The organism is Neobacillus drentensis, from assembly GCF_021560175.1.
GTDB classification, from domain to species: Bacteria; Bacillota; Bacilli; order Bacillales; family Cytobacillaceae; genus Neobacillus; species Neobacillus drentensis_A.
Genome location: NZ_CP091110.1, coordinates 3,088,813 through 3,204,155 on the forward strand (window position 1 = coordinate 3,088,813; position 115,343 = coordinate 3,204,155).

The 115,343-nt window shown below is 38.6% G+C and carries 112 protein-coding genes, 3 tRNA genes, 2 other RNA genes and 1 pseudogene (1 of these 118 running past the window's edge); 94 read left to right on the forward strand and 24 right to left on the reverse strand.

Going from position 1 to position 115,343, the window contains the following annotated elements; all coding sequences use genetic code 11:
• Together L1999_RS14350 and glgA are read left to right on the forward strand one after the other, a co-directional pair.
• Positions 1 to 28: the 3' end of a GlgC family sugar phosphate nucleotidyltransferase gene (locus L1999_RS14350; RefSeq protein ID WP_235744165.1), read on the forward strand. Its footprint begins 998 nt before the window's first position; 28 of the gene's 1,026 nt are visible here — the last part of the coding sequence; its start codon lies beyond the left edge, outside the window; its stop codon occupies positions 26 to 28.
• Positions 25 to 1,494 carry a glycogen synthase GlgA gene (gene glgA, locus L1999_RS14355; protein ID WP_235744166.1) on the forward strand — a complete coding sequence of 490 codons (1,470 nt, stop codon included), beginning with the start codon at positions 25 to 27 and terminating at the stop codon, positions 1,492 to 1,494. The genes L1999_RS14350 and glgA overlap by 4 nt, the downstream gene beginning before the upstream one ends.
• 233 nt (positions 1,495 to 1,727) lie before the next feature.
• Here the strand turns inward: glgA and L1999_RS14360 are convergent, their stop codons facing one another.
• Positions 1,728 to 2,828: a DUF4236 domain-containing protein gene (locus L1999_RS14360; protein WP_235744167.1), complete on the reverse strand. Its 1,101-nt coding sequence runs from the start codon at positions 2,826 to 2,828 to the stop codon at positions 1,728 to 1,730.
• A gap of 357 nt (positions 2,829 to 3,185) precedes the next feature.
• On the opposite strand from L1999_RS14360, the gene L1999_RS14365 reads away from it, so the two are divergent.
• The 5 genes from L1999_RS14365 (at position 3,186) to L1999_RS14385 (ending at position 10,861) form a co-directional block, all read left to right on the forward strand.
• On the forward strand, positions 3,186 to 4,979 hold the full coding sequence (locus L1999_RS14365; RefSeq protein ID WP_235744168.1) for a cache domain-containing sensor histidine kinase: 1,794 nt from the start codon (positions 3,186 to 3,188) through the stop codon (positions 4,977 to 4,979).
• 27 nt (positions 4,980 to 5,006) lie between these two features.
• Positions 5,007 to 6,191, forward strand: a complete 1,185-nt coding sequence (locus L1999_RS14370; RefSeq protein WP_235744169.1) for a response regulator transcription factor — start codon at positions 5,007 to 5,009, stop codon at positions 6,189 to 6,191.
• Between the two features lie 47 nt (positions 6,192 to 6,238).
• Positions 6,239 to 7,534: an ABC transporter substrate-binding protein gene (locus L1999_RS14375; protein ID WP_235744170.1), complete on the forward strand. Its 1,296-nt coding sequence runs from the start codon at positions 6,239 to 6,241 to the stop codon at positions 7,532 to 7,534.
• Between the two features lie 200 nt (positions 7,535 to 7,734).
• Positions 7,735 to 9,210 (forward strand): glycoside hydrolase family 68 protein, encoded by a 1,476-nt coding sequence (locus L1999_RS14380; RefSeq protein ID WP_235744171.1) that lies wholly within the window; start codon positions 7,735 to 7,737, stop codon positions 9,208 to 9,210.
• A 73-nt stretch (positions 9,211 to 9,283) separates the two neighbouring features.
• On the forward strand, positions 9,284 to 10,861 hold the full coding sequence (locus L1999_RS14385; protein WP_275677658.1) for a glycoside hydrolase family 32 protein: 1,578 nt from the start codon (positions 9,284 to 9,286) through the stop codon (positions 10,859 to 10,861).
• Positions 10,862 to 11,107: 246 nt separating this feature from the next.
• Here the strand turns inward: L1999_RS14385 and L1999_RS14390 are convergent, their stop codons facing one another.
• Positions 11,108 to 11,728, reverse strand: a complete 621-nt coding sequence (locus tag L1999_RS14390) for an NAD(P)-dependent oxidoreductase (RefSeq protein ID WP_235744172.1) — start codon at positions 11,726 to 11,728, stop codon at positions 11,108 to 11,110.
• 288 nt (positions 11,729 to 12,016) lie between these two features.
• On the opposite strand from L1999_RS14390, the gene L1999_RS14395 reads away from it, so the two are divergent.
• The 5 genes from L1999_RS14395 (at position 12,017) to L1999_RS14415 (ending at position 18,644) form a co-directional block, all read left to right on the forward strand.
• Positions 12,017 to 12,778 carry an SDR family oxidoreductase gene (locus L1999_RS14395; protein WP_235744173.1) on the forward strand — a complete coding sequence of 254 codons (762 nt, stop codon included), beginning with the start codon at positions 12,017 to 12,019 and terminating at the stop codon, positions 12,776 to 12,778.
• A gap of 25 nt (positions 12,779 to 12,803) precedes the next feature.
• A complete protein-coding gene (locus tag L1999_RS14400) occupies positions 12,804 to 14,750 on the forward strand; it encodes an alkyl/aryl-sulfatase (RefSeq protein ID WP_235744174.1) in 1,947 nt (648 codons plus the stop codon).
• Positions 14,751 to 14,841: 91 nt separating this feature from the next.
• Positions 14,842 to 16,326 carry a spore germination protein gene (locus tag L1999_RS14405; protein ID WP_235744175.1) on the forward strand — a complete coding sequence of 495 codons (1,485 nt, stop codon included), beginning with the start codon at positions 14,842 to 14,844 and terminating at the stop codon, positions 16,324 to 16,326.
• The gene (locus L1999_RS14410) at positions 16,316 to 17,524 is read left to right on the forward strand and encodes a Ger(x)C family spore germination protein (RefSeq protein ID WP_235744176.1); all 1,209 of its coding nucleotides are present in this window, start codon (positions 16,316 to 16,318) and stop codon (positions 17,522 to 17,524) included. Before L1999_RS14405 ends, L1999_RS14410 begins: the two co-directional genes overlap by 11 nt.
• A 34-nt stretch (positions 17,525 to 17,558) precedes the next feature.
• Positions 17,559 to 18,644, forward strand: coding sequence for a GerAB/ArcD/ProY family transporter (locus tag L1999_RS14415; RefSeq protein WP_235744177.1), 1,086 nt, complete (start codon positions 17,559 to 17,561; stop codon positions 18,642 to 18,644).
• Positions 18,645 to 18,991: 347 nt separating this feature from the next.
• On the opposite strand, the gene L1999_RS14420 is transcribed toward L1999_RS14415, so the two are convergent.
• Positions 18,992 to 20,128 (reverse strand): DUF2515 family protein, encoded by a 1,137-nt coding sequence (locus L1999_RS14420; protein WP_235744351.1) that lies wholly within the window; start codon positions 20,126 to 20,128, stop codon positions 18,992 to 18,994.
• 116 nt (positions 20,129 to 20,244) lie between these two features.
• On the opposite strand from L1999_RS14420, the gene shc reads away from it, so the two are divergent.
• The 4 genes from shc (at position 20,245) to L1999_RS14440 (ending at position 24,392) form a co-directional block, all read left to right on the forward strand.
• Positions 20,245 to 22,149 carry a squalene--hopene cyclase gene (gene shc / locus L1999_RS14425; protein ID WP_235744178.1) on the forward strand — a complete coding sequence of 635 codons (1,905 nt, stop codon included), beginning with the start codon at positions 20,245 to 20,247 and terminating at the stop codon, positions 22,147 to 22,149.
• A gap of 138 nt (positions 22,150 to 22,287) precedes the next feature.
• The gene (locus L1999_RS14430; RefSeq protein ID WP_235744179.1) at positions 22,288 to 22,833 is read left to right on the forward strand and encodes an HXXEE domain-containing protein; all 546 of its coding nucleotides are present in this window, start codon (positions 22,288 to 22,290) and stop codon (positions 22,831 to 22,833) included.
• A gap of 169 nt (positions 22,834 to 23,002) precedes the next feature.
• On the forward strand, positions 23,003 to 23,479 hold the full coding sequence (locus L1999_RS14435; protein ID WP_235744180.1) for a PAS domain-containing protein: 477 nt from the start codon (positions 23,003 to 23,005) through the stop codon (positions 23,477 to 23,479).
• A gap of 577 nt (positions 23,480 to 24,056) precedes the next feature.
• Positions 24,057 to 24,392 (forward strand): hypothetical protein, encoded by a 336-nt coding sequence (locus L1999_RS14440; protein WP_235744181.1) that lies wholly within the window; start codon positions 24,057 to 24,059, stop codon positions 24,390 to 24,392.
• 161 nt (positions 24,393 to 24,553) lie between these two features.
• Here the strand turns inward: L1999_RS14440 and L1999_RS14445 are convergent, their stop codons facing one another.
• The 3 genes and pseudogenes from L1999_RS14445 to L1999_RS14455 form a co-directional block, all read right to left on the reverse strand.
• The gene (locus L1999_RS14445) at positions 24,554 to 25,078 is read right to left on the reverse strand and encodes a M20/M25/M40 family metallo-hydrolase (RefSeq protein WP_345790901.1); all 525 of its coding nucleotides are present in this window, start codon (positions 25,076 to 25,078) and stop codon (positions 24,554 to 24,556) included.
• A 40-nt stretch (positions 25,079 to 25,118) separates the two neighbouring features.
• Complete coding sequence (locus L1999_RS14450) at positions 25,119 to 25,559, reverse strand: hypothetical protein (protein ID WP_345790898.1); 441 nt, start codon at positions 25,557 to 25,559, stop codon at positions 25,119 to 25,121.
• Between the two features lie 294 nt (positions 25,560 to 25,853).
• A pseudogene (locus L1999_RS14455) lies at positions 25,854 to 26,119 on the reverse strand (hypothetical protein).
• A gap of 220 nt (positions 26,120 to 26,339) precedes the next feature.
• Here L1999_RS14455 and L1999_RS29875 point away from each other — a divergent pair.
• From L1999_RS29875 to L1999_RS14465, 3 genes are all read left to right on the forward strand, one after another.
• Positions 26,340 to 26,423 (forward strand): putative holin-like toxin, encoded by an 84-nt coding sequence (locus L1999_RS29875; RefSeq protein WP_430540037.1) that lies wholly within the window; start codon positions 26,340 to 26,342, stop codon positions 26,421 to 26,423.
• A gap of 413 nt (positions 26,424 to 26,836) precedes the next feature.
• A complete protein-coding gene (locus L1999_RS14460) occupies positions 26,837 to 28,570 on the forward strand; it encodes an AAA family ATPase (protein ID WP_235744182.1) in 1,734 nt (577 codons plus the stop codon).
• 161 nt (positions 28,571 to 28,731) lie between these two features.
• Positions 28,732 to 29,655: a DNA/RNA non-specific endonuclease gene (locus L1999_RS14465; RefSeq protein ID WP_430540038.1), complete on the forward strand. Its 924-nt coding sequence runs from the start codon at positions 28,732 to 28,734 to the stop codon at positions 29,653 to 29,655.
• A 281-nt stretch (positions 29,656 to 29,936) separates the two neighbouring features.
• Here the strand turns inward: L1999_RS14465 and L1999_RS14470 are convergent, their stop codons facing one another.
• Entirely contained in the window at positions 29,937 to 30,395 is a 459-nt protein-coding gene (locus L1999_RS14470) for a 2-thiouracil desulfurase family protein (RefSeq protein ID WP_235744184.1), read from the reverse strand.
• Between the two features lie 395 nt (positions 30,396 to 30,790).
• Between L1999_RS14470 and L1999_RS14475 the strand changes: the two genes are divergently transcribed.
• From L1999_RS14475 to L1999_RS14485, 3 genes are all read left to right on the forward strand, one after another.
• Positions 30,791 to 31,420, forward strand: coding sequence for a MarC family protein (locus L1999_RS14475; protein WP_235744185.1), 630 nt, complete (start codon positions 30,791 to 30,793; stop codon positions 31,418 to 31,420).
• 370 nt (positions 31,421 to 31,790) lie between these two features.
• Positions 31,791 to 32,537, forward strand: a complete 747-nt coding sequence (locus L1999_RS14480; RefSeq protein ID WP_235744186.1) for an HAD family hydrolase — start codon at positions 31,791 to 31,793, stop codon at positions 32,535 to 32,537.
• A gap of 521 nt (positions 32,538 to 33,058) precedes the next feature.
• Entirely contained in the window at positions 33,059 to 33,445 is a 387-nt protein-coding gene (locus L1999_RS14485) for a GNAT family N-acetyltransferase (protein ID WP_430540039.1), read from the forward strand.
• A gap of 498 nt (positions 33,446 to 33,943) precedes the next feature.
• Here the strand turns inward: L1999_RS14485 and L1999_RS14490 are convergent, their stop codons facing one another.
• Positions 33,944 to 34,642 carry a VIT1/CCC1 transporter family protein gene (locus tag L1999_RS14490; RefSeq protein ID WP_235744188.1) on the reverse strand — a complete coding sequence of 233 codons (699 nt, stop codon included), beginning with the start codon at positions 34,640 to 34,642 and terminating at the stop codon, positions 33,944 to 33,946.
• An 818-nt stretch (positions 34,643 to 35,460) separates the two neighbouring features.
• Here L1999_RS14490 and L1999_RS14495 point away from each other — a divergent pair.
• Both L1999_RS14495 and L1999_RS14500 read left to right on the forward strand, forming a co-directional pair.
• Positions 35,461 to 36,066, forward strand: a complete 606-nt coding sequence (locus L1999_RS14495) for a DedA family protein (RefSeq protein WP_235744189.1) — start codon at positions 35,461 to 35,463, stop codon at positions 36,064 to 36,066.
• Between the two features lie 183 nt (positions 36,067 to 36,249).
• Positions 36,250 to 36,405 (forward strand): hypothetical protein, encoded by a 156-nt coding sequence (locus L1999_RS14500; protein ID WP_235744190.1) that lies wholly within the window; start codon positions 36,250 to 36,252, stop codon positions 36,403 to 36,405.
• Between the two features lie 48 nt (positions 36,406 to 36,453).
• On the opposite strand, the gene L1999_RS14505 is transcribed toward L1999_RS14500, so the two are convergent.
• Positions 36,454 to 37,110, reverse strand: coding sequence for a phosphatase PAP2 family protein (locus L1999_RS14505; protein ID WP_235744191.1), 657 nt, complete (start codon positions 37,108 to 37,110; stop codon positions 36,454 to 36,456).
• 514 nt (positions 37,111 to 37,624) lie between these two features.
• Here L1999_RS14505 and L1999_RS14510 point away from each other — a divergent pair.
• The 15 genes from L1999_RS14510 to L1999_RS14580 all read left to right on the forward strand — a co-directional run bounded on the left by L1999_RS14510 (position 37,625) and on the right by L1999_RS14580 (position 58,815).
• Entirely contained in the window at positions 37,625 to 38,857 is a 1,233-nt protein-coding gene (locus L1999_RS14510; RefSeq protein WP_235744192.1) for a COG4705 family protein, read from the forward strand.
• A 156-nt stretch (positions 38,858 to 39,013) separates the two neighbouring features.
• Complete coding sequence (locus L1999_RS14515) at positions 39,014 to 39,814, forward strand: COG4705 family protein (protein WP_235739205.1); 801 nt, start codon at positions 39,014 to 39,016, stop codon at positions 39,812 to 39,814.
• A gap of 499 nt (positions 39,815 to 40,313) precedes the next feature.
• Positions 40,314 to 43,595 carry an SH3 domain-containing protein gene (locus L1999_RS14520; protein ID WP_235739206.1) on the forward strand — a complete coding sequence of 1,094 codons (3,282 nt, stop codon included), beginning with the start codon at positions 40,314 to 40,316 and terminating at the stop codon, positions 43,593 to 43,595.
• A gap of 532 nt (positions 43,596 to 44,127) precedes the next feature.
• Positions 44,128 to 44,772: a PAQR family membrane homeostasis protein TrhA gene (trhA, locus tag L1999_RS14525; RefSeq protein ID WP_235739207.1), complete on the forward strand. Its 645-nt coding sequence runs from the start codon at positions 44,128 to 44,130 to the stop codon at positions 44,770 to 44,772.
• 500 nt (positions 44,773 to 45,272) lie between these two features.
• The gene (locus tag L1999_RS14530) at positions 45,273 to 45,704 is read left to right on the forward strand and encodes a hypothetical protein (protein ID WP_235739208.1); all 432 of its coding nucleotides are present in this window, start codon (positions 45,273 to 45,275) and stop codon (positions 45,702 to 45,704) included.
• Between the two features lie 75 nt (positions 45,705 to 45,779).
• Positions 45,780 to 46,742 (forward strand): coiled-coil domain-containing protein, encoded by a 963-nt coding sequence (locus L1999_RS14535; RefSeq protein WP_235739209.1) that lies wholly within the window; start codon positions 45,780 to 45,782, stop codon positions 46,740 to 46,742.
• A 233-nt stretch (positions 46,743 to 46,975) separates the two neighbouring features.
• Positions 46,976 to 47,878 (forward strand): RCC1 domain-containing protein, encoded by a 903-nt coding sequence (locus L1999_RS14540; protein WP_235739210.1) that lies wholly within the window; start codon positions 46,976 to 46,978, stop codon positions 47,876 to 47,878.
• A 559-nt stretch (positions 47,879 to 48,437) separates the two neighbouring features.
• Positions 48,438 to 49,673 carry an ABC transporter substrate-binding protein gene (locus L1999_RS14545; RefSeq protein WP_235739211.1) on the forward strand — a complete coding sequence of 412 codons (1,236 nt, stop codon included), beginning with the start codon at positions 48,438 to 48,440 and terminating at the stop codon, positions 49,671 to 49,673.
• Between the two features lie 88 nt (positions 49,674 to 49,761).
• Positions 49,762 to 50,685 (forward strand): carbohydrate ABC transporter permease, encoded by a 924-nt coding sequence (locus L1999_RS14550; protein ID WP_235739212.1) that lies wholly within the window; start codon positions 49,762 to 49,764, stop codon positions 50,683 to 50,685.
• A gap of 5 nt (positions 50,686 to 50,690) precedes the next feature.
• Positions 50,691 to 51,512, forward strand: a complete 822-nt coding sequence (locus L1999_RS14555) for a carbohydrate ABC transporter permease (RefSeq protein ID WP_235739213.1) — start codon at positions 50,691 to 50,693, stop codon at positions 51,510 to 51,512.
• A gap of 51 nt (positions 51,513 to 51,563) precedes the next feature.
• Positions 51,564 to 54,623, forward strand: coding sequence for a glycoside hydrolase family 2 TIM barrel-domain containing protein (locus L1999_RS14560; RefSeq protein ID WP_235739214.1), 3,060 nt, complete (start codon positions 51,564 to 51,566; stop codon positions 54,621 to 54,623).
• Positions 54,624 to 54,667: 44 nt separating this feature from the next.
• Complete coding sequence (locus L1999_RS14565) at positions 54,668 to 56,344, forward strand: amylo-alpha-1,6-glucosidase (protein ID WP_235739215.1); 1,677 nt, start codon at positions 54,668 to 54,670, stop codon at positions 56,342 to 56,344.
• Complete coding sequence (locus tag L1999_RS14570; protein WP_235739216.1) at positions 56,345 to 57,226, forward strand: DMT family transporter; 882 nt, start codon at positions 56,345 to 56,347, stop codon at positions 57,224 to 57,226.
• Positions 57,227 to 57,292: 66 nt separating this feature from the next.
• Positions 57,293 to 58,291, forward strand: coding sequence for a LacI family DNA-binding transcriptional regulator (locus L1999_RS14575; protein WP_235739217.1), 999 nt, complete (start codon positions 57,293 to 57,295; stop codon positions 58,289 to 58,291).
• Between the two features lie 200 nt (positions 58,292 to 58,491).
• Positions 58,492 to 58,815, forward strand: a complete 324-nt coding sequence (locus L1999_RS14580) for a thioredoxin family protein (protein WP_235739218.1) — start codon at positions 58,492 to 58,494, stop codon at positions 58,813 to 58,815.
• A 42-nt stretch (positions 58,816 to 58,857) separates the two neighbouring features.
• Here the strand turns inward: L1999_RS14580 and L1999_RS14585 are convergent, their stop codons facing one another.
• Positions 58,858 to 59,139 carry a hypothetical protein gene (locus L1999_RS14585; protein ID WP_235739219.1) on the reverse strand — a complete coding sequence of 94 codons (282 nt, stop codon included), beginning with the start codon at positions 59,137 to 59,139 and terminating at the stop codon, positions 58,858 to 58,860.
• A 379-nt stretch (positions 59,140 to 59,518) separates the two neighbouring features.
• On the opposite strand from L1999_RS14585, the gene L1999_RS14590 reads away from it, so the two are divergent.
• From L1999_RS14590 to L1999_RS14660, 15 genes are all read left to right on the forward strand, one after another.
• Positions 59,519 to 59,872 (forward strand): hydrolase, encoded by a 354-nt coding sequence (locus L1999_RS14590; protein WP_235739220.1) that lies wholly within the window; start codon positions 59,519 to 59,521, stop codon positions 59,870 to 59,872.
• Between the two features lie 180 nt (positions 59,873 to 60,052).
• A complete protein-coding gene (locus L1999_RS14595) occupies positions 60,053 to 60,748 on the forward strand; it encodes a hypothetical protein (protein ID WP_235739221.1) in 696 nt (231 codons plus the stop codon).
• A 152-nt stretch (positions 60,749 to 60,900) separates the two neighbouring features.
• Positions 60,901 to 61,146 (forward strand): heavy-metal-associated domain-containing protein, encoded by a 246-nt coding sequence (locus L1999_RS14600; protein WP_235739222.1) that lies wholly within the window; start codon positions 60,901 to 60,903, stop codon positions 61,144 to 61,146.
• 146 nt (positions 61,147 to 61,292) lie between these two features.
• A complete protein-coding gene (locus L1999_RS14605; RefSeq protein WP_235739223.1) occupies positions 61,293 to 61,997 on the forward strand; it encodes a Crp/Fnr family transcriptional regulator in 705 nt (234 codons plus the stop codon).
• 206 nt (positions 61,998 to 62,203) lie between these two features.
• Positions 62,204 to 62,659 carry a flavodoxin gene (locus L1999_RS14610; protein WP_235739224.1) on the forward strand — a complete coding sequence of 152 codons (456 nt, stop codon included), beginning with the start codon at positions 62,204 to 62,206 and terminating at the stop codon, positions 62,657 to 62,659.
• 203 nt (positions 62,660 to 62,862) lie between these two features.
• Positions 62,863 to 63,807, forward strand: coding sequence for an ABC transporter ATP-binding protein (locus L1999_RS14615; protein WP_235739225.1), 945 nt, complete (start codon positions 62,863 to 62,865; stop codon positions 63,805 to 63,807).
• Complete coding sequence (locus L1999_RS14620) at positions 63,804 to 64,748, forward strand: ABC transporter permease (RefSeq protein WP_235739226.1); 945 nt, start codon at positions 63,804 to 63,806, stop codon at positions 64,746 to 64,748. Before L1999_RS14615 ends, L1999_RS14620 begins: the two co-directional genes overlap by 4 nt.
• Before the next feature lie 168 nt (positions 64,749 to 64,916).
• On the forward strand, positions 64,917 to 65,291 hold the full coding sequence (locus L1999_RS14625) for a FixH family protein (protein WP_235739227.1): 375 nt from the start codon (positions 64,917 to 64,919) through the stop codon (positions 65,289 to 65,291).
• Between the two features lie 472 nt (positions 65,292 to 65,763).
• Positions 65,764 to 68,493 carry a response regulator gene (locus tag L1999_RS14630; protein WP_235739228.1) on the forward strand — a complete coding sequence of 910 codons (2,730 nt, stop codon included), beginning with the start codon at positions 65,764 to 65,766 and terminating at the stop codon, positions 68,491 to 68,493.
• Between the two features lie 12 nt (positions 68,494 to 68,505).
• Positions 68,506 to 69,351 carry a CheR family methyltransferase gene (locus L1999_RS14635; RefSeq protein ID WP_235739229.1) on the forward strand — a complete coding sequence of 282 codons (846 nt, stop codon included), beginning with the start codon at positions 68,506 to 68,508 and terminating at the stop codon, positions 69,349 to 69,351.
• Entirely contained in the window at positions 69,305 to 71,386 is a 2,082-nt protein-coding gene (locus L1999_RS14640) for a PAS domain S-box protein (RefSeq protein ID WP_235739230.1), read from the forward strand. Before L1999_RS14635 ends, L1999_RS14640 begins: the two co-directional genes overlap by 47 nt.
• The gene (locus L1999_RS14645) at positions 71,383 to 72,330 is read left to right on the forward strand and encodes a sugar ABC transporter substrate-binding protein (RefSeq protein WP_235739231.1); all 948 of its coding nucleotides are present in this window, start codon (positions 71,383 to 71,385) and stop codon (positions 72,328 to 72,330) included. Before L1999_RS14640 ends, L1999_RS14645 begins: the two co-directional genes overlap by 4 nt.
• Before the next feature lie 141 nt (positions 72,331 to 72,471).
• Positions 72,472 to 73,473, forward strand: a complete 1,002-nt coding sequence (locus L1999_RS14650) for a macro domain-containing protein (protein ID WP_235739232.1) — start codon at positions 72,472 to 72,474, stop codon at positions 73,471 to 73,473.
• Positions 73,474 to 73,551: 78 nt separating this feature from the next.
• Positions 73,552 to 74,205: a vWA domain-containing protein gene (locus L1999_RS14655; protein WP_235739233.1), complete on the forward strand. Its 654-nt coding sequence runs from the start codon at positions 73,552 to 73,554 to the stop codon at positions 74,203 to 74,205.
• 340 nt (positions 74,206 to 74,545) lie between these two features.
• Positions 74,546 to 75,757 (forward strand): ATP-binding protein, encoded by a 1,212-nt coding sequence (locus tag L1999_RS14660; protein WP_275677701.1) that lies wholly within the window; start codon positions 74,546 to 74,548, stop codon positions 75,755 to 75,757.
• A gap of 74 nt (positions 75,758 to 75,831) precedes the next feature.
• Here the strand turns inward: L1999_RS14660 and L1999_RS14665 are convergent, their stop codons facing one another.
• On the reverse strand, positions 75,832 to 76,224 hold the full coding sequence (locus L1999_RS14665) for an ABC transporter ATP-binding protein (RefSeq protein WP_235739235.1): 393 nt from the start codon (positions 76,222 to 76,224) through the stop codon (positions 75,832 to 75,834).
• A 226-nt stretch (positions 76,225 to 76,450) separates the two neighbouring features.
• Here L1999_RS14665 and L1999_RS14670 point away from each other — a divergent pair, with 226 nt between their 5' ends.
• Positions 76,451 to 78,358, forward strand: coding sequence for a 3'-5' exonuclease (locus tag L1999_RS14670; protein ID WP_235739236.1), 1,908 nt, complete (start codon positions 76,451 to 76,453; stop codon positions 78,356 to 78,358).
• Between the two features lie 117 nt (positions 78,359 to 78,475).
• Here the strand turns inward: L1999_RS14670 and L1999_RS14675 are convergent, their stop codons facing one another.
• On the reverse strand, positions 78,476 to 78,859 hold the full coding sequence (locus L1999_RS14675) for a DUF1398 family protein (protein ID WP_235739237.1): 384 nt from the start codon (positions 78,857 to 78,859) through the stop codon (positions 78,476 to 78,478).
• Between the two features lie 205 nt (positions 78,860 to 79,064).
• Here L1999_RS14675 and L1999_RS14680 point away from each other — a divergent pair, with 205 nt between their 5' ends.
• Both L1999_RS14680 and L1999_RS14685 read left to right on the forward strand, forming a co-directional pair.
• Positions 79,065 to 79,787 (forward strand): DUF2161 domain-containing phosphodiesterase, encoded by a 723-nt coding sequence (locus L1999_RS14680; RefSeq protein WP_235739238.1) that lies wholly within the window; start codon positions 79,065 to 79,067, stop codon positions 79,785 to 79,787.
• A 735-nt stretch (positions 79,788 to 80,522) separates the two neighbouring features.
• Positions 80,523 to 81,770: a Bcr/CflA family multidrug efflux MFS transporter gene (locus L1999_RS14685; protein WP_235739239.1), complete on the forward strand. Its 1,248-nt coding sequence runs from the start codon at positions 80,523 to 80,525 to the stop codon at positions 81,768 to 81,770.
• A 117-nt stretch (positions 81,771 to 81,887) separates the two neighbouring features.
• Here the strand turns inward: L1999_RS14685 and L1999_RS14690 are convergent, their stop codons facing one another.
• Both L1999_RS14690 and L1999_RS14695 read right to left on the reverse strand, forming a co-directional pair.
• On the reverse strand, positions 81,888 to 82,061 hold the full coding sequence (locus tag L1999_RS14690; protein WP_235739240.1) for a hypothetical protein: 174 nt from the start codon (positions 82,059 to 82,061) through the stop codon (positions 81,888 to 81,890).
• Positions 82,062 to 82,264: 203 nt separating this feature from the next.
• The gene (locus L1999_RS14695; RefSeq protein WP_235739241.1) at positions 82,265 to 83,734 is read right to left on the reverse strand and encodes a flavin monoamine oxidase family protein; all 1,470 of its coding nucleotides are present in this window, start codon (positions 83,732 to 83,734) and stop codon (positions 82,265 to 82,267) included.
• A 214-nt stretch (positions 83,735 to 83,948) separates the two neighbouring features.
• Here L1999_RS14695 and L1999_RS14700 point away from each other — a divergent pair, with 214 nt between their 5' ends.
• From L1999_RS14700 to L1999_RS14720, 5 genes are all read left to right on the forward strand, one after another.
• Positions 83,949 to 84,761: a hypothetical protein gene (locus L1999_RS14700; protein WP_235739242.1), complete on the forward strand. Its 813-nt coding sequence runs from the start codon at positions 83,949 to 83,951 to the stop codon at positions 84,759 to 84,761.
• 300 nt (positions 84,762 to 85,061) lie between these two features.
• Positions 85,062 to 85,442: a hypothetical protein gene (locus L1999_RS29880; RefSeq protein ID WP_430539963.1), complete on the forward strand. Its 381-nt coding sequence runs from the start codon at positions 85,062 to 85,064 to the stop codon at positions 85,440 to 85,442.
• Between the two features lie 198 nt (positions 85,443 to 85,640).
• Positions 85,641 to 85,844, forward strand: a complete 204-nt coding sequence (locus L1999_RS14710) for a DUF1657 domain-containing protein (protein WP_235739243.1) — start codon at positions 85,641 to 85,643, stop codon at positions 85,842 to 85,844.
• Positions 85,845 to 85,908: 64 nt separating this feature from the next.
• Positions 85,909 to 86,118 (forward strand): DUF1657 domain-containing protein, encoded by a 210-nt coding sequence (locus L1999_RS14715; protein WP_430539964.1) that lies wholly within the window; start codon positions 85,909 to 85,911, stop codon positions 86,116 to 86,118.
• A 16-nt stretch (positions 86,119 to 86,134) separates the two neighbouring features.
• Positions 86,135 to 86,995 (forward strand): DUF421 domain-containing protein, encoded by an 861-nt coding sequence (locus tag L1999_RS14720; protein WP_235739244.1) that lies wholly within the window; start codon positions 86,135 to 86,137, stop codon positions 86,993 to 86,995.
• 348 nt (positions 86,996 to 87,343) lie between these two features.
• On the opposite strand, the gene L1999_RS14725 is transcribed toward L1999_RS14720, so the two are convergent.
• Complete coding sequence (locus L1999_RS14725) at positions 87,344 to 87,526, reverse strand: hypothetical protein (RefSeq protein ID WP_098527274.1); 183 nt, start codon at positions 87,524 to 87,526, stop codon at positions 87,344 to 87,346.
• Between the two features lie 394 nt (positions 87,527 to 87,920).
• Between L1999_RS14725 and L1999_RS14730 the strand changes: the two genes are divergently transcribed.
• From L1999_RS14730 to L1999_RS14740, 3 genes are all read left to right on the forward strand, one after another.
• On the forward strand, positions 87,921 to 88,496 hold the full coding sequence (locus tag L1999_RS14730; protein ID WP_235739245.1) for a YitT family protein: 576 nt from the start codon (positions 87,921 to 87,923) through the stop codon (positions 88,494 to 88,496).
• Positions 88,497 to 88,802: 306 nt separating this feature from the next.
• The gene (locus L1999_RS14735) at positions 88,803 to 89,777 is read left to right on the forward strand and encodes a S8 family peptidase (protein ID WP_235739246.1); all 975 of its coding nucleotides are present in this window, start codon (positions 88,803 to 88,805) and stop codon (positions 89,775 to 89,777) included.
• Between the two features lie 89 nt (positions 89,778 to 89,866).
• The gene (locus L1999_RS14740; RefSeq protein ID WP_235739247.1) at positions 89,867 to 90,466 is read left to right on the forward strand and encodes a kinase; all 600 of its coding nucleotides are present in this window, start codon (positions 89,867 to 89,869) and stop codon (positions 90,464 to 90,466) included.
• A 156-nt stretch (positions 90,467 to 90,622) separates the two neighbouring features.
• Here the strand turns inward: L1999_RS14740 and L1999_RS14745 are convergent, their stop codons facing one another.
• Positions 90,623 to 90,886, reverse strand: coding sequence for a hypothetical protein (locus L1999_RS14745; protein ID WP_235739248.1), 264 nt, complete (start codon positions 90,884 to 90,886; stop codon positions 90,623 to 90,625).
• A 169-nt stretch (positions 90,887 to 91,055) separates the two neighbouring features.
• Between L1999_RS14745 and fdhF the strand changes: the two genes are divergently transcribed.
• From fdhF to L1999_RS14765, 4 genes are all read left to right on the forward strand, one after another.
• Positions 91,056 to 94,013 (forward strand): formate dehydrogenase subunit alpha, encoded by a 2,958-nt coding sequence (gene fdhF / locus L1999_RS14750; protein WP_235739249.1) that lies wholly within the window; start codon positions 91,056 to 91,058, stop codon positions 94,011 to 94,013.
• On the forward strand, positions 94,006 to 94,548 hold the full coding sequence (locus tag L1999_RS14755) for a helical membrane plugin domain-containing protein (RefSeq protein WP_235739250.1): 543 nt from the start codon (positions 94,006 to 94,008) through the stop codon (positions 94,546 to 94,548). The genes fdhF and L1999_RS14755 overlap by 8 nt, the downstream gene beginning before the upstream one ends.
• Before the next feature lie 65 nt (positions 94,549 to 94,613).
• A complete protein-coding gene (gene fdhD / locus L1999_RS14760) occupies positions 94,614 to 95,402 on the forward strand; it encodes a formate dehydrogenase accessory sulfurtransferase FdhD (protein ID WP_235739251.1) in 789 nt (262 codons plus the stop codon).
• A gap of 55 nt (positions 95,403 to 95,457) precedes the next feature.
• The gene (locus L1999_RS14765) at positions 95,458 to 95,595 is read left to right on the forward strand and encodes a hypothetical protein (protein WP_235739252.1); all 138 of its coding nucleotides are present in this window, start codon (positions 95,458 to 95,460) and stop codon (positions 95,593 to 95,595) included.
• A 54-nt stretch (positions 95,596 to 95,649) separates the two neighbouring features.
• Here L1999_RS14765 and L1999_RS14770 read toward each other — a convergent pair whose 3' ends face one another.
• Entirely contained in the window at positions 95,650 to 95,832 is a 183-nt protein-coding gene (locus L1999_RS14770; RefSeq protein WP_235739253.1) for a hypothetical protein, read from the reverse strand.
• A gap of 294 nt (positions 95,833 to 96,126) precedes the next feature.
• On the opposite strand from L1999_RS14770, the gene L1999_RS14775 reads away from it, so the two are divergent.
• Together L1999_RS14775 and L1999_RS14780 are read left to right on the forward strand one after the other, a co-directional pair.
• The gene (locus L1999_RS14775; RefSeq protein ID WP_235739254.1) at positions 96,127 to 97,191 is read left to right on the forward strand and encodes a M4 family metallopeptidase; all 1,065 of its coding nucleotides are present in this window, start codon (positions 96,127 to 96,129) and stop codon (positions 97,189 to 97,191) included.
• A 32-nt stretch (positions 97,192 to 97,223) separates the two neighbouring features.
• The gene (locus L1999_RS14780) at positions 97,224 to 97,541 is read left to right on the forward strand and encodes a protealysin inhibitor emfourin (protein ID WP_235739255.1); all 318 of its coding nucleotides are present in this window, start codon (positions 97,224 to 97,226) and stop codon (positions 97,539 to 97,541) included.
• Between the two features lie 232 nt (positions 97,542 to 97,773).
• On the opposite strand, the gene L1999_RS14785 is transcribed toward L1999_RS14780, so the two are convergent.
• Complete coding sequence (locus L1999_RS14785; protein WP_235739256.1) at positions 97,774 to 98,013, reverse strand: hypothetical protein; 240 nt, start codon at positions 98,011 to 98,013, stop codon at positions 97,774 to 97,776.
• Between the two features lie 243 nt (positions 98,014 to 98,256).
• Here L1999_RS14785 and L1999_RS14790 point away from each other — a divergent pair, with 243 nt between their 5' ends.
• Positions 98,257 to 99,279 carry a DUF3231 family protein gene (locus L1999_RS14790; protein ID WP_235739257.1) on the forward strand — a complete coding sequence of 341 codons (1,023 nt, stop codon included), beginning with the start codon at positions 98,257 to 98,259 and terminating at the stop codon, positions 99,277 to 99,279.
• Between the two features lie 133 nt (positions 99,280 to 99,412).
• Here L1999_RS14790 and L1999_RS14795 read toward each other — a convergent pair whose 3' ends face one another.
• The 3 genes from L1999_RS14795 to L1999_RS14805 all read right to left on the reverse strand — a co-directional run bounded on the left by L1999_RS14795 (position 99,413) and on the right by L1999_RS14805 (position 100,786).
• Entirely contained in the window at positions 99,413 to 99,622 is a 210-nt protein-coding gene (locus L1999_RS14795) for a hypothetical protein (protein WP_235739258.1), read from the reverse strand.
• A gap of 138 nt (positions 99,623 to 99,760) precedes the next feature.
• On the reverse strand, positions 99,761 to 99,946 hold the full coding sequence (locus tag L1999_RS14800; protein WP_235739259.1) for a hypothetical protein: 186 nt from the start codon (positions 99,944 to 99,946) through the stop codon (positions 99,761 to 99,763).
• 267 nt (positions 99,947 to 100,213) lie between these two features.
• Complete coding sequence (locus tag L1999_RS14805) at positions 100,214 to 100,786, reverse strand: 3D domain-containing protein (protein WP_235739260.1); 573 nt, start codon at positions 100,784 to 100,786, stop codon at positions 100,214 to 100,216.
• A 210-nt stretch (positions 100,787 to 100,996) separates the two neighbouring features.
• On the opposite strand from L1999_RS14805, the gene L1999_RS14810 reads away from it, so the two are divergent.
• From L1999_RS14810 to L1999_RS14820, 3 genes are read left to right on the forward strand one after another with little or no spacing between them, the layout of a single operon-like run.
• Entirely contained in the window at positions 100,997 to 101,443 is a 447-nt protein-coding gene (locus L1999_RS14810; protein WP_235739261.1) for a hypothetical protein, read from the forward strand.
• Position 101,444: 1 nt separating this feature from the next.
• Complete coding sequence (locus tag L1999_RS14815; protein ID WP_235739262.1) at positions 101,445 to 101,666, forward strand: helix-turn-helix transcriptional regulator; 222 nt, start codon at positions 101,445 to 101,447, stop codon at positions 101,664 to 101,666.
• A gap of 34 nt (positions 101,667 to 101,700) precedes the next feature.
• The gene (locus L1999_RS14820) at positions 101,701 to 102,408 is read left to right on the forward strand and encodes a DUF4386 domain-containing protein (RefSeq protein WP_235739263.1); all 708 of its coding nucleotides are present in this window, start codon (positions 101,701 to 101,703) and stop codon (positions 102,406 to 102,408) included.
• On the opposite strand, the gene L1999_RS14825 is transcribed toward L1999_RS14820, so the two are convergent.
• Together L1999_RS14825 and bacA are read right to left on the reverse strand one after the other, a co-directional pair.
• On the reverse strand, positions 102,405 to 102,887 hold the full coding sequence (locus tag L1999_RS14825; RefSeq protein ID WP_235739264.1) for a hypothetical protein: 483 nt from the start codon (positions 102,885 to 102,887) through the stop codon (positions 102,405 to 102,407). The two genes, L1999_RS14820 and L1999_RS14825, sit on opposite strands and share 4 nt — an antisense overlap.
• Before the next feature lie 168 nt (positions 102,888 to 103,055).
• Positions 103,056 to 103,853 carry an undecaprenyl-diphosphate phosphatase gene (gene bacA / locus L1999_RS14830; protein ID WP_235739265.1) on the reverse strand — a complete coding sequence of 266 codons (798 nt, stop codon included), beginning with the start codon at positions 103,851 to 103,853 and terminating at the stop codon, positions 103,056 to 103,058.
• 581 nt (positions 103,854 to 104,434) lie between these two features.
• Between bacA and L1999_RS14835 the strand changes: the two genes are divergently transcribed.
• The 11 genes from L1999_RS14835 to L1999_RS14885 all read left to right on the forward strand — a co-directional run bounded on the left by L1999_RS14835 (position 104,435) and on the right by L1999_RS14885 (position 109,795).
• A tRNA-Ser gene (locus L1999_RS14835) sits at positions 104,435 to 104,525 on the forward strand.
• A gap of 8 nt (positions 104,526 to 104,533) precedes the next feature.
• Positions 104,534 to 104,897, forward strand: a transfer-messenger RNA (tmRNA) gene (ssrA, locus tag L1999_RS14840).
• A 217-nt stretch (positions 104,898 to 105,114) separates the two neighbouring features.
• Positions 105,115 to 105,190 (forward strand) — tRNA-Thr (locus L1999_RS14845).
• Positions 105,191 to 105,224: 34 nt separating this feature from the next.
• Positions 105,225 to 105,296, forward strand: a tRNA-Asn gene (locus L1999_RS14850).
• Positions 105,296 to 105,380: signal recognition particle sRNA small type (gene ffs, locus L1999_RS14855), an RNA gene on the forward strand. Before L1999_RS14850 ends, ffs begins: the two co-directional genes overlap by 1 nt.
• 141 nt (positions 105,381 to 105,521) lie before the next feature.
• Positions 105,522 to 105,740 carry a hypothetical protein gene (locus L1999_RS14860; RefSeq protein ID WP_235739266.1) on the forward strand — a complete coding sequence of 73 codons (219 nt, stop codon included), beginning with the start codon at positions 105,522 to 105,524 and terminating at the stop codon, positions 105,738 to 105,740.
• Between the two features lie 38 nt (positions 105,741 to 105,778).
• On the forward strand, positions 105,779 to 106,108 hold the full coding sequence (locus L1999_RS14865) for a DUF1904 family protein (RefSeq protein WP_235739267.1): 330 nt from the start codon (positions 105,779 to 105,781) through the stop codon (positions 106,106 to 106,108).
• A 495-nt stretch (positions 106,109 to 106,603) separates the two neighbouring features.
• Positions 106,604 to 107,842 (forward strand): serine/threonine transporter SstT, encoded by a 1,239-nt coding sequence (gene sstT, locus L1999_RS14870; RefSeq protein WP_235739268.1) that lies wholly within the window; start codon positions 106,604 to 106,606, stop codon positions 107,840 to 107,842.
• Between the two features lie 182 nt (positions 107,843 to 108,024).
• On the forward strand, positions 108,025 to 108,402 hold the full coding sequence (locus L1999_RS14875; protein ID WP_235739269.1) for a hypothetical protein: 378 nt from the start codon (positions 108,025 to 108,027) through the stop codon (positions 108,400 to 108,402).
• Between the two features lie 46 nt (positions 108,403 to 108,448).
• Positions 108,449 to 108,769 carry an antibiotic biosynthesis monooxygenase family protein gene (locus L1999_RS14880; RefSeq protein ID WP_235739270.1) on the forward strand — a complete coding sequence of 107 codons (321 nt, stop codon included), beginning with the start codon at positions 108,449 to 108,451 and terminating at the stop codon, positions 108,767 to 108,769.
• Positions 108,770 to 108,964: 195 nt separating this feature from the next.
• Positions 108,965 to 109,795, forward strand: coding sequence for a DUF4405 domain-containing protein (locus tag L1999_RS14885; RefSeq protein ID WP_235739271.1), 831 nt, complete (start codon positions 108,965 to 108,967; stop codon positions 109,793 to 109,795).
• 149 nt (positions 109,796 to 109,944) lie between these two features.
• On the opposite strand, the gene L1999_RS14890 is transcribed toward L1999_RS14885, so the two are convergent.
• Positions 109,945 to 110,184 (reverse strand): HPr family phosphocarrier protein, encoded by a 240-nt coding sequence (locus L1999_RS14890; RefSeq protein WP_235739272.1) that lies wholly within the window; start codon positions 110,182 to 110,184, stop codon positions 109,945 to 109,947.
• Positions 110,185 to 110,528: 344 nt separating this feature from the next.
• Between L1999_RS14890 and L1999_RS14895 the strand changes: the two genes are divergently transcribed.
• The 8 genes from L1999_RS14895 to L1999_RS14930 all read left to right on the forward strand — a co-directional run bounded on the left by L1999_RS14895 (position 110,529) and on the right by L1999_RS14930 (position 115,181).
• The gene (locus L1999_RS14895) at positions 110,529 to 110,708 is read left to right on the forward strand and encodes a hypothetical protein (RefSeq protein WP_235739273.1); all 180 of its coding nucleotides are present in this window, start codon (positions 110,529 to 110,531) and stop codon (positions 110,706 to 110,708) included.
• 226 nt (positions 110,709 to 110,934) lie between these two features.
• On the forward strand, positions 110,935 to 111,213 hold the full coding sequence (locus tag L1999_RS14900; RefSeq protein ID WP_235739274.1) for an autorepressor SdpR family transcription factor: 279 nt from the start codon (positions 110,935 to 110,937) through the stop codon (positions 111,211 to 111,213).
• On the forward strand, positions 111,210 to 111,836 hold the full coding sequence (locus tag L1999_RS14905; RefSeq protein WP_235739275.1) for an SdpI family protein: 627 nt from the start codon (positions 111,210 to 111,212) through the stop codon (positions 111,834 to 111,836). Before L1999_RS14900 ends, L1999_RS14905 begins: the two co-directional genes overlap by 4 nt.
• A gap of 186 nt (positions 111,837 to 112,022) precedes the next feature.
• Complete coding sequence (locus tag L1999_RS14910) at positions 112,023 to 112,136, forward strand: YjcZ family sporulation protein (RefSeq protein WP_215042535.1); 114 nt, start codon at positions 112,023 to 112,025, stop codon at positions 112,134 to 112,136.
• Positions 112,137 to 112,168: 32 nt separating this feature from the next.
• A complete protein-coding gene (locus tag L1999_RS14915; protein WP_215042534.1) occupies positions 112,169 to 112,324 on the forward strand; it encodes a YjcZ family sporulation protein in 156 nt (51 codons plus the stop codon).
• Positions 112,325 to 112,473: 149 nt separating this feature from the next.
• The gene (locus L1999_RS14920; RefSeq protein WP_235739276.1) at positions 112,474 to 113,058 is read left to right on the forward strand and encodes a YflT domain-containing protein; all 585 of its coding nucleotides are present in this window, start codon (positions 112,474 to 112,476) and stop codon (positions 113,056 to 113,058) included.
• A gap of 189 nt (positions 113,059 to 113,247) precedes the next feature.
• Positions 113,248 to 114,417 carry a DUF4317 domain-containing protein gene (locus tag L1999_RS14925; protein ID WP_235739277.1) on the forward strand — a complete coding sequence of 390 codons (1,170 nt, stop codon included), beginning with the start codon at positions 113,248 to 113,250 and terminating at the stop codon, positions 114,415 to 114,417.
• Entirely contained in the window at positions 114,417 to 115,181 is a 765-nt protein-coding gene (locus L1999_RS14930; protein WP_235739278.1) for an SDR family oxidoreductase, read from the forward strand. Before L1999_RS14925 ends, L1999_RS14930 begins: the two co-directional genes overlap by 1 nt.
• Positions 115,182 to 115,343 lie beyond the last annotated feature (162 nt).

The window sequence follows — 115,343 nt, forward strand, 5'->3', positions numbered from 1 at the left end:
CGTGAAAAGGGGCGTTGCTCATTCATGAAGGTTCTATTTGCTGTATCAGAGTGTGTTCCGTTTGTGAAGACAGGTGGCCTGGCTGATATAGCGGGGGCACTTCCTAAAGCGTTAAAAGATCTTGGGACAGAAGTACGAGTTATTTTACCGAATTACTCCTTAATTCCTGAAAAGCTAAAAAAATCATTTCAATTTCAAAAAGAGATTCGTGTGCAGGTGGGCTGGCGGAATCAGCACTGCGGTATTTTTACACTAGAGCAAGACGGGATTACCTATTACTTTATTGATAACCAATATTATTTTTACCGAGATTCTCTATATGGTCATTACGATGACGGGGAGCGATTCGCTTTTTTCTGTAAGGCGGTTCTAGAGAGTATTCCTCATTTAGATTTTGTTCCTGATGTGATTCATTCCCATGACTGGCACACAGGGATGGTTAATTTTTTATTAGACGCACACTATCGTCTTAATCCGCTCTATTGGGATATGAAAACCGTATTTACCATTCACAATTTGCAGTTCCAGGGGATTTTCCCTTATTCGATTATGAGTGATCTGTTAGGATTAAGTCATCAATATTTTACCAACGAGCAGCTGGAGTTTCATGGGAATATCAACTTTATGAAAGGGGCCATTGTTGCCTCCGATATGGTGACGACCGTCAGTCCTACCTATAAAGATGAAATTCAATATCCCTATTATGGTGAAGGACTTGACGGCCTTTTGCGAAAGCACAGAAATAAGCTTGTCGGAATAGTCAATGGGATCGACGATACGGTTTACAATCCTAGGATAGACCGAGAAATTGCTGCTTCCTATGATATTGATTCATTAGAGGGGAAAGCAAAAAACAAGCAAGAGTTACAGCGCTATTTCGGATTACCAGAAAAATATAACACCCCCATTATTGCGATGGTCACACGCTTAACTAATCAAAAAGGGTTAGATTTAGTGCTCCATGTATTTCGGGAAATGATGAAGGAGGATCTTCAATTCATCGTCCTTGGTTCAGGTGAAACTCATTATGAACACTTTTTTAACCAAATGAAGCAAGAGTATCCCGATAAAGTAGGAGTATATGTCGGTTTTAATGAAGCGTTGGCGCATCAAATCTATGCAGGGGCTGATCTATTTTTAATGCCATCTCAATTTGAGCCATGTGGATTAGGGCAGTTGATTGCCTTACAGTATGGTACTATCCCCATTGTTAGAGAAACAGGAGGCTTGAACGATACGGTTCTACCCTATCATGAGTTTACAGGTGATGGAAACGGTTTTACTTTTAAAAATTTCAATGCTCATGACATGCTGCACACCGTTAGAAGGGCTATTTTATATTATCAGGAAAACAAAATTTGGAGTCGGTTAGTAAAAGATGCGATGAGTCAGGATTATAGTTGGCTGCAATCCGCGAAGAAATACAACGATATCTATAGGGAACTGCTGCTAAACTCGGAATATAGTAAGCTAGTAAAGAATGGATCTATCTAGCAATAAGTTAGTTACTCCCTTTTTTAAAAGCCATAAAAAACAAAAATAATCCACCCTTGATTTAACGGCTCGGGTGGATGATCACACTAAATTAGCCGATCCCCATAGTGGGAACCGTCTATTGCTCGACCAGACATGTTGTTGCATGACTGGTCTTTTTTAATTTCTTTTTATTTTAACTCTATAAAACATTCCCATATATGCAAGGGGAGATCAACGAAGTATAAGAAATATTAATCAATGGTTAATCGTTCGACTTCACTAAAACCCGCTGTCTTCTTAAAGTTCATCTGATGACTGAAATTTTGCATGGCGTCCGAACAATCAATATGATCAAAATTCAATTTGTTTAACGTCTTTTTTTCTATTTTTACAGAAAGGATTGTGATCTTCCTATGATAGCCGGTTGAGGTATCCATCATGGTCTCCGTTGCATGGATATAAGCAGTGTCCAATGGCAGCAGCGCAAACATATCCCGGGCAACCCTTAATACACAGCTGCAGACATAGTCCTGTTGGATATCAAAGTATTTGCCTTTAGGCATCTGTTTGGTGGATACTTTTCCGGTTTTTGTCAATGATAGCTGTTCTTTAGGTACAACTGTATCACTGTGAACATCAAATTCTATTTCTATCGTCTTTGAATCTTCAGCAAAGAACTCGAAGCCGCTTCCAAATTCAAGTATGTCATCTAATGGATTGAATTCTTGGATGACTTCAAAGTAGGTATCAATATCTCCTTCTATCACCTTAGTGGCTATTCGAACGTCCCTTTCCCAGGAGCGATATTCCATTTCATCTTTTTGTCTTGCTTCTATCACTTCATTATTAAGTTTTTCCAATTCCTTATCGGATTGTTTGAATAGTTTTGAGATCAGATTCGGTTTATAACTATGTACCTTATCTAATGCTGCCTGTTCATGGAAGCCTATCTGTCCTTGATTTTTATTATAGGGCGGGTTCGCGCTTCTGACCTTAATCCAATTAATCGGTTCATCTGCTTCTTTATGGATGGATTGAATTCTTTCTAATTTATTCTCGTAGAGATCAACCTCTAAGGCAGCTTGTTCCAACGCATTTAATCGATCCATTTCTTTCTGTCTTGCTTGTATTTCTCTTTGCCGATTATAAGCTGGAGTATTACGTTTTCTGCCGCCTGAAGTGGTATAGTAAATCCCCGTGTTAGGAATGCTTGCTGTAACCCGGCTGCCGGTTCTTGAATTGACACTATAGCGTAGACCTTTGACACCTGCACTCAAACCAACACTTTTCGAACCAACATTCAATCGAATCCCTGGGGCAATCTTGAAACTCTTTCTAAACCCAAATCCCATTACCTTCCCTCCTTTTTTACAAATTATAACAAAATAATCCTTCCTGAAGAAGGATAAAAAACTCTAGAAATAACTCCTGTGTTTCAAAAACTAATCTTATCTACCTATCTTTTGTAATAACCCTTTAACAACTAGTTCCTAAGTTTCATTTTACTTACTTCTAGCAGCGTTTACATTTCTCGCCGTAAACGTTATCATACCCCGTCCTAATAGGAATACAGGACATTCTCCGTCTTCTTTTTATCCAAGGGATCCCGTGTTGACGGCATTAGTAAATAGAATTAGATTTAATAAAAGAGTAATCGGTTTTTTCTACCATTCAATTAAAGAATTACATCAGCAAAAGGAGCATCACACATGAAAAGCATCCAGAGCCGCTTATTTCTAATGCTTCTTATTTTTATTATCCTACCATATTTTTTGATGGTTTTCTTTATTTATGGTTATACCAAGAAGTTGGTCGAACAGCACGAGCTGGAAGTCAGCCACAATCAAATGGAGAAAGCGTCAAATGAACTAGAGGAATACTTTGCTGATTTAGTCGACCTCCCCTATGTGATATACCGAAATCCAGACTTGTTCCGGATCTTTAAGGATGGATTTCAAGATTCTATCTATTTCAACCCTATAGCTGTGAAAAACAGCATCGAAACATTTTATCTCACGCGGAGCGATATCCGGCAGATTCGTTTTTATATTGATAAAAGCAAAGAATCATTTACTGTTTATAATGCCATGGTCAGTACCCGAAAATCTCAGCCGGAGCTAGTAAAGGAGGACTCGATTAAAAAGCTTAATAAGTCTCATTCAAAGTATTTGATCGAGCCTCCTCATCCGATTGAGAATTATAATGACGCGGCTATTGTTCCTCAATCCGATAACACAGAAGTTTTAACCATTCACCATAAAGTAGTGGACATTCTTTCGAACGAATTTCTGGGTGTGATTACCCTTGATACTGATTTAAATGCTTATGCCCGCCTATGTAACAGTCTTGTACAGAATGAGGAGGAATCTGTCTTACTTGTGGATTCTGAGAACCGAGTCATGTACGCAAGTGACCGAGATTTAATTGGAAAACCGGTTCCATCCCACTTGTTAAAGTCTCTTCATCAATCAAGCGTGAAAACGGGCAGAGAGATTATCCTGTCCAAAACATTGACAGGGCCTTTGCATCAATGGAAGTTAGTAAAGATCACACCCGAACAAGTCTTATTTCACGATGTCAGGCAGACCGCCTATACGAACATCCTTGTAGGGATAGGGGTAGGATTATTGGGCCTCATCATGATCGGAATTATTTCTTACATGATTACGAGACCCATTAAAATCCTCAGCAGAAAAGTGCAGAGCATTGAAGCCGGGGATATGGATGTTCCTTTTCATGACAATGGACAAGATGAAATTGGGCACTTGGAAAAACATATAAAGGAAATGATGAATCGGATCAATCTTCATATTGCCCGCGAGTACAAACTAGAAATTGAAAATAGAAACAATCAATTAAGGGCATTAAAGTCCCAGGTCAATCCACATTTCTTATTTAATGCTTTACAAACCATTGGTGCGGTTGCACTAAGAGCCCATTCTCCAAAGGTCTACGGATTGGTCACCTCCTTATCCAAAATGATGCGCTACTCAATACGGGCCAATCAATGGGTCTTAGTCCGTGAGGAAGTTGATTATATAAAAACCTACCTGTCTCTACAAGTTGAGCGTTTTGGGAACGAACTGGACTATACGATCCAACTAAATAAAACGATTCTTGAAAGAACGATTCCAAGTATGACACTTCAGCCGCTCGTGGAAAACTTCTTTAAACACTGTTATGAAGAAGGTTTCTACCATGCAAAATTGAGCATCTATGGAAAAATACAAGGAGAAATACTGTACCTTGTTGTAGAAAATAATGGATCCAGTATGACATCTGAAGAATTGCAAACCCTCCGAAAAAATATTTATACGAAACAGAATGAAGGATCGTTTTCTATGGAGCATATTGGTCTGAAAAATATTCATGATCGATTGGTCTTAAATTATGGGAAAAAGGCTGGTTTAGAAGTAGATACCAATCAAGGAAAAGGTTTTATCGTTCGATTAATGATTCCAGTAGAATCAAAGTTTACCAGTAATGAACTCGAAACATTGTAATCTCAAAGTTAGCTGTAAGGAGGAAGAATGAAGATGAAGGCCCTCATTGTAGATGATGAATATAACGTTCGTTATGTTATAAGCCAGTTTGGTCAGTGGGAGAAAAATGGTATCACAGACCTATTGGAAGCAAGAAACGGGGAAGAAGCAAAAAGAATCATACAGAAGGAAAAACCAGAGATTATTTTTACCGATGTAAAAATGCCTGGCATGACCGGGATCGAAATGATTGAGTGGCTCGACAGTATTTCTTATCCCGGTAAGGTCATTTTCATTACAGGCTATGACGATTATTCCTTTATGCGAAAAGCCATTAAGTACAACAGTTTCGATTATTTGTTAAAACCAATCGAGGCCGAACCCTTTAATCATACCCTGGCAGAAGCGGTAAAATCGTGGGAAAATGAAGAAGTAGACCGTCAATACAAAGAAACGGGTGTGTATGACGATATGAAAAGGCTCCGTATCAATCAAATCGTCACAGAGGCTTGCATTGGGGAGTTTTTTGACCCTGCCGAAATTGCTTACTCGCTGCCAACAGCTGACGAATATGACCTTACCCTCATTTCTTTTTACCAAATGCATCATTCCGCCCCATATATTCAACTGTTATCTGAAGAGTTGGCACATCAGGAATGGGGAAATGCTTTTGAACTTCAGAACGACCATAGTCTTTGTCTGGTCATTACCGTAAGAGGAGTCTGGTTATCTGTCGAAGAATGGATCAGCCAACAGTTTGATATTCCTGTCCGCCTTGTGAATGGTGCATCATTGAAGTCAATGGAGGGTCTTCCTATATCCTATCATGTTTTACAAAAAGAGTTAGAAGATCAAAATTTCAGAGCGATTCACCGTTTGAACGATTTAGATCATGCCTGCCGCATGCGGAACATTGTTCAGTATGTAGATACGTATTACATGGAAGAGCTAACGTTGGAAAAACTCTCTAACCGTTTTTTCTTAAGCCGTGAACATATTTCTAGAAAATTTAAACAAGAAACGGGCATGACCTTGTCCAAATACATGATGAAACTAAGAATTGAACAGGCGAAATCTAGGTTAAGAGAATCCGATGAAAGTATCCTTTCTATTTCTCTCATGCTCGGTTACCAAGATGAGAAATACTTCTCAAAGCTATTCAAAAAAGTCATTGGATTAACCCCTTTTGAATACCGAAACCAACTAAATAAGCAACTAACGGGAAGCTTCTGAAACAAAGCTACATCTTCTGAGTTACAATACATAAGCGGGGGGTAGGAATGAAAAGGACTTTACGATTACAGCTGTTTTTTATCGTCATCTTGAGTATGTCTCTTTCAGCCTGTGGATCTACCAGTAGGAAAGAAACGCTGCCAGAAGAAGCAGAAACCTCAAAGCAAAAGATTACGTTGGATATTCGGAACCCAAAAGTGGAAATTTCGAAGCAGTTTGAACGAATGGCAAGCGTTTATGAAAAGGAAAATCCAAATGTAAGCATCAAGATTCACACAGTAGGCGGAGCCGCAGATGACTTAAGCGATTTGAAGGCACAGTTTTCTGCCGGCAGTGGTCCCGATATTTTCACCAATACCGGATACGAAAATGCCCTTCTGTGGAAGAACTATTTGGAGGATCTCTCCGATCAGCCGTGGATTAAAAATGCCTATCCAAAGGCGCTGTCGCCAATGAAATTCGATCAAAAAATTTACGGAATGCCGCTAAACCTGGAGGGTTATGGTTTCATTTATAATAAGAATTTATTTAAAAAGGCAGGGATTGAATCCGTTCCTAGGACGTTGACTCAATTAACAGCCGCAGCCAAACAATTGCAAAAAGCAGGCATAACGCCTTTTGCAAACGGTTATTACGAGGAGTGGATACTTGGTGTTCATTTGTTGAATATTGCCTTTGCCCAGCAGGAAGAACCAGCCATGTTTATAAAAGCCCTTAATAACGGAACAGAAAAGATAACGAACAATCAACGATTTAAAGATACCATCCATCTGCTGGATGTCACCTTAAGATATGGGAATGCCAATCCGCTCTCAACGGATTACAATATGGAAGTCAATTTATTTGCGACAGGAAAAGCAGCCATGATTCAACAAGGCAACTGGGTGCAGCCCATGCTTGACCAGATCTCGCCAACTATGAATATCGGATTTCTGCCCCTGGCCATTAATGATGAAAGAAAAAATGACGCCTTAGTCGTCAGTGTACCGAACTATTGGGTAGTAAACAAACAAACCACACCAGTGAAGAAGAAAGAAGCCAAGAAATTCTTAAACTGGATGGTTTCCTCCGAGCAAGGAAAAAGGTTTATGACCAATGAGTTTAAATTTATTCCAGCGTTTAAAAACATAAAAGTGGAACATTTAGGACCGCTGGCTCAGGATACCATCGCTTACTACCAAGCAGGGAAAATACTAGATTCCAATTGGCCGGACTTCCCGGTTGGTGTAAGAGAAGAGTTTGGACTGGCCATGCAGCTGTACGTAGGAAAACAACTTACCCGTGACCAATTACTAGAAGAATTCCAGAAATCCTGGGATAAAGCCAAGTCCACTTTGAAATAAACTTTTTCTGCCTCCGTTTGGGGGCTTTTTTTGTTTTATTTAGTACACTTGCAAGAGGTTCCATCCCAATATCAATTTAAGACGAAATTCTAATCAATCCCTGCCATCCCCAATCAATTCGTCCTCCTCTATACTAGTCATTAATAAGAAACAATTACTAGCTTTCTTATCACATTCATACATACTCAAGGAGGAAGAAAATGAATTTCAAAAGTTTGACTAAAAAAGCAGCTGTATTAACATTCAGTACCGCTATATTAGTAGGAGCGGGCGGACCGAAAATCTTTGCACAGCAAACGACCAGTGGGGATTACAAACAAGACTATGGTTTTTCCCATATCACACGCGCTGACATGCTAAAGATTCCAGGACAGCAAAACAGTGATCAATTTAAAGCGCCTCAATTTGATGCTTCCAAAATTAAAAACCTTTCTACAGCAAAGGGCTATGATCAGTTTGGTCATTTAATCGATTTAGATGTATGGGATAGCTGGCCGCTTCAAAATGCGGATGGAACAGCGGCGAATTATCATGGCTATCACATCGTTTTTGCTTTAGCAGGAGACCCTAAAAGAGGATGGGACACGTTTATTTACATGTTCTATCAAAAAATAGGCGATACATCTGTTGATAGCTGGAAAAATGCCGGAAGAGTATTTAAGGATAGTGATAAATTCGCTTCTAATGATCCAATTCTTAAAAACCAAGCAGAAGAGTGGTCAGGTTCTGCAACTTTAACCTCAGATGGAAAAGTCCGCTTATTTTATACGGATCGGGATAGCTGGGCACCTGAATCGGGGCATTACGGTAAACAAACCTTAACAACCGCTCAAGTTAATGTATCTCAACCAGATGCTGCTACACTGAAAGTGGATGGTGTAGAAGATTTCAAATCGATCTTTGATGGAGACGGCAAAAAATATCAAACGGCTCTGCAAGGTTTTGAAGCATCTGATCCTAATACGAATACGTGGGATAATCATACCTTAAGAGATCCTCACTATGTTGAAGACAATGGTCATAAGTACCTTGTTTTTGAAGCTAATACTGGGACAGAGGATGGTTACCAAGGAGAGGAATCTCTATCCAATAAATCTTACTATGGCGGAAGCAATGTCTTCTTCCAAGCTGAAAAAGCTAAATTGGTACAAGGTTCTAAGAAAAGTAGTGCGGAGTTAGCGAACGGTGCCCTTGGTATCATTGAATTAAATAATGATTATACTCTGAAAAAAGTCATGAATCCGTTGATTGCTTCTAACACCGTGACAGATGAAATTGAACGTGCCAATATTTTTAAAATGAACAATAAATGGTATTTATTCACAGATTCGCGAGGATCCAAAATGACCATTGATGGAATAGGCGGGAATGATGTATACATGTTAGGATATGTAGCCGATTCCATCAATGGTCCATATAAACCGTTAAACGGAAGCGGACTTGTATTGCGAATGGGACTTGATCCTAAGGATCTAACATGGACTTACTCTCACTTTGCTGTACCGCAAAAGGAAGGTAATAATGTAGTAATAACAAGCTATATGACAAATAGAGGTTTTTATACAGACCATCATTCTACGTTTGCGCCAAGCTTTTTGCTTAACATTAAAGGTTCTAAAACATCTGTTGTACCAAACAGCATCCTTGAGCAAGGACAATTAACCATTAACGAATAAACTAACTAATAAAAAAGAAAATGTCACTGTATCAGCAGGCATTTTCTTTTTTTCTATTATGTGGTGATGATCAATGAACAAAATAAAGGCAGCTTTATTAATTTATAGTTTAATCCTAGCTATTTTTACTGGACTACTTATTTCTCAAAACAACAAGGCAAGAAAGATAAATCAAGAAAATTCCACTAGTAAACCATACAGTTTACCAACACCTGCCAAAGGAAATGAATACCGGCCTGAATACCACTTTTCTGTTCCTGACAAATGGAAAAATGATCCGCAGAGGCCGATCTTTTTTGGGGGGGAGTATCATTACTATTACCTTTACAACAAAGACTATCCTGTTGGAAATGGGACGGAATGGCGGCAAGCAACGTCTAAAGATTTATTGCACTGGACGGACAAAGGGATTGCCATCCCTAAATATAAAAACAAAAATGGAGACCCGTGGTCAGGGTCTGCTGTTGTCGATTGGGAAAATACAGCGGGATTTGGTCGCGGCGCGATTGTTGCGATTGTCACACAGCCTTCTGCCAATGGCGGAAAGCAGGAACAATTTCTCTGGTACAGCAGAAATAACGGAAAAACGTTTACCTCTTATAGCGATATCCCGATTATGCCCAATCCGGGTACAAAGGATTTTAGAGATCCGAAAATTAGCTGGGACAGCAGCCATCAAAAATGGATCATGGTCCTAGCAGAAGGAGGAAAAATAGGGTTTTATGAGTCAGACAACTTAAAAAACTGGCATTATCTCAGCAGTTTCTTTACGGAAAAGATCGGAACCCTGGAATGCCCGGATTTTTACTTGATGCGGGCAAATGACGGAACATTAAAATGGGTGCTTGGCGTTAGCGCAAACGGAAAAGAAATTGGCAAGCCAAATACCTATGCCTATTGGACGGGAAGTTTTAACGGATTGGAATTTTCTCCTGATCAATTTGAACCCAAATGGTTAGATTTCGGTTTTGACTGGTACGGAGGGGTCACATTTGAAGATGGAAAAGAGAGCGCCCCATTTAAAAGGCGCTATGCACTCGCTTGGATGAATAAATGGGATTACGCCAACAACACCCCGACAATGAAAGAAGGTTTCAACGGGATGGATTCGATTGTTCGAGAAATCGAACTAAACTCTACGGGCAGCAACGAATACGCTTTAACCTCCAAGCCAATAGAAGCGATCAATGATTTAGTAAATGCAAAAGAGTATATAAAGCAAATGAAAGTAAACGGCTCAAAAACGATCAACCTTACAGGTGATGTCTATCAACTTGAAACAGATATTTCGTGGTCAAATCTAAAAAATGTAGGGATCAGGCTGAGAGAATCAGCCGACAAAAGCAGGCACGTGGACGTAGGTATTTTTGTAGAGCAATACTATTCTTATGTCAATCGAGCGGATACAGGTCACCCTGATAAAAGTCATCAGTATTTGGAAAGCCAGGCTCCATTTGACGTTAGTAAAAAGAACGTTCATTTAAAGATTCTTGTGGATCGATCAAGTGTTGAAGTTTTTGTGGATGATGGAGAGGTCGTTCATTCCAATTTAATCTTCCCAAAACCGACGGACCAGGGCATCACTCTCTTCTCAGAGGGAGGGACAGCGGTATTTAAAGATTTGATGATTAAACATTTGAAGGAATCCTAGCAAAAATAGATTTGCAAATGGTTTACGGTGTCAAGAATTTACGTATCAAGAATGTAATCGAAAGTAAAGAACTGGCCCTAAAAAGGGATCATTATCCCTGATTAGAGCCAGTTCTTTTTATGCTGTAAATTTACATTTCGGAATAAAGCTAATTCATCCAGCTTTAATTGAACAGAATAATTTTTCTTAGGCCTTTTTGGGGGACGATACAGAACCGTCCTCATGGTTCCTTCTGTAAGAATATTTTTAATAGGAGATCCCTACACGTGATTTTATATACTCGCTTGCTATTATCTGTTTAAATGTAAATTCAGCTGTATCCGGTACGGATATTTTAGCTCCATCCTCCGGCAAAAAATTTCGCTCTATTCGATAGTTGCCGATCCTTTCTCCATCCGGCAAATACGTAGGACAGACAATCGTCCATTCGAGGGTTGATTGTTTGAGTATATCGTATACTTTATGATGTTCTTTCGCAGCACGGGTTGACCTCTGCCTTGATTCACCTGATTGATAACGCAGAGAGTTTGGCATTGTTCTACTTTGAAGAATACCCGCCGTTCCGATCGTTATGATTCGTTTTATTCGTTCGTTTTCCATTGCTTCGATTATAAGTGGCATACTATCTGATAGAGTGGTTGTGCCATCCGTATTTAGTGCACTAATCACAGCTTCAATCCCACTCATGGCACGTATGATATGATCTTTATTTAAAACATTCCCTTGCATAATGGTTAAATTTTTATGAGTTATTTGGACCTTCTCTGGAGTACGAACTAATACCGTAACATGATGCCTGTCATGAAGGGCATAAGTCACGAGATGTCTTCCAACTCGTCCCGTTGCACCTAAAATTAAAATATTCATATGAATTGGCTCCTTTTGTAATGATTGTATTTTACTATAAAAATAACCTTATTGTCTTAATCAACGAATGGGGAAGTTAGCGGGAGAAAGAAAACCTTTTCCTTTCTAGTTTTAAATAGATTGAAATTAGTATATAAAAGATGAAGAGTAATAGACTTTCTATAACGGGGGCGATTGTTCAATACGTGCAGTCGCTTTCCTTGTTCCGCTAGGTGGTTTCGTTGAATAATTACCCCAGCCTCAGAATAATAAAATAGAAGGAAATCAATAAAACGGGAGTGTTGTATCTTGAAAGTACTGGTCACTGGTTCGTCAGGACAACTAGGTTCCACTTTGCTTAAGCAGCTAAACGGTTCTGATTATCAAGTTAAACTAACTTCTAGAAGAAAACCCGAAGGAATCGAACATTTGGAGTGGGTTTATAGCGATTTATCAACTGGAGAAGGCATAGAAGAAGCAATTAAAGATATAGATGTTATCATTCACGCCGCAACTAGTCCAATTAAAAATTCAAAGATCGTCGAGGTTTCAGGTTTTAAGGAGTTTATAGGGAAGTTGCATCACATAAAACATTTTCTTTACCCGTCCATTGTTGGGATCGATGAAATACCATTTAACTATTATCAACAAAAATATAAAGCAGAAAATTTGTTGAAAAATAGTTCCATTCCTCACACCATCGTCCGTGCCACCCAATTCCACCATTTTGTAGAAAAGATTTTTATATCGAAACCTCTATTTAAAAGATATATTGTCCCAGGAAACATTCCCTTTCAAAGTGTGGATGTTAGTGAATTTGCCAATCATCTAATTGGATTAGTGGAAAAAGATCCACAAGGAAGAGCGGAAGATTTTGCTGGTCCAGATATTATGACTTTAAGAGAAATGGCTGAACTGAAAATCAATATAAATCATGAACCAAATAAAGTTTTAAACATTTCTTTACCAGGAAAACTGTACAAATCTTTCTCTGACGGGAAAAATACTAATCCTATCCGAAAAATGGGGAAGATTACATTCGAGGAATATCTACTTAATAAGAGGGTTTAAAGATATTTTAAGGGGAGGTGTAGGAATGGCCTTATCTGAAAATGACAATAAGCTAGATGATACCAGAAAGCCAGCAACATCTAAGACTAGTTGGGTTAATAAGGTTTTTTATAGGGAAATTGATTGGGGAATTTTAAAAAGGGAACAAGCGTTAGTAAAGGAAAATCTCCTGGAAAATGTTCCTTTGCCAGTTATTCAAGGAAAACCTACTCATTCTCCTGTTTGGGATTTAAGTAAATATGCTTTTTTGTTAAATGAACAAACACCTGATACGGTTCATCCAAAGCTATGGGAACAAGCCAAATTAAACCTTCATACAGGATTATATAGAATCACAGACAATATTTATCAGATAAGAGGATTTGACATCGCCAATATTAGCTTTATCAAGGGGAGGACAGGGTGGATTGTCATTGATTGTTTAACTAGTAAGGAAACCGCACAAGCTGCCATCCAATTCATGCAGTCATATACAGGTGATTTTTCAATCAGTGCGATCATTATCACCCATTCACATGCAGATCATTACGGCGGCATTTCAGGTATATTAGAAAACGTTCACGAAGAATCCGTAAAGGTGTATGCTCCAGAGGGTTTAATGAGGGCCGTCATAGAAGAGAATATTACTGCAGGGGTCGCTATGAATAGACGTGGTATATTTATGTTCGGGCTGCACCTGCCAACTGATGCTAAAGGACAGATCGATGATGGTCTCGGTAAAACGATATCTACCGGAAATGTGACGTTGACTGGTACTATCGAAGAAATTTCTCCAGCTAGTCCATTACCCTATGAAGAAAAGATTATTGATGGAGTTCCTTTACAGTTTCAACTTACTCCAAATACAGAAGCTCCTGCAGAAATGAATATTTATATTCCAAGTGAAAAGTCCTTATGTATTGCAGAAAACGCCTCTGTAACGATGCATAATTTATATACATTAAGAGGTGCACAAGTTCGTGATCCTGTGGCCTGGGCATTCTATTTGCAGAAAGCCATTGATCTATTTGGGAATGAGCTAAGCAGTATATTTGGTGCACACAACTGGGCACGTTTTGGTCGTGCAACATGTATCCAATACTTAGAAAAACAAAGGGATGTCTATCAATATATCCACGATCAAACGTTGCGATTGATTAATCAGGGATTTACTTTGGAAGAGGTTGGGAAATTGGTGAAGCTGCCCAGGAGCCTAAGCGACGAATGGTATAACAGTTCATTTTACGGGACAGCCAATCACAATTCGAAGGCGGTCTATCAAAGATACATGGGTTGGTATAATGGAAATCCAATCGATTTGAATAAGCTCCTCCCAGAGGAATCTGCTCGAAAATACGTGGAATACATGGGGGGAGAGGAAGCGATTCTTGAAAAAGCAAAAAAGTCTTATCAGAATGGTGAATATCAATGGACAGCAGAAGTACTAAAACATGTGATTTATTCTAATCCAACCCATGAAGAAGCGAAGTTGTTATGTGCCGATGCACTAGAACAATTAGGGTATGTTGCAGAATCAGGGCCATGGAGAAATGAGTATTTGATGGGCGCACAAGAGCTGCGCTTTGGGAAAAGACTTATTCCGATATCGACAAGAACAAAAGAGGTTTTCGATGGTCTACCTCTCCCCAGTATTTTGAATCTATTAAGCATTCGGATTGATGGTCCGTTAGCAGGGGATTTGGATTACAAACTAAACTTTGTGATTCCTGACCGTAATGAAAGGGCGTCAACGGAAATAAAACGTGGAATTTTCAGATATTTGAAGGATGATCTCTTCACAGGTGCAGAGGTAACGGTCACAATGTGGAAAGAAACATTATACAATCTAGTCACAACTAATCATCTTACCAATCATTCCATTATTATCATCCAAGGAGATAAACAGATATGGCAGTCTTTCTTGGGAGTCATAGATAAAATAGACCCTAATTTTAATATTATGACGCCGAGGGATTCAAAGGCGGAAGTATAAAGTGCGCAGGTTCTCGATCATGAGTCCTGCATATTTTTTTTCTTCTAAGAAATACTAACCTATCAATACCAATTGAACCCAGGTGATGAAAATGACCGGTAAAAGTGACATTTCAAGTGTTCTAGGTAACAATATAAATGCTATAAAGAAGATCTTGGGGGAGAGTTCTGATTTACAAATAAGAAATATTACCTTGAAGGGTCAAGATAAGAAAGCAGCCATGTTGTTCATTGATGGGATTGTAGACTCGGATGGGATTCAGGAGTACATAATTGAACCGTTATTAACATATCAATTTCCCTTTTTCCAATCAGATGAAGAACTGCTTTCTTTTGTGGAAACAGCGGTTATTCAAGCAAAAAATGTTAAACGAGTAGAAAATATAAATCTTGGTTCAACTGAGTTACTTACAGGAAAAACGCTGCTCATATTAGAAGGATGCAGCACATTCCTTTCAACAGATACGACTAAATGGAACGGTCGCAGTATAGAAAGTCCTAAAGGACAACGTGTTGCAAAAGGTCCTGATCAAGGTTTCAATGAAAATAGGAGTACTAACATCTCACTTGTCCGAAAAATAATAAAAAATACGAATGTCAGAGTCACGACCAAACAATATGGAACCAAAACCCATACAGATATCTCTGTGATGTATTTGGAAAACGTGGTGGATCAACAAGTTCTTCAAACCATCTATGACCGCCTTGACAGCCTTCATTTGGACGCCGTGCTGGAAGCAAATTATATCGAGGCGGTACTTACGAAGGAGTCTATGTCTTTTTTTCCGCTCGTACTCAATACAGATCGGCCTGATGTAGTCGCTGCAGAAATACTGGAAGGCAAAATCGCCATCTTTATAGATGGTTCTCCATATGTACTGATTGCCCCTGCTGTGTTTATTCAATTTTTCCAAACACCAGAGGACTATTACTTTAGTAATACAGGTTTCATTAATACAAGATTAATTCGTTTTTGTTTATATCTTGTTTCCTTGCATCTTCCGGGTTTCTATGTAGCTTTTATGACCTATCATGCAAACCTTTTGCCAGTCAAACTGTTAGTGGGATTTGTTTCACAGCGGGAGTTGGTACCATTTCCAACGTCGTTAGAAGTAACTCTATTAATTATTGTACTTATTGCGATAAACGAAAGTTCCACAAGATTACAACAAAACATTGCCGTAACCATTTCCATATTTGGTGGTATCATTTTAGGGCAGTCCGCAATAGAAGCGCAATTAGTGGCACCTGCCAGTTTAGTGATTGTGTGCCTTACCTATATTTTATTAAGTGTTATTCCCATTTACCAATTGCGCATAACAGGAGCAAATATCATTCTTTGTTTTGTTGTGGCAGGTGCGACCCTCGGCTTATACGGTATTGCTCTCTTGTCATTATTATTATTGGTTCATATAAGCTCACTGCGAAGCTTTGGAGTGCCTTATTTATCTCCTTTTGCTCCTTTTGTTGCACATGACCTAAAAGACAGTGCCATTCAGATATCACTAGTGGAAATGACAAATGATGAATCTCATTTTATGTCAGAAGAAACGATGGAAGAGACAAATGAAAAGTAATAACAAGTTCATGCGCAAGCATATGAAGTCAAATATAAATATGGTTTTAGCAATTGGAATCATCCTTTCTATCATCGTAAGCAAACAGGCCCAGGACACGTTATTAAATAAACTTAGTGTGGTTTCCGCGATTGGGATTGATAAGAGTAAGGGGGGGTATATTGCCAGCCTGCAAATCTATAATCCTGCCTCTAATAGCAAAGAAGGAGCATCAGAAACCGGTGCTTACACATACAGTGCAAAGGGAAGAACCCTCCCTGAAGCAATGGAGAGTATACAAAATAAAATAGCACGGCCGATCTTCTTAGATAATACGGAGGTAGCAGTAATAGGGGAAGAATTAGCCAAATCTGAAGGCATTTCTTCTATTTCCGATTACTTTATGCGCGAATCCAATTTACCTGCCAATATCAGGTTTGTTATATCAAAGGGAGTATCAGCCAATAAACTGCTTCAGATCTTTACCCCCTTACAAAAAATTTCCGGAAGCAGATTTGAAGAAATGCTAATACGGAAACGACTTTCCTGGGGGAAGTTGTCAGACATAACCTCTAATCATATAAGGGAAAAGGCGGTTCAGAATCGAACAGAATTGACCATTCCTTATATCAGGATGAATGGTTCTTTTTCTAAAGGAACATCGAAGGAAAATATTGAAAAGGCTACTCCGGAGACGATTCTTTCACTAGATGGATTAGCTGTTTTTCAGAATCAAAAACTCTCGTATTTTCTTTCTTCAGAAGAAAGTAATTTATATGCTTTAATGCATTCCAAAATTAAAAAATCCTCCATTATAACAAAATGCCAACGACAAAAAGGATATGTAACCTGGAAGGAGGTAAGAAGTAAGCCCGTTATTCGTATTAGAGATAAAAAGGGAATTCCCTCCTTTCTTCTCCAGCTACAATTAACAGGTAAGCTTTCTGATGTTTCGTGTAAAATCGATACGTCCAACACGAAAAACATTGCTTCCTTGCAACATGAGGCAGAACACGACCTTGAACAACAGATTAATCAGTTGATAGCCAAAACGCAGAATAAAAAAACCGATATAATTGGTTTCGGCGAAGTCATCTATAGGAAACAGCCAAATAGATGGAACAGGAACAAAAAAGATTGGAATTCCATCTATTCTACGGTAAAAGTTCAGACAAATGTAAGGATAAAAGTTTTGGATGTAGGAGACATTTCATCGTAATGGCAGATAAGTTTTGAAAGGAAGAGATAGATGAATGGTCAAAATAGCAGCGATCGAGCTATTCACCTTAATGGTCAACTTTTTGCTCGGAAGTGCGATCGTCGTTGGCTGGAACTTTAGTACAAAACAAGATGTTTGGATCACCATTTTTTTATCATTGGCTATGGGGGTAGGATTATTTTATCTCTATATGCTTCTTCATTCTTTGGGGAAATGGAGTAACTTGATTGAGATTTTAGAATTAGGATTTGGAAAATGGCTATCCAAAATAGTGGGAATCATGTATGGTCTTTATTTTTTATATATTGCAGGTAGAGTGTTAAAGGATTTCTCTTTTTTTATAGGTTCAGTGCTTTTTAACAATGTCTCTTTCTGGATCATTTCATTTACTTTTTTGTTTGTGGTGTCTTATTGTTGTTATCTTGGTATTGAAGCGATAGCAAGAAGTTCTTTAATCCTATTTGTTTTTACTGGTGTGATCGTTTTGGTACTCATTATATTAGGATTTATTTCACCTTTTTTTGAAATTAGCCGCCTAACACCCGTTTTCAGAACAAGCTGGAAGCAGGTAATGTCTGCTGTTTTCCCAACTGGATTAACCTTTCCATATGGTGAACTCATCGTATTTACCATGTTATTTCCGTTTGTAGATAATAAGAAGCACTTACGAAAATACGGCTGGATTTCAATTTGTATCACTGGTGTGCTTCTGTTTTTAGCAGGTGAGATGATCCTCGGCTTGTTAGGTCCTGAAACGGTTACTTCTTATGTCTTTCCGTTTGTAAAGGCGTTGGAGCTAACCAGCTTATTAGAGACTTTACCACATTTAGAGGTTTTGGCGGTCATTATCAATTTAATAGGGGGATTTATTAAAATTTCGGTTTTTATGTGCAGTGGTCTCATGGTCTTTGAAAACTCGTTTCCAAAGATCAAACGAAACCAAATGCTAGTGACCTCAGCAGCCATAACGTTCTTTTCGACATTTATATTGTCTAAAAATATCATTCAACACTTATTTATTGGATTAAAGATTGTTCCGCTTTATATGCATATTCCCTTCCAACTTCTGATACCTGCCATCTTAGTCTTCATTTTAGCTATAAAAAAATATATCGCCTGAATCATGGGGACGGTTCTCTTGCTTCTTTCTTGGGATTTTTCGTAAATGGATGGAATCGACAATTGATTAATAATGTCATTCAAACAGTGTCAGTGAGCTTACAACCAGAAACTCCAAAATAAACAGTGGAGTTGTAAATATTGGGTGTAAATAGTAGAAGTGGTGCTGTACAGTACACTTTATTTTCGCCATCCTTTCAAAGTTGTATGAGAGAAACTTTTAAGATGTAATAGACCATTTTAACAAGATTGAAGGAAATGCTGCCAATCTTGCTAAAATGATATTAAAAAGTTACCAAAACCATTAAAATACTTTTGAAAAGTGTCAGGACCCCTGCTCGTTAATAATTATTCTTCTTCTCGTAACAGTAGGGCTTCCTTCGCCATTACTGCAAGTTCAATGGTTTCAATGGTTTTGCAATAATTAGGTAAAATCTCACCATTCAAACTGACTTCTTCATGAATATAATCCAGAACATGCCAATCCTCAAACCAATCTCCGCTCTCCGCCTCTTCATGCGGGGTATTCGGCCAGGCGTATTTTAAAGGCGGGCTGTACAGCCTTAATGCACCCTTTCTCAACATGCAATTCTTGACCCGCCGCTTATAGAGGGAGCGGGGAAAAGATTCATTGACATCATTATATAAATCGGGCCAATAATCTTTCCGTGAGCCTGTGTGAGGGTGGTCATGTGCCCATTTCAAGACCCCCGCTAGAATATTTTCACGCCCAAACAGAAGGGAATATAACTTTTTTCCAAATAAAATTCTTTCGTGGAGCGAAGTGAAATACCGAGAGGTGGCGCCTGCAAGTGACGTTTTCTCCTCTTTTTCGCCGGCACAGTAGGGAAAAAGAATGTTATTCAGGCGCAAAAAATCATGCATTTTAAAGCTGACCGTACCTGTAACGGTTTTCTTGAAATGATTATTTTGAACCAATCTTTTTTCCAAATAGCTTTGTTCATTGATCACCGTCGCAATCGCCAATGTATAGCAATCCCCACTGTGCCAAAAATAACGCCAGATCGTTTCCATGAAGGTTGACGTGTGAAAAAAAGGTAAAAGATGGAACATTTCTTGGTTACTCCTCACACTCAGGTCATAAACCAAAAATTGAGGAAACACATCTTGAAAAATCAACCAGCTGCCGTGTTCCAAAAAGGAAAAGAAAGCTTTCTGATCTCTTTCAGGCAGAAGTTTTGTCAGCAATTCCCCTTTTAAATCCGTCATGTTCCATCCGACGTTTCGCGATACCATATGTCCGAGAAGGGCCCAATGGATTTCAGGGTGCTGAAGGTAAAACTGAAAATAAGCTTGCGTCCGTGTTACATTGTTTTGGTTAAGCTGCTTCGTCTGTTCTCTTATATGGTGAATACATTGTTTATCGTTTTCTGATAAACAGGGAGGAAGACCGGAAGATTTCTTTTTCAGCTTATTTTTTAATTCTTTTTTTACATCTGAGAAAGAGTCCAGCAAAAACGGCATCATCCTTTCTCAACGTTCATTTTGCGTGCATCGGTCATCCCCATCATTGGAATGCATATTCAAATTGCTCACGGAATATGAATACAAAGATGAAGATAGGGGAGAGGATGGGTCATATGAAACATCGGATCTATCAGGAAATGAACAGAATCGCTGATCAGTTAATCCAGGACCAATCAGAGGACGGGGCCTGGCATTATCCATTCGAAACCGGGATCGCAACGGACTGCACTATGATTATCTTATTACGGACATTGGAGATAGATGATGAGGAGTTCATAAAAGAATTGGTGAAACGGATCGCCGGAAAACAGCAGGAAGATGGCTCCTGGAAGCTGTTTCATGATGAAAAAAAGGGAAATCTGACCTCCACTGTAGAAGCTTATTATGCCCTTCTTTATTCTGGTTACCGGAATCGAAAAGACCCGGAAATCCAGGCTGCAAGACGGTTTATTCTGGCCAACGGAGGGGCTGCGGAGGTTCATATGTTTTTGAAAATCATGTTGGCCTTAACAGGACAATGTGCGTGGCCGCACTTCCCGATTAATATTGAAGTAATGCTTTTACCAGACTCTTTTCCCATCAATCTTTTTGACCTCTCCGTGTACGGAAGAGCGAACATAATCCCTTTTTTGATTCTCGCCAATACGAATTTTCGTAAGAGAACACCTCGATCGCCCAATCTCTCCGATTTATTTCAAAAAAAAGCGGTTCGTTTTTTTACAGAGGAACAAACAGAAGAAGCCCGCTCGGTGATCAAATGGGTGAAACAGGGGATTAAGGGTCTGAAATCCCATGTAAATCTTCGCGAATTGTCCTTATATCGTGCCGAAAAATATATGCTGGACCGAATCGAACCAGACGGCACTTATTTAAATTATTTCAGCACGACTTCTCTGATGATTTTTGCCTTACTGGCGAGGGGGTATCCAACTACACATCCGGTGATTACGCGTGCCATACAAGGATTAAAAGCGATGACCTGCCGCATTGACGGAGAACTTCACTGCCAGTACACGACGGCAACGGTCTGGAATACGACTTTAATTAATTATGCTCTGCAAGAATCCGGGATTTCTTACTCATCCAACACGGTCCAAAAGGCAAATGATTACATTCTCTCCCGTCAGCATCTCAAATACGGGGATTGGGTCATTCATGAACCGAACCTGTTACCGGGTGGCTGGGGGTTTGCGGACTTGAATACCATTCACCCAGATATTGACGATACCACCGTTGCACTGAGGTCCATACGTACGTTGGCCAAAAACCAAGTGAATTGCCGGCAGGCATGGGATCGAGGAATAAACTGGCTCATTTCCATGCAAAACAAGGACGGAGGTTGGGCGGCATTCGAAAAGAATGTGAATAAGAAACTGTTGAATTTGTTACCGATCGAGGGTGGAAAGGATTTATTGATTGATCCGTCGACGGTTGATTTAACGGGAAGGACCTTAGAGTTCTTCGGAAACTATACCCATTTGGATCTTCACCATCCCATGGTGAAAGATGCGATTCGTTGGCTGTTGCGGCAGCAAAATGCAGATGGTTCCTGGGTGGGGCGATGGGGCGTGTATATTTATGGCACATGGGCGGCTGTAACGGGATTGGTTGCCGTTGGCGTTTCTCCGAATCATCCAGCAATTCAAAAGGCTCTAACTTGGCTGCAGAAAATTCAGAATCCCGATGGTGGCTGGGGAGAATCCTGTAAAAGTGATATCAAAAACTGTTATGTGCCGTTGGGCGAAAGTACGCGCACTCATACCGCTTGGGCCCTTGACACCCTCATCACGGCCGCCACTGTCGTTACGCCTGAAATTGAAAAAGGTGCCGCTTTTTTAGTGGATAAGAAGGAAAAAGAGTGGACGACGGCCTACCCAAAAGGGAGGGGAATGGCAGGGTCTTTTTATCTTAATTATCATTGTTATGAATATGTTTTCCCATTGCTTGCCCTGTCCCATTATCAAAAATTGGCTGGCGGGCAGCTCCTAGATGCTGAGTCACATAAGGATATTACTTAAGGCCTTGTCTATTCAAAAAATCTCTTGCGTGACCTTGGGCATATTTTTCTATCCTGTCCCATAAAATGAACCAACCAAAACAGACGGTAGGCTTTGGGATTAGCGAAATCATGCCAACTAAAAGGGGGTAGGCAGAAGATGCTAGGGGCGCTCCACCAATTTTTGAATCTTAACCTATTAATTTGGTTGTTTCCGATCATTTTTATTTTCCATGACTTAGAAGAGATCATGACGATTGAATCTTTCATGGCTGCACACAAAGACAAAAATTCGAAAAGGAACTTCGTCGAACTAACGATAAGAATGAGGAAAAAATCAGGTTCGACCGCTGCCCAGCTTGCTGTTTCGGCTACATGGATTTTACTGTTTATCTCATTCACTACCGTGATGACCGCCCATTTCTCATCGAACGGAAGGGGTTTTCTTTTATTTACAGCGATTCTTAATTTATTTGTTTTGCAGGCATTCATGCATATGGTTCAAACGATTATGTTCAGGGGCTACACGCCTGGCATCCTAACGTCCCTGTTCCTCCTTGTCCCTTACTGCCTCGCAACCTACTATTTTTTAGTCGAAGAGAGACAGCTGGACTGGCATTTGCTAGTCACCAGTCTGCCGGTTAGTTTGATCATGATTCTGGTTTTCCTCGTTGGAAATCTTTTGGGCCGTTATTTTATTCGATAACTGGCCAGGTCTTTTTTATATAAACCTATTTGATAATAAAAAACTTGATATAAATCAAGGAAATAGCCACTCATCTCCCGTATGATAAAAATGTATTTACGAATGAGAATGATAATCAGCTTATAAGAGTTAGTTTATTAAATGATATGATTACAAGGGAGATTTAAAAATGTCTGAAGAAAAATTATCGGATTTAATTAGTCCTGAAGCTGTGATTAATTTTGAAACCGGTGCGATTAAAGCAAGCACGTTGGATTCAATCATAAACCTTTTGCCATTTGAAATGGGCTTTTGCGATGCCAACGATATTTTCCGCTGGTATTCAAATAATCCAAACCGCGTCCATGGTCGCCGTAAAGAAGCGATTGGTCGGCCTGTGCTTGAGCTTCACCCAAAAGTGGCTCACCACGTTGAAAAATTGTTGAATGATTTCCGTTCCGGAACACGCGACGAATGGGAATTTTGGTTTCCAAAACGCACCGGTGAATCAGGTCAGATTTACCAAAAGTTTATGGCCGTACGTGATGAAAATGGAAAATACCTTGGCTGTATGGATGTGACTGTTAATATCAACCTTTTTCAAGGAAAAGAAGGAAAAAATACTCCTGAAACGATTGACGAATTTAAAGCAGTTAAGCCTAACTAATAAAAAAGTACTTCCCATTTGAGAAGCTGCTTAAGAACACATTGAATTCCCCATTTCAATGTGTTTTCTTTTTCATAGACTGTAGTTTATGAAATAAAGTTCCTCCCACGGACTTATCCATTTTTCACTTGTTTTTTTGCTTATTAATACAACTACTGCTAGATTTTGTTAAATCATGTCCCTGAATATTTTTATTTGTCGCACGAGGAGTATGTTGGAAAATATGGATATGATTATATATAGAGCGATATCAATTATCCATTTAACATTTTATTAGAAATCAGTTAATGTTTTGATAACAAAGAGCGGAGGTGCTTTATGTAAGAACAATTAAATAAAATTCTTTCAGAACTACAACATATTGGTACTGGTCAAAAGGAATTAATAAGCCGCACTGTTAATATAGAAAAGGGGCACCAAGAGATAAAAGATATTATTAAACACACTGCTACACTCATGACTGAAAATTTCACAACTATCAGAAGAGACATTAAAACATTTTACAACGAATGATGAATTAGAAAAGAATGATAAATGAGCCCGGTCTCCTAATTTTAAAAAGGAAGATGAAGACGAAATGGGAAGAAGCAAGAAATCAAAAGAAGAGAGAAAGCGAGACAGAGAGATTGTCGAGAGGTATCATCAAAAACTGACGGAAGACTCGCTGGAATTATTATATTCAGACTTTTTGGGATGGAAGAAGGGCAAACTGCCTTATTATGATCTAACCGAAAAGATTCATGAATTTCACAAGAAAAATCAAAAGATTTGGTCTATGTTTAACTATAACGGATGGGATCATGAATTTCTCATTTTTCAGGCAAAAAAAGAATTAAATCTATTGGAAGAGGGGGATAAAGAGCAATATGCCATTTGGCTGGATGATATCGATGGAAATAAATTCAATTCATGATTTTTTAGCTGCCAGATCCAATGACTATGCATCACTAACCATTGAATCTGGCAGCTAAATATTTTATAGAAAGAAAAACGCCATTTTTTGCATTGGAACTTTAAGAATAGCACAATGATATTTAAGAATTAACCTTAAATATGGACCTAGATTTCAGGTTCTTAATCCATTAAAGCAACAACCTTTTGTTTGATTAATTGATGATGCAAAACCGATTCCGCAAACAGCACCGTTTCAAATGTTGACTTGTAATCGACCGTTTCAGTGGACTTATGTTCATTTGGGTAGCCGCCTGATAGATTTACTGATGGGATTCCAATTTCAGCAAAAACCAAAGCATCACTAACACCGCCCGGAGTTATTTTCCAATCCTGCATACCAGCTAATTTTCCCGCCTCTTCAAACAACTTTCCATACTCATCCGGGCAAAAAGGAAAATAAAAGCTCAATGATGTAACAATATCCCTGTTTCCCCGGCAGTCAATGATAATGGCGGCATCTACATCTTCTATAAAATCCTGGTCAATTCCACGTGAGCCTTGGCAGCCAGTTTCCTCCTCAACGGTAAAAGCTACTTTAATCGTTCCTCTAAAATTGGTCTTTTGAACTCTGGATAGTATCTCAAGAATGGCTGCAACCCCAGCCCGGTCATCTGCTCCAAGAATCCCTTCAGAACTTTTTAAAATGGTACCATCTTAGTCTGATCCCCCATTAGTTTTTTTCATTTTAATAGTTTTTTTGAAGCATTTTTTCTAATTCACGGATTTTATCATAGGAATTTAGTAATTTTTCTGGTACCAAGGTTCTGCCATAATTCCAGGCATTAGATTCTATTTTGGCTAGAAGCTGTGCTTTTTTTTCATCCCCAAAATACTTTAAAACTCTTAAATCATGTTTGTTGTTCTTAAAAGCTAAATAATATCCAAGCTGATGATAGAGAATAAGTTTAACACAGTCTTCATCTGTCTCTTTAATCTTAAAGTTAATATTCGCTATGTATCCATTAATTTTTAAATAGTTAAACTTAATTGTAGTAGTTGATACGTTAAAACTCATAGGTGCGGGAAGGTTATTGTTAAATTCATAATCAACAGTTAATTTGTGTTCTTGCAATGTATTTTCAATTATTTTTTCAATATCTCTTATATAGAGCATCTTATCAATCACGACCTTTCAACATCTTCTCCTTTTTATTTTTCAGAAATAATGATGAAAGTAAATCCTACTATGTTCCTTTATACTTTTTTCCTAGCGCGAATGAGTCGATAAACTTAAAAATACTGAAAAATGCTTATCTGTTTTATAAAAAAATTTTTACAACCATTTAGGAAAGAATATTTTTTTGAAGTATCAAATAGTCTACATTATCATTTTGAGCGGAATGCAAAGATTACTTGGATACAATAATCTAATATTTAATCGCATAAAAATAAGCCTCTCCTTGTTGGGAGGCTTTATTTGCTATTCAACAAATACTGTATGTTTTACTTTCCATTTTTCCATTGCAATAAACAACCAAAAGCTAGTGTGATAATGCACAATAACCACCATTTTATCCAGGTTCCAAACAATCCGATGGCTGACCCATTAAAGGCTAATCTTCTTCCATTTATCACCGTATGTCTTGTTTTCCTTTCTAATATCATCGTAATGGCCTAAGGATAACAAATTCCAAATGTGCAAATAGGTACAATTCCCCCTAAAATAGTCCAACCCCCCTCTCGAATGAGACGGGCAGCTTGTTTTTGTTTAGGAAATTATAAATTTCTCGGAATAAACAAAAAAAGATTCTTGCAATATATTTTTACTAAGAAACAATAATTAATAAGAAGATTTGATAAGAACATAAGTTCTCTTTTTACTAGGAATATGATAAACTAGTAAAGCAATAGAATAGGATTTCTCAAGGGTGGTCGGCCACTCCCAACAGAAAGGGGGTGATGCTGAATGACAGTTTATGAAACCTTAGTGATTACGATTACTTTTGCAAGTCTAATCGTAGCTGTACTGTCATTTAAATCAAAAAAATAATCCACCCTTGAGTTCACATGCTCTGGTGGATTATTCCTGCCTAGTCGATTGCCATTAGAGGGAACCGTCTATTGCTAGACCGGACATGTTGCTGCATGTCTGGTCTTTTTTAATTTATTCATTATTATTCCTATTATAACTAATTTCTATAGTATCGTAAAACTTTTCATCAAAATCTTTCTAAAATGGGATCGTAAGGCGTAAAGGACCGGAGCAAGGAATATTAAAGGCTGCCAATTTCTTTAATGTAATGAGATTGGTTGTACGGGGCTTTTTTTAAACAATTGGTAGAACTATTTATGATTCATGAAAAATAATTGAACGTTGGTAATAATTTAAATTTTACAGTCTCCGTCACCTTATTTAATATATAGATAGGGTTATTGTAAGTAAGTTTAAAAAGGAAGTGGACCATGAGGAAATATCGATGGATCAAATGGCGTAAAGTACTCCTCTGGGTCGCAGCTCTTGCCATTGTTGGTATTGTATTGTTGACTGGAGGGCAGCAAGTGCGGGGTGCAGCAAGCACGATTTTTAGTATTGCTCTGCAGCTGCTTTTAGCTATGTTTGCTATGATTATTCAATTCGTTGCCCTATTTTGGTTTCTCGCAAGGGGACGGACCTATTGGATTTTGCCCGGTGAAACGGGGGCGACTTGGGACGATTACCGGGGGAACCCTGAGATTGTCGATAATGCCAAGCGAATCGTTACCTTATTAAAAGGTGTGAAAGAATTTAAAGAAATGGGGGGCGAGGCCATTCGTGGCTTATTACTCTGTGGACCTCCAGGGACAGGTAAGTCATACCTTGCGCAAGTGGTTGCCAACGAAGCACAGGTTCCGTTTGCATATGCCTCTGCCCCAAGCTTTCAAAATATGTTTTTCGGTGTCGGAAATCTAAAGGTAATGGGACTTTATAAAAAGGCACGAAAGCTGGCTAAGGTTTATGGTGCCTGTATCATTTTTATCGATGAAATTGATGCGATCGGGATGAGCCGTAATACAGGGAGTGCCGGCGGCGGATTGGGAGGATTAATGGGCATGGGCGGTTCCGGCCTGCTTAATGAGCTCCTCTTGCAAATGGACCCACCGAACATGGACAACAATGGGTTTGCCAAGCTTCTCCGCTCCCTTGGGCTGCGGAAGAAAAAGGCAGAACGATTGCCCGTTCTGACCATCGGTGCAACCAACCTGCCGGATGTATTGGATACAGCTTTGCTTCGTCCAGGACGCTTTGACCGGAAACTCTGGGTTGATGCACCCGATTATGATGGCCGTGTCGACATATTCCAGTATTATCTTCAAAAAGTAACACGTGACCCGGATCTGACTCCAGAACGTGTGGCGCTCGATACCATCGGCTACAGTCCTGCGCAGATCAAACACATTGTGAATGAATCCATTGTCATCGCTCATCAACGCGGAGCTTCTGTTACGAATTACGAAGATTTCCGAGCAGCGATGGAAACCTATGAATGGGGACTCAAACAGCCGCTTCGTTCCATGAGCAAGGATGAAATGCGAAACGTAGCTTACCATGAAGCGGGACATGCAGTGGCTCAGTTCCTTCTGAAGCCGCACGAAAGGCTTTGGAAAGTAACGATTATCCGCAGGGGAGACGCCCTTGGACTAGCTGCCACCAAGCCGACTCATGAGAGGTATAACAGAAGTGATAGTGAGATGTTGGCTGAGATCCAGGTTTGTCTTGCCGCACGTGCTGTCGAAGAGGAGTTCCTGGGTAAAAAACTTAACGGAGTAACCTCCGACCTAAGGCAGGCCACACAACTTGCCGGCGCCTACCTCGGGGCTGTCGGGATGGGAGAAGAATTGTTCAGCTGGCTTGCGGTTGGTTCACAGGAAGAAGGACTTAAAGCACTTCGTCCTAAAATCAACGAATTATTAAACAATGAAATGAACAAAGTGAAGAAACTGGTAAAGAACCATAGTGAATTTGTCCACGCGATTGCAACGGAGCTGGTGAAACAGGGTGACTTGACAGGTGAAGAAATAGAGGCGATCTATTTAACACTCTATGGTGAGAAAAGGCCTGTCCCTAAAGATCCATTATTCCATAGGGAGATTTTCTCTTCCTATTCAGAAGTAGCTTCGGCAAAAGAAATGGATGATCAAGCAGAATTGGATTCTTAAAAAAGAATAGATTGTGTAAGCAGATGTCAAGGGAGAGATCCTTTGGCATATGACTTGTCTAGGGCAGCAACATGAGAAAGGTGTGCAGAAGTGTGAACAAAAGAATATTGCTGATTTTATTTACTGTATTTTTAGTATCTGTATTTGTGGGTTGCGGAAAAATGACTGAACAAAATTCATCAAAGCAATCCGAAGCGGGCACGGCTTCTAAGAATGTTGAAGCCAATAAGAGTCCATCTGCCAATGAGACAGAAAAACCAACGAGTGATCGTGAACCCAACAAAAGTGCTCCTGCCTCTAGTACTTTAAAGACAACAGGGACAACAGACGGATTTGATGACAGCAAATATACCCTAATTGTCGTAAACGGCGGGGATATGTCAGGATCTAGACGGCCGAATGTCAAAGTAGATGTCGGATTTGGAGATCGGGAATATTGGGCGTATACAAACGAATACGGTCAGCTCATTCGTGTTGAGGCGAAAACTATAACACTTCAAAATTCGAAGACTGATCATGTTTTGTCATCAGGTCGATATTACCCTGATGAAGCAAATGTTCCTGGTACAGAGAGTCCTAACTTGGATAAAGGGCATGTGATTGCTGACTCGCTTGGGGGAGTATCAAACGCCTATAACATTACACCTCAGAACAGCATTCTCAATAGGCACGGCGATCAAGCTTATATGGAAAAAGTGATTCGAGATGCAGGAGGTTGTACTGATTTCGTAGCGGTGATTCACTATCCAAATACTCAGACGCAAATTCCTAACCATTATAAATTCACATACAAAATTCAGGGCAGAAGCATTACTGATGAATTTGACAATGTAAACCCAGATGAAGTGAACAAAAATTTAGGGAAAACGACAGGTACCAACAGTACGCCACCGAAAACTGACAATGTACCAACGAACCAACCGGTAAATAGTAATGAAGATGTTAGTAAGGTAGATACCAATCATAATGGCCAAGTTACGATTGCTGAAGCTAAAGCTGCTGGCTTTAAAATGCCAATTACACGGGATTCATGGCTCTACAAATATATGGATGATCGCGATGGTGATGGCTTAGTAGGGGAATAAATAGGGTGATTACGCCCATTTGCTAACGAAAGAACGTGTACGATCAGAAATTTACTCCAAGATCGGGTCGAGGTAGGTCATAAGCCGATCTGCCCAAAAGGTTAAAGAACAACCTTTCATCAGGCCCGTCTTGTGCTTGTCGCTGATAGACGGACGCCTTGCGCTTTTCTTTTTGGCCTAGTTAAATTTTAATGTTGATAATTATTAGTTAAAATTAAAGGAAACCCAGTTTTATTATGGGTTTCCCTATTTTTTTAATAAAGCCTCCGTTGGGTGTGTATTCAAAGGAGGTCTACAACAAATTGTTCTTCTGAAATTACTTGAAATCCATTTCTTTTGAGTAAGGATGAAGTAACTCCATTTCCAACAACTTTCTTGCCTTTAAACTCACCATTATAAATCATTGTACTTCCACAGGAGGGACTATTCTCTTTTAGAACAACTAATGTGGCATTAGTATTTTTAGCCATTTCTAAAGCAGCATACGCTCCTTTTATATAAAGTTCGGTAACATCTTTTCCCGATTTCTCCACAACCTTAGCCTTTCCATCCAGTACATCTTCTCCGTCTCCTCCAATTATTTCAGCAGGTTCCCTTGGGGTTGAAAATCCTCCAAGTAGTTCAGGGCAGACAGTAAAGGCTTTATTTTCCTCGATTAATTTAGCTAACCTTTCATCTAAACTATGTGTACCGTTATATCTTACCTTTAATCCCGCCAAACAAGAACTGACTAAAATCATAACTCCCTCCAAAAATATATGAAATGTTTAAATTATACTGTACTAAACCGTAGTTGAAAAAGCGTTATACCTGAATTTAGACAAACGCAGACTATCATAAGTCTCTGTCATCTTAAATACAAATGATGTTAGCAAAAGTTCTTTAATATGTTGCTTAGTGTTTTCGTTACTGCGGCTACGCTTTTTCCATCTAAAACCTCTCCCGAATGTTTGTTCTTAGTAAGAATACTATGAATTTGGAAAGGTATCAATTATTAACAATATTCTATAACAGAGCCTTCTTTTTTGAAGTGACTTGTTTAATGTTATCCTTGCTAAATTGTTTCGTTTTCTCAATGTGGGTAATATATAAAGATGAATTCAAAAAAGGTTAAAGTGAGTTAGGAGGGAACTTTTTGGTTAGTCTACTTCTTAAAATGATTGTATCGTTTTTCGCTGTGATGAATCCGATCGGGAATATTCCAATTTTTATTTCCCTTACCAACGGATATTCTCAACAGCAAAAGAAACATACGGCAAGGAAAGCGGCAATTGTTTCCTTGTGTATTCTTACCGTATTTCTGGTGCTAGGCAACTTTATATTTTCTATATTCGGTATTACGATTCATGCGTTTCGAATTGCTGGAGGAATTCTTATTTTCGGAATTGCTTTTAATCTTTTACATGCAAAGAATTCAAACGCGCAGACACCGCATTCTGAAGAAAAAAAGGAAGCAGAAGAAAAGGAGGATATATCGATTACTCCTCTGGCGCTGCCTATTATGGCTGGTCCTGGTACGATTGCAACGGTTATGGCTCACACAGGTTCCGGTTCCTTTGACATCTCCAATTTAATCCTTGTGTTTATTGGATTTGCGCTAGTATTAGCACTTTCTTATGTGCTGTTTTACTATTCAACTCCTGTTATTAACAAAATTGGACAAGGTGGTTTAAATGTTGTAACACGATTAATGGGTTTGATCCTTGCTGTTATTTCGATCCAGATGATTGCAGAAGGTATAAAAGGTCTTTTCCCTCATTTGTAATACAAGTTCTTTATTGATCTAAAGGCAGGTTAGTAGAAGAGGGATTTAAAACATAAGCCTAATTTCTCGCTAAAATAGGGAGGAAATAGGCTTTTTTTACTTATACATCCTAAACGTTTACATGCCGTTTCTTGAAATTATCCCAAATGAATATTCATTGGACCTTTTGAAAAAATTTTTCACGTATATTTTTAAAAATTTATCCAACCAATTACACATAGGTAGAAATTCGACTAATACTTTTCATTCATTGAGACAAGATTCATTCTAATACAATAGGATGAATTTGAAATTGGGAATTGCCTTACAATCATTGGTAGTATGAAAAAGTCATATTATAAATTACATCGTATTAAGGGGGAATTGGTTTATGAATCAACAAACCTTGATATTTGATTTAGACGATACGTTAATACGCAGTAACAAATACTTCAAGAGGGCAGAAAATGAATTTGTTAAACAATTAAAGGAATGGTTCGAGCAGGTACCGATTGAAGAAATCAAGGAAAAACACAATGAATACCATTTGAACTATCTGGAGAAGTACGGTTTACACTCATCAAAATATCCAGAAACACTTGAAGCAACGTATATGCACTTTTGCAAAAAATACAAAAAAGAATTAAGGATAAACGAGATTAAGCTCATTCATGAAATGGGTCAAAGTTTATTTAAAATCAAAGTAGAACCGCTTCCCCATATGTATAAGGTATTAAAAAAGTTAAAAGCAGATCATCATCAACTCTTTTTATACACAGGAGGAGATATAGAGAACCAGTGCAGAAAAATTACGCAGTTAGACTTGGAGCCTTTCTTCGAAGAAGGTATTTTTATTTTTGAAAACAAAAATAAAATGGCCTTACAAAAAGTATTAAACAAAATATGCGCCGAAAAGAACTCTACTTGGATGATTGGAAATTCACTTAGAACTGATATTAAGCAGGCAATCGACTTGGGAATAAATGCAATTTATATACCCTCCACAATTGAATGGAGCTACAACATTTTGGATACAAAAATTAAGCCACAGGGGACTCTTGCAGAATTACCTTCACTTCTAGAGCTCCCGGAATTTTTACGGGATCACATTTATTTTAATGAGACTATCTTTATTTAGAATATGAGGGTAATCTATACATTGAGATCTAAAAAAAATGGCAAGCGCGCAATTTTAGTGAAACTGTTTCAGACCATATAGGAGATTACTTAATGATACGAAGGAGGCGGAGTATCGAAATGAGGACTTTGAATATGGTTCTCTATGAATATAAATGGGGTATCCCAAAAGGATAACTTATAGGCGCTCCCCAATTTTAATAGAGCCTTCATTAAAATAGAGCTGCCAGATTCAATGACTATGCATCAATAGCCATCGAATCTGGCAGCTCTATACTTAATGGAAAGCAAAGGGTCAATTTCTGATTTGAACTTTAGGATAAGAACAATGCAACCTAAGAATTAACCCTTATACCAAGACCTAGATTTCACGATTTTTAATCAACGAATAGCATATTGTCTTGTTAATAAAAGTTACCATCCTATTAATGTATTCCATAAACAAAAGGAGGTATTGTAGTGAACAAACAAAAATTCATAATAACTCAGTATATTCCAAAGTACGCTGAACAGACAGTGGAAATGTGGCGAGATAGTAAGGAAGGGGCTATTGGCCAGAAAGAAAATCATAGTTTTAAAAGTCATGTTAATTTTTTAAATAATATATTACCCAAACAGTATCAAATAGATTTAGCGCTAATTGATGACAAAGTAGTTGGAATGGTTGCCTATAATGAAATAGAGATAAGCCAACTTTATATTCATATTGGCTATCAGGGAGTGGGTATAGGTCAAACATTACTTCAAAAGGTAAAAGAACAATCAAGTGGGAGATTAACATTATATACATTTGAAGTAAATGAAAACGCACAACGATTTTATGAAAAGAATGGATTTACTATCATTGGTAGAGGACACGAAAATGAGGAAAATTTACCTGATATCCAATATGAGTGGACAATAAAATAAATAATGCAAACAGAGAATATAAGCATAAAAAAAGACAGAGAATGTTTAACCGAAAAAAGGCGGTACTTTTTTTGGGGGTTGAAACGCCAAACCATATCCAATAGGACCAGCTTCATAACACACTCGAAGATTCTCTTTTTCTCCAAGCTTTTTTACTAACTTTCTAATGGATACCGGAGTGTTAGGAATCATTCCCCCAATACCTTGACTCATCACGACCTTCATCTGCAATGACATCGGCAATTTTTTCTTTTGAAACGTCTAAACTTACATATTTAATGGTATCCTTCATAATAGCTAGCGCCTTGAAAATTAATGTGCAGAAGTATCGGGCAAGTACATGCTTAACCTAGCTCTGCCCTCATCATAAAGTCAATCTATTGTTAAGGTTTTCCTCAGCACATCTTCCTCGCAAATATCCATTGCCCCACATAAATTGACCCAGCCATTAGGCTGGGGATGAATGTATTTATTGTTTACCACTTACGAATTCAACTATCAGGTGAGAATTCTTGCTAGACCGAATGCAACTGCTGCTGCAAGTCCTCCCGTAATCATTGTTTGAAATGCACTCTTTACCGGAGAAGTTCCTGTAAACCTTCCTTTTACATATCCAAAAATCAGTAAGGCGATCAGTGTGACAATAACAGAAACCATTAATGCTGTTGCAGGTTTATGAAAGATAAAATATGGAAACAAAGGGATTACCCCTCCGACAATATAAGATATAGCAATGGTAATCGCACTGTTTCTCGCTCTTGTCGGCTCCGGCTTTTCTAGCCCCAATTCAAATTTCATCATAAAATCCACCCATTTTTCAGGGTTCTTTTTCATGGTTTCAGTAATCGATTTGATTTGGTCTTCTTCAAGCCCATATTCCCTGAAAATTTCAGATACTTCCTCTTCTTCACGCTCTGGTAGTTCTATTACTTCACGCCGTTCACGGGCAAGTTCGGATTCATAATGTTCCGCATCTGTTTTTCCTGCCAAATATCCGCCAAGTCCCATTGCAATTGACCCTGCTGCAATTTCAGCACTTCCGGCAGTGAGAATTAATGTTGATGTATCAACAGCACCGGACAAACCAGCAGCCAATGCAAACGGTACGGTCAATCCGTCTGACATACCAATGACAACATCTCGAATGAAGTCAGATCCAGAAAAATGTTCTTCTACATGATGTAGGTGTTGATCCATTTTTTCACCTCCTAATTAACTAATGTAACACAAATATCAATTAATCATCACAAGTTTTAATTAATATACTAAACATCCTCTCGTCTTTATTTCAATTTATGTATTAAGATTTGAATGTTTATATTTCGTGCACTGTGATCCCTTTTCCTCAGTAAATACACTATTGCGGTAAATAGTTATTTTTACCCTTTTATAATCTAAAAATAAATTTTGAAAATGAAAGGGAAAAAGAAAATTAATGACCTAATCTATTAGATGATTAGGTCATTAAATTTTTTTCCTTGTTATTTAAAGGGATAGAAATAAACATCAATTTCCACCTTAATTCCCTTGAGGTCAAAAAGTGAATTGGAATCTTTACGAATTGGGCAATTAACATACCCAAAAGAAAAGCCAGAATGGGATAAGATAAGAACATTTTTCCACCTATACATATGAAATGATTTTATTTGGATTATTGCTTCGTTTATAGGGTAATGATTATATATTGGTGTAAACCAACCTCACATAGTAGCTTTTCCCAAGAATGACCACATTATAGTTACTTTCTTAGAGCAAAACCATTGGAGAATATTTTGATCAATGGGGCGGAAAGATGCTTCAACCTATATTGTGCAGGCAGGCACCATAAAGAAGGTTAATTGAGGTGGGTCATATAGAAAACTCTTAGTTTTCTATATGAATGATTAATAAATTACATTTTGAAATGGAGTAATTAGTTAATTGTAAGGAGAAGGTATTCTAAAAAATATTATAAAACTGCTGACTATTTCAGTAGCTTTTGATTTTGAGAAATTACGATCTAGGGAGATGTAAAAGTGGAGCAACACTTAGATTTTGTAATTGAACATTTTGGATATTTCGGAATCATTCTATTGCTAGTAGGAGGAATTATTGGACTTCCTGTACCCGATGAGGTTCTCCTAGCCTATGTAGGTTATAACGTATATCAAAATAAATTATCATACATATTTTCTTTATTTAGTGCATTTGCGGGGTCAATTGGTGGGATTTCACTTAGTTACTTCATTGGTTATAAATTTGGATTGCCTTTAATAAAAAAGTATGGAACAAAGATTCATATCACGGAAGAAAAAATCAATCGAACGCAGAAACTTTTTCTAAAGATCGGACCGATTCTTTTGTTAATTGGCTACTTTATCCCCGGGGTTCGCCATCTTACGGCGTATGTTGCAGCATTAAATAAATATCCTTTTAGAAAATTTGTTATCTTTTCCTATATTGGAGCGGTAATATGGAGCTTTACTTTTATTACTTTAGGTACAAAGTTAGGTGAAAATTGGAATCTAGTTGGATCTTATGTGTCAAAGTATAGTTTTTATTTAATATTAATTTCTTTATTGTTGTTGGTTGTTGTCCTTAGTTTTTGGAAAAAAAGACAGCGGTTTATTAAAAAGAAATAAAACCTGTTGTGTCTTTCCATATGAATAAAGTGTTAGTACTACCGTTTCTTTGAAAAAGGATTACTATAATTTTAAAGAGGTGAATGAAGGAATCCGTAAGGAAAGAGTTGTACTATGCAACCACGGAAGTATTCAAAAGGCATATGTAGAGATATGGTACCAAAAGGACAAAGAGGAATGGCTATGGGAACATTTAATGCATTAACCGGTATATCTTCATTACCAGCTAGTGTAATGGCAGGATTTTTGTGGCAAACATCTGGGGCTTTTACAGCTTTTTGTGTAAGCAGTTTACTTCCGATTATTTCTACATTGCTTATGTTTATCCTCCGTATATAACTGATGCAAAAAAGGAATAGCCATCGATGTGGAGCTATTCCTTTTTTACTAATTTGTTAGATTCTTTTTATATTGTCTTTCCTTATATCTTTGATAAAAACCAATTGCAAAGGTCAGCCAGAAGGCGCTAATAAAGTAACCCGCGATTATATCACTAGGATAATGAACTCCAAGGTAAATACGACTTATTCCTATGGTTACAATCATAAACCCACTTAAAATGATTAAAAGTGTCCGCCCTAATCGGGAAGAAATATGTCGCCATAACAAGAATGTCAGAACTCCATATAATGCGAACGCCATGGTTGCATGACCACTAGGGAAACTGTAATTACTTACTTCGGCTAAGCGATGTAAATCTGGTCGGGCTCTATGAAACAACTGCTTTAATGTTGCAAAGAGAATATTAGCACCTAAGATAACGGCAATAAATAATACAAGTTCTGAACGATGTTTTAATACCTTATACAGAAAAATAATAGCAAAAAGCGAAATCACTATTACAGGAATGGTTCCACCAATAAATGAGAAAATTCTCATAATAGTTGTTTGCATTGGGGCTTCAAAACCTTGGATAAAAGAAATAATTCTTCCGTCGAAGGTAAGTATGGCATGTTTACTAACAAGAAGTGCCATAATGCCAAATCCAAAAAGTGAGACGAAACTTATTAGAAATGCAATGAAAAGTTGCTTTTTTAAATTCATCACTCAAAACCTCGATTCATATATTAATCATTTATTAAAGTAAAATGTTCATATAAAGATTACCTAATCTTTTTTGTATTGTATAACATTTCCCTTAACTTGAGTTATACCCCTAATTTTTAATGTTAAAGATGGGATGGTTGCGGGATCCCGTTTTTTTGTGCTAATGGTCACAATAGTTAAATAATTACATTGATAATAATGAAACATTTTGCTGGATATTTGCTAATCAGCAAATACCGTATGTTTACCCTTCCATTTTTCCATCCCGTTTGTGCTGCATAGCTCTAATCAACATTTTTTGTTAAATCACTCATCTTTCACCTCTAAGATTTATATGACTACACGGAATAGTTCTTAAAATTTCACTAATAAAAAATGATAGAAATTTAATAGTCACTTAAGATAGATTTAATCTCTCCTTAATAAACATTGAAAATCATTATACTATAGTTGAGTTTAGTGATGAAAATATGGCTTAGATAATAATGGTTTAAAAAAAGGAGATGGGCTTTTGTCAAAGAAATTATCAGTTCCTAAAAATACGGTACGACAAGGACCGACCGTAAAACAATTGTTTAGCAAGGTCCCAGATGTGACTATTTTCTTCTGGATTATTAAGATTTTATGTACAACTGTCGGTGAAACATTTGCCGATTTCCTTAACTTCAACCTTGGATTTGGATTAACTAACACTACGATCATTATAGGAATAGCGTTTTTCATTGTATTGTTTCTTCAATTTAGAGAAAAGAAATACGTTCCAGCCATTTATTGGACAACGGTTGTGCTTATAAGCGTTTTTGGAACATTGGTCACAGATAATTTAACAGACGGGATAGGTGTACCTCTTGAGGTAAGCACGGCTGTTTTTTCTGTTCTTCTGGGATTAACTTTTCTATTTTGGTACCTAAGTGAAAAAACACTCTCCATCCACTCAATCTATACAACAAAAAGAGAAGTATTCTATTGGCTCACCATTCTATTTACATTTGCACTCGGAACGGCAGTAGGTGACTTATATTCCGAACAACTAGGTCTTGGTTATCTTAATACAGGTATAACAGTAATCATTATTATCGCTTGTATATTCATAGCATGGAAAATGAAACTAGATGGTGTACTAGCATTTTGGATTGCGTATATCTTGACTCGTCCACTAGGTGCATCATTAGGAGATTTCCTCTCTCAACCAAAAGTTAATGGCGGGATAGGATTGGGTACAACTGTGACTAGTGTCATTTTTCTAGTTGCTATCTTAGCGATCATCGTTTTTCTTGCTGTTACAAAAATTGATATTAAGGCAAAAAGTGAAACAGCAAAAACAAATCAAACTATTGGAAGCAAGAAAAATGTTATGACACAAACCATTGCGGCACTATGTATTTTCTTAATGGTTGGTATTGGAGGTTATGTGTGGAAAAGTAATGCTATCGCATCGCAAACAGATTCTTCGCACACTTCATTAGGTGGACAATTAACAGGATTTATTAAAATTGAAAATGATATGCTAACGGATGTAAACTCAAAAAACTTTAGTTCGGCTAAAACAAGTGCGGATGTTTTAGAACATCAATGGGACACTTCAGAAGCTAAGCTTAGGAAGATCGATGGCACCACATGGACTAAAATTGATGGTACGATTGACGTTGTATTAGCAGCTGCTCGTTCGGCTAATCCAGTTGCCAGCAAGTGTAAAGTTTCCCTAAACCATTCGCTAAGCGTCCTTAACGGTGCAAATAAATAAAAACTTTTAGGAATCGTAAATAGCGGTTCCCTTTTAAAATATACAGGCAAACTATTTAATTTTATTTTAAGAGGGAAGAAACGTGCTAATTAAAGAAGTAAAAGGAACTAAAAAGTTGCTTGATAGTCATTAAAGATATTGGAAGAAGGTCGTAATATGAACAAGTCTTTATCAATCACAATGAATCAGTCTAAAGAAATGCTTGCTAAAGTTCCGGAAATCACACTCTACTTTTGGATTACTAAGCTTCTGACTACTGGAATGGGTGAGGTGGCATCTGATTATTTATTCGAGAATCTAAATCCTTTCATTTCAGCACCTTTAAGTGTTCTCATTTTTGTAGCCGCCATGATCTTACAGTTCAAAGTACGTCGATATATACCTGCGGTCTACTGGTTAGTTGTCATTATGGTTAGTATATTTGGCACAATGGCTGCAGATGTGGTTCGGGTCGGACTAGGTATTCCCTACATCATTTCAACGATTGTCTTTATAGGCGCACTCACTGCCGTTCTCATAACCTGGTATTCCAAAGAAAAAACTCTGTCCGTACACAGCATCTTCACCCGTCGCCGCGAGATCTTTTACTGGCTTACTGTACTGGTAACATTTGCACTCGGTACCGCCGCAGGGGATATGACCGCCTCAAGCATGCACTTGGGCTACTTATCTTCAGGTTTGTTATTTAGTATCTTGCTAGTTATTCCAGCTTTGGGTTACCGATTCTTTGGTTTTAATGAAATTTTTGCTTTCTGGTTCGCCTATATCATGACTCGACCAGTAGGTGCTTCGTTCTCGGATTGGTTAGCAGCGTCTCAAGCCCATGGTGGACTGGGAATAGACAAAGGGACGGTTAGCCTTGTTTTACTGATTATTATCATTCTCCTAGTCGTCTTTAGAGGAGGTTCACCCGCAAAAAGCTTGGAATTTAAGGACGAGAAGGGAAAAGCATCTTAATAAAAATGTAATGGATTTATTTTCACTAAACGGATCGTTAGTTAAAGAACATTCGGTTTTCGTGATTGCCTTTTTTGTTGGCAGAACAGGTGAGGTAAGTCATAATTATGGTTGAATCTATCAATCTACAGGATATACAACCATCGCCACAACGTTTGCAAACTTATGAGCGACCTCAGCTCAGTTGGAAAGGCATAAGAATGGTTACATTTTCGGTTCACTTAATTTTTTTAAGTGGGCTTTTTTCATTTATTGGATAATAACTAAATTTTTATAATTTCGTAAAACCTTTCATTTACATCTATCTAAAAAGAGATCGTGGGGCCATTTCCTAGGAGGCAATCAAATAGTTCAAATCAACCACCAAGGATTCCTATTTTTCCGCAAATTTACCCAAATTTTACGTAAATTTGGCAAAATCCTTTGAATTTCTTCCTCTTTTTCCGTTATTATGAAATAGAGGAAGTTTACTATAATCATATTTTTTGAAGGAGGAGCAATGAAACCAACAAGAATAACACGTAAGAAAAAATTTTCTGAAGATTATCGGTTGACGGGTAAAGTGGTAAAGAAGGCGATATTACCAACGTTTTGTTTCGCTGTACTCTCCACGGTTGCTTTTGAAAAAGCTGTTTTTGCAGACTCGAGCTTAACACAAGTCAGCGCCAAACAGGCAGTGACAAAGTACGTCAATATTTCCAGCGGCACATTGAATTTACGAAGTGGAGCTTCTAGCAGCGCTTCGGTTGTGGTAGCTCTTTCGAAAGGGACCGCAGTCACCGTCTACTCTGAATCGGGCGGTTGGGCGAAAGTGAAAGCCAATGGGAAAGACGGGTATGTTAGCGCGAGCTTTTTATCTGCTACAAATCCTAGCAGTTCCACTACCGCAGCTGCGGCTCCAACGACAACCAAGTATGTCAATGTCTCAGGCGGATCATTGAATTTACGAAGTGGAGCTTCTAGCAGCGCTTCCGTTGTGGCGACTCTTTCGAAAGGAACCGCTGTCACCGTCTACTCTGAATCGGGCGGTTGGGCGAAAGTGAAGGCCAATGGGAAAGACGGGTATGTCAGTGCGAGCTTTTTATCTGCTGCAAATCCTAGCAGTTCCACTACACCAGCTGCGGCTCAAACGACAACCAAGTATGTCAATGTCTCCAGCGGCTCATTGAATTTACGAAGTGGAGCTTCTAGCAGCGCTTCCGTTGTGGCGACTCTTTCGAAAGGGACCGCAGTCACCGTCTACTCCGAAGCGAACGGTTGGGCGAAAGTGAAGGCCAATGGGAAAGACGGGTATGTCAGCGCGAGCTTTTTATCGGCTGCAAATCCTAGCAGTTCCACTACACCAGCTGCGGCTCCAACGACAACCAAGTATGTCAATGTCTCCAGCGGCTCATTGAATTTACGAAGTGGAGCTTCTAGCAGCGCTTCCGTTGTGGCGACTCTTTCGAAAGGGACCGCAGTCACCGTCTACTCCGAAGCGAACGGTTGGGCGAAAGTGAAGGCCAATGGGAAAGACGGGTATGTCAGCGCGAGCTTTTTATCGGCTGCAAATCCGAGCAGTACTACTACGCCAGTTGCGGCTCAAACGACAACCAAGTATGTCAATATTTCCAGCGGCTCATTGAATATGCGCAATGGAGCTTCTACCAGTGCATCTATTACCGTCAAACTTGCCAAAGGGATTGCTGTTCAAGTTCTTTCCGAAGCGGGAGGATGGTCAAAAATCACGGTCTATGGAAAAACGGGGTATGTTAACTCTAGTTTTCTATCACCAACAGACCCAAAAGTTACTGTAAATAATTCTACTCCAACCGCTAATCCGTCTGTAGCAAAATATGTAAATATTACTTCTGGCTCCAGCTTAAATGTTCGGAAAAGTGCTTCCACCAGTTCTGCCATATTGACAAAACTTACACATGGAACAGAAGTAATGGTATATTCCGAGTCAAACGGATGGGCGGAAATACTAGTTAATGGGCAGAAGGGTTATGTAAGCGCTCAGTTTCTCACAGCGTCTAAACCAACAACCGGTACTACATCAGGAGCGGAGCAAACAACCAAAAAATATGTAAATGTCAGTGTAGGCTCTTCCTTAAATATGCGGAAAAGCGCCTCCTCAGATGCATCTATTTTGCTTAAGTTATCAAGAGGGGTAGAAGTAACCGTTTATTCCGTTTCAAATGGATGGGCTAAAATCAAAGTTTATGAACAAACTGGATATGTTAGTGCTGATTTTTTGTCTGATACAAAACCTACACCTGGAACAGACTCCACGACAGGGTCTGAAAGCAATTCTGATTCAGGAGCCAATACGAACCCTGACAGCAGCTCCGATTTAGCAGGCAGTACGAACCCGGATAACAGTTCAGATGCAACATCCAGTACAAAACCGGATAGCAGTTCAGACTCAACATCCAGTACAAACCCGGATAGCAGTTCAGACTCAACATCCGGTACGAACCCGGATAGCAGTTCAGACTCAACATCCGGTACGAACCCGGATAGCAGTTCAGACTCAACATCCGGTACGAACCCGGATAGCAGTTCCGATTCAGCAACCAGTACGAACCCGGATAGCAGTTCAGACTCAACATCCAGTACAAGCCCAGATAGCAGTTCAGAACAGATTAATGGGGAAAAGGTTGTAAAATACGTAGATGTGATTTATGGCTCCAGCTTAAATATGCGCGCATCCGCTTCAGCAAATGCAGCCATTATTACAAAGCTGGCGCGGGGGACCGTTGTCACTGTCCTATCAGAGGATAATGGCTGGGCGAAAGTAACAGCCAATGGTTTAACTGGTTACGTCAGCACTCGGTACTTATCAGTAACAGCACCCTTTAATCCGAATACCACAGCTAGTTCAACTGAAGTTACATATGAAAACTATACTACTAGCTTAGCAGACATGGTAAAAACAGAGATGGCTGTTCATCCGCAAACAGATAAGAAGTATAATACCTTCATTAGGGAAGATGCATTAAAGGTGACTAGTTCTACAGCTGCCATCGTCAATGGAGGAAGCTGGAATGTAAGAGGGGGAGCTGGTACAAATTATTGGGTCATCGGCCAGGTAACGAACCAGCAGAGTGTTCAACTCTTAAATAAAGTAAAGGGATCCGATGGCTATAATTGGTACCAAATTGCTTATGATAAAACTTGGGTTAACGCAAGCCCGGATGATGTAAGTTATTATTTGGATCCGAAAAATTTTCAAGGTAAGACGATAGACTCGCTGCAATTTCTAAAACTATCCGTAACCGCAAGTCTTAATGCTGATGAAGTAAACGCAAGAATTTTAACCGGAAAAGGCATATTGGTAGGGTTAGCTTCCACGTTCATTTCGGCTGGCACTAAATATGGCATAAATGAAATGTATCTTATTTCTCATGCTCTATTAGAAACGAGTAATGGTACATCCCAGCTTGCAAACGGTGTCCAAATAAATGGTAAAACGGTTTATAATATGTACGGAATTGGTGCATATGACAATTCTGCTGTTACCAGTGGAGCTCAATTTGCTTATAATGCTGGTTGGTTCACTCCTGAAGCGGCTATTATTGGCGGAGCCCAATTCATTGCCAATGGCTATATTAATGCAGGACAAGATACGCTTTATAAAATGAGATGGAATCCGAAAGCTGTAGCGACAACGGGCAATGCTAGCCATCAGTATGCTACTGATATTGGCTGGGCAGCAAAACAAGTTTCGCAAATATATAATTTATATAATTTAATAGATTCCTATAAACTAGTGTTAGAGATACCTAAATACAATTAGATATGATTCTCAGTGATAAGATAGGGGCAGCCCCTTTATGGGCTGCCCCTATTAGTACAATAAGTGTTATCCTTCAAAAGGGGATATGAAACCGTTTAGTTTAATAGTGTCCGAATTGGGATTATTGGTTGTCTTCAACAAATGGACAGATTTGTGAGGAAGCCCCTCATTTTGCCTATTCTACTGATTTTTACATGTACTTGGGCACTATCAACCTTTATTTTGCCCGTTCTACTGATTTTTACATGCGCACGGGCACTAATAAACTTTATTTTGCCCATTCTACTGATTTTTACATGAACTCGGGCACTATCAGCCTTTATTTTGCCCGTTCTACTGATTTTTACATGAACTCGGGCACTATCAACCTTTATTTTGCCCGTTCTATTGATTTTCCCATGCGCATGGGCACTATTAACCTAAATAAGAAAATATTCGAGTATTAAATTCAACCTATGACATTTGTATATTCCGTTCTTGCTAATACTTGTTACAATAAATCATATCCATTCCAGTAGGGGAGAATTTATTTATGGCTAACACACACACTTTTAGCAAGGGCGAGGAAGTCGCAAACTCTATTACTCATGGTATAGGTGCTCTTCTAAGCATTGCAGCATTAGTACTGTTAATTGTATTTGCTTCATTACATGGCAACGCTTGGCATATTGTCAGTTTCACTTTATTTGGTTCTAGCATGTTATTAATGTATACATCATCTACACTGTTACATGCATTCCCTGAAGGTAGCAAAGTGAAAGACATATTTGAAATCTTTGATCATTCCTCTATCTACTTTTTTATCGCTGGAACGTACACACCATACCTGTTTTTAGTGGTTAAAGGGTGGTTAGGATGGACCATTTTTGGAATCGTCTGGGGACTCGCAATCGGAGGAACGGTGTTTAAATCCTTTTTTGTAAAGAAATTTTTATTCACTTCTACTGCGTTATATGTAGTAATGGGTTGGTTCATTGTATTCGCTTGGGGACCTTTATCCGAACACATGCCGCATTCTGGTTTGACGTATTTAATCATAGGTGGATTGTTCTATACTTTTGGCTCTGTTTTCTACATTTGGAGGGGATTCAAATATCACCATGCTGTATGGCACCTTTTCGTAATGGCTGGAAGTATGATGCATTTTTTCAGCGTACTAACACTTTTGCATAGATAACAGAGGGGGAGTAGCTGAATTTAAATGCTATACCCAAATAAAGTACAATTAAATTAGTAGAAGCTGCCCCATTTGTTTAGCAGCTTCTATATTTGATTAGCTTAGTTAAAAGAAACGTTTGTGTTCATGTTAATATTTCATATTTCTTGAAATAAGAATCTACTTATTATTATAATTTTTAATTCTTTACAAATCTGTGAAAACAATTAGAGTTTGCGATGATATGATTAAAAAAAATGCTATAATTTCTTGTAGTAAATATTTCCTCGTTATTTGTTTATTGCTGAGTTAAAACCTCAATTATCAATTTTTTTCCGCCATAAATATTCTCATAAAGATTTTTTCACGCTTTACTCCATTTTACAACCTATACTCCTATTTCATAGCAGTCTTCTTTATCTATCTGACATTTCTTATAAATTTCTTGAAGGGTAGGTGCCATCATTTTCATTTATCTAATAAACAAAACATGATTTTTTCATTTTATTAAGGGGTTTTATATGATGGCATCTATCCAAATACCTGTTGCATGCCCAGAATGTGGAAGAATTGCTATTGAAGATTATTATTATCGAACGGGTGCAGGATATATCATCTGCCAATGCTGTGGTTGTGAAGTTGAGCGAGAAGCAATATATGATAGTAAAAATAATACTTCTTATTTTGAGGAAGAAAAAAGAAAGGGGTATGGAAAATTTGTATTGGAAATGAAGGATGGAACCTTCAGTATTAAAAGATTAATGATTCCGTTGACAGTTGAACAATTTGAGATTTTTAAAGGAATGTTTTTTGACAGTAATGTCGACCATGAGAATAGTTATTTAGTTACGTATCAAAATGGTGAATTTTCAATATTGTTGGGTAATGTCCCAGATGAGTTTAAATTATCTTTTGATGAGTTTATCGAAAAATATGGATATGATTATGTATAGAGTAATTTCTAAAAACCATTTTACATTGGATAAGAAATAATTAATGTTTTTGGAATCAAAGATGGGAGGTGCTTTATGGAAGAAATATTAAATAAGATTCTTTCTGAACTGCAACATTTAGGTAATGGGCAAAAAGAATTAATCGGCCGCACCAGTAATTTAGATAAGGGGCAGAAAGAATTAATCGGCCGCACAGACAATTTGGAAAAGGGACAGAAGGTGCTATTAAGTCGCACTGATCAACTAGAAAAAGGACAGGGGGAGTTATTAAATCGCACTGATCAACTGGAAAAAGGACAGAGGGAGTTATTAGGTCGCACAGGTCAATTGGAAAAAGGACAGAGGGAGTTATTAGGTCGCACAGGCCAATTGGAAAAAGGACAAGAAGAACTAATTAAAAATCAAAAACATTTAACCGTTAGAATGGGAAGTGTTGAGAAGGGCCAACAAGAATTAATTGGCCGTACAGATCATTTGGAAAAAGGACAAGAAGAACTAATTAAAAGCCAAAAACAATTAACCGTTAGAATGGGAAATGTTGAGAAAGGGCAACAAGAATTAATTGGCCGTGCAGATAATTTGGAGAAAGGGCAACAAGAATTAATTATAAATCAAAAACAATTAACCGTTAGAATGGGAAGTGTTGAGAAGGGCCAACAAGAATTAATTGGCCGTACAGATCATTTGGAGAAAGGCCAACAAGAAATAATTTTAAATCAAAAACAATTAACCGTTAGAATGGGAAATGTTGAGAAGGGCCAACAAGAATTAATTGGCCGTGCAGATAATTTGGAGAAAGGGCAACAGCAATTAATAAGCCGTACAGATCATTTGGAAAAAGGACAAGAACTTTTAATTTCTGGTCAAGAAGAGATAAAAGATATGATTAAACACACTACTACACTCCTGACTGAAAATTCCACAAGCATCAGAAGAGATATGAAATCATTGGCATTTGATGTTAATTCAGATGTAGAGCTATTATTTAAAGAAATCGCAAATGTAAAAAGAAAAGTCAATAAACTTGAACCGAAATAAGCAATTATGATTTAAATCCGCTAGAAAAAGTTATCATATCTATTTTTGAGGGATTCCAGTAAAGTAATCGCCTCTATTTACCCCTTCCGAATTCCTCCAAAAGAATTGAACATTTCGTATATAGGTGTTATAAAAGGTTTATTGAAATTCAAAAGACTGTCTTCCACAATGGGGTCTGACGATGGTCGTAGCTCCAGGGTTGCTTCTTATATTCAAGGGGGTACAACTACAATATGGATTACACTTCACCAAAAGAAACAGTGTTAACGGTGAAACGGTGGCCTAAAGATACCATAACCGCGGGTCGTCGTCATACTGTTGGACTTAAATCGGACGGAACCGTGATAGCTGTAGGTGATAACAAATTGGGCCAATGTGATGTAAGCGGCTGGCGCGATATGGTGGCGGTCGCGGCTGGTAATGTTCATATGGCGACGAACACGGGTAATGCTCATACAATTGGTCTTAGATCAGATGGAACCGTGGCGGCGGTGGGTTGGAATTTGCATAACCAATGCAATGTAAACGACTGGCGCGATATGGTAGCGGTTGCTACGGGTTGGCGTCATACCATTGGGGTTAAATCGGATGGCACGGTAGTTGCTGTGGGTCGAAATAATGAAGGTGAATGCAATGTGACCGGATGGCATGATATTGCAGGAGTCGCGGCGGGTGACTGGCACACTATCGGACTTAAATTGGACGGTACGGTGACGGCTGTGGGTAATAATCGTTACCGCCAATGCAATGTAAGCGGCTGGTGCGATATTGTGGCGGTGGCGGCGGGTTATCTTCATACCATCGGTCTTAAATCAGACGGCACGGTGACGGCTGTGGGTGATAATAAATATGGCCAATGCGATGTAAGCGGCTGGCACGGTATTGTGGCGATCGCGGTGGGCAGTAATCATACCATCGGCCTTAAATCGGACGGTACGGTGACGGCTGTAGGTTGGAATAAGTATGGCCAATGTAGTGTAAGTGATTGGCACAATATTGTGGCGATCGCGTCGGGGTGTGCCCATAGCATCGGGCTTAAATCGAATGGTACGGTGGTTGCTGTGGGTGATAATGAATATGGTCAATGTGATATAAGCGGCTGGCACGGTATTCAACTGCCCGGCTTTAGTTTTTAATAAACTTAATTCCTCGATTAAAACAGGGAGGAATTAGGCTAGCCTAGTAGAAATTCTTTTTAAACTTGTCAAAACAGTTACTAAAATTAAATGTCCAAAAGATTGGATAGTTACCTCTTTTCTACCGCAGGGTCGGTTCCGATGGTGGCTTTATACAAGCATCAAGCACGATCCATTCTAAGGAAAGTTCTTTTTTTGTAGTTCTTTTTGAACAGTTAAAGGAGAATAATAGTTAATTTGTTAGGTCTGCCATTCTTGGAAGGCCTTTTTTTATGTGACACCTCATTTTCGCTCTTTCTTCTCTACACATACGGCAAGCATTCCTTGAATAGTTCTTTGTCTCATTTTTACTAAAAATACCCAATATAAAAACCATCTTTACTGCATCATCATTAATTGTTTATTTATTTACTAAACTCTGTAAACCGTGTAATACCTTAAAACATCACACCTAAATGAAGTTGAATCAAAAATATTTTTAGTAAAACTACAATAATAGCGTTTACATTTAGTAAAACTCATAATATAATCAATCTGTCAGAATAAAAGGAGGATCACTATGAAGCTAGTAAAACCAATTTTATCTTTATTCATTGCAACAATTTTTCTTTTAGCAGGTTGTAGTTCATCGTCAGACGCTGGCAGCAGCGAGAAAACAGCAGACGGCAAAACCAAAATTCGATTTGCGACATGGGATGTGGGGGACGATGTTAAATTACAGCAAGGTTTGATTGATCAGTTTAATAAAACTCATAAAAATATCGAAGTTGATTTAGAAGCTTACGGAAGTGATTATGATACAAAAATCACAGCTGGTATGGGAGCGAAGGATGCTCCAGACGTTATGTATATGTGGAACTACCCACAGTATAAAGATGCCTTGGAACCGCTAGATTCCTATATTAAAAAAGAGGGTGCAGAGTACAAAGATAATTTCTATAACACTCTGTGGAACTACAATTCAGCTGATGGAAAAGTCCTTGGACTGCCAGTTGGATACACTACTCACGTCGTTTACTATAACAAAGCCCTTTTTGATAAAGCTGGCGTTGAATATCCAAAAGCGGGTTGGACCTGGGATGATCTTCAAGAAACGGCGAAGAAGCTGACAAACAAAGATACGAAAGTAACGGGATTTGCTTTCTCCGGCAAGCCAGATCCATATGATTTTGAAATGTACCTATGGGGTAACAACGCTTCCTATGTGGATAAGGATGGAAACCTAAAAGGAAACCTGGATTCTAAGAAATCAGTCGAAGTTTTTAAAATGTTCCAGAACATGGCGAAGAAAGGCACCGCCATTACCACTGAGGGTTCAGGTGATACAGAAATGAAATCTGGTAAAGTAGCCATGTTTGTTTATGGTGCATGGGGATTAAAACCATTAAAAGAAGCAGGTATTGATTACGGTGTCGTTGAATTACCGAAGTTTAAAAATGGAAAAAGTGTCAGTATTTTAAGCTCTTCAGGTATTTCTGTTTCGAAGGATTCGAAGCATAAAAAAGAAGCATTTGAGTTCATTAAATTCTGGACTAGCGAAGAAGCGAATAAAGCAAGAATCGATTTCGAGTTGCCCGTTCTAAAATCGGTCGTAAAAAGTGAAAAGCTTGAGCAGGATGAAATGAAAAGTGTGTTCTACTCTATGTTGGAAAAGAGTGATGGCTACACTCCATCTTCCTTCATTGTTGATGATTGGAGCCAAGTATCTGAAAATTTAAATCTTGCATTCGAGGAGATTTTTAACCCAAGCACATTCATGGATCCAAAAGAAGCTTTAAAGAGTGTTGCGGAGTAAAACGAAAGTACGTTAAGAGGTAAAGCACTTCACATTAGAATGTTGGGTGCTTTCCTCCATATGAATATGAACTTTAAGGGGTCATCTTATGTTTAGTAAATCGAAGAAAGCGAATAGCTATCAGCTGGTAGGTAGAAAAGTACCCTATTTATTTATTTTACCGTGGATCATTGGGTTTTTGGTGTTTACCTTGGGACCGTTGGCTTTTTCATTAGTCATGAGTTTCTTTGATTGGCCCATTACTAGTGCACCGACATTTATTGGGATGGACAACTATAAAAATATGTTTGCACACGATCCGCAATTCTATAAATCTTTAGGTATTACCTTTAAATTTGCCGCTATATTCGTTCCGTTAAATCTAGTTATCGCCTTAATTCTTGCACTTCTCATTACTCAACCTGTAAAAGGAATGAAACTATTCCGTACTATTTTCTATCTGCCCGCTGTTGTTTCCGGTGTAGCCATTTCTATTATTTGGGGATGGATTTTCAATTCTCAGTACGGAATATTAAACTATGCTTTATCCTTCATTGGAGTGGAAGGGCCGAAATGGCTAATCGACCCAAAGTGGGCCATTCTTACAATTGTTATCGCAAGTGCCTGGGGAGTCGGTACCATGATGCTGATTTTCTATACGGATATTAAGGGAATTCCTGCTGAAATATATGAAGCGGCAGCTATTGACGGCGCGAACCCGATTCGTCAGTTCATTAGCATTACCATCCCAAGTATTACGCCAACGATTCTATTTAACGTGATTACTTCTGTCATTGCGGCATTGCAGCAATTAACACTGGTTCTCCTGCTAACAGGCGGCGGTCCGTTAAAATCAACCTATTTTTACGGTATATATGTATTTAATAACGCATTTAAGCACCATCATTTAGGCTATGCAAGTGCAAACGCCTGGTTCATGTTCGTCATTATTTTACTTTTAACCATGTTAATTTTTAAATCATCATCCGCATGGGTCTTTTATGAAAATGAAGTGAAAAAAGAAGGGAAGTAGTAGAAATGAAGATGTCAAGGAAGCACAAAACAATCGTATACATCCTTCTCGGGTTATTTTCACTTTATTTCTTAATGCCGTTTGTGTGGGTTATTTTATCTGCTTTAAAAACACAGACCGAGGTTTTCAGCTTTCCGCCAAAGATTTTTCCGGACGTTCCTCAGTGGGGCAACTTTAGGGATGCTTGGAACAGCCAGCCATTTGGAAGGTATTTTATGAACTCGGTTCTTGTTACTGTGATGACAACGTTAGGACAATTGATTTCATGTTCCTTGGTTGCCTATGGGTTTGCACGATATGATTTTAAATATAAAAATATCCTCTTCATCCTTTTGCTTTCAACAATGATGATTCCATGGGATGTAACGATGATTCCTTTATACATGGAATTTAACCTTTTCGGTTGGATTAATACGTTAAAGCCATTAATTGTCCCAGCGTTTTTTGGGTCTGCTTATTATATTTTTTTACTAAGACAGTTTCTTATGAATATTCCTAAGGATCTTGAAAATGCCGCGAGAATTGACGGAGCGAATGAATTTCAGATTTTTTATAAAATATTCTTGCCGATTATGAAGGCTCCGCTTATCTTGATCGCGGTATTAAATATCTTATTAGTATGGAACGACTACCTTGGTCCATTAATTTACCTTCAGGACCAATCAAAATATACGTTGGCACTGGGTCTTGCAGCGTTTAAGGGAATTCATAACCTGCAAATTTTACCGATTATGTCGATTACTTTAATTATGATTATTCCGCCTGTAGTAGTCTTCTTGTTTGCTCAGAAGTACATTGTGGAAGGAATTAGCGGTTCAATCAAGTAGTTATCAAAAAATGCCCAGATTTCAACATAGATTTATTCGGAGGAAGATAATATGCTACGTGAAATGAAAAGATGGGAAAATATCTATTTGACTGGAATCAATAGACTTCCCGCACATACGAATTTTTATCGATATAAAACAAGAGAAAATGCAGCTGCCTTTAAAAAAGAAGAAAGTATCGGCTATCGATTACTTGATGGAGTTTGGAAGTTTCTATTTGTAGAGGCACCGGAGCTTTCACCACAGGGCTTCGAAACAGAGGATTTTGCGATTGAGAGGTTGGATGAGATTGACGTTCCATCCAGCTGGCAAATGAAGGGTTACGGCAATATGCATTATACCGATGTGTTGTACCCCTTTGCCATCAACCCGCCATTTGTACCGCAGGAAAACCCTACTGGAATCTATTTTAGAGAGCTCGTGATCGACGAACTTTCTGAGGAAGAAGCGCTTATTTTAAAATTTAATGGTGTGGACTCCGCATTTGATGTATATGTAAATGGACATCATGTTGGTTTCAGTAAGGTTTCAAGATTGCCTTCTGAATTCGATATTACGAAGTTTGTCAAAAAGGGAAACAATCGCCTAACCGTGAGAGTTTATCAATTTTCCGACGGGACTTATTTAGAGGACCAGGACATGTGGTGGCTCTCCGGAATTTTTAGAAGCGTTGAGTTATATACAATTAATCGGGATACCCTTCAGGATGTTTTTATTGAAACCTTGCCTGCTGAAAACTACAAACATTTCACTTTAAAAATAGGAGGAGCGTTTGTTACCAATTCCGTAATGAACCTTAAAGCGACTCTTCGATACAGAAATGAAATAGTGGATGAATTTTTAATAGATGTGGTGGGTGGCGTTTTTGAATTCCATAGATTAGTAGAAAATCCGCTTTTATGGTGTGCAGAAGAGCCCAATCTTTATCTACTTGAACTTGAATATGAATTGTCAACCGGCGAAAAAGAAATTGTACCGCTCAGAATCGGCTTCCGTGCCATTGAAATCATTAATAACGAAATTCGCGTCAATGGAAAACGTATTTTCTTTCATGGTGTAAACCGACATGATGCGAATCCAAAGACAGGTCGAACGGTAAGCGATGAGGATATGCTGAAGGATGTCAAACTAATGAAGCAGCACAATATCAATGCTGTAAGGACTGCTCACTACCCGAATAATGATGTGTTCTATGATTTGTGTGACGAGTACGGTTTATATGTGATTGATGAAACCGATTTGGAGTGCCACGGCTTTGAAAATACAGGCAATTACAATTGGATTTCCGACAATGAGCTATGGGAAAAACAATATGTCGATCGCGCCGTCCGCATGGTGAAAAGAGACCGCAACCACCCAAGTGTCATCATGTGGTCACTTGGAAACGAATCAGGAGCAGGACGTAACTTCACCTCTATGTACAAGGCCATCAAGGCGATTGATTCCACAAGACCCGTGCATTACGAAGGGGACAGAGTAGCAGCCTACAGTGACGTATACTCCACGATGTACACTCGATTAAAGCCGCTTGAAGAAATCGGAAAAGATGCTGAAGGCAAGAAGCCTCATATTCTTTGTGAATATGGTCATGCCATGGGGAATGGCCCAGGCGGACTAACCGAATATCAACAGCTCATGCGAAAGTATCCCAGATTACAGGGCGGCTTCATTTGGGAATGGTGCGATCATGGTATTGAAACCACTGATGAAAATGGCGAAACCATTTATCTTTACGGAGGAGACTACGGAGACTTCCCGACAAACGGAAATTTCTGTATTGACGGACTTGTGTTTCCAGATAAAACACCATCACCTGGACTCCTTGAGTATAAAAAGGTAATTGAGCCAATCGTTACAGAGGAAATAAATTTACAAGAAGGCAAGGTTCTTGTTAAGAACCTATATGATTTTAGGAATCTAAACGGCATCTTGCTTCATGTTACGGTAAAATCCCTTGATATACTTATCGAAGAAAAAACATTCAAATTACCGTGTATTGATGCGCAGGAAGAAGCGCAAATGGTTTTACCGGTCGATTTAGCGAAAGCAGCTCAACATGATGATGTTCGCATCTATCTAAGCTATCAGGAAGCTGAAGATACCCTCTATGCAGAAAAAGGCCATGAGATTACGAAGGAAAGCTTCTTACTTACTTCAACTAAAGTTGAAAAAACAGTAAAAGCTGCCGTCACTACCGGTTCGGATTTTACTATTGAGGACGATGCGGCTCGGCTTACCATTGAAAATAACAAGTTCAAGGCGGTTTTTTCAAAGGTATTTGGAACACTGGAATCCTTTACAATAGAAGGAGAAAAAATGATCCATAAAGGCCCTGAGGTAACTCTTTGGCGAGCGATCATCGATAACGATATGTATAAAAAAGAGGATTGGATCCATAAGTACTTCCTGAAAAATACAAAAGAACAGCTTGGAACGGTTACGTACGAAATGGCTGCAGACTATATCGATATTGAAATGACTAAATATTTATCAACGATTAACCAAGCTTGGGGATTCCACCTAACGTATAACTACCGTATCACGAAAAATGGTGCCCTAAACATGGACCTTAAGGGAAGAAAGGTTCTCCGTGGGACGGAAATTCCGGAAATGCTGCCGCGAATCGGAGTTACCATGCATCTTAACCAGGAGTATAACCAGGTCACTTGGTATGGACGCGGCGATTCTGAATCGTACCAAGATACGAAACGCAGTCAATTAATGGGATTATACAGTAAGACGGTTGAAGACATGCATACGGATTATGTGTATCCTCAGGAAAATGGTTCACGCTGTGATACTTCTTTCTTAGCGGTAGCAAAGGGTGACGACATGTACTTAATCAATTTTAAAGAGGAATATGATTTTACCATCCATGATTATGAAACAAGTGCTCTTGAAGAAGCAAAGCACCGCCGTAAAATCAAAAAGTCACCTTACAATGTTCTGACGATTGATTACAAGCAAAGTGGTGTTGGAAGCAATAGCTGCGGCGAAGAACAGCTTGCTCCGTATCGAACAGGCGTCGAGGATTTCCATCTTCAATTTGAAATGAGAAAAATCAGCAAGGACAGCCTGGCAGAAGAAAGAAAATTTTTTACCGCACGTTAACATAAGCAGTGGAAACTCTGCTTGGTGTAAAAGGAGAAAGATCTATGAAACTTGATATCAAAGAAATTCCTTTTTCCAGATTTGGTTCGTATTTTTGTGTATCACAGGAAAAGGAGTCTAAGGAAACTTATATACGAGACGTACACGGCGGGGATGACGCACCATCTAAGCTGTTTAAACTTGATTTGTTAGAGGATGGCGTTGAAAAAGAGTTCATCATTACCGCAACAGAAACGGCTTTGCGCTTCCATTTAGCAGGAAATACAGAGAAGTACGCGGAAATCATTCTTCCAGAGGAAGATGAACTTCACATTCAAACAAGCGGAGTCGAGGTCCGTTTGCAGGCAACGAAAGTGAAATACGATACCTTATATGAATACGATGAAGGGGTGTATGAATACCACCTCTATCCGAAGGAATTAAAGCTGATGATCAGCAGGCTATCAGGCGAGATCTCTGTCGAGGCACCCTGGAATGTAATTGGAAATGATTTTATCGATATTCGCATGAAAAATGGCCATTTTGTCATAGAAAGCTATCGCACGGTTTATAAACCAAAGCCATACGCAAGTTTTCAAGCAGGGAAGGAAAAAGTCGAAAAGCTTTATCGGGAATGGACCGCTAATGTTACGAAGAAGAGCGAGATTTACCAGGACTCAATTGCTCGGGCTGCCTATATTACCTGGTCAAGCGTGGTCCATCCCCATGGCCTCTTAAATGATTATGCGATGTATATGTCAAAACTTTGGATGTATAATATTTGGTCATGGGATAACTGTTTTAATGCCTTGCATTTAGGGGCAACGTATCCGGAGCTTGCATATTCGCAGTTAAAAATCTTTCTCAATACCCAGGACGAATCAGGGGCTTATCCTGATTTTGTAAATGATAAATTTGTATCCTATAACTGTATTAAACCGCCGATTTTTACGTATGTGTATGAAAAGCTGATGGATAGGAATGACTATTTTAAGGATGAAAATCGGCTTCGGGAGATTTATGAATCTACTAAAAAAGTCATGCACTATTATGATCGATATAGAACCTATGAAGGCAGACTTCCACATTACAAGCATGGAAATGACTCAGGGTGGGATAATGCATCATTGTTTCATCAGGGAATGCCGGTCGAAGCACCAGATTTAGCGAGCTTTTTAATCAGATCGTATGATAGTTTATCTCGTTTTGCTGGGATGCTTGGGGAAGAGGCAGAAGCGAAACAATTTACTAAAAAGGCAGATTTCTTATTTGAATTACTGATGGAGCGGCTTTATGACGAAAAAGGTTTTTTTGGACGTGTTGGAAAAGATGCGGAAAAGATCAACATCCGTTCCAGTTTGATCCTGCGATTGCCCGTTATCATTGGATATCGTTTGGATAAAGAGGTCATGAATCAGCTTGTTGAAGATCTACTCGAAAACTTTGAAACTCCCTATGGTCTGGCAACCGAAATGATGGCAAGTCCGTTTTATCAAGAAAATGGCTATTGGCTTGGGCCGGTTTGGGCACCTGTTACCTATCTTTTTGTTGATTCTTTAACAAATTTTGGCTACAGTGAGATTGGAAAGAGGATTCGAGATAAGTTTCTGAATCTTACGTTAGTGGGTGGGATGGCAGAGAACTTTGACCCTATTTCCGGCAAAGGCCTTGTAGATACCTCCTTTACATGGACATCCAGTGTCTTTCTGGAACTTGTAGAGAAAAAATTAATGGAGGACTAAATGCGTAAACATGTTGGCGAAATCGCTCTGACGATTGTAGCAATTATTTGGGGAAGCGGATTTGTGGCAAGTGCGGTTTCACTCGAGTACTTTACACCGTACCAGATTTTAGCGATTCGGTTTTTGGTTGGTGTACTTTTGCTGAGTCTTGTATTTTTTAAGAAACTAAAAATGATTAAAAAGAGCACGATTTTAAAAGGCACCGTTATTGGATTCTTTTTATACTTGGCATTTGCCCTGCAAACGGTCGGGCTGCAATATACAACACCTTCAAAAAATGCCTTTCTGACTGCGGTAAATGTAGTCATTGTTCCGTTTATTGCGTTCTTTATTTATAAGCGGAAAATGGATAAGTTTGAGCTTTTTGGATCACTTCTAGCGATTACAGGGGTCGGCGTCATCTCTCTAAGGCTTACGTCTGAAGTAAACCTAGGAGATTTCCTTACATTGTTGTGTGCGGTAGGATTTGCTTTCCATATTTTCTACACAGCACAGTTTGTCAAAGAGGAGGATCCGATTCTATTAACGATTATTCAGATGGCAACCGCGGCGGTTCTAGGATTGATTGTCGTCCTATTAAAAGGAGAAACAAGCTTTTCGATGAATGTAGAAGGAGTTTCCTATGTGTTATACTTGGGGGTTTTTTCCACGACGATTGCGTTTTTACTGCAGACGTTTGCGCAAAAATATACGACGGAAACAAATGCGGCCATTATTTTATCAACCGAAGCTTTATGGGGTATGGTATTCTCCATTATCCTCTTAAGTGAGGTTATCACCATAAAAATGATCATGGGAGCCATCTTGATTCTAATGGCGATTATCATTTCTGAAACGAAGCTTCATTTTTTCAAAAAGAAAACCATTGAGGAAGTATTGTAGTCACCAGACATGAATGGGAGTTTGGTACATGACACGATATAAATATGAGTTAAGTAGGTATGCGAAATGGCAACGATTAAAGATATAGCAGATTTAGCACAGGTTTCAATGGCGACAGTCTCCAGAGTGTTAAATTATGATGAAACATTGAATGTGGCACCGGAGACGAGAAAGCGGATTTTCGAGGCGGCAGAGGAATTAAATTATGTCGTAACCCCAAAAAAGAAGAAACCTAAAAAAAAGGAACTCATCGGTCTTTATTATTCCTATTCGCTTGAAGAGGAATTAATTGACACATACTATTTGTCCATTCGTGTGGCTTTGGAAAAGAAGCTAGAGCGTTTGGGGATGGAGCTCTATAACATAAGTAAAGACGATACAAAGAAAACCATTTCAAAAATAGATGGCATCATCTGCCTTGGAACGTTTAAGAAGGAAGAAATTGAGTTAATTAAGAGTTTTGAGAAGCTGTCCGTGTTTGTTGATGCAAATCCGGACGAAAACTATTTTGATTCTGTCGTCATTGATTTTAATTCCGCTACGAAAAATGCACTTGATTATTTAATGGATCTAGGTCATCAAAACATTGGTTTTATTGGTGGGGTTGAAACCGATATGTACGGGAACCGGTTCAAAGATTTGCGACAGGATGTTTTTGAGTCTTATTTAAAGAAAAAAGGTATTTTGAAAGAGGAATTTGTCAAAATCGGCGGCTATAATCCTAAGGATGGATACTTAATCTTAAAGGAAATGCTCAGCGGGGACACAAAACCAACTGCGGTGTTTGTCGCAAATGATTCCATTGCGATTGGCTGTTATAAGGCAGCCTATGAATTAGGCGTGAAAATTCCAGATGACCTCAGCATTGTCGGTTTTAATGATGTATCATCCGCGCAATACATGGTTCCGCCGCTAACAACGGTCAAACTATACACCGAAATAATGGGGGAAACCGCTGTCGACCTCTTATTAGAAAGGATCGCAACCAAACGCGAAATATGCAAAAAAGTAACCATCCACACAAAACTAATCACTCGAGGCAGCGCAGCAGCAGTAAAGTCCTAGTGCCTAAGAAACAAGATAGAGCAGCTTAAAAGCTTGCTCTATTTTCATTTAGGCTCTATTAAAGGTAAACGTTGATGGAGAACGAAATGAACGAAGCACTGTCATTCGTTATTCTAATCAAACAAATCTATTGAAAAAAATATAAAATGACTTTACACTAACGTTATAGTAAAAACAAAATGTGGGAGGAGGGATATATAATGGAAGCGATTACTAATCTTGAAACATTTGACCAATTGATTTCGGAAACTCAACCAGTTATCGTTAAGTTTTTTGCTGGATGGTGCCCGGATTGTACGCGGATGAACATGTTCATTGATGAGGTGATTAAGGATTATCCTCAATATGGATGGTACGAAATCAATCGTGACGATTTTCCGGAGTTAGCTGAAAAATATTCTGTCATGGGCATCCCGAGTTTGCTTATTTTCCAAAACGGAGAAAAACTTGCTCATTTACATAGTGCAAATGCCAAATCTCCAGAACAAGTTCGAGAGTTTTTGGACGAACAGAATCAAAAATAAAAATGAAACGACCAGACATCGCTGGTCGTTTCATTTTTATTTTTAATTATACTTTGCCTCTTTGTAAAGAGCTACAATAATATCAATATTATTATCAATAAAGTTCAGGCGTTCTCTTGAAACACGAGACCATTCACCATCAAGATGGCTTGCTGATAAGACATGTCTGATGCTGAAAGTATAGGTTTGATGTAATTCCGAAATTAGATAGCTAATCCCGCCTTGGGGTTCTTTACTAACGATGCTATCTATATCTTTCTTTAGCCAGTCTGGCGCTACCTCAACAGACTTCTTTAACATCAATTCATACTCTTCATTTAACATCCCTTTTCCTCCTTTTTTAAGATTCTTTCTTTTCTCGTTTTATTTATCGGTTATCCTTTGAATTTTAATCCTTTCATTTCAAAATAACAATAAAAATGCCATTTTTCGACACGGATTGTTGAATTCATATTTATGTTTGGTAAAGTCCCCGACCATTTTCATTTGTCTTTTGATAGGTTAAAGAAACGAATGGGAACTTCTATTGCCTATCTTATCTTATTTCCTATATTTCCTTTTTACCCTCAAACAACCATCTTGCTTCGTGAAACCCAGAAGATACTGTTTTAAATTCATAAATGATCGGGTATTACACAAATAAAGATGATCTTGGCATTTTAATCGATGTCAGTCTCGGTAAGCATAAAAAGGAGATGATTTCATGGAAGAACAAAAGCACAGTTATTATATTAATATTCAATCACACGAGATTTTTAGTGAACCATATGGAGTGGAATGGGATTTTAAAATAGAAGCAACAGCTAGTCAATTGGCTGTCCTGGAGCGACTGTTTGATAAAACCGATGAAACCGATTGGGACAGCTATTTCCGCGCCCATGTTCCTTTTCTTGAATATCATCATCAGCCCCAAAATAAAGAATATGATCGACGGCTGTTCCTGATCTATTCCTTTCTTTATTATTTGGGTGATGAAAAAACACGCAAACATATTGGAAATATGGGAGTAATCAATGCAGATTTAGCAGAGCGATCCCAGCCCTCCGACACTTTTTAAAAAAGAATGGTTGAAATTAGAGAGTCTACAGAAATTGTAGGCTTTTTTTTACCCGAAAAATTTAAAAGGGATATCTGGTTTATTCTTGATAGCAGGAAATAGGAATATAATAAAACCCAAAGGTTAACGACTGTTGCTCTGTTTTTATCATTATTTCAAAGAAATTAGGTGGATGTAAGTATGTCAACTCATACAGGCTTTCTCCCCAGTTCGTCTGGTTTTAAATTCGGAAACAACTTTCCACCTGTCCCGTTAAAAAGAATAAACGTTTTGGGTCGGCACATTCCCATTGGTAATGCATCGTACGGTCTTTGTGGTGGAATGATTTATGCTGCTATGGATTATTTTGAAGCAACAATGCCGATTCCGACCAATCCGACAGCGCCTTCCTCAGGGGCATTGTTCGACTATATCGTATATCGTCAGATTGATAGCTTTGATATCCCCTTTGGTCTAATGAAATATATGGTTTTGATGAACCCTTTCCTTCGGGATGATGATCCATCGGCTAGTCGTAGAGGAGGTGCACCACAGGGTAGTGGGTGGAAAACGATGAACGAGGAATGGCCGAAAATAAAAAATGATCTTGATAACGGAAAGCTTTCACCGCTTGGTTTAATTAGAGTAAAATCCATTAATCCTTTTGCGATCAGAAGACACCATCAAGTTCTTGCCTATGGGTATGACTTGCATGAAAGCCACCTGTCCATTTTTATCTATGACCCTAATTTTCCAAACGATGATGATGTAACTCTCACCTTAAATAGGGGGACACCTGAGTCCACTACAAGCGTTTTTCATTCAAAATCTTCGGAACCGATTTATCGTATTTTTAAAACTGAATACAAGTTTAAAAGTCCGGTTGATATAAAGTGAACAATAGTGTGTGATTTATTATTTATGAAAAAATTGATTTAAATCAAGGAAAGTGCGGTTGCTATTCTATATGATAAGGATGTAATTATAAATGAGAATGATTTTCATTTTATAACAGTCACCTACTAAAATCAGGATGGGAGAGACCCCTTATGAACAAAGTTACTTTATATGTTCCCGGAATATGCTGCATGAACGTGAATCATTCCATCGAACAAGAAATAAAAGCAATGAATGGCATCATTTCCTACAAAGGGACATTGCCTAAAGGCAAAATTGTAATAGAATATACTCATAGCTTAATTAGTAGCAAGGAGATTACACATATTATTGAAGAACGTGGTTTTTCAATCGTCAAGAAAGTACAAAGAGAAAAAATGGTTGATATTTATAATTAAGGAATAGGGTACGAGACTGTCTTATTGAGAGGCCGAGTCGATGAATATAAAGTTTTATTTTTACTATAAAAAAGACACCAGAAGACAAAATTAACGGTCATACTAGATAAATAAGGCTTATTTAAAAGAAGGGGAGGGAAGTAGGAGTGGACAACACTTGTCACCGTAACCATGAATGTTCAACTTCCGGCTCTCATAAAACCTGCGTGTCACTCGTCCCCATTTTTAATCATTTAGAAGTGGACCAAATGGAGGAAATAATGGCAACGGTTAAATCTGTCCCGTTTAAGAAAGGGGAGTTAATCTATCACGCAGGCGACCGGTCTGATTCCCTCTATATTGTTCATAAAGGAAAAGTGAAGATTTATCGACTCTCGGAAACAGGAAAAGAACAATTGGTCCGGATATTAAATCCAGGTGATTTTACCGGGGAATTAGCGTTATTTCATAACAATCACCATGAATCGTTCGCGGAAGCAATGACCAATACCCTGGTTTGCACAATCCATCAAGCAGATCTGCAGGATTTACTGTTAAAGTATCCATCCATATCTTTGAAAATACTGGCCGAGTTTTCCAAACGGTTAGATCAGTCCGAAAAACAAACAACCCGTTTTGCTACGGAGAAAGTGGAAACAAGGATAGCACTTTTTCTTGTCGAGTGTCTAAACGACTCTCAGACGAAGGAATTTATTTTACCCATGAGTAAGAAAAATCTCGCCTCCTTTTTGGGAACCACACCAGAAACGATCAGCCGAAAACTGGCCGAATTTGAAAATCAAGGGTTAATCAAGCAGAAACCACATAAACGGATTGAAATTGTCAACCTAGATGAATTGCTGCTTCTATAAAATGGAAGAATGGCCGCACACTTTGAAACACAGTAGTGCGGTCATTTTTTTGTGGTGCCATTATTTCGAAGACCAATCGTAAAAAAGTTGATGTACCTCAAGGTTTTATCATGAAAAGAGCAGTATTCTATAAGCGTAGCAACGATTGAGAATGATAATCATTATGTAGTTACTACTGGCAAGTTATGTGAAACAGAGGTGAAAAAATGGATACCATTATCGTTTATGCGAGTATGACTGGAACCACTGAACTCATCGCTCGCTCCATTGCAGGGGAATTAGCCAGGGCGGATTGGCATGTAACGGTAAAAGATGCCGTTGACACGTTTGCAGAGGAACTATTGGCATACGATTGTATTCTGATCGGAAGTTATACATGGGGCGATGGGGAGCTTGCAGATGAAATCATTTGTTTTCATGATGAATTGCTAGCGGTCCCTTTATCAGGTAAAATAGCTGCCGCATTTGGTGCAGGTGACAGCTCCTATGAACAGTTTGGAAGAGCCGTAAATCTATTAGAAGAAACTTTAGAAAATAAAGGTTGTCAAGTCATCAAGCCAGGATTGAAAGTTGATGGCGGTTCGGAGGAAGAGATTAAGACTATCTCATTTTCTTTTGCAAAAAAAATTAACGAATTAACGAAGCCATATGATTCGGAATAAACTGAAGGCATAGCCATCACGTTGATGGCTATTTTTTATGCCGTTAGATTTTAAAACGTACTTTTTAGTTTAATTGAGTTTATGAGAAATATAAACTATAATAGAAATTTGGAACTTTTTGGTGTTCTTTTCGTACATAATGGTTAGCAAGTATTAAAAAAGCTATAAGAAGAATTTATTACTACAAGAAAGAGGAGGAACGTATGGCGGTAAATACTTTAGAAGTACAATCATTAACCAAGCTCATAGGCAAGAAGAAGATCGTAGATGATGTAAGCTTCAGTGTAAAAAAAGGGGAAATCTTTGGTCTTTTGGGTCCAAATGGAGCAGGGAAAACCACCATTATCCGTATGATTGTGAGCCTGATCAAACGGACAAACGGAGAGGTTCGTGTTAATGGCTATAACCTCGATGGACAATTTAAAAAGACGATGAGTGAAATTGGCGCGATTGTTGAAAATCCGGAATTTTACAAGTATATGAGCTGGTACAAGAATTTAAAGCATTATGCGAATATGGCCATTAAAGAAGTGTCAGATGAGCGGATAATGGAAGTGGCTAGATTAGTAAAATTAGAAGATTCCATTTACCAAAAGGTTAAGACCTATTCTCTTGGAATGAGGCAAAGGCTAGGGGTAGCTCAGGCGTTATTACATAACCCGTCATTGCTTATTCTCGATGAGCCGACAAATGGATTGGATCCTCAAGGAATTAGAGAATTTAGAGATTACTTACATAACCTTGCCCATGAAGGGATTTCCGTTCTAGTATCCTCTCATCTTTTAGCTGAAATGCAGTTGATGTGTGATCGTTTTGCCATTATTGAAAAAGGTAAACTAATACATATTTCTTCCATGAAAGAAACGATGGAGGAAGACGAAAAGACTGAGGTAATATTTGAGGTAAGCAATAGTCAGAAAGCAGTAGAGGTGCTAAACGAACAGTTTGCCGGTTCCGAGATTAAGTTGCTTGATGACGACCAATTCTCCGTATATGTAGAAAAAGCTACGATTAGTACCATTAATAAGCTACTAATCTCAAAGGATATCGAGGTCTATGGCATTAGCAGGGTGACCGTCTCGCTAGAAGACCGTTTCTTAGAAATAACGAACAAAGAAGTAAGAGAGAGTGGAGGTGTCATGAAATGATTGCCTTAATTCGTAATGAACTGATGAAATTGTTTCAAAAAAAATCGAGCTGGATTTATCTAATCATCATCGTATTGGCAGTCATTGTGGCGGGGATTATCTACCATAAAGTACAAGGTGAACCCGACCCGAACTGGCAGGCTGGTATGAAGGCTCAAATTGCTGAGTTGCAGCAGAATGCAAAAACAGCACCAGATCAAGAAAAACAGTTTATTACTAATGAAATTGAACAAAAGCAGAAATATCTGGATGAAAACATTAATCCAAATGCTATTAGTAACTGGCATTTTATGAATAATGTTGTATTCAGCATGACGACTTTGGTGACCCTGCTTTCGGTGATTGTATGCAGTGCCAGTGTGTCCTCTGAATTTGCAGATGGAACGATTAAGCAGCTGTTAATTAGACCTCATCAAAGATGGGCGATCCTCCTATCCAAATATCTTTCCTTAATTATCTATTCGCTTATACTTTTAGCGACACTGATTATTGCTGGATACCTTGTTGGTTTAATTACATTTGGTAATGGGGACTTTACTGCAAAAATCTTTGAGATGGCTATAGACGGGCAGAAGGAAGCAGAAGTCGGCCCGCAGTTCTTCCTTAAGATTGCTTACTATCTTCCAAGTTTGTTGGTTTTAACGGCCATCGCCTTTATGCTTTCCACTTTATTTAAAAGTCAGGCTTTGGCAGTGGGAATCGGAATCTTTGTCTTGTTTATCTCTTCGACCCTGGGCGGATTAATTGTGCTTCTGGCAGAAAAATACGCATGGGCAAAGTTTTTAATTTTTCCGCATCTTGATTTAACCATTTATGCATTGCAGGATAAGATTTTGGGGGACATAACACTACCGATCTCATTGGCAATCCTGGCTGTGTATTATGCCATTTTTATGATTCTGACTTTTGTGTTTTTCCAGAAGCGGGATATTAGTATTTAAGAGCGAAAAAAGGGTTTTTTAAAAAAATAATCCACCTAGTAGTAATTGCTTAGGTGGATTTGTTGTTTTATCATAGATGATGTTGACTTACCATTTTAGACCTCTTAGTTTAAAAAATAGAAAAAGTTATTTTCAACAAGATCAATCTATAGAAAGAATAGGGTGCGTATGAACAAATTTACGATTTTAATTTTTAGCCTAATCATGGTCTTTATGACAGGCTGCAGTTCAACTAACTTTGACCTAAAGCTAACTACACCAAAATCCTTTACACCGGGCCAAGCTACTCCGATTCAACTAACCATCTTAGATCAGGATGGTAAACCAGTAAAGGGTGCAAAGGTAAGTGTCCAATTGGATATGCAAGGGATGAGTCATGGAGATATGACAATGAAGATGCAGGAAACAGGAAATGGCGTCTATACTGGCCAAGCAAAATTTGAGATGGAAGGAGATTATACGGCAAACATTTATATAGATTCCAACGGAGAAAAATGGAAGGGCGAAAAAAGATTTTCGATTGTATACAACAAAGCTCAATAGATTGAAAAATACAACAAACCCTCTATTTATCAGGGAATCCACCGAAGTTCTACCCATTTGGAATGGCAGGCAAAAACCCTCGAAATCCCTCATGATTTCGAGGGTCTTTTTAAATAAATAATAGCTTTGATCGATATACATTTGAAATGCCATATGTGTTCCTTTGAACAAACCTTTTCTGGCTAAAACGATTATGGTAAACTAGTTTAGTCTACTAATGCATTTTTGCTTATATATAACAGTTTAATAGAATCTACTACACCAAAATATCTATTAAAAAGTAGAGATAGATTTCATGTCTAAGCATTACTCTATCTGCTTCATACATAAATGAGTTAAATAATTGGATGCTGTTCTTTTATAGGATTAATTTTTTCAATCTTCGCTTTTTTGATTAGTCATCCGCCCTTCAATTGTTACGAACAAGTGTCGAAACGTAATTCATTAAAACAATCAGGAGAATGAGGTCTATATGAAATTTCGAACAAAGCTTTATGGTGGGTTAGGACTAATATTCGTTTTTAACCTTATTTTTCTAGTAATTTTAATTGAAATGATTAATCAACAAACCGTTAGCATGAATTCCGTCGTTTCCGATTTAGACCAGCGGAAGTTAATGGCTTCCACGTTGAAGTTTGAAGTAAGCAACATGGGCAGAGAGCTAAGTGAAATTGCCTCGATTCCGCCAGAAAAAGTCCTTCCTCAAATCGTGAATGAATGGGAGCAATCGAGGTTAACGATTCGCGCCTCGATTGATACACTTGCAAAGGTGGATAGCCGGAAAGAAACACAGGATTTAATTGCTAAATTTAACACAATCTACAAAACCTATGAGGATGTCGGCAACCAAATTATCATTTTACAAAAAACGGATCGGAACGCTCATTTTGACAAACTTATTTGGGGAGATATCAAGCGTGATCGCGCTCGGCTTCATCAAATTACCGATTTGTTATTTACCCTGCAGGAACAGGAACTGAAAGACCAACTTTTACGAACCAGGCAAACCTATAATCTAGAGTTAAATATGATTTATTTTATCGTCCTTATTGGTCCGCTCATTGGGCTGATTGCCGCGATTTGGATTATTAGGGGGTTGACCAAAAACTTGCAGCGGGTGACGTCGGTCATGGGCAATGTGGCTCTTTATCAGGGAACACAATTTCCGCGCATTAAGGTTGCTACAAAAGACGAAATTGGAGCGATTTCCGTTGCTTATAATCAAATGGCCCAAGCACTGGAAGAAAAAGCGGAACAGGAAAAAGCATTCATCGAAAGGGCGGAGGAGCATAGCTGGCTGAAATCAAAAGTGGCGCAGATGACTTCCATGTATACGTCCGTTGAAGATTTTTCCACCTTATCCCGATTATTTATCCAAACGATCACACCGATGATCGATGCCCATTTTGGTGTCTTTTATATTAAAGAATGTATGAACGGTGACCAGCGTCTGGTCAGCAGAGCTTCCTATGCCTATAACAATGAGTCCGTTACGTCCAGAAGTTTCCAACTTGGTGAGGGACTTGTTGGTCAATGTGCAGTTGAAAAGAAACCAATCCTGATTTCCGAAATCCCTGACCATTATGTAAAAATTACTTCTGGAATCGGTGAAGCGGCACCTAAAAATCTATTAATTCTGCCGGCTGAATATGAAGGAGAGGTTCTGGCTGTGCTTGAAGTCGCGTCTTTTAAACCGTTTACGGCGATTCAACAAGCCCTTCTCCAAGAAGTTTTGGCCCATATCGGTATTACCATCAACAGCATTGGGAATCGAATGCAGGTCAAAAAGTTATTACAAGAATCACAGGCCTTAACAGAAGAGCTGCAAAGCCAGTCAGAAGAGCTTCAGCAGCAGCAAGAGGAGCTGCGAATCATAAACGAAGAGCTCGAGGATCAGTATATCCATTCGGAAGAGAAAAACAAGGAATTGGAGAAATTCAGTCTTGCACTGGAGGAGAAAGCACAAGAACTTGCTCTCACCTCCCAGTATAAATCGGAGTTCCTTGCGAACATGTCCCATGAACTCCGTACCCCTCTGAATAGTTTATTGATTCTGGCTCAAATGCTAATGGAAAAGAAGAATGAAAATTTAACAGAGAAACAAGTAGAATACATCCAAACCATTTATTCTTCGGGAATTGATTTGCTTCACTTGATTAATGAGGTGTTAGATTTAGCCAAAGTAGAAGCTGGAAAAATTGAGGTCATACAGGGAGAAGTTCAATTTGAAACGATTATGACCTTTGCCGAACGATATTTTTCTCCTTTAGCTCGTCAAAAAGGGTTAGAGTTTACTATTTTCTTAGATGAGGATCTACCGAATTCCATCTACACCGATGAGCATCGACTGAATCAAATTTTGAGAAATCTTTTGTCTAATGCATATAAGTTCACTGAAAAAGGAAGAGTTTCCTTACTGATTAAAAAGGGGGTTCCAGTTGATTCAGCAAAGCAGACAGAACCTTTGATCAGTTTTACCATAATGGATACAGGAATTGGCATTTCAACAGATAAGCAGGAAGTCGTTTTTAATGCGTTTATTCAAGCTGACGGAACGATTAGCCGAAAATATGGCGGGACAGGTTTAGGGTTATCGATTAGTCGAGAATTGGCCCAGTTGCTTGGAGGCTTTATCGAACTACAAAGTGAAGAAGGGGCTGGAAGTTCCTTTACGCTTTATTTGCCCCTTCATCAGCCAAAAGAAAATGAACAGCCCGTTCCAGCCTTCTTAGAAACGGCCGTTGCCCTCCATGAGGAGGAACCCTTGGGTCAGTCTCAACCGGGTAATCACCTGATCAGCGAAGAAGTAACAAGGGAATACTCGTTAATGAATGGGAAGAAGATTCTGATCGTAGATGATGATATGCGAAATATTTATGCCTTATCCTCTGCACTGGAGGAATTTGAAATCGATGTTCTTTTTGCAGAGAATGGCAGGGAAGGAATCGAAGTGTTACAGGAAACCCCAGATATTGATCTCATTTTGATGGATATTATGATGCCGGAAATGGATGGATTTGAGGCCATCAGCCACATCCGTACGAAACCGGAATTTCAGGATTTACCCATTGTTGCCCTAACAGCCAAGGCAATGAAACATAATCGTGAACAATGCATCGAGGCGGGCGCTTCCGATTACATTAGCAAACCCATTGATCTCGATCAGTTGTACTCACTGATCCAAGTTTGGCTATATAGATAGGCGGGGATAACCATGACCAAAATAGATCAAAAACAGGACATTTCTCAGCTCCAGCAAATAGAGATGGAGTTATTACTTGAAGCCGTTTACCGCCATTATGGATATGATTTTCGAAACTATTCTGCTCCATTCGTGCAAAGAAGAATTTTGAATCGAATGGTTGCAGAAAAGCAAAGGACAATCTCGGGATTGCAGGAAAAAGTTCTACATGATCCACTTGTTATGAAAAGGTTGTTTAAGGATTTTTCCATTAATGTAACCGAAATGTTTCGGGATCCCTCTTTTTTTGAGAGTCTGCGAGAAAAGGTCATCCCGCTAGTAAGAAACTATCCAGCGATCCGTATCTGGCATGTTGGCTGCGGTTCGGGAGAAGAAGTTTATTCAATGGCTATTTTGCTGCATGAATCCGGAATATTGGATAAAACAAGGATTTACGCCACTGATATCAATCAAGACAATTTAGAAAAAGCGAAACAAGGTTCTTTCCCTTTAGAGAAAATGAAACTTTACACCACCAACTACATACAATCTGGTGGAGAACAGGCGTTTTCAGAGTATTATTCGGTAAAAAATGATGGAGCGTGTTTTTCTTCTTTTTTAAAAAAGAATATGGTCTTTTTCCAACACAATGTGGTTACCGATCAATCCTTTAACGAGTTTCATATCATTATTTGCCGAAATGTAATGATTTATTTTAATAAAAAGTTGCAAAATCATGTTCATCAATTAGTATATGAAAGTCTATTTAATTCCGGTTTTTTAGGGCTTGGAAATAGAGAGGAGATCCGCTTTACCAATTATGCAGAACACTATGAAGTACTCCATTCAGCAGAAAAGCTTTACCGAAAAATCAACTAAACCAGACACGGATATGATTAATATTTTAATGGTGGACGATCTTAAGGAAAATTTAGTTGCCTTGGAAGCTGTTCTAACGTCCCCCCGTTATCATTTGGTGACGGCCACGTCTGGTGAAGAAGCGTTAAGATGCATTCTGAAACAAGACTTTGCCGTCATTTTGCTCGATGTGCAAATGCCTGGACTAAATGGCTTTGACACGGCAAAGCTGATAAAAGCCAGAAAAAAGTCAAAAAATATTCCGATTATCTTTATTACCGCGATTAGTCAAGATATGGAACATGTTCTCCATGGGTATTCTGTCGGAGCGATTGATTATATCTTTAAACCGTTTAATCCAGAGACTTTAAGACAAAAAGTAGAACAATTTGTGAAAATATATCAGAGTCATGCCGAAAGCTTAAAACAGACCGAATGGAAAAAGACGATTGAGCTGGAAGAAGTTCAGCTTAAATTGAATCGGACAACTGTGGATTTGGATAAAAATGAGACTCTATCAAAAGTGATCGGGGAAACCTTACTGGATACGATTGTTACCTTTGATGAGGCGGGAGTCATTTTATCGGTGAATCCAATCGTTCGAAAAATGTTTGGCTATTTTACTGAGGAATTAATAGGGAAGCATTTAGCTACGCTGATTCCAGTGGTAAAGCAAGACGGGGAACGGATGGACTCGTTATCGATTCCTGTTCTTACTACGTTCGCGATTGGAAAAATACTCGAAGGTGTAGCTCTACGACAAGATCAAAACCGTTTTCCTGTTGATATTCAAATTGGAAAAGCAACCATCGAAGATCATCCTATTTTTGTCTGCACCATTCGTGATGTGACGGAACGGAAAGAAATCGAGAGAATCAAAAACCAACAATTTCATCTCCTGAAAAAAGTAGTGGAGGAACGTACACTCGACTTGCTATCAACCAATGAGAAGCTTAAAGAGGAAATTAGTGAGCGGAAAAAAGTAGCGGATAACTTATTTGTTTCCCATGAACGCTTCAAAAAAATATTTGAAGCGAGTCCTTGTCTAATGGCGATTCGTTCCCTCCGTGATCAAAGATTTATCGATGTTAACAGCACATGGCTCGATTTTACTGGTTATGAATATGAAGAAGTAAAGGATCAAGTGTTCGACTGGGCCCTTTTTACGAATATGGATGAGAATAAGGTCGATTTAGCTGCGCTCGAAACGAATGACCCGTTGAGTAATCTAAAGGTGACGTACCAAGCTAAAAACGGGGAATTACGCAGCGGTTTGTTATCAACGGAAATCATTGAAATTCAAGACGAAGCCTGCGTTCTCATCTTGGTCAATGATATTACGGACCGAGAGCATTTAGAAAAAGAAATGTTTCGGTTGGACCGATTAAATTTGATTGGCGAAATGGCAGCTGGAATCGCCCATGAAATCCGTAACCCGATGACAACTGTGTATGGTTTTTTACAAATGTGGAAAAACACCAATGAACGGCTTTCACCTGAATACATTGATCTTATGCTAGATGAATTAAACAGGGCGAATAGTATTATTAAAGAATTTTTAACGCTTGCCAAAAATAAAGCAAGCAATAAAACGAGACAATCTTTAAATAGAATCATCGAAACGATCCTCCCGTTAATCAATGCAGAAGCGAACCTAGCTGGAAAACGAGTTCAGCACCAGTTGGTTCCGTGTCCCGATCTGCTCTTAGATGAAAAAGAAATTCGCCAGCTTTTCTTAAATCTTGTCTTAAATGGGCTTGAGGCGATGGACTTTGGCGGAATTCTTACCGTTAGAACCTATTGTGAGGATGATCAGGTTATTTTAGAAGTAAAGGATGGGGGAAAAGGAATAACTGCCGACATTTTGGACAAGATGGGAACTCCTTTTTTTACGACAAAAGACCAGGGGACCGGATTGGGACTAGCCGTTTGTTATAGTATCGCCGATCGCCATCAGGCAAAAATCAACGTGGAGTCTGGAAACGAAGGAACCTGTTTTTCGGTTTGTTTTCCACGTTCACCTGACAAACAATCGTTGCAAGGTGAGTACCAGTGAAGACCAAATGGAAGATTATCCTTGTTTCTGCCTTCTTTTTCTGTGGTTTGTTGGGTTATGTTTACAAAGCATTAGCAGGCGAAAAGCCGACCGTCGCTGTCGTACTAAAAGATACAAAGTCGGAGTATTGGGCGATTATTGTCGCAGGTGTTGAAAAGGGATTAAAAAACTTTGGCGTGAAGGGAAACATTTATGCTCCTAACCAACATAATGAAGATCAACTCTCTATTTTGAAACGGGTCTTAAAGGAAAAACCAGACGCGCTTATTTTCTCGCCGGTCGATCCGCCAGCCTCGATACCTGTATTAAAGGAATTTAAAAAGAATCATATTCCGGTGTTGCTTGTGGATACGCCGGTCAATTGGTCCGGTCAAACCTCCTTTATTGGAACCGATAACCCCTCCTTAGGAGAAAAAGCGGGGGAGTTATTGTCCTCGATGCTGCAGCCTGGAGACAAGGTCGCATTAATCAGCAGGAATTCACCAGATAACGTGGGCAAGGAGCGGATTCAAGGAGCAAAAGGGGCTTTACATACCGTTGGAATGGAAACCGTTGGCGGGAATCTCCAGGTTGGTTTTGCCGATGCCAAAGTGATTCCTGTTATCGCTCAATTGCTGAAGGATCATCCTGATCTAAAAGGCGTGTTTGCCTCTGATGACCGTTTGGCTTTAGAAGTCATTAAGTATGTAAAACAAAAAGGATTGAACATCCCCGTTGTAGGGGCAGACGGAATTATTCAAATGCTCAAGTATCACGAAGATGGAACGTTGAAAGGCTCTGTAGCGCAGAATCCCTATGATATGGGCTATATTAGTGTCCAAAATGCTTTAAAGGCGATTAAAGGGCAAAGAGTGGAAAAAAAGATTAACAGTGATGTGGACATTATTACAGCCGATAATGCTAAAAGTAAGATAGATTTTATAAAAGATATCTTAAAAAAGTAGAGAACTCTATAGTGGCATCGATCAATTGGCCGATTGACTCTCTATCTATTAATCAGGCAATTGGGGGATAACTTTTCTTTTGTTATAAAATAGGTGAGGAAGCAGGAGAACCGTCCCCATGCTTCAAGGAGGTAAACATTTATGCCGTTAGAGATGGTTCGCCATGATATTACGAAGATGAATGTGGATGCGATTGTGAATGCGGCGAATACGGGGCTGCTTATTGGCGGGGGTGTCTGTGGTGCGATTTTTCAGGCCGCAGGTGTCCGCGCGTTACAACAGGCATGTGATCAAATTGGCGGCTGCCACACGGGAGATGCGGTTATTACGGATGGGTTTAACTTAGATGCCAAATATATCATCCATACTCCAGGACCTATTTGGGAAGGAGGAAACCACCAGGAAGACGCATTATTAAAGGCTTGTTACCTTAACTCCTTGGAGTTGGCGAAAAATCATCAATGTGAATCGATTGCTTTTCCGTTAATATCAACGGGCATCTATGGTTTTCCAAAGGAACAAGCTTTACAGATTGCGGTTTCCGCCATCAGTTCCTTTTTACTAAACCATGATATACTAGTTTACCTAGTGGTTTTTGATAAACGTTCATTCGGGTTAACGAAGAAATTGTTTTCTTCGATTAATGAATACATCGATGAGCATTACGTAGAAGAAGCAGAAATTTCGTTTACTCGGAATCGAGAAGCGCCCTCTATATTAGAACAGCGGCAAGAAGCAGATATTCTCCAGCATGATTTGTTTCAAGAAGCAGAGTATTCCTTAGTTGAACTGTTAGACCAGCTCAATGAATCTTTTTCGGATCGGTTGTTACGGTTTATTGATGAGAAAGGCTTGACGGATGTCGAAACCTATAAACGGGCCAACATCGACCGGCGGTTATTCTCAAAAATTCGCAATGAAGTTGATTATACGCCGAAAAAGAAAACTGCTGTTGCGTTTGCGATTGCATTACAATTAAGTTTAGCGGAAACGAATGAGCTGCTCGAGGCGGCCGGCTATACCTTGTCACGCAGCAGTAAGTTTGATGTGATTATTGAGTTCTTTGTTGAACAAGCCAACTACAATATCCATGAAATTAATGGAGCCTTATTTGCTTTTGATCAGCCGATCCTCGGTGCTTAAAAATGTCGCTTTCCAAGCGACCAATCTCTCACTGTTGAATGGTATCCTTTGTTTATCAACGCACAAAGGATGATGATCATGAAAAACAATCTAACCGAATTAGTGTTTATTTTAGATCGGAGCGGCTCGATGGCAGGGCTAGAAGCGGATACGATCGGCGGCTATAATGCCATGTTAAAGAAACAGCAAAAAGCAGAAGGTGAAGCCATTGTCACGACCGTATTATTCGATCATCAATACGAGCTTTTACATGACCGGATCCATATCAAGGGCATATCCCTTCTTACAGAAAAGGATTATGAAGTAGGCGGCACCACTGCCTTATTCGACGCGATTGGCTTTACGATTCAAAAAATTGTCAATGTCCAAAAGCGAACGAGGAAGGGAGAACAGGCCGAAAAGGTACTGTTTGTCATTACCACAGACGGAATGGAAAATGCCAGCCGCGAATTTACAGCGGAGAAGATTAAAAAAATGGTTCACCATCAAAAAGAACACTATGGCTGGGATTTCTTGTTCCTGGGTGCGAATATTGACGCTATCTCAACAGCTGCACGATTTGGAATTGAGGAGGATTTCGCTGTCGATTACCATGCCGATGATGTCGGAACGCAATTAAATTATGAAGCGGTAAATGAAGCAGTCAGCAGCCTTCGAAGCGGCAAAAAGATTGATCGAAATTGGAAAAAAGGAATCGAGAGCGATTATAATCGGCGTTCGAGGAATAGATAGATCATCCTTTTATCCATGATTCTTATTAGAGATCGATTGATATGATTAAAGACGATAAGGTGTTAAATTTCTGAAGGGTTGCCTACGGTGATCCTTTTTCTTGTGGAGCAAACCTATAGGATCAGACAAAAAACTTTAATTACCTACATTTTTACCAACAAAAGTCGACAAAGGTTCATCATTTTAAGGTATAATTGGTATAATTAGGTACTATCTACCATGTTTGTAGGAATTGACCATTACAAAAATCGACCTATCTGGCAGGATTCAAATATAGAACACACGATGAAAGGTAACAAAGATGAGTATAATAAAGGATTTTTTGCTGCAGCTAACACTTATGGTAATACCCATATTTACTTACTACACCTTTTTGACAGAGTGGGTTAAGAGTAGGAGGAATAGAATCGCCCTCATGTCCATTTTATGGGGAATCTCTATCCTATTTTGCATGTCCTTCCCAGTGGATTTTGGGGAAAATGCACGGATCGAATTAAGAATTATTCCTTTCTTATTAGGGACTCTTTACGGAGGAGTTTGGCCAGGTATCTTCCTATCCGTTCTTATTATCCTTTATCGACTTTATTTTGGATTCAGTGTAGGATTTTATAATACGCTGCTTGTCCTATTATTTTCGCTGCCTGTTATCTTATTTTTTCAAAAATCATTTGCGCGTTCGAAAAAAGCTAAACGGGTCAAAATTGCGGTTGGCCTAGCCTTTTATTACTGTCTGATTGGCCTGACGATTTTTGGTATTCTAAGAGGTTTTACCATCGATTATCTGAAAGTACAGAGCATTCATCTTCTCTTTGCGGTGGTAGTTACTTGGTTCTTTACAGTTCTCAATGAAACCATCAGGGAGATTTACCAGTTACGGGCAGAGATGGAAAACACGGAAAAATTACGAGTGATCAGTGAGTTAACCAGTGTTTTCGCTCATGAAATTAGAAATCCGATGCAAGTGACGCGTGGTTTTCTGCAGCTTCTCAACGAACCTGAGTTGCCGAATGATAAGAAGAAATATTTGCAGCTATCCATTGAAGAATTAGATCGGGCGAATGAAATTATCAATGATTTTTTAACGTTAGGAAAACCCACTATCGATCATAACCAGAGAATCGACGTAAGTTATCAGGTACAACGCGTTGTGAATATCCTGCAAAGTTACTCCCAGAACCATAATGTCGAGATTAAAACCGATTTTTTGGATAACTGTTGGATTTATGCCAATCCTCAAAAATTAAACCAGTCGCTGATTAATATATTGAAAAATGCGATTGAGGCTATGCCGACTGGTGGAATGGTATGGGTTGGTTGTACGTCAACCGATGATGGATATATAAAGATTTGCATAAAGGACCAAGGCATTGGTATGACTAGAGCGCAAATTGATCGACTTGGGTCTCCGTTTTATTCCTTAAAAGAAAGTGGGACAGGACTGGGAATGATGGTCAGTTATCAAATTGTCCGATCATTCAAAGGCAAAATTCAAGTCAATAGTGAAGAGGGAAAGGGGACAGAATTTATCATTCTTTTGCCCCGGATACCCTAATGATAAAGGCTAAGAGCGAACATCCCTTGGATGTTTGCTCTTAGCCTTTATTTTTTTCTAATGAGGATAAACTTTTAAAAGGAAGGTTTATCAAACTTTCTCTTTAGGACACCTTTTTTGACCAGGTTGACGAGAATCCCTTTATTTTTAAATTTGTTGTAGGCTATTAATCTATTTAAATCCTTCACAGTCAACTTAGCCGTATCGATGGCCAGTTCAAAATTCCTTGTCTTCTCAATTAAGGTTAGAGCAAATTCAACCTGTTTAGGTGTTAACGAGTAGTCCTCTTGATCTTGTGCTTGAACCGCAGAATTCACTTTTTCTGTCACTGATTGCTCAATTGTCGCCGCGTGCTCCCTTAACTTGGCCGCTACGATTGCCTCAACCTGCTCTTGGCTGACCGATTTTACCTCTGGCTGGGGAGGTTTTTGATTTGTATTTCGTAACCTTTCTAGGATTCCCTTCAACAATATTGACACATCGCTTTCTTTTCTATTTCCATTTATATGTAGGTAAGTTATTCCTTGTAATCTATTATTAAAGCATTGCAGCGAAAAAACAATACTTTTGGAGTAATTTGTTGCTAGATTTTGTAGAAAAACCAGGATTTAAAAGGTATTTAATGTAATTATTTAGGTGAATGTTCCTAATTGTAGTATAATGGAGAAAAATGCAAATTTTGGAGCGGTTATTATGGCAGTTACGATTCCCGAATCGATCCGTTCGTCCGCTACGGCTGGTGAACGTTTATTATTTCGGACTTTAAAAACCTTTTTACCCGATGATTATATTGTCTACTATGAACCTGAAATCCAAGGAAAGAGACCTGATTTTGTCATTATTGGTCCGGATCTAGGGATTGTGGTTCTTGAAGTTAAGGATTACACGAAAAATACCTTGCTGCAGGTTAATCACGATGAATGGCATATTGTAGCCACTTCAGAGGAGCAAGCAATCATCAAAAGCCCTATGAAACAAGCACGTGATTATACATTTCATCTGGTAGACGTATTAAAAAAAGATAAAAACCTTATCCAGCTAGACGGGAAATATAAATTTAATTTAAAGTTTCCCTATGGTCATGGAGTTGTTTTTACAAGAATGACTTCCAAAGATTTTATTAAACATAACCTATATACAGTCATTGAACCAAATCTTTGCTTAACCAGAGATGAGATCGATCCAGACAAGGAAGAGTTTTCCGAAGAAATTCTCATGGAGAAGATCTTAAATATGTTTGTTGTCCCATTCCGTTTAAAAGAACCTCTTTCAATGGAGGATATTAATGCGATTCGCTATCATCTATTCCCGGAAGTTCGTATTAGTGCGGAATTTAAAGCACCGATCCCTTATCAAGATCAACTTTTATTATCGTTACATGATATCAAAACGATGGACCTTCATCAGGAAAACTTGGCAAAGCAAATCGGTGATAAAAACCGCTTAATTCGAGGCGTTGCTGGCAGTGGTAAAACGATCATTTTAGCGAGCCGGGCAAAGATGTTGTTAAAACAAAATCCAAATTGGAAGATTCTCATTCTTTGCTATAATATCTCACTTGCGAATTCTATCCAGCAGATGATCCATCATATGTTAAATGAACCTGAGGATTTATTTGATTTTGATCCGAATGCGAAGGCAGTCCAAAATCAGAACATTATTGTCCGTAATTTTCATGCCTGGTTGAAGAATGATTTAAAAATTAAAGAGAACAATCTTTCTCAAATCATTGAAAAAATCGAACAAAGGGAGACGATTCTTCCCACCTATGACGCCGTTCTAATTGACGAAGGCCAGGATTTTGAAGCAGATTGGCTCCGTTTGGTTAGTTTACTGATTAATGCCGATACACAGTCACTTTTATTAGTAGAAGACAGGGCGCAAACCATTTATAAGCGGAAGCGGTCTTATTTACAAGATACCGGGTTAAGTTTTCAGGGCAGATCAAAGGTGTTATCGATTAATTATCGTAATACCTCCCAAATTGTAAAATTTGCATGGGACTTTTACCGTAAGCATTCGGTGTTTAAAAGTAAGGTCGTGAACCGCGAGCTTGATGGTGAAATCATTGCTCCCCAAAGTACGAAAAGAAAAGGCCCAGAACCTGGGATAATCAAAGCAGCCAATTTTTTTGATGAGATGAGGCTGGTTTCCAGGCAAATAAAGAAGCTTCATGAAGAGCGAAAAGTGCCGCTTGATGAAATTCTAATTCTATATCGTGTTAAACGAAACCATAAGTATCCGATCATCGACTTGATTAAACGATCGTTAGATGAATATAAGATTCCATTCTATTGGATCACAGAGAATGATGTTTCCAAGCGTTCTTTTAAAAAAGATGATGGAAAAGTGAAGATTAGTACCATTGATAGCAGCAAGGGGCTTGATTTTCAGGCCGTCTTTATTGTTAATGTTGATTCGATGCCGTTTCCATTAGAAGAAGATAAGGAAAGAGAAGTTTCTCTTTTATACATAGGGATGACAAGAGCAAAGCAATTTCTTTGCCTGTCATATTCAGGTGAATCTGAGTTTACTAACTATCTGGATGCTAAACTATTGGAGAGGAAACAGCTGAAGGATGGAATAGTAATAGTAAATTAAACTAGGAAAAAACAAACTCTAGATTCCTGAAAACCTAAAATCCCCTGATTTTTCAATTCAGGGGATTTTAGATTATTAGTTAAATGAGCGATGCCCAATGGTAACGATAGTGCAAGATTACGTTTGAAGTTGTTCCACGATTTGTTCACCATTCATCCCAAGGTAAATTGCTCTCTTTTCGTTAATATTCACGTTATAAGTCTTAATTCCTGCGTTAGCTATCTCTCTAAGAAAGTCCAAAAAGGGGATGGTCATGTTTCCAATGACTTGTAGTGCCTGATCTCGATCAAAGTCTTTTGAAATCACAAAGTCAACTTGAGGATCCGTTTTTAGCTCTGAGTGTTCACTTTTGTAGGTCGCTTCACCCGTAGCAACATCAATATCGTATTCTGTAACCCCGCTATTAGCTAATTCATCCAAAAATTCCACAAAGCTGGTCTTTCCTGTGCTTCTTCTTTCAATAATCTTATGCAACTCTTTCTCCGTTAAATTGTCATTCATGATCTTTCCTCCATCATAGCGATTGTCTTCATCATTTTAACCTTAATAAGGTAAAAGCAATCACCACAAAGATGTTGAGTAATTCATTTTAACCTTTTCCAAAAACAAAATATGGGTTAAATTATAAGTTATGAAACTCATTACTTTGATACAAAAAGAAGTTTGAACATCAAATTGTTAGGTTTGAATTGGATGGTGATCACGGATGACGGAAACAAAAAAGCTGCAAGAGATGGATTTATATAAACCAATTCAGACATTTTTCGCAAAAGAAGGCTACGAAGTTTACGGTGAAGTAAAAGATTGTGATATCGTTGCCGTAAAAGATGACGAAATCGTTGTGATTGAATTGAAGCTTACGTTAAGTGTTGATTTGCTTATCCAGGCGGCCAAACGCCAGCGAATAACAGATCAAGTTTATATTGCCATCCCCAAACCAAAGCATCGTTTAAATTCTCGAAAGTGGGCGGATAAATGCCACTTGATTAGAAGGCTGGAACTGGGGTTAATTTTGGTTTCAAGCCCATCAAAACGAGGGAAGGCAGAGGTAGTATTTCATCCATCGACGTTTAACCGCCGTAAGAGTATGGGGCAAAGCAAAGTAAAGAGAGCAGCTGTGTTGAAGGAAATTAATGGGCGAAGTGCAGACTTCAATGTGGGCGGCAGCAATCGAACCAAAATCATGACTGCCTATAAAGAGAATTGTATCATGATTGCTTGTTATCTAATGGATTTGGGTCCCTTATCTCCGAAAGCATTAATGCAATTAGGAACGGGCGACAAAACTTCCTCCATTCTTGTTAAAAACTATTATCGTTGGTTTGAAAGAATTAAGAGAGGTACCTATGTGATAAGCGAAAAGGGCAGGGAAGAAATAAAAGAATATCCTGATCTTTTGAATTATTATTTAAATAGTTTAAAAAACTAGCAATTACATACACTTGGGATGGACCTTGGTACTTCAGACGGAAAACTCTGAAAATAGGTCAGCTTTGAACAGTATAAGGAAAAATTATATCTGGTGTACCCGAAGTCGAGGCATCTTCGGACAGCAGAAAGCTAAATTTCTTCTGTCCTGTCCGAAGTCGAGGCATCTTCGGACAGCGGCTGGCTAAATTTCCTCAGTTCTGTCCGAAGTCGTGGCATCTTCGGACAGCAGGTGGCCAAATTTCTTCAGTCCTGAACGAAGTCGTGGCGTCTTCGGACAGCTGATAGTTCTGACCGAGGTTAGGAATTCTTCTTACAAATAAGTTTTCCGACAGGCTATAAAAAAAGCTCGGTTTCCCGAGCGTTTTTTTGCTAATTCACTTGCTAATTTTCGTACGAATCGATAACTGAACTACTTAGGCTATTTCCCAAGCTCCTTTTATCTGATTTCGAACGTAATATTTAGGTATTAAACTGTCCTTTACCTCGAACAAATTAATAATTTGATTCAAATAAATTTAATTGTTTACCACTGAGCAATATCGGGTTATAATAAACATTATTTTATTTAGGATGTCGAAATAATTGGAAAAGTTCTTTCGTTACATTAGGGAACAATTGGGTACAGACATATAGGAGGGGATTCTATAAATCATCCAATTTGCAGACAACAGGGGTAATGTAACGAAAAAAGATACAACATAAGAAAATACTTTTTTTAGAAAGGCGATGGACATTGAATAAACCGAGTGGAAAGAAACGAATACAGCTGGCAATACTTTTAGGATCACTTGGACTTTTGGGACCTTTTACAATTGATACGTATTTACCATCCTTTCCAACGATTGTAAAAGATTTTGATACTACCGCATCACTGGTACAGATTAGTTTAACATCCTGCTTACTAGGCTTGGGATTGGGGCAATTAGTGATAGGTCCTTTGAGTGATGTAAAAGGACGCAGGAAACCCTTGCTATTGTTTATCACCTTGTACTTACTGGCTTCCATAACATGCTCGTTTGCGCCAAATATTTATTTCCTTATCATCGCGCGTTTAGTCCAGGGCTTTGCTGCAGCAGGTGGACTGGTCATCTCGAGAGCGATTGTTCGAGATCTTTTCAGCGGAAGGGAACTGACCAAGTTCTTTACGATGATGGTGTTAGTCGGGAACCTCGGGCCAATCGTGGCACCGATTGCTGGAGGGGGGATCCTTGCTTTTTCCAATTGGCATGGCGTTTTTGTTGTTTTGGCCTGTATCGGCGCGGTGTTGCTCTTCGTTGTTTCATTAAAATTAGAAGAAACATTACCTGAAGAAAACCGTGTTCCAAGTAATTTACCACAAATTATGAAGAATTTTGGTTCTTTATTCAGGGATCGAACATTCATGGGGTACGCACTGATACAAGGTTTTACGACGGCAGGGATCTTTGCCTATGTATCTGGAATTCCATTTGTCTATCAGAATATTTATGGAGTAACTCCACAGCAATTTAGTTTATTATTCGGGACAAATGGGGTAGCGTTAATTATTGGGAGCCAGCTGGTCGGCCGCTTTGCTGACGTGATTTCGGAGCGGACGTTCTTAAAGATTGGCTTAGCCCTTTCTAATCTAGCCGGGGCTTGGTTACTAATCGCCTTGCTCTTAAAAGCTCCGCTTCTGGCTGTCGCGATTCCCATTTTCTTTTTTATCGGTTCGATCAGTATTATTGGAACCACATCGTTTGCTTTAGCGATTGAAACGCAAGGCCATATTGCCGGCAGTGCTTCCGCCTTATTAGGATTATTGCCATTTGTTCTGGGCTCATTAGCGGCTCCACTTGTGGGCGTTGCAGGGGCGTTTACAGGTGTTCCTATGGGCGTGATCATCTTTGCTGCAAGTTTTCTGGCCTTCCTTTGCTATTATGGATTAGTAAGAAGAGCTTCTCTAAAAATGCAGCTCTCCAAGGACCAGTGTGCATTAAAGAAAACCGTTTCTAAAATATAAATAAAAAGGAGAACACATTTCATCAATCGGTGAATGTGTTCTCCTTTATTTGTCTACTATTAATCTTAATAAGAACATAAAGGTAGGATGTTTCCTTTCTTTATTATTTATTTAAGGTTAATCCGTATATCTAACACCTTTTAACATCATACCGACATTGATTTTCGCATCTTGGACAATATTTTTTCGAAATTCTTTTGCTTTCTTAAAAGCTTCCATCATTCCTGATGCTAATATCTTAATCTCTCTTGTTCCGACTGGTTCTTCTAGTAAGAAAATATATTCTTTCATGCTGTTTCACCTTTCTAGTTGTAATTTTAATATAATTATATAGGATATTGTAAGCGATTACCACTATTTTTTGTGAACGTTTTCAAAAAAATATAAGGACGTGTTAAATTTTTCACATCTCAGTGTACTATTGGAGGGAGAATGCTTGATATTGAATAAACTAAAAGGTTGCTCGTATCTCAAGCAACCCTTCCTATCGGTGATTATTTTGGCAGATCATTCACTTCATAAGCTACGCGGATTCCCGATTCAATGGCACCTTGCATCCACCCATGAGTAATGGTCGTATGTTCACCCGCAAAGTGGACTCTTCCTTCCGGTCTGGTGATATAAGGAAACAACTCATTTTCCTGACCCGGTTCGAAAGTGGCTAACGCTCCAGTCGAGTAGGGATTATCGACCCAGCTAAAAGAAGTTCCAACGATATACTCAGAATAAACTTGGTCTCCATAAATCTCAGCTAAGTTCCGTAAAGCATATTGAATGCGGTCCTCATCTGATAAGCCATCCCATGTCAAAGCCTCATCCGCCCATGTATAACTGGCCACCACAACAGCAGGTCCACTTGTCCCAATCCCCTGACTCGGGTAATAGGTGAAGCGGATCGGTAGGTCCGTTATCGACTTACCTCCACGTTGATTGAACCGTTCCCAAAACCTGCTTTTAAATTCTATTCCGATTTTGGTTGCTGCCATATAATTCAATTCCCGAATCGCTCGCCGCTTATAGTAGGAAAAAGAATGGTAGGGCTCTACTTGAACAAATCTAAGTACGGAAAAGGGAATGGTGATGATGGCAAGATCACTGGTGATGGTGGAAGGAGCTAATGTTTTAGGATGGGAGGAATGGATCGATACACTAGTGGGATGTTGGCTAATTTTAGTCATCCTTTGATTCAATCGAATGACATCCTTTAATTGTGGTAGAAAAGCTTTCGGAAGCAAATCCATTCCACCGGTGATCTCATAGTAACGAGTTGTTCGGAATTGCGAGGCTTCTCGCAAAACTTCAAGAAAGGACATTCCCATATAGGCTTCATAATCAAGGAGCACACCAATCATATCAACCGCTCCATCTGAAAATGTCGTTCCATATTGATAATGATAAAATTTTAGGAACGAGCCAAAGGTGTAATCACTAAATTCTTTTTCAATGAAGCGCCAATTTTTTTGAGGATCTTTGTTAATAAAATCGACAATGGGCTGTAAAGCTAAATTTAACAGGTCTTCGGCGCTTTTCCCTTTTTCGTTTGGGGCTACAGGAAAATGAAGCATATCTGGATAACGTTCAAAAATGTTCAGTCGTGTTTTGATTCCGTTGACATAAAGAATATCGACATCGGTTCGGTTAATAAATACGTTTAAATTTAACCCGAATTTCTTACAATACTCGAAGGTTAACTCATGTGATTCCGGAATACGCATCGGTCCAGCGTTCATATACAGGCCGTTGTGAAAAGGGGAACGGATGGTATAGATGCGGCCGCCTACATTGTCACTGGCTTCCAGGAGGATGATATTATGACCGGCATCTTTCAATAGGGAAGCGGCAACCAGTCCTGCTATCCCGGCTCCGACGATCGTAATATTCTTCGGTACTTTTGACTTATTCAGCCCGTTTCTAATTATGCTGATCATTTGTGGAGTTGTTAACGGATTATATTGATCAGGCATCCCATCCCCCCTTGTAAATAATTTAATACATTGTATTCACCTATAGAGGCACCTATGTGTTTTGGAGGATTTTGAGCCATGATTAGGGATGTATATTTTCAAAAGGTCTTGGGATAGCATGCTTTTCATAGGACTACTCTATTTTCTTGTTAGGATTATGGTTATAATAAATTTAAGATTTTGTGGAAAAGGAGATTTCTCGGAGGGGATTAGTATGACAGTCATACCAGTACAGCAGCGCGATAATGTCAGTTCGTATCAAAATCTTCGTTCCTTATATGAACAAAATATCACTGTTAATAGTATTGCCGAACATTTAGATACATGTAAGCTGCATGATGATGCTAATGCTATTAAACAGATGATGGTAACGAAAGACTTTGATATTTTGGGTGTAGAAGAGAACGGAATTGTCATTGGTTATGTAGTAAGAGAGGAGCTGCGCGAAGGAACCTGTAAAGAATCCTATCGTAGGTTTAGTCCGACTGAGCTTGTATCAGAATCCACGTCACTTTTACAGACGCTGTTTATTTTCAAAGAAATCGAACGAATTTTTATTCTAGAAGGGAATCGAATAACAAAAGTGGTCACCTTGGCGGACCTACAAAAGCAGCCGATTCGGATGCTGCTTTTTGGATTGATTTCCTTATTAGAGATGCATTTATATCGGATTATAAATGATTATTTTCCAAATGATACCTGGAAGCACCATTTAAATTCTAATCGGATCAAATTTGCGGAAGATCTCTATGCTCTTCGAAAATCCAAAAATGAAGCGATTCAATTAAGTGATTGCTTGCAGATTTGCGATAAAAGAGACATCGTCCTAAATGAGGATTCATTGAGAGAACAGTTGGGGATTGAGAACAAGACGAAGGGGAAACAGTTTTTCAAAAAGCTGGAAGAACTTCGGAACAATCTGGCTCATTCTCAGGATATCAACACGGAAAACTCTTGGAATGAAACGTTCTCCTTAATCGAACAGACAGAAAATATATTAGAGAAATGTGAAAAGATAAAGAAGTAATTTGAAGTTGGTGCTAGACAATAGCGCCAACTTTTTTATATAACTAGGTACAATGACATTAGGATGTAGTCGTTCATAAGTTTAAAAAGCTACTGTCTATATTCATTAAGTGACCATGCTTTTCAGCCGTATATGGATTAGATTTTACACCTATCCACCAAAATATTACGACATAATTGTAAGGGTCTTTTAGGAAATCCATGATAATTGGGTAATACCGATTAGGTTGGACAAAATATGTTATGGGAATGGTGCAAACCTGAGTTAGCTCATTCCTATACAACAAGGGAGTGAAAATAGATGACTGAAAATAACGAACGCAATCAATATGGTAGAAACGCTACGAATCAAGCTGATAACAATGCAACGAACCAAGCTGATAACAATGCAACAAACCAAGCAGGCAACAATGCAACAAACCAAGCAGGCAACAATGCAACAAACCAAGCTGGTAACAATGCAACGAACCAAGGCGGAAGTGACGTTGGTGAAGCGGTAGGTACGGTAGGCGGCGGTGCAGCTGGGGCAATGGTTGGATCTATTTTAGGACCAATCGGTACTGTTGCAGGTGGACTTGCAGGCGGTGCACTTGGAAACCAAATCGGTGAAGAAGCTGGCGGGGATAACAATGCTTCTAAAAACCGAAATGCCACCAATAACAGCGGTTCTATGAACGAGTAGTAGGTATAATGTTATCTTAAAAAGATTTCAGCCAGATCATAACGGTTAATTCCGTCATAGTCTGGCTGATTTTTTTCGTAAGTAAACAGTCTTGCTAAGATTATAAATTTATTGAAAACTTTTCCACTAATACTTTCTCATTTATAAACAGAGAATACATTTGTTAATGAAATTATAATCAAGGGAGGGGAATGAAAGTTGACAGTTGTTACTCAAGTAAATCAAACTTTAGCGGGTTTAAAAAGTGCACAAGCTAGTTTTGAAACCTTTGCTTTACAAACTGAAAATAAAAAGGCAAAGCAATTGTATCAAAATGCTGCAGAACAAACTCAATCGATTATTGACAGTCTAGTACCGCGTTTAGAGGAAATACAAAAAGAAGAACCACAATATAATCAGTAAATGATGGGTTGGCTTATGCTAACCCCTTTTCTAGTAAAAAAAAGTTCTAAACGATAGGAAGTTCATGATGACGATATATTCCAACGTAAAACAATGCTTAGTATCGATCAAAGGAATTGAAGCACAACTTTCAACTTTTGCTTTAAATTCCCAGGATGAAAAAGCTCAAGAAACATTTCACAATGCCATGTTAATAGTAGGAGAAGTGAAAGAAGATTTACAAAAACGGATTACTGAATTGGAAGTTCAAGAACCTCAATATAAACCATCTTAAGCTCGAGGTGAAATATGTGATTGATTGGGTTGAAGTTGCCTTACGGTCATTGTTGTTTATTGCTGTATTATTTTTAATGACCAAACTTGTGGGTTCTAAACAAATTTCTCAGCTTTCTTTTTTTGAATATATCTCAGGTATTACAATTGGCAGTGTAGCCGCTGAAGTTATTACCGGTGTTGATGTAAAAATCATGCATGGAATTATTGTGCTTATTCTTTTTGGAGGGATCACCTACGCTGTTGATGTTCTTTCTTTAAAGAGTAAAAAATTTAGAGATTTCGCAGAAGGAAAATCAACTGTCTTTATTAAAGATGGGAAGGTAATGGAAGACAGCTTAAAAAAGAAATATTACAGCATTGATGATTTAAATTCATTACTAAGGAAACAAAATGTGTTTAAAGTAGCAGATGTAGAGTTTGCCGTTTTAGAACAAAATGGGGACTTAAATGTTCTCTTAAAAAAAGAAAATCAACCGGTTACTCTAAAAGATTTAAATATAAAGGTTGGGAATGAAAAAGTTCCTCAGACGGTCATAATGGACGGGAAAATTATGGATCATTCTCTTACAGAAGCCAAAAAGAACCGTGAGTGGTTAGATATTGAATTAAAAAAACTTGGTGTCATGCTTGATAATGTATTTATGGCACAAGTAGATTCATATGGACAATTAACCATAGATGTTTATGATGACAAAATCAAAATCCCGTCTCCACAACAAAAGCCTTTATTAATGTCATCATTAAAAAAATGCCAAGCCGATCTAGAATCTTTTTCGTTACAAACTGATTCTAAAGCTGCGAAAAAATTATATAAGGAAAATGCCGAAAAATTGCAAGATGCCATTGATTTACTTATTCCTTATTTAAAAGGTTAAGCTTTGAATAAAAATAGTAAGGGTAGAAATGATCCTTATTATGGTTCATTTGGTTACCCTATGATGGGCTATGGTTATCATCCTTATGGTTACGGTTTTCACCATCACCATTATCCTTTCCATGGTGGTTTTGGATTCTACCATTCTTGGCATCACGGATACTGTTTTTAAAGGAAAATAGATTATCTGGGGAGGATATGGGGTAGCCCGATCCTCTACTACATACTTTTGAAATCCTTTTTCTGAAAATGATTTATCCAAAAATATTTTGATAAATCTCTTAACTTTATGAACGGCTTAAAAAAAGAAGGTAATTCTACCTTCCTAATCATTTTTAACCAATGAATTTTACGTTCGCTGAATGGTAGAGAGTGAGAAATTTTTCACCATCTTTTGCAAGTTCCGATGACCTTCTCTTAATTTTATCGTTTCTTCGATGATTTTTTGAAATCCTTCCAAATCCCGATCAGATGCATTTAATAAAGACTTTGGAAGACCTTCGACGAGTTGTTGTAGGGTTAGTTCATTCAAGGATATACCACCTTTCAACTTATTCGTAAGACATCTGTTCTGTCTTATTTTTAATATTTTGTATAGAGATGATTTTTTCCTGCCCCCACGTTATAAAACTTATCTACATGAATCTCCATATTTTATAAAGAATAGAAAAAATACTCCTTTTTCTTGCAAATTAAGACGGTAAATCCAAGCAGGCTTCTGCTAATTGTAGAAAAATATTATTCTCAATTGTCTTTATTTTTGTATCGCAATTTAAGCTATTTATGCTTTGGAACTATTATATGAATCATTTATTTTTTTCAAAAACAATTTAATAGGATTTCAGAGAGAGCAAATCAATTGCTTAGTGCAAAATGATTCTTAATTTAACAGAGGAGACATAATATAAGTTAAAAGCTAAAATAAGGTGATTGTTATTCTTCAAAAATTTGTCGCTACTCTTATCGGGAGTTTATTATTAGGAATTGGGGTAAATGGATTTTTAGTTCCTAACCACTTGATCGATGGGGGAATCATCGGAATAGCTCTTATTCTTCATTACTATTTTGAAGTTCAGATAGGAATGACAATGTTTATATTAAGTCTTCCAATTTGCATGCTTTCATCAGTATTTTATAAAGGATATTTTTTTAATAGTTTGCAAGGGTTATTGATTTCTTCTTTATTTATCGATTTACTTTCTCCAATCAGTTCCCAATTCGATGTTTCTAGCTTAGAAGGTGCTTTAATTGGAGGAGTTTTAATCGGTGTAGGAGTGGCACTTATGCTTAGATATGAGACAAGCACTGGGGGAACTGATTTACTCGCTAAAGTTATTTCAAAAACTACTTCGGTCAATATTGCAATTGTTATTATATTAATTGACGGGCTTATCGTCTTGGCGGGGTTTGCTTTATTTGATTTAGAAAGATTTCTTTGTTCTTGTCTGGCAATCGTAATAATCGATTTAATCACCTCATTAATGGTAAAAAAAATTGAATAGATCTATAACATTGTAGAATTAGTAAAAAACGACCGTATAAAGGAAAAAGGACTTAAGTTAAGTGTTGAAGCTGAAAAAGAGTTGCTTGGCGACTCTTTTTTTTGTGTTATATTAACAGGTCAGTCTAAGCTTTCATTTTCCAATATTTTTGTATAAATAGTAGCAGAAAAGGGCAGATATCATAAAATAGGAGAATAGAACAGGAACAAATGTACGTAAAAAGAATCTGTTTTAAGAGAACAGAAAGGGTTACACTATTAGTATCATCCTAGAATCACTTCAATGAAACTATCAGGAGGGGATAATATGGAACGAAAAGTACGCTTAATTCCTTACCGATTGATTGCTGAGGTAGAAGAAGTAACCGAGGTGCCAAAGGGAATCGAAATGATTCAGGCCCCAAAGGTCTGGGAACAAACAAAAGGAAAGGGCATGACCGTTGCGATCCTCGATACCGGCTGTGATGTCACTCATCCTGACTTGAAAGAACGGATTATCGGCTGCAGGAATTTCACGAATGATGATAATGGGAATAAAGAGGTTTATCGGGATTATAATGGTCACGGGACCCATGTAGCTGGCACAATCGCAGCGACAGAAAATCAACAAGGGGTTGTCGGCGTTGCTCCAGAAGCTAATCTATTAATTGTCAAGGTCCTCGATAAAAACGGGTCGGGCCAATACGAATGGATTATTAATGGAATCTACTATGCAATTGAACAAAAGGTTGATGTTATTTCGATGAGTCTGGGCGGTCCTGAGGATGTTCCAGCGTTACATGAAGCCATTCAAAAGGCAGTCGAGAATCATATTCTTGTCGTATGTGCGGCCGGCAATGAAGGGGATGGACAGGATGCTACCAATGAATTTGATTATCCTGGATCATACAATGAAGTAATCAGTGTGGGAGCCATCAACCTGGACCGACGAATCTCTGACTTTAGTAATTCCAATAATGAAGTCGATCTCGTCGCTCCTGGCGAAACGATTCTGTCCACTTATTTGGATGGGAAGTATGCGAAGCTCAGTGGAACGTCCATGGCCACTCCGCATGTCTCCGGTGCATTAGCGCTTATCAAAGCGATTGCGACCGAATCCTTTGAGAGAGATTTAACTGTGACTGAACTCTATGCGCAATTAATCAAAAGAACGGTTCCCCTCGGTGATTCACCTAAGTTAGAAGGAAATGGGCTGCTATTTCTAACGACCGCTGATTATTTAAAGCAAGTATTCAGTAATCAGGTTAAAGCAGCGGTGGCTGAAGTTTTAGTGAAAAACTAGGTTCTTCGTTTTATCATAAAAAATGGAGTGCCCAATGAGTTCAATAAAGGGTTCCGTTTGCGGGTATGGTAGATATTATAGGGAGTGGGATGTTTTTGGAAGATAAAATACTTAGTATAGCTAAAAAAATTCCTAAACTTGAACAAGGTGAAAGAATTATTCTTGGAATAGACGGACTAAGCCGTTCAGGGAAAACTACATTGACAAATAAAGTTGGACTACATCTGCAAGAAAAAAACATTTCAGTTTGCTTTCTTCATATTGACGCCTATATTGTAGAGAGAAAAAAGCGTTATAACACTGGTTATGAAGAGTGGTATGAGTATTACAACTTACAATGGGATGCTAAGTATTTAAAAGACAATTTATTCGCAAAACTAAAGAAGTCTAAGGAATTACAGTTACTTACTTATGATTACGGCTCCGATGCTCAAAGAATTGAGATAACTGATATACCTGATACTTGTGTAATAATTATCGACGGAGTATTTTTACAAAGGAAAGAGTGGAGAAATTTCTACGATATTATAATTTATTTAGATAGTTCGAGAGAAAAGAGATTCAATCGTGAAAATGAAGCCACCCAAAGTAATATAGAAAAATTTCAAAATAGATACTGGAAAGCCGAAGATTATTATATGGAGGCCGAAACCCCTTTGGCACAAGCTGATTTAGTTATTAAAAATTAAAATATTAAAATGGAAAAGCAATGGTACGAACTCCATTGCTTTTTCCATTAAATTCAAAAATAGGAGATTTTGCTTTGCATAATCGGAAAAACTACCCTTATTCAGCCCTAAACAAGCTCCATTCTGCATTTAACCGAAAAATCTCCGCTTATCCATTTAAAACAAACCATCCCCCGGTTCCCGATACTGTAGGACTCCATAGTGAACACCTTCCAACGGAATTTCCTTTTCTTTCAGATTCATATTTTTGTTGTAAGGAATAATTATGTAGGTTTCTCCGTCCTCTTTGTTTACCTCTCGTCTAAATTTCTTGTATAAGAGATCACGCGCGACCTCTAAAGAAGAAGCTTCTATTGAGTCCACTATTCGATATCTATATCTTCCATTCCCATTTTTCGTTTTTAAAATAATATATTTCATCAAGATTCGTCCTTTTCTTAGTTATTTACCACAATTTCACAGTTTGCAAACCTGATTTCAACATTATTTTTATACACTCCCCTGATTTGGTGTGTATTTTTTAAACGATGGGGTATTAAAAAGGGGAGAATCTTCTATCTATCCTATTAGTAGAAAGGGTGAAGCCATATTGGTAAAAAACATAGTGGTTACGATTAACGGAGAGATTGTTCCTGCAGCGGCAGGCCAGACGGTCCTCCAATACCTCAACGACAACTCCATTGAAGTTCCGCAGGTGTGCTACCATCCCAGTCTCGGGCCAATTGAAACTTGCGACACTTGTATCGTCGAGGTAAATGGTGAACTTGTCCGGTCCTGTTCGACTCCGTTAAAGGAGGGAGATGAGATCAGTACGACGAGCCCCCTTGTGAAAAAGTCGCAAACAGCGGCGATGGACAACATTCTCCGTAATCATGAATTATATTGTACGGTTTGTGATTACAACAACGGTGGCTGCGAAATACATAACACCGTAAAGGAGATGCGCATTAACCATCAGAGCATTCCTTGGAAGGAGAAACCGTATCAAGAGGATATGTCGAACCCGTTTTATCGTTATGATCCTGATCAATGTATCTTGTGTGGACGCTGTGTCGAGGCCTGTCAGGATGTACAGGTCACCGAAACCCTGAGAATTGATTGGGATAGGGCACATCCACGGGTCATCTGGGATAATGACGTACCCATAAACGAATCGTCCTGTGTATCGTGCGGGCATTGTTCGACCGTTTGTCCTTGTAATGCGATGATGGAAAAAGGAATGATTGGGGAAGCCGGCTATTTGACTGGGATTGAAAAAGGAACACTCCGTTCGATGATTGAATTGACCAAAGGAGTGGAGACCGGTTATGGTTCGATCCTGACGGTTTCTGACATGGAATCCGCCATGCGTGATGCGCGAGTGAAACGCACCAAAACGGTCTGTACGTTTTGCGGTGTCGGCTGCAGCTTTGATGTCTGGACAAAAGGACGCGAGATTTTAAAAGTGGAACCAAATGCAGAAGCACCGGCGAATGGGATTTCCACTTGTGTGAAAGGAAAATTCGGGTGGGATTTTGTTAATAGTCAAGAACGGCTGACGAAGCCGCTGATCCGGGAAGGTGACAGCTTCCGTGAAGCAGAATGGGAGGAGGCGCTGAATTTAATCGCCAAGCGTTTCCGCGAGATTCGAAGTCAATATGGACCACAATCGCTTGGCTTTATCACTTCCTCTAAATGTACAAATGAAGAATCCTACTTAATGCAAAAATTAGCCCGTCAGGTGATTGGCACAAACAACGTCGATAACTGCTCCCGTTATTGCCAGACACCGGCAACGGTTGGTCTGCACAGAACGGTTGGTTATGGCGGTGATGCTGGTTCCATTAAGGACATAGCTAAGGCCGGCCTTGTCATCATTGTCGGATCGAATACAGCGGAAGCCCACCCTGTTTTAGCCACAAGGGTGAAGCGTGCCCATAAACTAAACGGTCAAAAATTGATTGTGGCAGACCTGCGGGAGCATGAGATGGCGGCCCGTGCTGACTTATTCATTCACCCAAACGCTGGTTCCGATTTGGTGTGGCTTTCTTCTGTAACCAAATACATCATCGATATGGGCTGGGCAGATGAGGAGTTTATCGTAAAGCATGTAAATAGCTTTGAAGAATACAGAAAAAGCCTTGCTCCCTATACATTGGGTTATGCCGAAGAGGTAACAGGTCTTCCGAAAGAGACCCTCATCCAAATCGCGGAAATGATTCATGAGGCAGATGGAACAGCGATTCTTTGGGCAATGGGTGTGACGCAGCATTTGGGCGGAAGTGACACAAGTACAGCCATTTCGAACTTGTTGCTGGTTACGGGTAACTATGCACGGCCAGGTGCAGGATCATATCCGCTCCGCGGCCATAATAACGTGCAAGGTGCAGGCGACATGGGCAGCGCGCCGGAAAATTTTCCGGGATATCAGCGTGTCGACGACCCTGAGGTGCTGGCAAAATTTGAACAAGCATGGGGCGTGAAGCTTTCATCGGAAGTTGGCATTAATAATCACGATATGATTGAGGGAATTCACGAAGGCACAATGAAAGCCATGTATGTAAAAGGTGAGGAGATGGGATTAGTTGATTCCAACATTAACCATGTCCATGCGGCTTACGAAAAGCTTGACTTCTTTGTGGTTCAAGATATCTTCTTTTCGCGTACGGCCCAATATGCGGATGTCGTCCTGCCAGCCAGTCCAAGCCTTGAAAAAGAAGGAACCTTTACCAATACGGAACGCCGTATTCAAAGACTGTATCAAGTATTTGAACCGCTGGGTGATTCTAAGCCGGACTGGGAAATTATTCAGTTAGTGGCAAACCGGCTTGGTGCCAATTGGAATTACCAACATCCAAGTGACATCATGGAGGAAGCCGCGATGCTGATGCCGATTTATGCAGGTGTCACGTATGAAAGATTAGCAGGTTACAAGAGTTTGCAATGGCCGGTAAGATCGGATGGGACCGATACGCCGCTGCTCTACACAGATGGATTTCATTTCCCAGATCGAAAAGCACGACTCTATCCAGTCCAATGGACCAAGCCGCTTGTTTTTGAAGAGCAATATGATCTCCATCTTAACAATGGCCGCCTATTGGAGCACTTTCATGAAGGAAATCTTACGTACAAATCAAAAGGTATTTCAGAAAAGACGCCGGAGGTTTTCCTTGAGGTATCACCTGAACTTGCCGCACAACGCGGCTTAAATGACGGAACACTCGTCCGCCTGACTTCACCGTTTGGTAATGTAAAAGTTAAATGTACGATTACCGCCCGAGTTAAGGGCAATGAAGTGTATCTGCCAATGAATGATACAGGGGACGGAGCTGTCAATTACTTGACAAGCAGTGCAGCGGATAAGGATACCGACACACCAGCCTACAAGGACACTCGGGTTAAAATGGAGATTTTACAGCAAGATGGGATCAATCCATTGCCACACATTAATTTCCGGTATGGAAATCCTCAGCCGCAAATAGGTGTTCAGGTGCAAAAGAAATGGGCCCGAAAGGACTATGTCTTCCCGGGTGATCTTGTCAAGGAAAGGGAGCGGTCGAATGGCTAAGGCAATCAAGCAAATCGAGCGAATCGAGATTACGGAAGAGGAGCAGCGTAAACAAGATCTACAAGAAATAGAAGACTCCTTGTTAAAAAATAAGGATGCGTTGCTTGATACACTTGATTTGCTGAACCATATGCATGATCGGGGTGTGATTCCTTTATTGAGCGGATTATTTGCCGAGGGAGACAAAGTCCTGCAAATCCTTATTAAAAAGGCCGACACGAAGGAAACCGCCAATACGTTAAAAAATCTTTTGTTAATGGTGGGGGTACTAGGTACCATCAATGTAAAACAGCTTGAGCCGATTCTTCTCAAATTGAACGCCGGAATCGCAAGAGTGGCAGAGAGCAAGGATGATGATGACACGATTGGTTACTTTGATATCGTCAGGTCGTTGAAGGACCCTGAAATTAACCGTTCGATTGCCTTATTCTTTGAATTTTTGAAAGGGATGGGAAGCGCTACGGAACATTTAGAGCGGACCACTCAACTGCCAGAACATCAGGCCCAGCATGCCAATCCCGACCACCGTTTCTAAATCGGTTCAAACGAAACTATCCGTAAAGCTTTCGGGATTTTAAAGCGATGAGAGGGGTGAAGACTGTGTTAAATGAAATCACAACTTCTCAACACATTGTTAAATATAATGGACTTACCTTTATCGAAGAGGAGGATAACATTGCCGTGGAATCGGCATTAACCATTATTCTTGATGGAGAAGAGTTTGCTACTATGGTTTGTACTCCATCTAAATTAAAAGAATTGGTGGTGGGCTTCCTGGCTTCGGAGGGTGTGATTCGCGTTTTTCAAGACATCCTTTCTATTCAAATTGATGAAGGGAAGGGCTTCGCGTATGTGGAACTAGTCAAAAAGCAATCGAACCAAAAAAATTTCCATTCCAAGAGATTCATTGGTTCCTGTTGTGGAAAGGGACGGCAATTTTATTTTCATAATGATGTGATGACCGCTAAGACCATTTTGACGAAGTTAACGATTACACCAGAACATTGCCATCAATTAATGACGCAGCTGCAGGAGAGTTCAGTAGAGTTTCAAGAAACGGGTGGGGTCCATAATGCCGCCTTATGTACCAAGGACGGAATCGTGATTTCAAGGACGGATATTGGCCGGCATAATGCGTTAGATAAACTTTTTGGATACTGCCTGATTCATAAGATTTCCTTAAAGGATAAAATCCTTGCTTTTAGCGGAAGAATATCTTCAGAAGTCCTGCTTAAAGCAGCCAAGATTGGTGTAGGGATCATTTTGTCTAAATCTGCTCCGACAAACCTTGCCTTAAGTCTTGCAGAGGATCTTGGTATTACGGCAGTTGGTTTTATAAGGAGAAGAGGCTTCAATGTTTATACCCACCAGGAGCGAATTCAGGGATAGACTATATTAGTCCTAGGCCAAATACTTTTAAAAAAGCAGGAGGCTGACCCAAAAGGTGGCTGTAAAAGAGGCTTTTGGTGAGAATGCTGTCTTTTTTGAAAACCCAACGATGGGTGGAGAGGATTTCACTTTAATTAAATTAAATATGGGTTTGTTATTCGCTGGAAAGAAGAAACTGGTTGAAATTTTTTAAAAATAAAAAGGCGTGGATTTCTCCGTCATGATGGAGACTTCTCCACGCCCAATCTTAAATTAAAGGTTTTCCTGCATCTGGCGAAAGATTTGGGTCGCCTCCTCCAATAATAACAGAGCTGTCTGTATATTGGTCATTTTCTGATACATTGCTTACGTCCTTCTGATTAGCTCTCCCCGTTAAATCCCCTTTTAAGTCATTTTGAAATTCTTGAGGAGTATGGTTATCCTTGTTCATTCTGCCACCACCTTTTAGTGGTATTGTTTGTTAAAGTAAGTCATTTATTCGGAAAGCAATTTCACAGCTAACTCCACTTATTAATCAGAAAAACAAGGCGAAAAAACACTTTCAATACGATTTTCATAGATTAATTAAAAAAATATAAAATTTTTATCCATAGATCTGCAGGTTTTTATCATAAAAACATGGGGTAGTTAAAAAGGAAAAAATAAGAAGAGCCCACACAGAAACTGCGCTCCATAGAAAGCGAATGATTTTTATAAAAAATGTTTTATGAAAGGGCGGGAAAATATGAAATCAAAGCGCTGTTCACAGAATAATTGTCAATGTTTTATCATTCCTAGCTATATTCTTGAAAATTTGGCCAAAAACAATATAGAAGAAGCACGGATTAGTTTATCCAAAAGCCGCCAGGTAAGAGTACGCAGAAAAATAAAGGAATTCGATATTACGGGTATTGTGGATCTCACAAATGAGGTATATAGACCATATTCAGAATCCGCACGTCATGTATATGACTGTAAAGGCGGAACAAAACTGAGAGCGATGGAGGTTAGGAAAGAAGGAGACCGTTCATCTACTCAGGATTCTGCGGTGAATCATGCATACGATTATGCAGGGATTGTGCGCGATTACTACCTGAACGTATTTTTGCGCAATTCGATTGATAATAATGGACTTGATCTTGTTCTAAACGTTCATTACGGGCATAATTTTATGAATGCCTTTTGGGATGGCGATGAAATGGTATTTGGAGATGGAGATGGGGAGATTTTTATTAACTTTACGAATGCTCTCGATGTTATTGGACATGAATTGACACACGGTGTCACACAGTTTACGAATGGCTTAGAGTATGCAGGCCAGTCTGGAGCGTTAAATGAGCATATCTCAGATGTATTTGGAATTGCCATTAAGCAGAACTATTTAAAACAAACAGCACAAGATGCGGATTGGCTGATTGGTGCAGATATTATGGGTCCATCATTAAAAGGACAAGCCCTCCGTTCAATGAAAGCCCCGGGAACTGCGTTTGATAATAAATTAATGGGGAAGGATCTGCAGCCTGACCACATGAAAAACTATTACCAGGGAGAAGACGATAATAATGGAGTCCATATCAACAGCGGCATACCAAATAAGGTCTTCTATCTTGTTTCAATGGAAATCGGAACGGATCAAGCAGCGTTGATCTGGTATCATGCGATACAAAGCTTATATGCAACAGCAAATTTCAATCAATTTGTGGACATGGTTGAGACCGCAGCACAAAAACTTGCTGACAGCGGAGTGGTTCCTGCCACAGCAGCCAAGACAGTAAAAACTGCTTTTAATACAGTTGGATTACCTTATTAATCTGATTGGTTGGTTGAAATGGAGGCTTAAATATGTACATTCAATTTAGTTGTACAGGGGGAATCGCCAACCTCAGCTTAATGTTTGAATGTGAAATTCAGGAGCTGCCTGATGAAAAAGCGGAGAAATTGTTGGACTTACTTAAGGAATCCAAAATGCTGGAAATGAAATCCATGACTAAGGCTAATGTTTCACGTACAGGAGCAGATGCTTTTACCTATTTAGTAAAAATAGAAAATGGAATGGAAAAATTGGCTTTTTCGTGTACGGATCTAACAGCTCCGAAAGAAGTGCGTCCCTTATTAGAATATTTACGTAATATGGCCATTGCCGTGAAAATGGATCCATAGAGGAGTAATAGATAAATTAAATATTTTGATTCTGCTAAGGGAAACGAAAGGTAATTTTAACATATAGTGTAGTTTGGATCTGCTAACGTGACAGTTGAAAAAAGGACTAAAAACAAAATAAGAGAACCGAGATCGTTTTAACACTGTCTCGGTTCTCTTATAACTTAACTAATCATGGTCTTCCACTAAAGGTCTTTTACGAGTTGAAAGTTTTTACTAGGATTGGTTGACACTATTTATTCCCGAAATCTCCAGAAAATTGCTTCACAACGGCTTGTACTTCCTCTAGTTTTTCAGGTTTTAATAGACTAATCATCTTAGGGATAAACACTTGAATATCTTCTTGTGAAAAAGTGCCTTCCGATTGTTTTCTGAAGTTTTCGGTAAGTATTTCTTTTGCTTCATCCTCTTTGCCTTCTTGAACCCTTTGTAAAATAAAAGTTAAAAACTTTTCTTGTCCTTGCTTGTCCATTTCGATTGCCTCCTAAAGAACGTAAGATTATAACACCTTTTGGTTTCGTCTTTTATTATAACACCAAAGGGTGTCATGTCAATTATATTTCTAAACTACGATCAGTCATAAATTCTCTGTAAACGGAAGAAACATTAATATATTGTCCATTTTTTTAAATTTTGAGTGATTTAAGTCAACTAATACATACTAAAGGTAATTTATGGGGAAGGTAGTTTTAGGAGATTTTTGTGGAGGTTATTTATGTTGGAAAAAGAAAAGCAGATTAGGCTGACAGCGGGTGAGATTGGTCAACTCTGGCTTCAATACTTAAATGATAGCTCAAGCATATGTATTCTTTCATATTTTTTAGAAAAAGCTGAGGATGTTGAAATTAAGCCTCTAATTGAATTTGCTCTAGAATTATCAACGTCACATATTCAAAAGATTACATCCATACTAACAGAGGAAAAAAATGTAGTTCCAAATGGTTTTAGTATAAAGGAGGATGTTGATTTAACTGCTCCTCGGCTTTATTCCGACAGTTTTGTTCTCAATTTTTTACAGCACATGTCTAAGGTTGGACTTACAACCTATGCTGGTAGTGTTGGAACATCTGTCAGAAGTGATATTAAATCCTATTACATGGATTGCCTTACAGAAACCATGCAATTATATGATAAAGCAACTGATTTACTATTGACCAAAGGATTGTTTATCCGATCTCCGAACCTGCCTAATTTGGAAAAGGTTCAATTTGTCAAAAAACAATGGTTTATGTTAGATGTGATCGGAGAAAAAAGACCATTAGTGGCAGCCGAAGTCGATCATTTATTTGCAAATCTACAAAGAAATTCTTTGGGAGTAGCGGCACTTACTGGTTTTAGTCAGGTTGCCAAGGATAAGGATGTAAAACAATTCTTTTTAAAGGGTTTAGAAGTTGGGAATAAACATATTAAATTATTTAGAGGGAAGCTTGAGGAATGTAAACTTCCTGCACCGATGGGGTGGGATTCAGAAATCACCAATAGTACGGCCTATACTTTTTCCGATAAGCTGATGATGTTCTTTACAAGCGGATTGATTGCTTTGAGTGTTGGCTATTACGGTACAGCTGTTAGTCTAAGTCCTAGAGGCGATCTTAGTTCATTGTATAACAGGCTATCCTTAGAAGTTCAGATGTATTCTGAAGATGGAGCTAATATCATGATAAAAAATCGATGGTTGGAACAGCCACCCATGGCATCCGATCGGGATGAATTAATCAGAAAAAAGAACCAATTGTAAACCACATGAAAGTTCTTCTGCATTTAGCAGTAAGAGCTTTTTTGCTATCAGCATGAATTTCTGTCTGTTAGTAGAAGGTATACTGTATCCCTTAAGGATTGCGGTGGCGATTCACCCGAAAAAAAGCATCCGATTAATCGGATGCATACTTAATGATACCCTGTATATAAACTGTGTTTTCTTTTTGTAAATACTCTCTTAATTTAATTCTTTTTTCTGTTTCTAATACGCTAATCAATTCTTGAATCTCTTTTTCATTTTCTAGTGTAGTAGAGATCTCTACTGAAAACATATTACCTTGACTACTATTTAGTAATTTTTTTAATAACTCAACTTTATTCATTGGATAACTCCTTTATCTCCATATATTCGACATAAAGGCGGCGTTTTCCTTGGACCATCTTAAAATTGTTTTAAGTTTTTCCTATTCCCAATAAAAAATCTTATAGGTGCTTTGGCAAGAAGGAGGTAGTTTTGTTAGTTAGCTTTTTCGATAACTACCTTCCACTAATCTAATCATATCACGCCCAGCTATTTTTTCTGTTTCATGATTACCTTCTTCATCTCGCAAACTCAAGTACCAGCTGCTATCGATATCTTCATTTAACCTATATACCTTATTGGTAAAAACATTTGTATAAAAATCTCCATTTCTTAGCCTCATCATATCCCTCTTTCTACTGTATTTAAACGTATTATGCCCAATCTAATAACTTGGAGCCGTTAGACATATATTGCCAAATAATATGGATTTACATGGGAAGTAAGGAATAGAGGGGGAAGGTAAAGCATGAAGTTCGGGCTGGGTGAATTTTACCATGTCCCAAGCCGCCACTTTTTTACATCTGAGTAGAAAAAAACTCGCCAACTTGTGACGAGTTTCGCTGTTTTATATTCATCATGAAGACAAAACATTTTGACGAAGAGAAGCTGCTTAGTTCAAAATTTGTATTTTTACTGTTTTTCGGCCCCACTGGATGGCTGCTTTTTGAGAAGGAATAAACACATCAATTTTATTTCCTTTAATGGCACCACCAGTATCTGCTGCAATTGCATACCCATAACCAGGGACATACACCTTTGAACCTAGCTTAATGACTTTCGGATCAACGGAGATTACCTTTTGATTGGGATTTTTCTTCAAGTTGATCCCGGTAGCTGTTATACCTGTGCAACGGGCAAAGTTTAACGTGTAAGCAGAAGCACTGACTGTGATTTGTTTAATTGCCTTCACAGGAGTAGTCTTCACTGGCGTAGTCTTAACAGGTGAACTTTTCACGGTTGTTCCAGGATTTACTATTTTTAAACTTTGATTTACTTTAATGAGATCTGATGACAGATGGTTCCATTGTTTTAAATTACTGACAGTAATATGATAAGTTTTGGCAATTTTCGAAAGAGAATCGCCTTTTTTTACGGTATATGTATTAGAGGAGGCAGAAGCACCACTACTAATTCCAAAAAGCAACATAAGAGAGGTTGAAATCGTTACCAGGGATTTTTTCACTATTAAAACTCCTTTGTTTTACGATAATAAAATAATACCAAAGTAATGTTTCAGTTCTGTTTCAATAGTTTACTATTTTCGTGACATTCGTTATTGTAACTTTTCCGAATAAAAAAGGTTAGGTTTTCATACCTTTATGTATACTTTACTTTACATCATGCATATCATACTTTACACGATGTATAAGTGACCTTACAGGGAGTGTACACTATGACGTATCAAGAAAAGAAGAGCATCGTAACGTTGATCAGCGCTATCCTCATTTTCGCTGCTTATTGCTCATACATGTACCCGCGGCTGCCCGAAGGGGGATTAGAGTCGACAGAAACCTTTCACTTTTGGGGTTCTTTCGTCCTCAAACTAACGTTGTATTCAATCATCGCGCATATCATTATCAGCATTATTTTTAACATTATCTTTAGAATGACGACCCAAGAAAAGCTCCCGACCTTTGCAGATGAACTGGATAAGTTAATAGAATTGAAGGCTCACAGAAACTCTTTTTTTGTATTTATTGTCGGCTTTCTTCTTGCAATGGGATCGCTGATCATCGTTCAGCCGTCACAAGTGATGTTCATGATCCTGATTATTTTTGGATTCATTTCTGATGTGACTGGATCCGTTACCAAACTTTATCATTATCGGAAAGGAGTTTAAGATGGGCAAAAAACTTGTCGGCAATCATATTCGAAAATTACGATTCAACCAGGATGAAATGACCCAGCAGCAGTTAGCTGACAAGGTAGGGGTAACAAGACAAACCATTGTGGCGCTCGAAAAAGGGAACTACTCCCCATCTCTAGAACTCGCCTTTCGAATTGCGCACGCCTTTGACTTGCCGTTGGAACAGGTATTCTTCTACGGGGAGAACACTAAATAGTAGAGCAATTTACGAAAAGAAGGGGAGAGAGGGTATGAATTCAAATCAAAAAGCAGCAAAGATCGTAGGAGCACTGTTTATCCTTGCAGCCATTACGGCGGTAGTAGGCCTTAATTTATATAATCCTATCCTAAAAGGCCCTGATTACCTGATGAATGGCGCCAAACACGCCAATCAGGTGGTACTTGGTGCGGTTATGGAGTTAATTCTTGTCGTATCAGCTATTGGGACTTCCACTACCATGTTTCCCATTTTAAGAAAATATAATGAAACAATCGCTCTATGGCATGTTTGCTTCCGGTTTCTTGAAGCGATTATCATTACGGTGGGGGTAATCAGTGTACTGTCTCTATTGACCTTAAGCCGGGAATTTGTCGCAGCAGGAGCCCCGGATCCGGCCTCATTTCAAGCTTCAGGTATCGTCTTAAAAGCGATCCACGACTGGACGTTTATGCTGGGCCCACTTTTCATGCTGGGTATCAATACCATAATGTACAGTTATATTTTTTATAAAACCAAGCTGGTTCCAAGGTTTATATCCATCTTGGGTATGACAGGAGCAACTTGTGTATTTGTATGTGCCTTGTTAGTAATGTTTGGTGTAATTGAACAAATTTCTGTTTGGGGTGGTATATTGGCGCTGCCAGTGGCAGCGAATGAAATGATCCTAGCCGTATGGCTCATCGTTAAAGGATTCAATGAAACCGCACTTTTGTCCTTGTCTGCAAACCGTTTCAATTAATACTTAAATTCATTGGCAAGGGTTGACCTTTTTTCTAATTTCACCATCCATTTATAATATCCTAACAAAATCATCAGTAGAATGGGATTGATGATTAGCGAATGCCATAATGTCCACCAGCCATAATGAAAAAAGCCCCATGGTTCAGGAAGTAACGTAATTGCCTCGTAAAGTAATAAAACAATTTCCCAACTAGTGAGATAGAGAATTTTCTTCCTTAGTGCCTTCTTATAAGGAAAGAAATTTAAATAGACAACATTTACCGGTGGTACTAAAAAGATTGCAATGAATGATTTCCAGTCCACACCTTTTGAAAAATACCAATATCCGTGATATTTAAAATCAATATAAACATCAAAGACGGTTTGAAAGGCAATCGTAAATGTCCAAATATGGTACATTTGGATTAGAGATAGCCGTTTTTTGATTTTGAGTGCGATTCCATTAAAAATAATAAGTGCGATGAGGAGACCTACCATACTAACATCCTTTTACAAATTACTCTGTATAAGTCATTCTAACCAATTTAAAATATTCGATTCTTGATATAGTACTTATTTATCATGCGCTAGGTATAAAAGAAGCCTGTAATCGTTAATTCTGACTCATTAACAATTACAGGCTTACTTTTCTTATTTTATTAATTCCTAGAGGATAACAAAGATAATGAATAGGGCTGACAACACAATGCGGTAATAAGCGAAAATGGTTAAACCAATTTTTTCGATCAATTTAATGAATACAATGGCTACTAACAACGCCACCACAAAGGCAGTGATAAAGCCAATCGCGAACATCGGAATGTCGCTTGAATGCAAGAACGGTAAACTCTTAACAAAGTCCAATCCTGTTGCACCCACCATAATAGGAAGGGCGACTAAAAAGGAAAATTCGGCCGACGTTTTATGATTAGCCCTTGCGAGTAATCCTCCTGAAATAGTGGAACCAGCACGAGAAAAACCAGGGATGACCGCTAAGCATTGAAATAATCCAATGATTAACGCTTGCTTATAACTTAATTCATCTACTGTGTTAGAAGTGAAGTTGCCATGTTTTTTTTCTGCAAAGATCATTAATAGTGCACCAGCAATGAGGCTGATCACTACAACATTGGGTGAAAATAATTGAGTTTTGATAAAGTCATGCAACACTAAACCAACTAATGCAGCAGGGAAGACCCCTAATATTATATGTATGACGTCTAGTTTCTTTTTTGGTTTTCCAATTGTGCTGAAATTTAATAAAGACAAGAATCTTTTCCAATACAGGACCAAAATAGCTAGCATGGAACCAAGTTGGATAATGACCTCAAAGGTATTTGCCTTTTCCCCCGTAAATCCTAACAAATGACCTACTAAAATTAAGTGCCCTGTAGAGGATACAGGTAAAAACTCTGTTAACCCTTCTACAATTCCTAAAATAAAGGCTATGATATGTTCGCTCATGTTTTTCCTTCTTCCCTTATAATGTTGTTATGTATTTTGCATTAAAAATACAATTTCCTCTAAAATTATACAAAAAATGCGATCTTCTGCATAAGGAAGTATAGTATCCGAAGATCTATAATTCAAGCAGAAGTAATAAATTCACACAAACTTAAGATTACAATATGATAGGAAATCTAGCAACAGCAAAACAACAATTAATCCTAACGGAGATCGATATAGTGAAAATAATGATGTGCAGATTTGCGCTCAGAACAAAACAACAATTTCTTCATATATAAGAACGGTGGTGTCCGAAGTCGAGCCAACTTCAGACAAGGAAGAGCCAAAAGAGCGAGATGGTGTCCGAAGTCAAACCAACTTCAGACAGGGAAGAGCTGAAAGAGCGAGGTTGCGTCCGAACTTGAGTCAGCATCGGACAAGGAAGAGCCAAAAGAGCGAGATTCTGGATTTTCCATGCAGTTTCGACAAAAAAATCACAACACCAGGATTTTCGGACTACCAAAATTTACAGCTAGCTTCCAAATGGGGGAGATGTTATAGTTTTTCATGTAAGTTGTTAACAATAATCTTTTTTTCACAGAGAAGTACTCAAGTGGCTGAAGAGGCGCCCCTGCTAAGGGTGTAGGTCGGGTAACCGGCGCGAGGGTTCAAATCCCTTCTTCTCTGCCATTTTATATGGGAATGTCATGGTATCGACAGGGATAGTTTGAGCTTATATGGCGAGTCGAGGGATTCGGCCTCGTAAAAACGATAAAGCCGATAACTGGCAAACAAAACAACAACTTCGCTTTCGCTGCTTAATAACAGCCGATAGCGGTTCCTCCATCCATCGTCCATGTGGTATGGTAAGGGACTCATTTTTAAGTGGACTACGCCAGAATCCGCTGTCTGAGGATGAAGGGAAGAGAATAACCAGACTAGCTGCTTCCATGCCTGTCAGTGGGCTAAAGAAGTGAGTGAACTTAAAACTGCTGACTACACTCGTAGAAGTATAAGTGGCAATATCTTTGCACACGGGTTCAACTCCCGTCATTTCCACTAATTTTTTTAAAAAATATCTTGATTAGATTTTGGGTAATTTGTATAATATATTCATGACGCAAAAAGTTGCCGGTTTAGCTCAATTGGTAGAGCACGACCGAATAGGCTTCCTGAATAGCCTACAGCATACTGACCGAGCTGCTGCTTGCATAAGCATTCTGAGGTCAGGATGACGTTTACTATCCATCGTGTTTAAACTTATTATATCTCAAATTTGGCCGGTTTAGCTCAATTGGTAGAGCAACTGACTTGTAATCAGTAGGTTGGGGGTTCAAGTCCTCTAGCCGGCACCAGAATTTTTTGCATAAGCAAAATAACTTAGTTTATTCCGCAGTAGCTCAGTGGTAGAGCTATCGGCTGTTAACCGATCGGTCGTAGGTTCGAGTCCTACCTGCGGAGTCATAGTCCAACAAGGACACTAGGAACAGGTCAGGGCGGGAACGCAGCAGCCATAACTAGTGAAATTGTGTGGACTATTACATAGGACGAACTAAAAACGCTAGACTCACATTGAGTTTAGCGTTTTTTCTTTTACTTTAAGCAGCGAAAATGATTAAATAAAAAAAGCGACAACAAGATTTTACTATTGAGTCAAGTGTCTAAAGTAGAAAAGGAGTTGTGACAATGAAAAATGATAAAGATGTCATTTCCTTTAGTGCCAATAAAAAATGGCTATCAATCCCTGAAGAAACTCGTAGAATGCTGGAAAAAAATGTTTGGTGTGGATCTTGTTCGGAAGCAGTTACAATCGAAAAATATACGGTTGAAGGCTCGCCTCACGGCATCGTATTGCGCGGTCAATGCAAAAAATGCGGACATGCCGTAGCAAGGGTGATAGATTAAAGCTGCTTACATCTATACAAGCTTCTGGAGGAAATAGTATGCCACAAATAATTTTTAAAGGGATTTCAGTAGATGAAGTCAAAAAAATCAGTTCCTCGCTAGTTTTGGAATTAGCCCACCTTTGTCAGTGTGAAACGGACAATTTCACCTTAGAAATCATCCATTCTACCTTCGTATTTAATCAAAATGAGGTCGAAGGATTTCCTTTTATCGAGGTAAAATGGTTTGACCGAGGTCAGGAAATTCAAGACCAATTTGCTGGTATCATCACGAAACAGCTCCAATCCATAGGCATTTCTGAATTAGAAGTTGCCTTTACTATTTTCTTGGAGTCTGCTTATTACTTAAATGGAAAAAATTTCGCTTAAGTCAAGTTTTTTGAAGAAGTCTTTCGAGCAGCACATCCTTTGTGCTGTTTTTTGTTTGCCCATTTTTAAAGGGTTAGGATTTTATACATGGTTAGATTCAGGAAGTTAGGATTGTCTATCAAATAAGGAAACCCACCTTTTTGTTGAAGCTAAGGTGGGTTTCCTTTCCTAAGTAGATTATTCCCCCACATTCAGTAAACCACCTATTATTTGACTTTAATCTATTTCCGAACGTTCGTGTTTTACTACATGTTTCATAAAAATATACTATCCAAAACAATAAAAAGCAATAATGATATTGTAATATAACTGTATATTCTTTATAATAATAAAAAAGATAGATTTAAAAAACACGAACAATTATGACTTAATAATGATATATTGTTCAGTTTCTTACTTCATTAGGTAATGTCACACTAGTGAGGTAGGCCGATATATAGAGAGTTATGGACAAAGGACTGATGAAAAATAAACTACAACTAGGGGGAACAATCTTTGAAAACTGTCGTCAAAAAATGGAATCAAATTAGTTTGGTCAAGCAAATTATTATCGGTTTAATTATCGGTATCATTCTAGCCGTAACCATTCCAGAAACAGCAAAACCCATTACAATCCTTGGTTCTTTATTTGTAGGTGCCCTTAAAGCAATAGCACCCGTACTGGTACTCTTCTTAGTTATGTCAGCCATCGCGCAACACAAAAAAGGTCACCAAACGAACATGAAATCCATTATTATCCTATACCTTTTAGGAACCTTTTTAGCTGGATTCATTGCCGTGATTGTCAGTTTTATCTTTCCTGTCAGTATCTCCCTTGCAAAGGGTGCGGAGGATGTTACTGCTCCTGGCGGTGTTGTCGAAGTTCTCAAAACATTATTGTTGAACGTAGTGGATAACCCTGTTAAAGCGATCTACAATGCCAACTATATCGGTATTTTAGCTTGGGCAGTCCTTCTTGGAATGGCATTAAAAAATGCCTCTGACACGACAAAAACATTGATTGTTAACTTTTCAGATGCAGTATCCAAGATGGTGACCTGGGTCATCAAATTCGCACCATTTGGGATTATGGGGTTGGTAATCGAGTCGATTACTACAAATGGAATCGGATCGTTAGTAAGCTATGGTAAATTACTGGCTGTATTGATTGGCTGTATGCTCTTTGTTGCTTTTGTAGTCAATCCCATTATCGTGTTTGTGAACATTCATCAGAATCCCTATCCACTTGTATTTAAATGTTTGAAGGAAAGTGCCATTACCGCATTCTTTACCCGCAGTTCGGCTGCCAACATTCCCGTCAATATGCGATTATGTGAAGACCTGCAATTGGATAAAGATTCTTATTCGGTATCAATTCCATTAGGAGCAACGATTAATATGGCCGGGGCAGCAGTTACGATTTCTGTTCTGACACTTGCCGCGGTTCATACATTACACATCCATGTAGACATTCCTACAGCGATCATTCTTAGCGTTTTATCTGCTGTATGTGCTTGCGGTGCTTCAGGGGTTGCTGGCGGTTCACTATTATTAATACCACTGGCATGCAGCTTATTTGGAATTCCAGCCGATGTTGCCATGCAAGTAGTAGGAGTCGGTTTTATTATCGGTGTGTTACAGGATTCTTTTGAAACGGCCTTAAACTCTTCAACTGATGTCCTGTTTACAGCAACCGCTGAATTTAAAAAGTGGCGCAAAGAAGGAAAAGCGATCCAAATCAAAAAAGTATCCTAATCCAAGAAGATTGAGGTTGAGCTGCCAGTTGCTGGCAGCTTTTTTTCTCATTCAGTTGAAATGATCGAAATAAGAAATTATCCAAAATTTTTTGAGAATTCAATTGACTTAATGTATACAATCGTATACATTATAAATATAACTTGTGTATACGATTGTATACACCGAAGGGAGCTGCTTTTATGAAAGACGAAGAATTTAAGGATCCTACTAAAGACTTCCATCCTAGAGGAAAACATCATCGAAAAGACCATGATCATCACCATCACCATCGTGGTGCAAAAACGTTCCGACGCGGTAGAGCAATTGCCTTTTTAGAGATGATGAATTTAAAACGATCTACTTTAAAGAGTCAACTCGATGCTCCAGAATTTCAATCGATTAAGCCCATCCTAATCGGCGAATTAAAAGCTCTTGAAATGGTCATTAACGAATTTATGCAATTATTTGAACTTCACGAAGAAGAAGCAGCGAAAACAGAACCTAATCATCCGGAAGAAGCAATAGCTTCAGTACCTGATACAGATTCTCAAGATAGCAGTGAGGAAAAAGAGGACTGATTTTTGTCCTTCTTCGCTAATAAATAAAAAGATAGGGGATGTATGTATGTTCGTTCAATTACGTAAAGTAACCGTGGCAGAAGGATATGCCGAACAAGTAATCAAGCAGTTTGCTGGAAAAGGGATTATTGAAGAACAGGAAGGATTTATTGATTTAACCGTCATGGAGAAAAAGGTCCGAAAAGGGGAAGAGGAAGTCGTCGTCATGATTCGCTGGGAAACAGAGGAATACTGGAAACAATGGGAAAAGAGTGATGTTCATATCGCAAACCATAAAGCAAACCTCGGTAAGCCAAAGCCAGACTATATTTTAAATACAGAAGTTGGGAAATACGAAGTAAAAGCCGTCAAACAACCAGCTAATTAATCTAGAGGGAGCCAAAAGGCTTCTTTTTTGTCTCTTAGAAAAAGCCCGAACCTATTATTTATATAGTAAAGGGGATAGTAACAAAATTATTTTCAAAAATAAATATCAGTTTATAACGATAAGTTAAGCTTTTCTTAAGCTTTTCCCCCTAAAATCTGAAACAGTTAGGTTATTTATTTATATGGGGGAATTTTTTTGAAGAAAAATTATACAAAGATTGTACTTGATTTAATGATGGCGATCACATTTGTGTTACTAATGAATCCAAGAGTATTAAATGGATTACCCTTTCATGAAATTGCGGGTGTGATCATAGGAGTAGCTATTCTCTTCCACATCGGATTAAACTTTCGCTGGGTGATTACTACTACCAAAAAGATTTTTGACCCGAAACTCCCTAAAAAAACTCGATTTAGTTTTCTGTTAAATATCCTGCTATTAATTTCGATGGCAACTGTCATTGTAACGGGTATTCTCATTTCCAGAGTTGTTTTTCCAAGCCTTGCCATTCAAGGGGGACATTCGATACGCGGTATCCATGGACTGTCAGCTGATGCTACACTTGCGCTAGTAGGACTTCATATCGGGGTTCATTGGCAATGGATCATGAGTATTTGTAAAAGAGCGTTCAAGTCGAAGGAAGGCAAACTTAGGAAGGGTGTTCTTGCGTCAGTAATCCTGTCTCTTGCCATTTTAGCTGGTGGTATTCAGTGGTTTGCGTCAACTGCTACTACAAGCATGGGGGATTTCAATAAGGCACCAATACAGCAAAATAGCCAATCATCCACTAATGGGGGCACAGGAACAATTAACCAAAATCCACCTAATGGAGATTTTCAAGGGGAAAAGTTCGAGCATGATGGAAGAGGAGGAAAAGAAGGACATGGGGGCAGCAGCAGTCCATTCCTTGTCGTTCTTAACTACTTTGCGATTTGGGCAGCGATTATTATTCCAACTTACTATCTAGAAAAACGAATTTTAAGGAAAAGACGGAAATCGAATGATCTGCATCCGAAAGTATCTTAATGGATATTAAAGTCAAGTCGTGATCTCTCAACAGGGAATTTTTCCTCCTATTAAAAAATAGCAGAGTTGATTCATCTTTGAATCCTCTGCTATTTAATTACTCTGCCTCGTTGTTACATAGATATTGCCTTGAGTTGGTAGTGCCTTTTTTATAGCAACAAATTGATAATTGCCTTCAATGCTTCCTCATCGTCATCACCTTTAGTCGTGATGGTTACGTCAATTCCGGCCCTTACGATGGTTAGGACACCAATAATACTTTTGGCATCGACCGTGAAATTCGCTCTTTTAATTTTTATATTACTTTCAAATTTATTGGCCGTTTCAATAAACTTGATTAATTCATCTACAGATAGGTTTTTCTTAACTGTTATGTCTTTCACTCTCATGTGCTTTCTTCTCCTGTGAATGTTATTTAGCTAATAAATTTTGGGCTTTTTTTAAAACCTCCCCTAAAAATCACTAATGTTTAAAGTTTCTCCATCTAAATTCATTTTTCCTGCCCAATTCCTCAATTGAAAAAATGGATAGATCAAACATCTTCTTCCTTGCCTATTGAAAGTGGCTCTTAGAGATGAAGAATTTTATTTAATTGTAATTCTTTTCAAGTGGCAACATAATCACAGGGATAACTGGGGAAAATTAAGACGGCTATTTATATTAACTTAGATAATGGTTTACCGGAATTAGGCACTGTTCGTCAAATTATCTCTTAAGGAGGAAGGATGGAACGATGGATCAAACCAAACAAAAGACCTTCTCTGTTGAATATGAGTTAGGCGGGGTCGTTTTTTATAAAAATGTAAATGCTGCAAGTGAGGAAGATGCGAAGAATCAGATTCAAGCACAACAAACAAACGCAACCATTCATGGTGTATCCATTATTGAAGAAAATGAAAACTATGCAGGGTAGAAGTGCGTGGCCGGAACTGACCTTTCACCCCTTAATGGTATACGGATATCCGTATGCCGTTTTTTTGTTTTTTAGCCTAAATTATAAATAATGATTAGAATTTTTCGTGAATAGTTAACAGGAAATATTGACCTTTTTTAATCCAAGGCATATTCTATATTTAGATAATTATCTAAATACCTAATAAAGGATCATGGAGATTTTTAATAAGAAAAGAGGCTTTAACATGAATGATGCTTTTAAGGCATTATCCGATCCAAGCAGAAGGAAAATTCTCCACTTACTAAAAAAGAAAGACTTATCTGCTGGAGAAATCGCTGAGCATTTTAATATGACCAAGCCTAGCATTTCGCACCATTTGAATTTATTAAAACAGGCAAATTTGGTCGATTCGGAAAAAAAGGGCCAGCAAGTGATCTATTCTCTCAATACAACGGTATTTGAAGATGTCGTCACGTGGTTTATGGACTTTCTTAGAAAGGATGAAGAGGGGGAGTTGAAATGAAAAAATATGGGTTTGGATTGGCTGTCTTAATAATGAGCATTATTGTAACGTTTATTTCTTATCCGTATTTACCAGAACAGATCGCCGTGCATTGGAACTATAAAGGTGTACCAGATGACTTTGATCATAAATCCTTTGGTTTATTTCTATTCCCTGGAATCATGTTCGTTTTGTATCTATTAACAATTGTATTACCTAAAATTGATCCAAAGAAAAGTAATTTCCAGCGCTTTCAAGGACCCTATTTTCGAATTATGAATGGAATATTATTCTTTCTTTTCTTAGTTCAGTTGGTGCAAATTACAAGCGGATTAGGAATCGTGAACCCAAAATACGTCGTTCCTGAACTTGTTGGTATATTATTTATCTTTATTGGCAACTTGAGTCCCAAATTCAAACCTAATTATTTCGTTGGAATTCGAACACCGTGGACCTTAGCCAATGAGGAGGTTTGGAAAAAAACGCACCGGTTTGGCGGGAAGGTCTTTGTGATCACAGGTTTATTGCAGTTATTGGTTCCATTTGTACCAGCTGCCATCCAAGCAGCCCTTGTATTTTCAATCATTATCATTTGCCTAATCCTTATAGTTGTTTCTTCTTATTATTTTTTTATTAAACTATAAAATTATGTGCCCATTTACTCATTTGTAAAATGGGCCTTCTTTAATTTAAGAAGATTGTGGGGCAACAATCCGTGAATTCACTGTATTTTCATACAAAAAGGCAAATAAACTTCATTTGGAAGAGCCCTTACACCTTTTGAATTTCATCATACTTTGTAGGGAGTAGTTGCAAAGGAGGTTTTTGATATGGATGGAGCAGGATATGGCGGAGGATTCGCCTTAGTGGTTGTATTATTTATCCTTCTAATTATTATCGGTGCGTCCTTTATGGGCGGAGGATATGGCGGAGGATTTTATTAATTAAAAAATACGAATAGAAAGGGGTTTTATGTATGTTCGGTTACGGAGGATTTGGTGGATTTGGTGGCGGCTGCGGCTGCGGAGGTTACGGATACGGCGGCGGTGGCTTTGGTTACGGCGGCGGCTTTGCATTAATCGTTGTATTGTTCATTTTGTTAATCATCATTGGAGCAACTTGCTTTTATTAATTAAAAGTTAGCTACAACTATCGCTTAAAATGAGAAAAAGCCTTCTTGGGCTTTTTCTTATTTTTTGTCTTGATGAATAAACAAATGTTTCATTCCTCCTCCATGCGGGTATTTGTAATAAGGACTACTCGTCCAAAGGAGGAATTTCAATGTATGAACATGAAAAGCACCTGGTGGGAGTGTACGATACTGAAAATGAAGCCATCCAGGCAGTCGAAGATTTAAAACGTCAGGGTTATGCACCTGAGGATATTTCGGTAATCGGGAAAAACAAAGACGAAGTAAACGGAATTAATGATGCTACTGGTACGAAGACAGAAGAAGGTCTTGCTGCCGGTGCGGCCACAGGCGGTGTACTTGGCGGACTTGTCGGCTTGCTGGCAGGCGTAGGAGCTCTTGCGATACCCGGTGTCGGGCCGATTCTAGCTGCTGGACCAATTGCCGCAACCTTAACTGGGGCAGCTGTTGGAGCAGGAGCAGGCGGATTAGCTGGCGCTTTAATTGGAATGGGAATTCCTGAAGAAGAAGCGGATCGTTATGAAGGTTATGTTAAAGAAGGGAAAATCCTGGTTGTTGTTAAACGACGTGAAAACCTTGTCGGTGATAACCATTTTGATGGTGGTGTCAACGTACACCTTCCAGATGGAAACGTGACATCAGACGATCCAATCAATTCGGGAATCAATTATAACCAACCCGTTTCCACTCGTATGGACAACAACAGAGGTATCTAAGCAAACAACTATATAAAGAGTTATATCGAAAGATAAATTTAAATTAGTGTCAAATAGGCTATTCAAAAAGTCAGTTACGTAAAGACTTTTTGAATAGCCTTTTTTGTTCTTCTCCTATTAAAATAAAAAATATAAAGTATTACTATTTTCTCGAGCGAACAGTATAATCAGAAATGGGAGTTGAAACGAATGAATAAAAAAGACATTGCTAATATCCGAAAACAATTTAAACTAGACAACTATCTTCTGCAAATTAAAGAAATCTTTAATGTTTATGTAAAAAAAGAAACAGGTGAAATCTACCACCAGATTAGCCAGCCATTTCAAATGCTAGAACACGAAGCACAGGAATTGTTTTTAACAAACTTTAAAAAAGTTCTTTCTGGCCATCTGGATGCCAAACTATTTGAACTGAAATTCAGGCGGGATGTAGAAGGCAGCACACAAACCATCCTGTTCGAAGGCTTACGGACAGATTCTCCGGATGAGTGGCAAGAGAACATGCTGCAAATCGTCGAAAAAATGTTCTCTCATGCTGTCTATGAATTTGATACCGTGGTTACATTTATCCGTGGTGAATACCGGATGGCAACGAAAAAACGAGATTTAGAATCGGAGCAGGGCGGGGATGATGAGGTTTATTCCAGCGAGTTTATCCTTTGCAGTCTTAATAAAACCGATCAGCCTAAAAAAGCTTTGCTGTTTGATTATATCGAGAAAGAATTCAAATCGAATAACGCCGTTGATCCGATTATTAATTTAACCGCTCCGTTATCTGGTTTTCTGTTCCCTGCCTTTAATGAAAATGCGGCGGATGTGAACCACATTCTCTATTACGGCGGAAAAGTGAATCAACCAGATGATTCCTTTATCGAACAGGTTCTCAACTGCGAAGAAATTATTACCGCGGTGGAGGATAAGGACAGCTTCGAACAAATCTTAAAGATTGTGATGGGTGACGAAGTGGATTCCAGGGTCATTTCGAATGTCTATGAAGAAATTGATAAGATTGTCCAGGAGTACGAAGAAAGTGAAGATCGCGATGAAAGTGAAACGCCTATGTTGGATTCTCGGGATATTGAACATATCCTAGAGATCAGTGGGGTGGAGGATGTCGATACTGCGAAGGTAGAACATGCCTTTAAAAGTGTGGTAGACGATGAAAAACATGAAATTAAAGCCACCAATATCCTTCCAAAAGCCATTAAGATTAATACCAAGGTGGCAGATCTATCGATTAGCCCGAAGGAACTGAAAAATATGCAATATATTACTTACAATGGCAAACGGTGTCTATTAATTGAAATCGATGAAGATGTGATCGTCGAAGGATTTAAATTGGAGACTCGACAGCTCTAATGGAGAGTAAGAGACAGGTTCCTAATAACATTGCACTCGTCACTGGAGCAAGTAGTCCACGAGATATAGGGACTGCCATTTGTAGAAAATTTGCTTCACAGGGTTTATCTATTTTCTTTACTTATTGGAAAGCTGATCCTGCTTGGATTGAAGAATTCCAACAAACGATTACGAATATGGGCGTCCGTTGTGAAAGCTTAGAAATTGACTTATCCAACCCGAATGCTGCCTATGAGATCCTTGATTCAGTGGAAACGAAAGTAAGGTTTCCTTCCATCTTGATAAATAATGCGGCCCATTCAAAGAGTGATGGGTATTTACACCTTGATGCTCAAACACTTGATCACCATTATGCCGTCAATATGCGATCTACTTTTTTACTTTGTGTGGAATTTGCGCGCCGTTTTGAAAAATCGGATTTAGATACAGGTAGAATCATTAATTTAACATCGGGACAAGATTTAGGACCAATGCCTGGGGAGCTAGCTTATGCAGCAACTAAAGGTGCTATATCAGCCTTTACCAGGTCTCTTTCTCAAGAACTTGCCCCGTTAGGAATTACGGTGAATGCTGTAAACCCCGGACCAACAGATTCAACTTGGATGACGGACGAAATAAGAGAGCAGCTACTGCCTAAATTTCCTATGGGACGGATTGGATTACCGGAAGATGTCGCACAAACCATCGCTTTTCTTGCTAGTGAGGAAGCAAAATGGATAACGGGTCAAATTATAAATTCAGAAGGTGGATTTATCCGAGGTTAGAACAATACGTATCAAAGAAATAAAGAAGCTGTACTAATGCTTAAAATAGCCATTGGTTCAGCTTTTTTGTTTAAAAAATATAGTCTCGTTAAGTAATTATCATCTTATTTTGGTAGGCTAGTTTTGGATTGCCGGCTTGGGTATATAGTAGAATATAGATAA

Bases quoted from the DNA above. Each gene is read 5' to 3' on its own strand.
- glgA (WP_235744166.1), top strand. From the start codon at position 25: ATGAAGGTTCTATTTGCTGTATCAGAGTGTGTTCCGTTTGTGAAGACA.
- L1999_RS14360 (WP_235744167.1), bottom strand. From the start codon at position 2,828: ATGGGATTTGGGTTTAGAAAGAGTTTCAAGATTGCCCCAGGGATTCGA.
- L1999_RS14365 (WP_235744168.1), top strand. From the start codon at position 3,186: ATGAAAAGCATCCAGAGCCGCTTATTTCTAATGCTTCTTATTTTTATT.
- L1999_RS14370 (WP_235744169.1), top strand. From the start codon at position 5,007: ATGAAGATGAAGGCCCTCATTGTAGATGATGAATATAACGTTCGTTAT.
- L1999_RS14375 (WP_235744170.1), top strand. From the start codon at position 6,239: ATGAAAAGGACTTTACGATTACAGCTGTTTTTTATCGTCATCTTGAGT.
- L1999_RS14380 (WP_235744171.1), top strand. From the start codon at position 7,735: ATGAATTTCAAAAGTTTGACTAAAAAAGCAGCTGTATTAACATTCAGT.
- L1999_RS14385 (WP_275677658.1), top strand. From the start codon at position 9,284: ATGAACAAAATAAAGGCAGCTTTATTAATTTATAGTTTAATCCTAGCT.
- L1999_RS14390 (WP_235744172.1), bottom strand. From the start codon at position 11,728: ATGAATATTTTAATTTTAGGTGCAACGGGACGAGTTGGAAGACATCTC.
- L1999_RS14400 (WP_235744174.1), top strand. From the start codon at position 12,804: ATGGCCTTATCTGAAAATGACAATAAGCTAGATGATACCAGAAAGCCA.
- L1999_RS14405 (WP_235744175.1), top strand. From the start codon at position 14,842: ATGACCGGTAAAAGTGACATTTCAAGTGTTCTAGGTAACAATATAAAT.
- L1999_RS14410 (WP_235744176.1), top strand. From the start codon at position 16,316: ATGAAAAGTAATAACAAGTTCATGCGCAAGCATATGAAGTCAAATATA.
- L1999_RS14415 (WP_235744177.1), top strand. From the start codon at position 17,559: ATGGTCAAAATAGCAGCGATCGAGCTATTCACCTTAATGGTCAACTTT.
- L1999_RS14420 (WP_235744351.1), bottom strand. From the start codon at position 20,128: ATGCCGTTTTTGCTGGACTCTTTCTCAGATGTAAAAAAAGAATTAAAA.
- shc (WP_235744178.1), top strand. From the start codon at position 20,245: ATGAAACATCGGATCTATCAGGAAATGAACAGAATCGCTGATCAGTTA.
- L1999_RS14430 (WP_235744179.1), top strand. From the start codon at position 22,288: ATGCTAGGGGCGCTCCACCAATTTTTGAATCTTAACCTATTAATTTGG.
- L1999_RS14435 (WP_235744180.1), top strand. From the start codon at position 23,003: ATGTCTGAAGAAAAATTATCGGATTTAATTAGTCCTGAAGCTGTGATT.
- L1999_RS14440 (WP_235744181.1), top strand. From the start codon at position 24,057: ATGGGAAGAAGCAAGAAATCAAAAGAAGAGAGAAAGCGAGACAGAGAG.
- L1999_RS29875 (WP_430540037.1), top strand. From the start codon at position 26,340: ATGACAGTTTATGAAACCTTAGTGATTACGATTACTTTTGCAAGTCTA.
- L1999_RS14460 (WP_235744182.1), top strand. From the start codon at position 26,837: ATGAGGAAATATCGATGGATCAAATGGCGTAAAGTACTCCTCTGGGTC.
- L1999_RS14465 (WP_430540038.1), top strand. From the start codon at position 28,732: ATGACTGAACAAAATTCATCAAAGCAATCCGAAGCGGGCACGGCTTCT.
- L1999_RS14470 (WP_235744184.1), bottom strand. From the start codon at position 30,395: ATGATTTTAGTCAGTTCTTGTTTGGCGGGATTAAAGGTAAGATATAAC.
- L1999_RS14480 (WP_235744186.1), top strand. From the start codon at position 31,791: ATGAATCAACAAACCTTGATATTTGATTTAGACGATACGTTAATACGC.
- L1999_RS14485 (WP_430540039.1), top strand. From the start codon at position 33,059: ATGTGGCGAGATAGTAAGGAAGGGGCTATTGGCCAGAAAGAAAATCAT.
- L1999_RS14490 (WP_235744188.1), bottom strand. From the start codon at position 34,642: ATGGATCAACACCTACATCATGTAGAAGAACATTTTTCTGGATCTGAC.
- L1999_RS14500 (WP_235744190.1), top strand. From the start codon at position 36,250: ATGGGAACATTTAATGCATTAACCGGTATATCTTCATTACCAGCTAGT.
- L1999_RS14505 (WP_235744191.1), bottom strand. From the start codon at position 37,110: ATGAATTTAAAAAAGCAACTTTTCATTGCATTTCTAATAAGTTTCGTC.
- L1999_RS14515 (WP_235739205.1), top strand. From the start codon at position 39,014: ATGAACAAGTCTTTATCAATCACAATGAATCAGTCTAAAGAAATGCTT.
- L1999_RS14520 (WP_235739206.1), top strand. From the start codon at position 40,314: ATGAAACCAACAAGAATAACACGTAAGAAAAAATTTTCTGAAGATTAT.
- trhA (WP_235739207.1), top strand. From the start codon at position 44,128: ATGGCTAACACACACACTTTTAGCAAGGGCGAGGAAGTCGCAAACTCT.
- L1999_RS14530 (WP_235739208.1), top strand. From the start codon at position 45,273: ATGATGGCATCTATCCAAATACCTGTTGCATGCCCAGAATGTGGAAGA.
- L1999_RS14535 (WP_235739209.1), top strand. From the start codon at position 45,780: ATGGAAGAAATATTAAATAAGATTCTTTCTGAACTGCAACATTTAGGT.
- L1999_RS14540 (WP_235739210.1), top strand. From the start codon at position 46,976: ATGGATTACACTTCACCAAAAGAAACAGTGTTAACGGTGAAACGGTGG.
- L1999_RS14545 (WP_235739211.1), top strand. From the start codon at position 48,438: ATGAAGCTAGTAAAACCAATTTTATCTTTATTCATTGCAACAATTTTT.
- L1999_RS14550 (WP_235739212.1), top strand. From the start codon at position 49,762: ATGTTTAGTAAATCGAAGAAAGCGAATAGCTATCAGCTGGTAGGTAGA.
- L1999_RS14555 (WP_235739213.1), top strand. From the start codon at position 50,691: ATGAAGATGTCAAGGAAGCACAAAACAATCGTATACATCCTTCTCGGG.
- L1999_RS14560 (WP_235739214.1), top strand. From the start codon at position 51,564: ATGCTACGTGAAATGAAAAGATGGGAAAATATCTATTTGACTGGAATC.
- L1999_RS14565 (WP_235739215.1), top strand. From the start codon at position 54,668: ATGAAACTTGATATCAAAGAAATTCCTTTTTCCAGATTTGGTTCGTAT.
- L1999_RS14570 (WP_235739216.1), top strand. From the start codon at position 56,345: ATGCGTAAACATGTTGGCGAAATCGCTCTGACGATTGTAGCAATTATT.
- L1999_RS14575 (WP_235739217.1), top strand. From the start codon at position 57,293: ATGGCAACGATTAAAGATATAGCAGATTTAGCACAGGTTTCAATGGCG.
- L1999_RS14580 (WP_235739218.1), top strand. From the start codon at position 58,492: ATGGAAGCGATTACTAATCTTGAAACATTTGACCAATTGATTTCGGAA.
- L1999_RS14585 (WP_235739219.1), bottom strand. From the start codon at position 59,139: ATGTTAAATGAAGAGTATGAATTGATGTTAAAGAAGTCTGTTGAGGTA.
- L1999_RS14590 (WP_235739220.1), top strand. From the start codon at position 59,519: ATGGAAGAACAAAAGCACAGTTATTATATTAATATTCAATCACACGAG.
- L1999_RS14595 (WP_235739221.1), top strand. From the start codon at position 60,053: ATGTCAACTCATACAGGCTTTCTCCCCAGTTCGTCTGGTTTTAAATTC.
- L1999_RS14600 (WP_235739222.1), top strand. From the start codon at position 60,901: ATGAACAAAGTTACTTTATATGTTCCCGGAATATGCTGCATGAACGTG.
- L1999_RS14610 (WP_235739224.1), top strand. From the start codon at position 62,204: ATGGATACCATTATCGTTTATGCGAGTATGACTGGAACCACTGAACTC.
- L1999_RS14615 (WP_235739225.1), top strand. From the start codon at position 62,863: ATGGCGGTAAATACTTTAGAAGTACAATCATTAACCAAGCTCATAGGC.
- L1999_RS14620 (WP_235739226.1), top strand. From the start codon at position 63,804: ATGATTGCCTTAATTCGTAATGAACTGATGAAATTGTTTCAAAAAAAA.
- L1999_RS14625 (WP_235739227.1), top strand. From the start codon at position 64,917: ATGAACAAATTTACGATTTTAATTTTTAGCCTAATCATGGTCTTTATG.
- L1999_RS14630 (WP_235739228.1), top strand. From the start codon at position 65,764: ATGAAATTTCGAACAAAGCTTTATGGTGGGTTAGGACTAATATTCGTT.
- L1999_RS14635 (WP_235739229.1), top strand. From the start codon at position 68,506: ATGACCAAAATAGATCAAAAACAGGACATTTCTCAGCTCCAGCAAATA.
- L1999_RS14640 (WP_235739230.1), top strand. From the start codon at position 69,305: ATGAAGTACTCCATTCAGCAGAAAAGCTTTACCGAAAAATCAACTAAA.
- L1999_RS14650 (WP_235739232.1), top strand. From the start codon at position 72,472: ATGCCGTTAGAGATGGTTCGCCATGATATTACGAAGATGAATGTGGAT.
- L1999_RS14655 (WP_235739233.1), top strand. From the start codon at position 73,552: ATGAAAAACAATCTAACCGAATTAGTGTTTATTTTAGATCGGAGCGGC.
- L1999_RS14660 (WP_275677701.1), top strand. From the start codon at position 74,546: ATGGTAATACCCATATTTACTTACTACACCTTTTTGACAGAGTGGGTT.
- L1999_RS14670 (WP_235739236.1), top strand. From the start codon at position 76,451: ATGGCAGTTACGATTCCCGAATCGATCCGTTCGTCCGCTACGGCTGGT.
- L1999_RS14675 (WP_235739237.1), bottom strand. From the start codon at position 78,859: ATGAATGACAATTTAACGGAGAAAGAGTTGCATAAGATTATTGAAAGA.
- L1999_RS14680 (WP_235739238.1), top strand. From the start codon at position 79,065: ATGACGGAAACAAAAAAGCTGCAAGAGATGGATTTATATAAACCAATT.
- L1999_RS14690 (WP_235739240.1), bottom strand. From the start codon at position 82,061: ATGAAAGAATATATTTTCTTACTAGAAGAACCAGTCGGAACAAGAGAG.
- L1999_RS14695 (WP_235739241.1), bottom strand. From the start codon at position 83,734: ATGCCTGATCAATATAATCCGTTAACAACTCCACAAATGATCAGCATA.
- L1999_RS14700 (WP_235739242.1), top strand. From the start codon at position 83,949: ATGACAGTCATACCAGTACAGCAGCGCGATAATGTCAGTTCGTATCAA.
- L1999_RS29880 (WP_430539963.1), top strand. From the start codon at position 85,062: ATGACTGAAAATAACGAACGCAATCAATATGGTAGAAACGCTACGAAT.
- L1999_RS14715 (WP_430539964.1), top strand. From the start codon at position 85,909: ATGATGACGATATATTCCAACGTAAAACAATGCTTAGTATCGATCAAA.
- L1999_RS14735 (WP_235739246.1), top strand. From the start codon at position 88,803: ATGGAACGAAAAGTACGCTTAATTCCTTACCGATTGATTGCTGAGGTA.
- L1999_RS14740 (WP_235739247.1), top strand. From the start codon at position 89,867: ATGTTTTTGGAAGATAAAATACTTAGTATAGCTAAAAAAATTCCTAAA.
- L1999_RS14745 (WP_235739248.1), bottom strand. From the start codon at position 90,886: ATGAAATATATTATTTTAAAAACGAAAAATGGGAATGGAAGATATAGA.
- L1999_RS14755 (WP_235739250.1), top strand. From the start codon at position 94,006: ATGGCTAAGGCAATCAAGCAAATCGAGCGAATCGAGATTACGGAAGAG.
- L1999_RS14770 (WP_235739253.1), bottom strand. From the start codon at position 95,832: ATGAACAAGGATAACCATACTCCTCAAGAATTTCAAAATGACTTAAAA.
- L1999_RS14775 (WP_235739254.1), top strand. From the start codon at position 96,127: ATGAAATCAAAGCGCTGTTCACAGAATAATTGTCAATGTTTTATCATT.
- L1999_RS14780 (WP_235739255.1), top strand. From the start codon at position 97,224: ATGTACATTCAATTTAGTTGTACAGGGGGAATCGCCAACCTCAGCTTA.
- L1999_RS14785 (WP_235739256.1), bottom strand. From the start codon at position 98,013: ATGGACAAGCAAGGACAAGAAAAGTTTTTAACTTTTATTTTACAAAGG.
- L1999_RS14790 (WP_235739257.1), top strand. From the start codon at position 98,257: ATGTTGGAAAAAGAAAAGCAGATTAGGCTGACAGCGGGTGAGATTGGT.
- L1999_RS14795 (WP_235739258.1), bottom strand. From the start codon at position 99,622: ATGAATAAAGTTGAGTTATTAAAAAAATTACTAAATAGTAGTCAAGGT.
- L1999_RS14800 (WP_235739259.1), bottom strand. From the start codon at position 99,946: ATGATGAGGCTAAGAAATGGAGATTTTTATACAAATGTTTTTACCAAT.
- L1999_RS14810 (WP_235739261.1), top strand. From the start codon at position 100,997: ATGACGTATCAAGAAAAGAAGAGCATCGTAACGTTGATCAGCGCTATC.
- L1999_RS14815 (WP_235739262.1), top strand. From the start codon at position 101,445: ATGGGCAAAAAACTTGTCGGCAATCATATTCGAAAATTACGATTCAAC.
- L1999_RS14820 (WP_235739263.1), top strand. From the start codon at position 101,701: ATGAATTCAAATCAAAAAGCAGCAAAGATCGTAGGAGCACTGTTTATC.
- L1999_RS14825 (WP_235739264.1), bottom strand. From the start codon at position 102,887: ATGGTAGGTCTCCTCATCGCACTTATTATTTTTAATGGAATCGCACTC.
- bacA (WP_235739265.1), bottom strand. From the start codon at position 103,853: ATGAGCGAACATATCATAGCCTTTATTTTAGGAATTGTAGAAGGGTTA.
- L1999_RS14860 (WP_235739266.1), top strand. From the start codon at position 105,522: ATGAAAAATGATAAAGATGTCATTTCCTTTAGTGCCAATAAAAAATGG.
- L1999_RS14865 (WP_235739267.1), top strand. From the start codon at position 105,779: ATGCCACAAATAATTTTTAAAGGGATTTCAGTAGATGAAGTCAAAAAA.
- L1999_RS14875 (WP_235739269.1), top strand. From the start codon at position 108,025: ATGAAAGACGAAGAATTTAAGGATCCTACTAAAGACTTCCATCCTAGA.
- L1999_RS14880 (WP_235739270.1), top strand. From the start codon at position 108,449: ATGTTCGTTCAATTACGTAAAGTAACCGTGGCAGAAGGATATGCCGAA.
- L1999_RS14890 (WP_235739272.1), bottom strand. From the start codon at position 110,184: ATGAGAGTGAAAGACATAACAGTTAAGAAAAACCTATCTGTAGATGAA.
- L1999_RS14895 (WP_235739273.1), top strand. From the start codon at position 110,529: ATGGATCAAACCAAACAAAAGACCTTCTCTGTTGAATATGAGTTAGGC.
- L1999_RS14900 (WP_235739274.1), top strand. From the start codon at position 110,935: ATGAATGATGCTTTTAAGGCATTATCCGATCCAAGCAGAAGGAAAATT.
- L1999_RS14905 (WP_235739275.1), top strand. From the start codon at position 111,210: ATGAAAAAATATGGGTTTGGATTGGCTGTCTTAATAATGAGCATTATT.
- L1999_RS14910 (WP_215042535.1), top strand. From the start codon at position 112,023: ATGGATGGAGCAGGATATGGCGGAGGATTCGCCTTAGTGGTTGTATTA.
- L1999_RS14915 (WP_215042534.1), top strand. From the start codon at position 112,169: ATGTTCGGTTACGGAGGATTTGGTGGATTTGGTGGCGGCTGCGGCTGC.
- L1999_RS14920 (WP_235739276.1), top strand. From the start codon at position 112,474: ATGTATGAACATGAAAAGCACCTGGTGGGAGTGTACGATACTGAAAAT.
- L1999_RS14925 (WP_235739277.1), top strand. From the start codon at position 113,248: ATGAATAAAAAAGACATTGCTAATATCCGAAAACAATTTAAACTAGAC.
- L1999_RS14930 (WP_235739278.1), top strand. From the start codon at position 114,417: ATGGAGAGTAAGAGACAGGTTCCTAATAACATTGCACTCGTCACTGGA.